At 66.7% G+C, this 82,641-nt stretch carries 83 protein-coding genes and 2 pseudogenes; 44 read left to right on the top strand and 41 right to left on the bottom strand.

Features of this window, described 5'->3' with window-relative positions:
• A pseudogene (locus A5686_RS11430) lies at positions 1-236 on the top strand (hypothetical protein); the annotation flags it as partial.
• Between the two features lie 22 nt (positions 237-258).
• Here the strand turns inward: A5686_RS11430 and disA are convergent.
• Genes disA through A5686_RS11415 form a run of 3 tightly spaced genes read right to left on the bottom strand, consistent with a single transcriptional unit; the run spans position 259 to position 3,385 of the window.
• On the bottom strand, positions 259-1,332 hold the full coding sequence (gene disA, locus A5686_RS11425) for a DNA integrity scanning diadenylate cyclase DisA (protein WP_067934137.1): 1,074 nt from the start codon (positions 1,330-1,332) through the stop codon (positions 259-261).
• A gap of 6 nt (positions 1,333-1,338) precedes the next feature.
• Entirely contained in the window at positions 1,339-2,775 is a 1,437-nt protein-coding gene (gene radA / locus A5686_RS11420; protein ID WP_067934135.1) for a DNA repair protein RadA, read from the bottom strand.
• Between the two features lie 49 nt (positions 2,776-2,824).
• Positions 2,825-3,385: a hypothetical protein gene (locus A5686_RS11415; protein WP_067934133.1), complete on the bottom strand. Its 561-nt coding sequence runs from the start codon at positions 3,383-3,385 to the stop codon at positions 2,825-2,827.
• Positions 3,386-3,659: 274 nt separating this feature from the next.
• Here A5686_RS11415 and carD point away from each other — a divergent pair, with 274 nt between their 5' ends.
• The 6 genes from carD to A5686_RS11385 are packed head-to-tail and all read left to right on the top strand — an operon-like array spanning position 3,660 to position 8,727.
• Positions 3,660-4,148, top strand: a complete 489-nt coding sequence (gene carD / locus A5686_RS11410; protein ID WP_007166539.1) for an RNA polymerase-binding transcription factor CarD — start codon at positions 3,660-3,662, stop codon at positions 4,146-4,148.
• 16 nt (positions 4,149-4,164) lie between these two features.
• Complete coding sequence (ispD, locus tag A5686_RS11405) at positions 4,165-4,869, top strand: 2-C-methyl-D-erythritol 4-phosphate cytidylyltransferase (RefSeq protein ID WP_067934131.1); 705 nt, start codon at positions 4,165-4,167, stop codon at positions 4,867-4,869.
• Positions 4,866-5,354 (top strand): 2-C-methyl-D-erythritol 2,4-cyclodiphosphate synthase, encoded by a 489-nt coding sequence (ispF, locus tag A5686_RS11400; RefSeq protein ID WP_067934130.1) that lies wholly within the window; start codon positions 4,866-4,868, stop codon positions 5,352-5,354. The genes ispD and ispF overlap by 4 nt, the downstream gene beginning before the upstream one ends.
• A gap of 49 nt (positions 5,355-5,403) precedes the next feature.
• A complete protein-coding gene (gene cysS, locus A5686_RS11395) occupies positions 5,404-6,822 on the top strand; it encodes a cysteine--tRNA ligase (RefSeq protein WP_067934128.1) in 1,419 nt (472 codons plus the stop codon).
• Positions 6,823-7,755: a 23S rRNA (guanosine(2251)-2'-O)-methyltransferase RlmB gene (gene rlmB / locus A5686_RS11390; protein ID WP_067934126.1), complete on the top strand. Its 933-nt coding sequence runs from the start codon at positions 6,823-6,825 to the stop codon at positions 7,753-7,755. It begins immediately after the preceding gene.
• On the top strand, positions 7,756-8,727 hold the full coding sequence (locus A5686_RS11385) for a glycerophosphodiester phosphodiesterase (protein ID WP_067934124.1): 972 nt from the start codon (positions 7,756-7,758) through the stop codon (positions 8,725-8,727).
• Here the strand turns inward: A5686_RS11385 and A5686_RS11380 are convergent.
• Positions 8,724-10,094, bottom strand: coding sequence for an NAD(P)/FAD-dependent oxidoreductase (locus A5686_RS11380; protein WP_231986347.1), 1,371 nt, complete (start codon positions 10,092-10,094; stop codon positions 8,724-8,726). The two genes, A5686_RS11385 and A5686_RS11380, sit on opposite strands and share 4 nt — an antisense overlap.
• Positions 10,095-10,305: 211 nt before the next feature.
• Here A5686_RS11380 and A5686_RS11375 point away from each other — a divergent pair, with 211 nt between their 5' ends.
• Positions 10,306-12,945 carry a LuxR C-terminal-related transcriptional regulator gene (locus A5686_RS11375; protein WP_067934121.1) on the top strand — a complete coding sequence of 880 codons (2,640 nt, stop codon included), beginning with the start codon at positions 10,306-10,308 and terminating at the stop codon, positions 12,943-12,945.
• Here A5686_RS11375 and A5686_RS11370 read toward each other — a convergent pair.
• The 7 genes from A5686_RS11370 to A5686_RS11340 all read right to left on the bottom strand — a co-directional run bounded on the left by A5686_RS11370 (position 12,942) and on the right by A5686_RS11340 (position 18,759).
• On the bottom strand, positions 12,942-14,183 hold the full coding sequence (locus A5686_RS11370; RefSeq protein WP_067934119.1) for an SLC13 family permease: 1,242 nt from the start codon (positions 14,181-14,183) through the stop codon (positions 12,942-12,944). The two genes, A5686_RS11375 and A5686_RS11370, sit on opposite strands and share 4 nt — an antisense overlap.
• A gap of 13 nt (positions 14,184-14,196) precedes the next feature.
• Positions 14,197-15,114 (bottom strand): MBL fold metallo-hydrolase, encoded by a 918-nt coding sequence (locus tag A5686_RS11365; RefSeq protein ID WP_067934117.1) that lies wholly within the window; start codon positions 15,112-15,114, stop codon positions 14,197-14,199.
• Positions 15,114-15,872, bottom strand: a complete 759-nt coding sequence (locus A5686_RS11360) for a LamB/YcsF family protein (RefSeq protein ID WP_067934115.1) — start codon at positions 15,870-15,872, stop codon at positions 15,114-15,116. The genes A5686_RS11365 and A5686_RS11360 overlap by 1 nt, the downstream gene beginning before the upstream one ends.
• Positions 15,873-15,934: 62 nt before the next feature.
• Positions 15,935-16,171, bottom strand: coding sequence for a sensor domain-containing protein (locus tag A5686_RS11355; RefSeq protein ID WP_255405010.1), 237 nt, complete (start codon positions 16,169-16,171; stop codon positions 15,935-15,937).
• The gene (locus A5686_RS11350; RefSeq protein ID WP_067934114.1) at positions 16,161-17,021 is read right to left on the bottom strand and encodes a metal ABC transporter permease; all 861 of its coding nucleotides are present in this window, start codon (positions 17,019-17,021) and stop codon (positions 16,161-16,163) included. The genes A5686_RS11355 and A5686_RS11350 overlap by 11 nt, the downstream gene beginning before the upstream one ends.
• Positions 17,021-17,830 carry a metal ABC transporter ATP-binding protein gene (locus A5686_RS11345; protein WP_067934112.1) on the bottom strand — a complete coding sequence of 270 codons (810 nt, stop codon included), beginning with the start codon at positions 17,828-17,830 and terminating at the stop codon, positions 17,021-17,023. Before A5686_RS11345 ends, A5686_RS11350 begins: the two co-directional genes overlap by 1 nt.
• On the bottom strand, positions 17,827-18,759 hold the full coding sequence (locus A5686_RS11340; RefSeq protein ID WP_067934110.1) for a metal ABC transporter solute-binding protein, Zn/Mn family: 933 nt from the start codon (positions 18,757-18,759) through the stop codon (positions 17,827-17,829). Before A5686_RS11340 ends, A5686_RS11345 begins: the two co-directional genes overlap by 4 nt.
• Before the next feature lie 126 nt (positions 18,760-18,885).
• On the opposite strand from A5686_RS11340, the gene A5686_RS11335 reads away from it, so the two are divergent.
• Positions 18,886-19,965 (top strand): LacI family DNA-binding transcriptional regulator, encoded by a 1,080-nt coding sequence (locus A5686_RS11335; RefSeq protein WP_067934108.1) that lies wholly within the window; start codon positions 18,886-18,888, stop codon positions 19,963-19,965.
• 6 nt (positions 19,966-19,971) lie between these two features.
• On the opposite strand, the gene kstR is transcribed toward A5686_RS11335, so the two are convergent.
• Complete coding sequence (gene kstR, locus A5686_RS11330; RefSeq protein ID WP_066867395.1) at positions 19,972-20,571, bottom strand: cholesterol catabolism transcriptional regulator KstR; 600 nt, start codon at positions 20,569-20,571, stop codon at positions 19,972-19,974.
• Positions 20,572-20,914: 343 nt separating this feature from the next.
• On the opposite strand from kstR, the gene A5686_RS11325 reads away from it, so the two are divergent.
• From A5686_RS11325 to A5686_RS11300, 6 genes are all read left to right on the top strand, one after another.
• Positions 20,915-23,038, top strand: coding sequence for an acyl-CoA dehydrogenase (locus A5686_RS11325; RefSeq protein ID WP_067934106.1), 2,124 nt, complete (start codon positions 20,915-20,917; stop codon positions 23,036-23,038).
• 215 nt (positions 23,039-23,253) lie between these two features.
• Positions 23,254-23,700, top strand: a complete 447-nt coding sequence (locus A5686_RS11320; protein WP_067934104.1) for a hypothetical protein — start codon at positions 23,254-23,256, stop codon at positions 23,698-23,700.
• A 61-nt stretch (positions 23,701-23,761) separates the two neighbouring features.
• A complete protein-coding gene (locus tag A5686_RS11315) occupies positions 23,762-24,226 on the top strand; it encodes a lipoprotein LpqH (RefSeq protein ID WP_067934102.1) in 465 nt (154 codons plus the stop codon).
• A gap of 50 nt (positions 24,227-24,276) precedes the next feature.
• Positions 24,277-25,497 (top strand): MAP_0585 family protein, encoded by a 1,221-nt coding sequence (locus tag A5686_RS27195; RefSeq protein ID WP_369829698.1) that lies wholly within the window; start codon positions 24,277-24,279, stop codon positions 25,495-25,497.
• Positions 25,498-25,718: 221 nt separating this feature from the next.
• Positions 25,719-26,150 carry a hypothetical protein gene (locus A5686_RS11305; RefSeq protein ID WP_156750037.1) on the top strand — a complete coding sequence of 144 codons (432 nt, stop codon included), beginning with the start codon at positions 25,719-25,721 and terminating at the stop codon, positions 26,148-26,150.
• Positions 26,151-26,437: 287 nt separating this feature from the next.
• On the top strand, positions 26,438-29,188 hold the full coding sequence (locus A5686_RS11300; protein ID WP_082947593.1) for an AAA family ATPase: 2,751 nt from the start codon (positions 26,438-26,440) through the stop codon (positions 29,186-29,188).
• A 30-nt stretch (positions 29,189-29,218) separates the two neighbouring features.
• On the opposite strand, the gene A5686_RS11295 is transcribed toward A5686_RS11300, so the two are convergent.
• Both A5686_RS11295 and A5686_RS11290 read right to left on the bottom strand, forming a co-directional pair.
• Positions 29,219-29,752 carry a hypothetical protein gene (locus tag A5686_RS11295; RefSeq protein WP_067934099.1) on the bottom strand — a complete coding sequence of 178 codons (534 nt, stop codon included), beginning with the start codon at positions 29,750-29,752 and terminating at the stop codon, positions 29,219-29,221.
• Between the two features lie 42 nt (positions 29,753-29,794).
• Positions 29,795-30,877 (bottom strand): ferredoxin--NADP reductase, encoded by a 1,083-nt coding sequence (locus A5686_RS11290; RefSeq protein WP_067934097.1) that lies wholly within the window; start codon positions 30,875-30,877, stop codon positions 29,795-29,797.
• Between the two features lie 158 nt (positions 30,878-31,035).
• On the opposite strand from A5686_RS11290, the gene hsaA reads away from it, so the two are divergent.
• Genes hsaA through hsaB form a run of 4 tightly spaced genes read left to right on the top strand, consistent with a single transcriptional unit; the run spans position 31,036 to position 34,574 of the window.
• On the top strand, positions 31,036-32,220 hold the full coding sequence (gene hsaA / locus A5686_RS11285) for a 3-hydroxy-9,10-secoandrosta-1,3,5(10)-triene-9,17-dione monooxygenase oxygenase subunit (RefSeq protein WP_067934095.1): 1,185 nt from the start codon (positions 31,036-31,038) through the stop codon (positions 32,218-32,220).
• Complete coding sequence (hsaD, locus tag A5686_RS11280) at positions 32,220-33,098, top strand: 4,5:9,10-diseco-3-hydroxy-5,9,17-trioxoandrosta-1(10),2-diene-4-oate hydrolase (protein WP_067934093.1); 879 nt, start codon at positions 32,220-32,222, stop codon at positions 33,096-33,098. Before hsaA ends, hsaD begins: the two co-directional genes overlap by 1 nt.
• The gene (gene hsaC, locus A5686_RS11275; RefSeq protein ID WP_067934091.1) at positions 33,095-33,997 is read left to right on the top strand and encodes an iron-dependent extradiol dioxygenase HsaC; all 903 of its coding nucleotides are present in this window, start codon (positions 33,095-33,097) and stop codon (positions 33,995-33,997) included. The genes hsaD and hsaC overlap by 4 nt, the downstream gene beginning before the upstream one ends.
• Before the next feature lie 10 nt (positions 33,998-34,007).
• On the top strand, positions 34,008-34,574 hold the full coding sequence (hsaB, locus tag A5686_RS11270) for a 3-hydroxy-9,10-secoandrosta-1,3,5(10)-triene-9,17-dione monooxygenase reductase subunit (protein ID WP_067934088.1): 567 nt from the start codon (positions 34,008-34,010) through the stop codon (positions 34,572-34,574).
• 7 nt (positions 34,575-34,581) lie between these two features.
• Here hsaB and A5686_RS11265 read toward each other — a convergent pair whose 3' ends face one another.
• Positions 34,582-35,079 carry a hypothetical protein gene (locus A5686_RS11265; RefSeq protein WP_067934086.1) on the bottom strand — a complete coding sequence of 166 codons (498 nt, stop codon included), beginning with the start codon at positions 35,077-35,079 and terminating at the stop codon, positions 34,582-34,584.
• 130 nt (positions 35,080-35,209) lie between these two features.
• Here A5686_RS11265 and A5686_RS11260 point away from each other — a divergent pair, with 130 nt between their 5' ends.
• Positions 35,210-36,040, top strand: coding sequence for an arylamine N-acetyltransferase (locus A5686_RS11260; protein ID WP_067934144.1), 831 nt, complete (start codon positions 35,210-35,212; stop codon positions 36,038-36,040).
• 18 nt (positions 36,041-36,058) lie between these two features.
• On the opposite strand, the gene A5686_RS11255 is transcribed toward A5686_RS11260, so the two are convergent.
• Genes A5686_RS11255 through fadD3 form a run of 5 tightly spaced genes read right to left on the bottom strand, consistent with a single transcriptional unit; the run spans position 36,059 to position 41,799 of the window.
• A complete protein-coding gene (locus A5686_RS11255; protein WP_067934083.1) occupies positions 36,059-37,225 on the bottom strand; it encodes a pyridoxal phosphate-dependent aminotransferase in 1,167 nt (388 codons plus the stop codon).
• A complete protein-coding gene (locus A5686_RS11250) occupies positions 37,222-38,172 on the bottom strand; it encodes an acyl-CoA dehydrogenase family protein (RefSeq protein WP_067934081.1) in 951 nt (316 codons plus the stop codon). Before A5686_RS11250 ends, A5686_RS11255 begins: the two co-directional genes overlap by 4 nt.
• A 5-nt stretch (positions 38,173-38,177) precedes the next feature.
• Positions 38,178-39,122, bottom strand: a complete 945-nt coding sequence (locus A5686_RS11245) for an acyl-CoA dehydrogenase family protein (protein WP_067934079.1) — start codon at positions 39,120-39,122, stop codon at positions 38,178-38,180.
• Complete coding sequence (locus A5686_RS11240; protein WP_067934077.1) at positions 39,119-40,264, bottom strand: acyl-CoA dehydrogenase family protein; 1,146 nt, start codon at positions 40,262-40,264, stop codon at positions 39,119-39,121. Before A5686_RS11240 ends, A5686_RS11245 begins: the two co-directional genes overlap by 4 nt.
• Positions 40,264-41,799: a 3-((3aS,4S,7aS)-7a-methyl-1,5-dioxo-octahydro-1H-inden-4-yl)propanoate--CoA ligase FadD3 gene (fadD3, locus tag A5686_RS11235; protein ID WP_067934075.1), complete on the bottom strand. Its 1,536-nt coding sequence runs from the start codon at positions 41,797-41,799 to the stop codon at positions 40,264-40,266. The genes A5686_RS11240 and fadD3 overlap by 1 nt, the downstream gene beginning before the upstream one ends.
• Positions 41,800-41,916: 117 nt before the next feature.
• On the opposite strand from fadD3, the gene ipdE1 reads away from it, so the two are divergent.
• The 4 genes from ipdE1 to fadA6 all read left to right on the top strand — a co-directional run bounded on the left by ipdE1 (position 41,917) and on the right by fadA6 (position 45,770).
• Positions 41,917-43,065 (top strand): acyl-CoA dehydrogenase IpdE1, encoded by a 1,149-nt coding sequence (gene ipdE1, locus A5686_RS11230; protein ID WP_067934073.1) that lies wholly within the window; start codon positions 41,917-41,919, stop codon positions 43,063-43,065.
• Entirely contained in the window at positions 43,062-43,850 is a 789-nt protein-coding gene (ipdF, locus tag A5686_RS11225) for a (5R,7aS)-5-hydroxy-7a-methyl-1-oxo-2,3,5,6,7,7a-hexahydro-1H-indene-carboxyl-CoA reductase (protein WP_067934071.1), read from the top strand. Before ipdE1 ends, ipdF begins: the two co-directional genes overlap by 4 nt.
• 157 nt (positions 43,851-44,007) lie before the next feature.
• Positions 44,008-44,613 carry a TetR family transcriptional regulator KstR2 gene (gene kstR2 / locus A5686_RS11220; protein WP_156750036.1) on the top strand — a complete coding sequence of 202 codons (606 nt, stop codon included), beginning with the start codon at positions 44,008-44,010 and terminating at the stop codon, positions 44,611-44,613.
• On the top strand, positions 44,610-45,770 hold the full coding sequence (gene fadA6, locus A5686_RS11215) for a steroid 3-ketoacyl-CoA thiolase FadA6 (RefSeq protein ID WP_067934070.1): 1,161 nt from the start codon (positions 44,610-44,612) through the stop codon (positions 45,768-45,770). The genes kstR2 and fadA6 overlap by 4 nt, the downstream gene beginning before the upstream one ends.
• 9 nt (positions 45,771-45,779) lie before the next feature.
• Here fadA6 and A5686_RS11210 read toward each other — a convergent pair whose 3' ends face one another.
• Together A5686_RS11210 and A5686_RS11205 are read right to left on the bottom strand one after the other, a co-directional pair.
• The gene (locus A5686_RS11210) at positions 45,780-46,520 is read right to left on the bottom strand and encodes a hypothetical protein (RefSeq protein ID WP_067934068.1); all 741 of its coding nucleotides are present in this window, start codon (positions 46,518-46,520) and stop codon (positions 45,780-45,782) included.
• Positions 46,517-47,155, bottom strand: coding sequence for a SatD family protein (locus A5686_RS11205; RefSeq protein WP_067934066.1), 639 nt, complete (start codon positions 47,153-47,155; stop codon positions 46,517-46,519). Before A5686_RS11205 ends, A5686_RS11210 begins: the two co-directional genes overlap by 4 nt.
• A 250-nt stretch (positions 47,156-47,405) precedes the next feature.
• On the opposite strand from A5686_RS11205, the gene A5686_RS28405 reads away from it, so the two are divergent.
• Positions 47,406-47,645, top strand: coding sequence for a DUF2795 domain-containing protein (locus A5686_RS28405; protein WP_082947591.1), 240 nt, complete (start codon positions 47,406-47,408; stop codon positions 47,643-47,645).
• Between the two features lie 144 nt (positions 47,646-47,789).
• Here A5686_RS28405 and A5686_RS28205 read toward each other — a convergent pair whose 3' ends face one another.
• The 5 genes from A5686_RS28205 to echA20 all read right to left on the bottom strand — a co-directional run bounded on the left by A5686_RS28205 (position 47,790) and on the right by echA20 (position 51,622).
• Complete coding sequence (locus A5686_RS28205; RefSeq protein WP_255405009.1) at positions 47,790-47,918, bottom strand: hypothetical protein; 129 nt, start codon at positions 47,916-47,918, stop codon at positions 47,790-47,792.
• 191 nt (positions 47,919-48,109) lie between these two features.
• Positions 48,110-49,183 carry a (3aS,4S,5R,7aS)-5-hydroxy-7a-methyl-1-oxo-octahydro-1H-indene-4-carboxyl-CoA dehydrogenase gene (gene ipdC / locus A5686_RS11200; protein WP_067934064.1) on the bottom strand — a complete coding sequence of 358 codons (1,074 nt, stop codon included), beginning with the start codon at positions 49,181-49,183 and terminating at the stop codon, positions 48,110-48,112.
• The gene (gene ipdB / locus A5686_RS11195) at positions 49,183-49,935 is read right to left on the bottom strand and encodes a cholesterol ring-cleaving hydrolase subunit IpdB (RefSeq protein WP_067934062.1); all 753 of its coding nucleotides are present in this window, start codon (positions 49,933-49,935) and stop codon (positions 49,183-49,185) included. Before ipdB ends, ipdC begins: the two co-directional genes overlap by 1 nt.
• On the bottom strand, positions 49,932-50,816 hold the full coding sequence (gene ipdA, locus A5686_RS11190; RefSeq protein ID WP_067934060.1) for a cholesterol ring-cleaving hydrolase subunit IpdA: 885 nt from the start codon (positions 50,814-50,816) through the stop codon (positions 49,932-49,934). Before ipdA ends, ipdB begins: the two co-directional genes overlap by 4 nt.
• Before the next feature lie 47 nt (positions 50,817-50,863).
• Positions 50,864-51,622 carry a (7aS)-7a-methyl-1,5-dioxo-2,3,5,6,7,7a-hexahydro-1H-indene-carboxyl-CoA hydrolase gene (echA20, locus tag A5686_RS11185; RefSeq protein ID WP_067934058.1) on the bottom strand — a complete coding sequence of 253 codons (759 nt, stop codon included), beginning with the start codon at positions 51,620-51,622 and terminating at the stop codon, positions 50,864-50,866.
• Between the two features lie 96 nt (positions 51,623-51,718).
• Here echA20 and A5686_RS11180 point away from each other — a divergent pair, with 96 nt between their 5' ends.
• Together A5686_RS11180 and A5686_RS11175 are read left to right on the top strand one after the other, a co-directional pair.
• Positions 51,719-52,477 (top strand): SDR family oxidoreductase, encoded by a 759-nt coding sequence (locus A5686_RS11180; RefSeq protein WP_082947597.1) that lies wholly within the window; start codon positions 51,719-51,721, stop codon positions 52,475-52,477.
• A gap of 16 nt (positions 52,478-52,493) precedes the next feature.
• A pseudogene (locus tag A5686_RS11175) lies at positions 52,494-53,400 on the top strand (SDR family oxidoreductase).
• Here the strand turns inward: A5686_RS11175 and A5686_RS11170 are convergent.
• Genes A5686_RS11170 through A5686_RS11155 form a run of 4 tightly spaced genes read right to left on the bottom strand, consistent with a single transcriptional unit; the run spans position 53,397 to position 55,924 of the window.
• A complete protein-coding gene (locus A5686_RS11170) occupies positions 53,397-53,849 on the bottom strand; it encodes a nitroreductase family deazaflavin-dependent oxidoreductase (protein ID WP_067934054.1) in 453 nt (150 codons plus the stop codon). The pseudogene A5686_RS11175 and the gene A5686_RS11170 overlap by 4 nt on opposite strands.
• Before the next feature lie 39 nt (positions 53,850-53,888).
• On the bottom strand, positions 53,889-54,341 hold the full coding sequence (locus A5686_RS11165; protein ID WP_067934053.1) for a nitroreductase family deazaflavin-dependent oxidoreductase: 453 nt from the start codon (positions 54,339-54,341) through the stop codon (positions 53,889-53,891).
• Positions 54,342-54,350: 9 nt separating this feature from the next.
• Positions 54,351-54,740, bottom strand: coding sequence for a hypothetical protein (locus A5686_RS11160; RefSeq protein WP_197520550.1), 390 nt, complete (start codon positions 54,738-54,740; stop codon positions 54,351-54,353).
• A gap of 20 nt (positions 54,741-54,760) precedes the next feature.
• Positions 54,761-55,924 (bottom strand): steroid 3-ketoacyl-CoA thiolase, encoded by a 1,164-nt coding sequence (locus A5686_RS11155; protein ID WP_067934049.1) that lies wholly within the window; start codon positions 55,922-55,924, stop codon positions 54,761-54,763.
• A 132-nt stretch (positions 55,925-56,056) separates the two neighbouring features.
• Between A5686_RS11155 and A5686_RS11150 the strand changes: the two genes are divergently transcribed.
• The 7 genes from A5686_RS11150 (at position 56,057) to A5686_RS11120 (ending at position 63,013) form a co-directional block, all read left to right on the top strand.
• Complete coding sequence (locus A5686_RS11150; RefSeq protein ID WP_067934048.1) at positions 56,057-57,307, top strand: cytochrome P450; 1,251 nt, start codon at positions 56,057-56,059, stop codon at positions 57,305-57,307.
• A complete protein-coding gene (locus A5686_RS11145; protein ID WP_067934045.1) occupies positions 57,307-58,350 on the top strand; it encodes an acyl-CoA dehydrogenase family protein in 1,044 nt (347 codons plus the stop codon). Before A5686_RS11150 ends, A5686_RS11145 begins: the two co-directional genes overlap by 1 nt.
• A complete protein-coding gene (gene fadE29, locus A5686_RS11140) occupies positions 58,341-59,504 on the top strand; it encodes an acyl-CoA dehydrogenase FadE29 (RefSeq protein ID WP_067934044.1) in 1,164 nt (387 codons plus the stop codon). The genes A5686_RS11145 and fadE29 overlap by 10 nt, the downstream gene beginning before the upstream one ends.
• Complete coding sequence (locus A5686_RS11135; protein WP_067934042.1) at positions 59,501-60,463, top strand: bifunctional MaoC family dehydratase N-terminal/OB-fold nucleic acid binding domain-containing protein; 963 nt, start codon at positions 59,501-59,503, stop codon at positions 60,461-60,463. The genes fadE29 and A5686_RS11135 overlap by 4 nt, the downstream gene beginning before the upstream one ends.
• Positions 60,460-60,861: a MaoC family dehydratase gene (locus A5686_RS11130; protein ID WP_067934040.1), complete on the top strand. Its 402-nt coding sequence runs from the start codon at positions 60,460-60,462 to the stop codon at positions 60,859-60,861. Before A5686_RS11135 ends, A5686_RS11130 begins: the two co-directional genes overlap by 4 nt.
• The gene (locus tag A5686_RS11125) at positions 60,861-62,030 is read left to right on the top strand and encodes a lipid-transfer protein (protein WP_067934039.1); all 1,170 of its coding nucleotides are present in this window, start codon (positions 60,861-60,863) and stop codon (positions 62,028-62,030) included. The genes A5686_RS11130 and A5686_RS11125 overlap by 1 nt, the downstream gene beginning before the upstream one ends.
• Before the next feature lie 137 nt (positions 62,031-62,167).
• The gene (locus tag A5686_RS11120) at positions 62,168-63,013 is read left to right on the top strand and encodes an endonuclease domain-containing protein (protein ID WP_067934141.1); all 846 of its coding nucleotides are present in this window, start codon (positions 62,168-62,170) and stop codon (positions 63,011-63,013) included.
• A 57-nt stretch (positions 63,014-63,070) separates the two neighbouring features.
• Here the strand turns inward: A5686_RS11120 and A5686_RS11115 are convergent, their stop codons facing one another.
• Together A5686_RS11115 and kstD are read right to left on the bottom strand one after the other, a co-directional pair.
• Positions 63,071-63,943: a MaoC family dehydratase gene (locus tag A5686_RS11115; RefSeq protein WP_067934037.1), complete on the bottom strand. Its 873-nt coding sequence runs from the start codon at positions 63,941-63,943 to the stop codon at positions 63,071-63,073.
• 5 nt (positions 63,944-63,948) lie between these two features.
• Positions 63,949-65,634, bottom strand: coding sequence for a 3-oxosteroid 1-dehydrogenase (gene kstD / locus A5686_RS11110; RefSeq protein ID WP_067934139.1), 1,686 nt, complete (start codon positions 65,632-65,634; stop codon positions 63,949-63,951).
• 72 nt (positions 65,635-65,706) lie between these two features.
• On the opposite strand from kstD, the gene A5686_RS11105 reads away from it, so the two are divergent.
• The 7 genes from A5686_RS11105 (at position 65,707) to A5686_RS11075 (ending at position 72,085) form a co-directional block, all read left to right on the top strand.
• Positions 65,707-66,492 carry a 2-keto-4-pentenoate hydratase gene (locus A5686_RS11105; RefSeq protein WP_067934035.1) on the top strand — a complete coding sequence of 262 codons (786 nt, stop codon included), beginning with the start codon at positions 65,707-65,709 and terminating at the stop codon, positions 66,490-66,492.
• A 47-nt stretch (positions 66,493-66,539) separates the two neighbouring features.
• The gene (locus A5686_RS11100) at positions 66,540-67,472 is read left to right on the top strand and encodes an acetaldehyde dehydrogenase (acetylating) (protein WP_067934034.1); all 933 of its coding nucleotides are present in this window, start codon (positions 66,540-66,542) and stop codon (positions 67,470-67,472) included.
• 51 nt (positions 67,473-67,523) lie between these two features.
• Positions 67,524-68,582 carry a 4-hydroxy-2-oxovalerate aldolase gene (dmpG, locus tag A5686_RS11095; RefSeq protein WP_067934032.1) on the top strand — a complete coding sequence of 353 codons (1,059 nt, stop codon included), beginning with the start codon at positions 67,524-67,526 and terminating at the stop codon, positions 68,580-68,582.
• 51 nt (positions 68,583-68,633) lie between these two features.
• Complete coding sequence (locus A5686_RS11090; RefSeq protein ID WP_067934030.1) at positions 68,634-68,939, top strand: hypothetical protein; 306 nt, start codon at positions 68,634-68,636, stop codon at positions 68,937-68,939.
• Positions 68,940-69,027: 88 nt separating this feature from the next.
• Positions 69,028-70,155: a hypothetical protein gene (locus tag A5686_RS11085; RefSeq protein ID WP_067934028.1), complete on the top strand. Its 1,128-nt coding sequence runs from the start codon at positions 69,028-69,030 to the stop codon at positions 70,153-70,155.
• Positions 70,156-70,157: 2 nt separating this feature from the next.
• On the top strand, positions 70,158-70,940 hold the full coding sequence (locus A5686_RS11080; protein ID WP_067934026.1) for an SDR family oxidoreductase: 783 nt from the start codon (positions 70,158-70,160) through the stop codon (positions 70,938-70,940).
• Positions 70,940-72,085, top strand: a complete 1,146-nt coding sequence (locus A5686_RS11075) for a sulfotransferase (protein ID WP_067934024.1) — start codon at positions 70,940-70,942, stop codon at positions 72,083-72,085. Before A5686_RS11080 ends, A5686_RS11075 begins: the two co-directional genes overlap by 1 nt.
• Before the next feature lie 270 nt (positions 72,086-72,355).
• Here the strand turns inward: A5686_RS11075 and A5686_RS11070 are convergent, their stop codons facing one another.
• Positions 72,356-72,808 carry a hypothetical protein gene (locus A5686_RS11070; RefSeq protein ID WP_067934022.1) on the bottom strand — a complete coding sequence of 151 codons (453 nt, stop codon included), beginning with the start codon at positions 72,806-72,808 and terminating at the stop codon, positions 72,356-72,358.
• A gap of 4 nt (positions 72,809-72,812) precedes the next feature.
• On the bottom strand, positions 72,813-73,991 hold the full coding sequence (locus A5686_RS11065) for a Rieske 2Fe-2S domain-containing protein (protein WP_067934020.1): 1,179 nt from the start codon (positions 73,989-73,991) through the stop codon (positions 72,813-72,815).
• A gap of 126 nt (positions 73,992-74,117) precedes the next feature.
• Here A5686_RS11065 and A5686_RS11060 point away from each other — a divergent pair, with 126 nt between their 5' ends.
• Positions 74,118-74,642, top strand: a complete 525-nt coding sequence (locus A5686_RS11060) for a gamma carbonic anhydrase family protein (protein WP_067934018.1) — start codon at positions 74,118-74,120, stop codon at positions 74,640-74,642.
• Here the strand turns inward: A5686_RS11060 and A5686_RS11055 are convergent.
• Genes A5686_RS11055 through A5686_RS11040 form a run of 4 tightly spaced genes read right to left on the bottom strand, consistent with a single transcriptional unit; the run spans position 74,639 to position 78,372 of the window.
• On the bottom strand, positions 74,639-75,046 hold the full coding sequence (locus A5686_RS11055; RefSeq protein ID WP_067934016.1) for a nuclear transport factor 2 family protein: 408 nt from the start codon (positions 75,044-75,046) through the stop codon (positions 74,639-74,641). The two genes, A5686_RS11060 and A5686_RS11055, sit on opposite strands and share 4 nt — an antisense overlap.
• Before the next feature lie 45 nt (positions 75,047-75,091).
• Positions 75,092-76,291, bottom strand: coding sequence for a thiolase domain-containing protein (locus A5686_RS11050; RefSeq protein ID WP_067934014.1), 1,200 nt, complete (start codon positions 76,289-76,291; stop codon positions 75,092-75,094).
• On the bottom strand, positions 76,291-77,355 hold the full coding sequence (locus A5686_RS11045) for a thiolase domain-containing protein (RefSeq protein WP_067934012.1): 1,065 nt from the start codon (positions 77,353-77,355) through the stop codon (positions 76,291-76,293). Before A5686_RS11045 ends, A5686_RS11050 begins: the two co-directional genes overlap by 1 nt.
• A 15-nt stretch (positions 77,356-77,370) precedes the next feature.
• On the bottom strand, positions 77,371-78,372 hold the full coding sequence (locus tag A5686_RS11040; RefSeq protein WP_197520549.1) for a Zn-ribbon domain-containing OB-fold protein: 1,002 nt from the start codon (positions 78,370-78,372) through the stop codon (positions 77,371-77,373).
• 76 nt (positions 78,373-78,448) lie between these two features.
• Here A5686_RS11040 and A5686_RS11035 point away from each other — a divergent pair, with 76 nt between their 5' ends.
• Entirely contained in the window at positions 78,449-79,480 is a 1,032-nt protein-coding gene (locus A5686_RS11035) for an LLM class F420-dependent oxidoreductase (protein WP_067934009.1), read from the top strand.
• Between the two features lie 146 nt (positions 79,481-79,626).
• Here A5686_RS11035 and A5686_RS11030 read toward each other — a convergent pair whose 3' ends face one another.
• Positions 79,627-80,349, bottom strand: coding sequence for an acetoacetate decarboxylase family protein (locus A5686_RS11030; RefSeq protein WP_067934007.1), 723 nt, complete (start codon positions 80,347-80,349; stop codon positions 79,627-79,629).
• Between the two features lie 42 nt (positions 80,350-80,391).
• Between A5686_RS11030 and A5686_RS11025 the strand changes: the two genes are divergently transcribed.
• Positions 80,392-81,615 (top strand): cytochrome P450, encoded by a 1,224-nt coding sequence (locus tag A5686_RS11025; RefSeq protein ID WP_067934005.1) that lies wholly within the window; start codon positions 80,392-80,394, stop codon positions 81,613-81,615.
• Between the two features lie 74 nt (positions 81,616-81,689).
• Here the strand turns inward: A5686_RS11025 and A5686_RS11020 are convergent, their stop codons facing one another.
• Positions 81,690-82,532: a hypothetical protein gene (locus A5686_RS11020; protein WP_067934003.1), complete on the bottom strand. Its 843-nt coding sequence runs from the start codon at positions 82,530-82,532 to the stop codon at positions 81,690-81,692.
• Between the last annotated feature and the right edge of the window lie 109 nt (positions 82,533-82,641).

Genomic DNA, 82,641 nt, shown 5'->3' with positions numbered 1-82,641 from the left:
CCACCGCCGTGACGTGGACCGGAATGGGTTCGGCGCCGCACTGCCCGCTGCCGCGGCCGGCGATCGGGCCGGGCACCTACAACCTCGTGGTGCAACTGGGCAATCTGCGGTCGATGCCGGTTCCGTTCATCATGAACCAGCCGCCACCGCCGCCGGGTCCGGTGCCCGGACCGGGGCAGCCGGGCGCGGTGCCGCCGCCCGAGGCGCCGCCGATGCCACCGTCGCCGGCCGGGTGAGCCACCACTCGCCAGCGCGCACTTAGTTCAATGAGTCGGTGATCGTCGACTCGGCCAGCTGCGACAGTCCTTCCCGCACATGGCGGGCCCACATCGCGCCGATGCCGTCGACCGACTGCAGGTCGTTCGCGCTGGCCGCCAGCACGTTCTGCAGCGTCCCGAATGAGCGAACCAGTAGGTCGGCGTGGGCGAACTGCAGCCGGGGAATGCCGGCCAGCGCACGGTAGCCGCGGGGGCTGACCGCCGAATCCTGCGCCTCGGCGGTGGTCGGATACCCGAAAACCTTTGCCAGAATGGTGAAGTCGAGCAGCTCGGTATCCGACAGCGCGTCCAGCTCGTCGAGCGTGGCCGTCACCGGCGCCTCGGACAGCGGCTCCGGGCTGGCGTGATAGTCGCGCACGATCAGTTCGCGGGCATCCTCGTTGCCGCCCAGCAGCTCGTCGAGCTGCAGCCGCAGTTGGCGGCCGTCGGTGCCGAGTTCCACCACGTCGTTGTCGATCACCTCACCGATCCTGCGGACCAGCTCGAGCCGCTGCACCACGGTCAACACGTCACGCAACGTGACGAAGTCCTCGATCTCGGCGCGCGACAGCTGCCTGCTGACCTCGTCGAGCCGGATCTTGTAGCGCTCCAGGGTGGCGATGGCCTGGTTGGCCCGCGACAGGATGGTCGCCGAGTCGGCGACCACGTGGCGCTCGCCGCCTACGTAAACCGTCACGATGTTCATCGAGTGGCTAACCGAGATCACCGGGTAGCCGGTCTGGATCGCGGCCCGCTCCGCCGAGCGGTGCCGGGTTCCCGACTCGTCGGTAGCGATCGATGGATCCGGTACCAGCTGCACGTTGGCCCGCACGATGCGGCTGCCGTCGGTGGACAGCACCACGGCGCCGTCCATCTTCGCCAGCTCACGCAGCCGGGTGGGGGCGTAGCGCACGTCCAGCGCGAATCCGCCGTCGCAGATTGCCTCGACGGCCTCGTCGTTGCCAAGTACGATCAGCGCGCCGGTACGCCCGCGCAGGATGCGTTCCAGGCCGTCACGCAGTCCGGTGCCCGGAGCCAGGCGGGCTACAGTTTCACGCAGCGTCGGACGGGTCACAGAAGGTCATTCTTGCGGCCCAACGCGCCGTGCGTCCAGAAATCGCAGGTTTGCGGGCGCGCCACCGCGGTGGTCGGCGATGTCGATCATGTGCGCCAGTGCGGCCACGATGGTGGGCGCGCGCAGCGCTCGCATCCCGGTCGGAACGATCTCGCGCCGGGGATCGTCCCCGTCCGGGATGAGCGCGACGGTGAAACCCTGTCGCGCGGCCTCGGACAGGCGCCGCTGCATTCCGCTGACGCGCCGGAGGTCTCCGGCCAATCCCACTTCGCCGATCATCACGGCCGTGGTGGGCAGCGGCAGGCCCGCGTACGCCGAAGCCAGCGCGACCGCGACCGCCAGGTCCGACGACGGATCGGTCAGCCGCATGCCACCGACTGTGGACAAGTAGATGTCGTTGGCGGCGACGGGCAACTTGGCGTGCTTTTCCAGGACCGCGGTGATCATCGCGGCCCGGGAGTGGTCGATGCCGCTGACGGCGCGCCGCGGTGAGCCCCCGGCCGGCGTGGCAAGCAGCGCCTGCACCTCGCCGATGAGCGGCCGCTTGCCGTCCAGTGTCACGGTGATCGCGGTGCCGGGAACCGGGGCGGGGCGCTGATCCAGGAACAGGTTCGACGGGTCGGCGACGCCCTCTATCCCGTTGTCGTGCAACAGGAAACACCCGACCTCATCGGCCGCCCCGAACCTGTTCTTGATCCCTCGGACCATGCGCAGCGAGCCGTTACGGTCACCTTCGAAGTGCAGCACCACATCAACCAGGTGCTCCAGGGAGCGCGGCCCGGCGATCGCCCCGTCCTTGGTGACGTGTCCGACCAGGATCAGCGCCACCCCATTGGTTTTGGCCGCCGCGGTCAACGCCGCCGTCACCGCGCGCACCTGCGTGACGCCGCCGGCTACGCCGTCCGCCTCCGCGGTGGACATGGTCTGCACCGAGTCCACGATCACCAGCGCGGGCTTGACCGTCGCGATGTGCTCGAGCACGGCGTGCAAATCCGATTCGGCTGCCAAATAGAGTTCGTCGCCGCCGCAGCCGATGCGGTCGGCGCGCAGCCGGATCTGGCCCGCGGACTCCTCGCCGGAGACGTACAGCGCGCGGCGGCCCGACTGCGCGCAGCGATGCGCGACCTCGAGCAGCAGCGTCGACTTACCCACCCCGGGATCACCGGCCAGCAGGGTGACCGAGCCGGGCACCACGCCGCCGCCGAGCACCCGGTCGAGTTCGTCTACGCCCGTCGTACGGTGCCGGCTGGTGCTGGGCTCGATGGAAGTGATGGGCACGGCCTGCGAGGCCACCACCTGGCCGCTGCGACGGCCGGCGACCGCGGTGAGAACCGGGACCTCGTCAACGGTGCCCCAAGTGCCGCATTCCAGGCAGCGGCCGACCCATTTCGCGGTGACGTGCCGGCATTCCGAACACCGGTATTGGGAGCGCGCAGTTGCCACGCCATGACGGTATCGAGCCGGTACGACAAGCCCGCGTCACGACAGGCGCTTACCCCGCTTGGTTTTGCTGCGGAGGCATCAGCCCGGCCGAAATCGGCACGGCGACGGTGGCCTGACCGGCCTTCTCGAAATTGAAGGTGAAGTTGTAGGTGAGGCCGTTGGAGATCGGCTTCGCCAGATTGATGGTCGCTTTGGCCGCGGCGGTGTTGGAACCGACCGGTCCTGGCGCTACCTTCTGCCCCTCCGGCGTGCCGACGAACAGCGATCCGCCGGCCGGCAGTCGAGCGTCGCCGCTGACAGTCACCGTGCCGATGTCGCTGGTGATGCCGAGCAGCCTGTCGGGCGTAGTCGCGGACTGGTTGACAGCCACCAGCACCAGGTCCACGGTGCGTCCCGGCTGCAGATAGTCACCGGCCTGGCTGGCCTGGATCCGGATGTTGCGCAGCGCCACGTTGTTGAACGTGACCTTGTTGCCGTTGATGGCGGGCTCCTGGACCGCCATCTGCGAGACCTGACCGGCTCCGCAACCGCTCAGCAGGGCGGCCAGAACGGCCATCGCGCCGGCCATGGCGAGCGCGGGGAGGCCGAGTCGGATCTTGAAGCGGTTCACTCTGCCTCCTGCTGAGCCGGTTCGACTAAATGCAACTATGCACAGTAGTAGCTAGGTCTCGCGGGCGATACCGCGGGGCGCCAGACCAGCGCAGGAGCTGTTTGTAAGGCCGCCGCGGGGTGGGTCCGGGGGCGTTGGTAATGTGCAGCACTGCACGACTTGATCCGCATGTCAACCCCTAATCTGCGCGTGTTGTGCCCCTGACCTGCATCGTTGCTTCGCGCGTAGTTAGGTGGCCGTGTTAGGATGAAGTAACGAAAGGGGCTCGAATCAGATGATCTTCAAGGTCGGCGACACCGTTGTTTACCCGCATCACGGTGCTGCGTTAGTCGAGGCGATCGAAACCCGGACGATCAAAGGGGAGCAAAAAGAGTATCTCGTCTTGAAGGTGGCGCAGGGAGACCTCACAGTCCGAGTTCCCGCCGACAACGCTGAGTACGTGGGTGTCCGTGACGTCGTCGGACAAGAAGGTCTCGACAAGGTCTTCCAGGTGCTGCGCGCTCCGCACACCGAAGAGCCGACGAACTGGTCCCGCCGCTACAAGGCCAACCTCGAAAAGCTTGCCTCCGGCGATGTCAACAAGGTCGCCGAGGTAGTCCGCGATCTCTGGCGTCGCGACCAGGAGCGTGGTCTGTCGGCCGGCGAGAAGCGGATGCTGGCCAAGGCCCGCCAGATCCTGGTCGGTGAATTGGCGCTGGCCGAGAGCACCGACGACGCCAAGGCGGAGACCATCCTCGACGAGGTTCTGGCCGCCGCTTCCTGAAGGCCCTGACACTTCGGTGGCCCTGGAGACGGGCGCCTCAGGCAAAGTAGTCGCAGTCGTCCCCGCCGCAGGGTCGGGCGAACGACTGGCCGCAGGAATTCCCAAGGCATTTTGTTTGGTTGACGGCCGCACGTTGTTGCAGCGCGCCGTCAACGGTTTGCTGGAATCCGGGGTTGTCGATCACGTCGTGGTGGCGGTACCCGCCGACCGAATCGATGAGGCCAACCAGCTTTTGGATGAGCACGCCGGCGTCGGACGGGTCAGCGTCGTCGCTGGTGGACCCGATCGGACCGGGTCCGTCAACCTGGCCCTGGCGGCCCTGCCCGCGGCGTCTGAGTTCGTGCTGGTACACGACGCCGCGCGGGCGCTGACGCCCCCGGCCCTGATTACCCGCGTGGTGGAGGCGCTGCGGGCCGGTCACGACGCCGTGGTGCCCGCGCTACGCCTGCATGACACCATCAAGGCCGTGGACGCCAACGGGGTGGTCCTGGGGACTCCGGAGCGCGCCGGGCTGCGCGCCGTGCAGACCCCGCAGGGCTTTGCGACCCAGTTGCTGTCGCGTGCCTACCGGGCCGGGGCCGGTATGCCCGGTTTCACCGACGACGCGTCGCTGGTCGAGCATGTCGGCGGCCAGGTTCAAGTCGTCGAGGGCGACCCGCTGGCATTCAAGATCACCACCCAGCTCGATTTGTTGCTGGCCGAGACCGTGGTGCGCGGGTGAACGCGCCAGATCCTTTTCCGCGGGTCGGACTGGGCGTCGACGTGCACCCGATCGAACCCGGACGGCCGTGCTGGCTGGTGGGTCTGCTTTTCGCCGACGCGGACGGTTGTGCGGGACATTCCGACGGCGACGTCGGGGCGCACGCGCTATGCGACGCGGTGTTGTCGGCGGCCGGGCTGGGCGACGTGGGCGCGGTGTTCGGGGTCGACGATCCGCGCTGGAAGGGTGTCAGTGGCGCTGACATGCTGCGCCATGTCGCGGATCTGGCGTCGCACCAAGGGTTTCGGATCGGCAACGCCGCGGTGCAGGTCATCGGCGACCGGCCGAAGGTGGGTCCACGCCGCGACGAGGCGCAACGGGTGCTGTCGGAATTGCTGGGCGCGCCGGTCTCGGTGTCGGCGACGACGACCGACGGGCTCGGGCTGACCGGACGTGGCGAGGGTCTCGCCGCCATCGCCACCGCGCTGGTAATCGCCGCCGGGTAAGCACGCGCAGCGCCGGACGCTGGGGAACTACCCGGTAAGCTGGCACGTCGTGACCGATCACGCCCGCTTGCGGCTACACGACACGGCAGCAGGTGCCGTGCGTGATTTCGTTCCGCTGCGCGAGGGGCACGTCTCCATCTACCTGTGTGGCGCCACCGTCCAGGGACTGCCGCACATCGGCCACGTCCGCAGCGGGGTGGCCTTCGACATCCTGCGCCGCTGGCTGATCGCCCGCGGCTGCGACGTCGCGTTCATCCGCAACGTGACCGACATCGAGGACAAGATCCTGGCCAAGGCCGCCGCGGCCGGCCGACCGTGGTGGGAGTGGGCGGCCACCTACGAGCGCGCATTTTCGGCCGCCTATGACGCCCTGGACGTCATGCCGCCGTCGGCCGAGCCGCGAGCCACCGGGCACATCACCCAAATGGTCGAGTTGATGGAACGCCTGATCGAAACCGGCCACGCGTACGCCTCGGCCGGCGACGTCTACTTCGACGTGCTCAGCTACCCGCAATACGGCCAACTGTCCGGGCACAAGATCGACGACGTCCATCAGGGCGAGGGCGCGGCGACCGGCAAGCGCGACCAGCGCGACTTCACCCTGTGGAAGGGTGAAAAGCCCGGCGAGCCGTCGTGGCCCTCACCGTGGGGCCGCGGACGCCCGGGTTGGCACCTGGAATGCTCGGCGATGGCGCGGACCTACCTGGGTCCGGAATTCGACATCCATTGCGGCGGAATGGACCTGGTCTTCCCGCATCACGAGAACGAGATCGCGCAGAGCCGCGCCGCGGGCGATCGATTCGCCCGCTACTGGCTGCATAACGGCTGGGTGACGATGGGCGGCGAGAAGATGAGCAAATCGCTGGGCAACGTGCTGGCGATACCGGCGTTGTTGCAGCGCGTGCGCCCCGCCGAACTGCGCTACTACCTGGGCAGCGCCCACTACCGGTCGATGCTGGAATTCTCCGACAATGCCCTGCAGGACGCGGTGAAAGCCTATGTCGGCCTTGAGGAGTTCCTGCACCGCGTGCGGGTGCGGGTGGGCGGCGTCGAGCCGGGCCAGTGGACGCGAAAGTTCGCCGACGCCCTCAACGACGACCTCGCCGTGCCGGCCGCGCTGGCCGAAGTGCACCAGGCCCGCGCGGAAGGCAACCGCGCGCTGGATTCCGGCGACCACGAAGGCGCACTGCAACACGCGCGCGCGATCCGCGCGATGCTGGGCATCTTGGGTTGCGACCCCCTCGACGAGCGCTGGGAGACCCGCGACGAAACGTCGGCGGCGCTGGCCGCGGTCGACGTGCTCGTCCAGGGGGAGCTGGAGAATCGGCAGAAAGCACGCGAGGAACGCAACTGGGCGCTCGCCGACCAGATCCGCGATCGGCTCAAGCAGGCCGGCATCGAGGTCACCGATACCGCCGACGGGCCGCAGTGGGAGCTTTTGGCCCACGAGGAAAAGCGCGACAAGTAGATGGCGGGGAACTCGCGCCGCCGTGGGGCTATACGCAAACAGGGCACCAAGAAGGGCCCAACCGTGGGTTCGGGAGGCCAGCGTCGCCGCGGTCTGGAGGGACGCGGCCCCACCCCGCCGGCGCATATGCGCCCCAACCATCCGGCCGCCAAGCGCGCAAAGGCCCAAGCGCGCCGGCCGGCACGGGGCCGAACCGACGAATCCGAGACCGTGCTCGGCCGCAACCCGGTGCTCGAATGCCTGCGGGCCGGGGTGCCGGCAACCGCGCTGTACGTGGCGCTGGGCACCGAAGCGGATGAACGCGTGACCGAATCCGTCACCCGCGCAGCAGATTCGGGCATTTCCATCCTCGAGGTTCCGCGCACCGATCTGGATCGGATGACGAGCAATCACCTGCATCAGGGGATCGCGTTGCAGGTGCCGCCATACGACTACGCCCACCCCGACGATCTGGTCGCCGCCGCGATCGCCTCGCCGCCGGCGCTGCTGGTCGCGCTGGACAACATCTCCGACCCCCGTAACCTGGGTGCCATCGTGCGTTCGGTGGCGGCATTCGGGGGCCACGGGGTGCTGATCCCGCAACGGCGATCCGCGTCGGTGACGGCCGTTGCCTGGCGCACCAGCGCCGGGGCGGCGGCCCGCATCCCGGTGGCGCGCGCCACGAATTTAAATAGGACACTGGCGGATTGGGCCGAGCGCGGGCTGCGGGTGGTCGGCCTGGACGCCGGCGGCGACACCGCGCTCGACGATCTCGACGGCACCGACCCGCTGGTGGTCGTCGTTGGCTCGGAAGGCAAGGGACTGTCCCGTTTGGTGCGGCAGAACTGCGACGAAGTCGTCTCCATTCCGATGGCTGGAAACACCGAATCGCTGAACGCGTCCGTGGCCGCCGGGGTGGTGCTCGCCGAAATCACGCGCCAGCGAAGGGGGTAGGTGATCGCCCGCCTCGCCGCAGCCCTGCTGGCGCTGGCGCTGCTACTCGCATCGCCGGCATTCGCGCAGGCGCCGGATTTCGATCTTCAGGCACACCGCGGGGGACGCGGTGAAACCACCGAGGAGTCGTTGCGCGCGTTCGGCAAGTCGATCGAATTGGGCATCAGCACACTCGAACTCGACATCAACATCACCCGGGACGGGCAACCGCTCGTGTGGCACGATCCGACCATTGACGCCGAAAAGTGCGCCGACACCGGACCGGCATTCCCCGGCGACCCGGCATATCCCTACGTCGGCAAGCTGGTACACGAACTGATCATGGCGCAGATTCGCACCCTCGACTGCGGAAAGCGGCTCGATGCGTTTCCCGACGCCGAAGTGGTGCGGGGCAACAAGATAGCGACGCTGCCGCAGGTGTTCGCGCTCGCCGACTCCTATCGCGCCGAGGCGATCCGCTACAACATCGAAACCAAGGTGGAGGCCGGTCAACCGGGCACGTCCGCCGAACCGCAGGAGTTCGTCGACGTGATACTGGCCGCGGTCCGATCCGCGGGCAAGGTCGACCGCGTGGAGATCCAGAGCTTCGACTGGCGGACCCTGCCGTTGGTGCGCGGCGTCGAACCGTCGATTCCGTTGGTGGCCCTGTACGACGGACGGACCTGGGCGGCGGGCTCCCCGTGGCTCGCCGGCGAGAACCCCGCCCTCATCGGTGATCCCCTGCTCGGCGCGCGCATGGTGGGTGCCAGCGTCGCCGCACCGGACTACCGGCTCGTCACTGACAAGCCCTACGTCGACCACGCACATGCCTTGGGGCTCAAGGTGATTCCTTGGACAGTGAACGACGACGCCGCCATGCGTCAGCAAATCGGTTACGGCGTCGACGGCATCATCACCGACTTCCCGGCCCGGTTGCGCGGCGTGCTCGCCGAACTCGGGATGCCGTTGCCGCCCGCCTACAGGCGAGGCTAACGGGCTACGCTACCGGCCAGGTCTTCGTCCGTGCGCACCTGATGGTCGTCGCCGCCGCGCGGTCGGCGGCGGTTGGCCAGGGCGGCCCGCCACATCATGCCCGGACGCAGCAACCGGGTAGCGGGATCGATGAGCGCGGTGACTTTGACGAAGCGATCGACCGCGACGGTGTCGTATTCGATTGCGGTGAATATGCGGTCGATGTACCTGTTGAGCAGCCGGGTGAAAAGCGGTGGCGTGCCCTCGATTTCGGGTAGACATAGGTCCGGGTTGGCCGACAGCTCCCACGCCTGCCGAATCGGCACCGCGGCGGCCCGGAAGAATCGCCGCGCCAAATCCCGTGTGCCGGCGGCCAAGCAGTCACGCAGCGCCACTCCCTCCAGCGCGGCAACCGTCATGCCCTGACCGTAGATCGGGTTGAAGCTGCAGATCGCGTCGCCCATGACCAGCAGGCCTTCGGGGAAGCGTCGGATCTTGTCGTAGCGGCGCCATTGGCTGGACGGCTGACCGTGCCGGGTGGGCTCCCCGACGGGTTCGGCGGCCAGCACCGCGGCCAGCAGCGGGGGCGGCACGCAGTCCCACACGAATTCGCACATCGATATCAGGTCTATCGACGCCGGAGCGTGGTTCGCGACGCCGAAAACGGTGAACATCCAGGTGTCGTTCTCCGCGCGCAGCATGCCCAGCCCGCGCGGCCGGCCCGGCACCGGCCCGACGACGAAACCTAATTCGTGCAGCGCATCCGGTGCCATGCGCAGGCATTGGCTCGCATAAGTCAGGTGCACCGGCACATGGACCTCGGGCGGGCGCTCGTAGCCCAGGGCGGTCAGCCACGCCGGCGTCCGGGCGCTTCGCCCGGTGGCGTCGAGCACCAGGTCCGCGCTCAGCGTGATGTCTTCGCGGGTCCGGCGGCTGGCAACCCGGACGCCGGTGACGCGATGGCGGTCCGCCGTCGTGGTCGGCTCCACGATGTCGTGCTCATCGAGCAGCGTGACGTTGGCGATGCGGCGCAGGCGCGAGCGGACGTGTTCCTCGAGGAATGGCCGCGTTGCGAGATACGCAGAGAACGAGGGGGCGCCGCCGGTGCGCACCATGAGGTGCCCGCCCAAGTTGTAGTACAGCCGCGAGAGGTCGCGGCCGTCCAGGTAATTCGCGCCGTTGACCGCCATCTCGTCCAGGAGGCCGGGGAACAACTGCTCGAGCACCTGACCGCCGCGTGGCAGCAGGGCGTGGAGGTGGCGACCCTGCGGCACGCCCCGGCGAGCGGCGGCGGTCTCGGGAGAAATGTCGGGCAGCGGATCGCGCTCCACCACCGTGACCGTGTGGAAGAACTCGGAGAGCGTTCGCGCGGCCACCAGACCGGCCATGCTCGCTCCCAATACCACTGCGTGATTTCCGACCTTTGCCATAGCCCACCGCCTATCTCGAGCGCCTATCTGACAAAAGCCATGCTCACGGTCCGAAAACGGGTTCGACAGCGTAGTGGACTACGTAATTGCTACGGGGCGGCTACACATGAGGCCGCCGAAACACGGCAAAGCCTCGCGTTCGACGCTCGCGCGCCGTTATAGTCGCCGAGTGATCGGCGCCGAGCCGCTGACCGGGCGTGACAGCGAATGGGGGATTATTCGCCGCGCCCTGAGTCCGGGCGGCAACCATAGGGGCGTGGTGATCGCCGGAGCCGCCGGAGTGGGCAAGACCTGGCTCGCCCACGAAGCGCTGCGGCGCGCCGAGGCGGCCGGCGAGCGGACCAGGTGGATCGTCGGCACCGACTCGGCGCAGGCGCTGCCCCTCGGGGCGTTCATCGGCGTGATGACGGAGGCGATGAACGAGGCGCAACCGGATCCGCTGACCGATGTGCGACGAGTGATCAATTCATTTGTCGCCCAGCAGCGTCAGCGTCGCGTGGTGGTGGGGATCGATGATGCGCACCTGCTGGACGGATTGTCCGCGCTCGTCGTGCACCAGCTGGCGCAGTCCGGTGGGGTCCGGCTGGTGGTCACCGTCCGCAGCGGCAGCGACGAGCCCGACGCGGTGACGGCGCTGTGGAAAGACGGGCTGTTGGAAAGGCTTGACCTCAAACCCTTTTCGGCCATTCAGACGCGCGAAGTCATCGAAAGCAAGCTGGACGGTCCGGTCGATGCGCGCAGCGCGACCCGGTTCCAGAAGTTGACCGGGGGTAACGCGCTATTCCTGCGGCAGCTGGTGGCCGACCAGGTGGCCGCAGGCCGGATGCGCAAAACGGCCGGGGTATGGATGTGGGACGGCGACGTTGCGGTCTCGGCGAGCCTGTCCGACACGGTAGGCCGCCAGATGGGTCGGCTCAGCCCGGAGATGGCGATGGTGATCGACACGTTGTCGCAGTGCGAGCCGCTGGCCGTGGAGGTGCTGTGCGATTTGGCCCGGCGCAGCGACGTGGCGGCCGCCGAGCGGATGGGGTTGGTGAACATCGAACGTACCGGCGCCGGGTTGACCGCAAGGCTCGCCCATCCGCTGTTCGGCGAGCTGCGCCGCGCGGGCGCCGGCGAACTGTACCTGTCGGAAATCCGGGGCAGGTTGGCGACGCGGCTGGGCAAGGACCCCGACGCCGACGTGCAGGCCACCGTGCGGCGCGCATTGCTGCGTCTCGAGTCCGACCTCGATCCCGACCCCGCGCTGTACCTGGAAGCGGCACAGCATGCGATGACCCTGTTGGATCTCGATCTGGCCGACCGGTTCGCCACCGCCGCCGCTCAGGCCGGTGCGCCCGGGGCGGCCGGAGTGCGGGCCATGAACCTGGCGCTACTTGGGCGGGGGGAGCAGGCCGAGGCGGCGCTGCGCGAGATGGCCGACGCTGACCTGCCCGACGGCCGGCATTGGGCGACGGTGCGGGCGGCCAACCTGATCTGGCATCTCTTCAACCCCAAAGCCGCGGCCGAGATCCTCGACGGCCTAGCGGCGCTCGACGAGACCCCGGCCCAGCGAGCGCAGCGGTTGGCGGTTCAGGCGTGCCTTGATGCGGTGGCGGCGCGCTGTGCGGCCGCGGCCGCGAATGCCCGGGCGGCCCTGGCTTTTCCCGAACTGCCCGGTTTCCACGCGATGATGGCGTCGCTGGCGCTGATCATGGCCATGGGCGCGCTGGGTCAGGTCGATGAGCTCGCCGACTTGGCCGAGCAGACGCTGCGGCGGGCGATGACCTCGTTTCAGGCATCCCATATGCGGTTCTGGTTCGGCGCCGTCTATGGGCGTGCCTGCCGGTTGACCGGTCGGATCGACGAATTTGTCAGCACGGCGCGGCAACTGGCCGATTCGTCCCGTGACATTCCGGGCCTGGCGTATGCGAACCTCGCCCTACTGACGGGCAACGCCGAGCTGGCTCGCGGCTCCGTCGCCGAGGCGGCCCGCCTGGTGCACGAGGCGGTGGCCGGGGTGCAGATTCACTACGTGACGACGGGTTTGCGCCCGGCGAGCTACTTCGCCTTGGCCGAGGCGCACGCCAAGCTCGGGCAGGCCGGCGATGCGAATGAGGCGGTCGCCGCGGCGCGCTCGTGCGTGCCGGCCGACTTTCTGTTCATGCACACCGGCCTGTCATTGGCCGACGGGTGGGCGATGGCGGCCAGCGGGCGGTTGGTCGAGGCCGTGGCATGCGTGACGGGGGCGGCGCGGCTTGCCCGCGATCGCGGCCAGCCCACGCATGAACTGGCCTGCATCCAGGCGGCGGCGCAGTGGGGTGACGGCTCACAGGCGGTGCGGGCGCGGGAGCTGGCCGACGCGTTGGCGTTGCCACTTTCCGCTGCCGTCGCATCGCACGCGGAAGCGTTATCGGCCGGGGACGGTGAGGGCCTGCTGGCGGCCTCGGCGGCCTATCGGGGGATCGGTGATCGGGTCGCGGCCGCCGATGCGGCGGCGCAGGCGTCGGTGGTGTTCCAGGAACGTCAACACCGGCGCCGCGGGTTGTACGCCGCGGCATTGGCTCGGGAATTGGCCGACGATTGCGGTGGCTTGCACACGCCCGCGCTGCACACCCCGACGGGCCTGAAGTTGTCCGGCAGGCAGCGCGATGTCGTCGAACTCGTGGTGGCCGGCCTGTCCAACCGCGAGATCGCCGAGAAGCTGGTGATGTCAGTACGCACCGTGGAGGGCCACGTGTACCGGGCCTGCCAGCGGGTGGGGGCGCAGTCGCGCGAGGAGTTGGCGTCGATCATCCGTTCGGGCCCCTGCGGCCCGCCTGCGCCCTAGAGACCTAACAGCCACGCCGACGCCCACAACGCGAGCACCGCAACCACCAGCGAGGCGGGCACGGTGCACACGCCGAGGCGGGTGTATTCCCCGACGCCGGCTTCGACGGCATGCTGCCGCAACACCCGCCGCCACAACAGGTTCGACAGCGAACCGACGTAGGTCAGGTTAGGGCCGATGTTCACTCCGACCAGCACCGCCAAGACCGCCACCGGCCCGCTCGGCGCAACCAACGGCAGCAGCACCAGTGTCGCGGGCAGGTTGTTGATGATGTTGGCCAGCACGGCGGCTGTCACGGCGATGGCGAGCAAAGCGGGCAGGCCCGAGCCCGACGGCAGCACCGCCGACATCGCCCGCTCCATCCCGTTGATCATGACCGCACGCACCACGACACCCAGCGCCGGCACGAACACCAGGAACGACACATTCGCCGAGCGCACGATGTCGCGGACGGAGGTGTGCCGGTGCCGCAGGCTACGCACCGCGAGCACCGCCGCGCCACAGAACGCCACCCAGGCCGGGGCGACCCCCACGGACTGGGCGACCCCGAACCCGGCGAGCGTCAGCGCCACGACCGCCAACACGAACACCGGTGGGCGTGGCGGAGCACCCGCCCGCTCCGGGTCCGGCTGCACCCGCAGGTCCTCGGCGAAAAACCACCGGAAGATCAGGTAGAGGACAGCCACCGCGCCCACCCACGACGCCGCCATCGCCAGCGTGAACCGGGTGAACGAGATGTGGGCCGTGTGAAAGGCCAGCAGGTTGGTCAGGTTCGACACCGGCAGCAGCAGCGAGGCGCCGTTGGCCAGATGCGCGGTGGCGTAGGCGTACGGTCGCACCCGGGCGCGTTCTCGCCGAGCGGCCGCCAGTACCACCGGGGTCAGCAACACCACGGCCGCGTCCAGGCTCAGCACCGCGGTGATCACCGAGGCGATGACGAACACCCGCCGCAGCAGGGCGCCCGACCCGACTCGCCCCCGCGTGATCACCGCGCCGGCAGCTTCGAACAAGCCCTCGTCGTCGCACAGCTTGGCCAGCACCAGCACCGCGCCCAGGAATGCCACAACGCCGGACAGCTCGGCGATCTGTTTCGACGCCTGGTTGATCGAGATCGCGCCGGTCGCGATCAGGATCAGGGCCGCCGGGACCGCCGCCAGCGCCTCGGGCCAGCCGCGGGGGCGCGCCACGGCGAACGCCAGGACAACAGCAAGCAGCAACAGCGCGAGCGTCAGGGCCAACGTGTGAACCGCTTCACTTCCAAGGGTTTTCGCGCCGCCACACCGTGGGCAGGTGAACGGCGACACTGTCGCGGGCGGCAAGCTCGTCGAGGATGCCGATGGATACATCCAAGTCGTCACCGGCATAGGGCAAGGTGCGCAACGGTTTTGTCAACGGGCGGAAGAAGTCGTCCCAGTGAATGAGGATCACCCGGCGAGCCCCCACAGCGCGCACGGTCTCGTTCCAGTAGTCGACCAGGTACGGCCGCGGCTGCAGCCCTAGCTGCCCGACGGACAGGTAGACGGCGTCGGTGTGCTGGCCGGTCAGGGCGCCCTTGACGAAGCCGGCACTGCCCTGGATCAGCAGTCGGTGGCCCGTCGGACGGTGGCACACCAGCGTCGACCAGGACTCCCCGCAGCGATACGCCGACGCCTTTACCGGCGGGGTCACCGGTTCGTCGATGACGCCGGGAAACCTGTCGGGCGGGCAGTGGTGCGATTCGATCAGGGTGACGTCGTAGGCGCCCAACCGAATCGGCTCGCCGTTGACCGCGGCGACGATCCGGTTCTCGGCCAACCCGTACCCGCGCCCGACATTGGCCGCCGACTGCCCGCCGACCAGCTGCGCGCCGGTGCGGTCGGCGACCAGCGCGGAGTCCAGAACGTGATCGACGTGGGTGTGCACCGGTATGACCGCCGCGAGCCGCGAGACCTTCGCCCGCGCAAGGCATCCGTCGACACGTGCGGGCGAGGGCGCCACCTTGCCGCCCGCGACTTTGGCCAGGCTCGGCCGGGAGAAGTAGCCGTCGGTCATTAATGCCGACGAGCCGTCATCGATCAGCAGGGTGGCCACACCCATCCAGGTCACCGAGAGCGCGCCGGGCTCGGCGGCGGGCGCGTCGAACCGGTCCGCGAATCGGGCGATATCGGGGCGACCGAGTTTGAGCCGCATCAGCAGAAGGCCGCGATCTCGACGCCGGCTGCCACGAGGCTGTCGCGAACGGCGGTCGCGATCTGTACCGCTCCCGGCGAATCGCCATGCACACAAAGTGATTCCGCTTTCAAAGTGAGCCGGGTCCCGTCGATCGCGGCGACCTGTCCCGAGGTGACCAGGGTTGTCACCCGGGTGGCGATCGCCGCGGGGTCGTGCAGGACCGCGCCCTGCTCACGACGGGACACCAGCCGGCCGTCCGGCCGGTACGCGCGGTCGGCGAAAGCCTCTGCGACGGTGCGTAATTCGCGGCGGCTGGCTTCTTCGAAAAATGCCGAGCCCGCCATGCCCAGCACCGGAAGCCCGGCATCCACCAGGCGCACCGCCTCGGCCACGGCGGCCGCCTGTTCGGTGTGGGTGACGATCGCGTTGTACAGCGCGCCATGCGGTTTGACGTAGGACACGGCGGTACCGGCCGCGTGGGCTATCGCCTGAAGCGCGCCGATCTGATACACCACTTCGGCCATGAGTTCCCCGGCGGCGACGTCAATGAAGCGCCTGCCGAACCCGGCCAGATCGCGGTAGCTCACCTGCGCTCCGATCCGGACCCCACGCCGGGCAGCCGACCGGCAGACCTGCAGCAGGCCCGCAGGGTCGCCGGCATGAAAACCGCACGCGACGTTGGCGCTCGTGACGATGCCGAGCATGGCATCGTCGTCACCCAGGCGCCAGACGCCGAAGCTTTCGCCCAAGTCGGCGTTGAGGTCGATCACGGCCACCCGCCCAGCTTATGGGGGCGCCCGTGCGGCGACCTAGGCCAGGACGGGGTGCGGGCGTCCGGCTACTGCCGGGCGACCTTGGCGGCGATCTGGTCGGCGAGGTCGACCGCAGCGCCGCCGGGCAAAAAGGAGCCGCACGTGGCGACGTCGACGACGACGTTGTTGCGCACCGTCAGTGCCCGCTGGCATGCCCAGCCGTTGCTGGCTTCCTGTACTTTGGACGTGCTCAAAGTGCCGCCGACCTTGTGGGTATCGCCCACCGTCCACGCGATTTCGGGCTTGTCGGGCTTAGGCCGCAGCCTCTCGTCGGCGTCCGATCGACCAGCAGACCAGATAGATCAGAAACGAGATGCCGGCGACGAAGACCGACACCGGCACGCCGGGCGCCAGCGACAGCACCAGCCCGCCCACGGCGGACACCTCGGCAAACACCACAGAGGTCACCATCGCCGCCGCGGGCGAGGCGACCACCCGGGCCGCCGCGGCCGCCGGAGTGATCAACAACGACATCACCAGCAGCGCCCCGACGATCTGCACCGCCTGGGCCGCCACCACGCCGACCAGGGCGGCGAACACGATGCCCAGCGGGTAGACGGGCACACCGCGCGCCGCGGCGACGTCGGGATCGACGGTGGCGAACAGCAGCGGGCGGTAACACGTCGCCAGCACGGCGATGACGAGCAGGCAGACCAGCGTCAGCATGGTCAGGCCGGTGTAGCCGACCCCGACGATCTGGCCGGTCAGCAGGGCGAAGCTGGTGGAGGTGCGGCCCGGGTAGAGATGAATGAACAACACCGCCAGGCCCAACCCGAACGCCAGGACCACGCCGATCACCGCATCGCGCTCCCGGTCGCGGCGCCCCAGCACGCCGAACAGCGCCGCGGCAAGGGCGCTACCGACGAGCGCGCCCACCCCCACGCCGAAGCCGACCAACAGCGCGAAAGCGGCGCCGGTCAGCGACAATTCGCTCGAACCGTGCACGGCGAACGACATCTGCCGCATGACGATGAACGGCCCGATCAACCCGGCCACCAGCCCCAGCAGGGCGGCCGCCACCAGCGCCCGCTGCACGAAGTCATGGCCGAGTAGGTGGGCGGTGATGTCGAAGGTGAGCAGATTGCCCAGCAAGCCCTCGAGCCGATGCTCCATCAGCAATGCCCGTCGTCGCGGGCGCCGGCAACCACGTAGCCGTCCTTGACCTTCACCACTTGGATGTCCGATTGATACAGCGCCGAGAGTGTCTGGCTGGTCATCACCTGCTCGACGGTGCCGATCTCGAACCGGCCGTCGACCAGATACAGCAGACGGTCCACGTACGGCAGGATCGGGTTGATCTCGTGGGTGACGACGATGACCGTGGTCGCGGTGTCCTGTCGGTGCCGTTCGATCAGCGCCGACACCAGCTTGGCATTGGCGGGGTCCAGCGTCAGCAGCGGCTCGTCGCACAGCAACAGCAGTGGGTCGCCGACCAACGCCTGGGCGATGCGCACCCGCTGCAACTCCCCGCCAGACATCATTCCGACCCGGACGTCGGCCAGGTGTTCGCCGTTGACCTGGCGCAGCGCCTTCCGGACGGCCGCGCGGCGGCGTGCCCGTTCGGCGGACCGCAGCGGGAAGGCACCCCAGCGAGGCCCGTCGATGCCCAGTCGAACCAGGTCGCGCCCGCGCAGCATCACGTCGGCGTCCATCGGATGGTGTTGGGGCACATAGCCGATGCGCCCGCTGCCCGAGGTGATCGGCTTGCCGTCCACCAGCCCGGCCCCGGCGCTCAGTGTCAGCTGCCCGAGCAGCACCTTGAGCAGCGACGTCTTGCCGCTACCGTTCGGTCCGAGCACCGCGATGAACTCGCCGCGCGCCACCGACAGATCCAGGTGATCCCACAGCACGCGGTCGCCGAACGACAGTCGCGCGTCGCGCAGCGACACGGTCTCGAGGGCCGGGACGGGTTCGAGGGTCATGACCGTACGGGCCGTCCCGATTGCAGCGCGGACTGTAACTGGGTGACCGTATTGCGTTGCCAGGCCAGGTAATCCGTGCCCTGGGCCAAAGTTTCGGGTACGTCGGCGACCGGCACACCGGCGCGCCGGGCGGCGTCACGCAGGCCGTTGATCGCGGTCGTGGCGGTCTGCGGATTTACCAGCACCGCCGACACCTGACGCCGGCTGATCAGGTCAAGAACCATGGCCATATCCGCGGGCGCGGGATCGGTCTCGTTCTCGATGGCCGCCTCGAACGCGGGCGGGGCACGGTTGATCAAGCCCGCCGCCTTCAGCAGGTAGAACGCGACCGGTTCGGTCGCGACCACCGAGGCGTTGGGGTACCTGGCCGCGATTGCGTGTTCGGCGCCGGCGATGGAGTCGGCACCACGGCCGAACATGGCGGCGTTGGCCCGATAGTCGGCGGCGTTGCCCGGGTCGATCGTCGCGAGGCGGTCGGCGATAGTGGCGGCAACCGATTTGGCGACGGTCAGGTCGTAGAAGACGTGCTCGTTGCGGGGTTGGCCATTGGTCTCAAAGGAGTAGGCGATCACCGGCTCGGCGTCGCGGTGACGGGCCAGCACGTCGTCGACCCAGCCGTCATAACCGCCGCCGTTGTAGACCACCAGTGGGGCGTCGGCGATCGCGGCGACGTCGGCCGGGCTGACCTCGTAGGAATGCGGGTCGATGTCCGCCCCGCTGAGAATGGATTTGACGGCGGCATGGCGGCCGGTGACGGCACGCGCCACGCTGCCCCACACGTCGGTGGAGGCGACGACGGACATCGCGCGGGAGTGCGCCGTAGCGCCGCAGCCGGAAAGCAGCGCGCCGGTCAGAACCAGGGCGGCCGCCAGCCATCGTGTCGCATCGGCGGTCCCGGCCGTAGCCGTTCGCTGCCGCGTCAGTGCCATGCGCGTCCGAATTCCTCCCGCCGGCCAGTCAGCCGATCCACCATACTAATGAAAACCGTTTCCATTACAAAGCCGCAAGCTGAAGCGCATACCCGGGGCCGCCGGTCCGCTGTAACCTCACCGAACGTGAGCCCCCCACCGCGCCGGCGCGCGACTCTGGCGTCGCTGGCCGAAGAGCTCAACGTTTCGCGCACGACGATTTCGAACGCCTTCAACCGGCCCGATCAGCTCTCTCCGGACCTGCGTGAGCGGGTGCTCGCGACGGCCAAGCGGCTGGGCTACGCCGGCCCCGACCCGGTTGCACGGTCGTTGCGGACCCGCAAGGCCGGCGCCGTCGCTCTAGTGATGGCCGAGCCGCTGACCTACTTCTTCAGTGACCCCGCCGCGCGGGACTTCGTCACCGGGGTGGCGCAGTCCTGCGAAGCGCTGGGGCAGGGGCTGCTGCTGGTGGCCGTCGGGCCCAGCCGCAGCCTCAAAGACGGGACCGCGGCTGTGCTTTCGGCCGGCGTGGACGGCTTCGTGGTGTATTCGGTGTGCGACGAAGACCCCTACCTGCAGGTGGTGCTGCAACGGCGACTGCCGGTGGTGGTGGTCGACCAACCCAAGGGGTTGGCAGGCGCTTCGCGGGTGGGCATCGACGACCGCGCCGCGATGCGCGAGCTTGCCGACTACGTTCTGGGCCTCGGACATCGCGAGATCGGGCTGCTGACCATGCGACTGGGCCGGGACCGACGCCAGGGCCTGGTGGACCCCGACCGCTTGCGTTCGCCCGCCTTCGACGTGCAACGCGAGCGCATCATCGGCGTGTGGGAGGCGATGACGGCCGCCCGCATCGACCCGGATTCTTTGACCGTGGTGGAAAGCTACGAGCACCTGCCCGAATCGGGCGGCGCGGCCGCCAAGGCGGCCCTGGAAACCAACCCGCGGATCACCGCGCTGATGTGCACCGCCGACATCCTGGCCTTGTCCGCGATGGATTATCTGCGGGCGCATGGCATCTACGTGCCCGGGCAGATGACCGTCACCGGTTTCGACGGCGTACCCGACGCCATCAGCCGGGGCCTGACCACGGTGTCGCAACCCAGCCTGCAGAAGGGCTGCCGGGCGGCGGAGCTGTTGTTGAAACCGCCGCGATCGGGTCTGCCGGCCGTCGAACTCTTGGACACCGAGCTGATCCGCGGGCGCACCGCCGGTGCGCCGGCGTGAGCCGGACTACTTGGAGTCTTGGTCGCCGATCAGCAACCGCACGGCCAGGTCCAGCCGCTTGCTGACGTCGGTGGCCGAGGCCCGGCGGGTGAGCCACGCCAACAGGTTCGACAGCCACACGTCCGAGATCACCCGGGCGATGTGGTACTGGTCCTCGGTCGGCTCGCCGTCGGCCATCGCGCGCGCGAACATCGAATCGATGAGCTTTTCGACCTGGTCGACCTCACTGGCCGCGGACGCGTCGGCGAACACGTAGGCGCGCGTCATCGCCTCCGTCAGCAGGGGATTGCGCTGCATCGCCCGGTTCAGCTTGCCCACCATGAAGTTGAGTCGCTGAAACGGTGTGCCGCCCGTCATGGCAGAGCGGTCCGTCTTGGCGTCGATGCGACTGAACTCGCGGCCCAGCGCCGACACCAACAGGTGCACCTTCGACGGGAAATACCGATACAGCGTCCCCACGGCGACATCGGCGCGATCGGCCACCGCCCGCATTTGAACCGCCTCGTAGCCCCCCTTGGAAGCGATGGCCATGGTGGCATCGAGGATGCGCTTGCGGCGTTCCCGCTGTGCCTCCGACCCCAGTTCGGACTCCGCCAATACCGCCACGTTCATGACCTCGCGCGGCTGCGAGTCAGAAACGCGGCTCGGATTTGCGTTGGCTGGCATGTGACGGTTTGCTCCTGTTCCTGGCGGTTCGCTTGCAAACGATACGCATTCTGCGTGTGAATTTCCCACCTCCATACCGCCGCGGACAAGCGCTGTGCTGCTGTGATGGCGTTCGACTTGACGGTCGATCACTGGCACTATTAGAACACGTTCTAGTCTCCGAAGAGCGGGTTGCGTGCCAACACGTGATGGGGAGGTACCCGCTTGGCGGGCAGATCGCACAATCAGGACAGGGGTCCAACCCTTGTCACGTCGAGACTCATGGACGCGGAGGTCCTCTCAGGTGGTAGCGACCGTCACCGACGAGCAGTTTGCCGCGCGAGCCCTGGTGCGCGACTGGGCCCGCAATTCGACGGCCGGGCCCGGCGGAACCGCGGCGATCCGCGACGTGGAGCAGGGCAAGTCCGACGCGTGGCGGCCGGTGTTCGCCCGGCTGGCGGAACTGGGGATCTTCGGCGTCGCGATCCCGGAGGAGTTCGGCGGGGCGGACGGCAGCATCGAAGACCTGTGCGCGATGGTCGAGGAAGCGGCGAAAGCGCTGATCCCCGGGCCGGTCGCGACGACGGCGCTGGCCACGTTGGTTGTCTGCGATCCCGAGTTGTTGGGTGCCCTGGCCTCCGGTGAACGCTTCGCCGGCCTGGCGCTGGAAGGTGACATCGAGTTCGACCAGGCGACGTCCAAAGCTTCGGGCACCGTGGCGTTCGCTTTGGGTGTGGCCGACGGCGCCGTGCTGTTGGCGCCGGCCGGCGAGAAGTGGCTGCTGATCGACACCGGCGGCCCGGGGGTACAGATCGAGCCCCTGCGGGCGAGCGACTTTTCCCGGCCGTTGGCCCGGGTGGCGCTGAACTCGGCTCCGGCCACCGTGGTATCGGACACCGGCGAACGCGTCGAGCGGCTGGCCGCCACGGTGCTGGCGTTCGAGGCGGCCGGCATCACCCGGTGGTCACTGGAGACCGCCGTCGACTACGCCAAGGTCCGCGAGCAGTTCGGCAAGCCGATCGGCAGCTTCCAGGCCATCAAGCACATGTGCGCCGAGATGCTGTGCCGCGCCGAGCAGGCCGAGGTGGCCGCCGCCGATGCCGCACGCGCCGCCGCGGAGGGCGACGAATCCCAGTTCGCCATCGCCGCGGCCCTGGCCGCGAGCACCGGCATCGCTTCGGTGAAGGCGAATGTCAAGGATTGCATCCAGGTGCTTGGCGGCATCGGCTGCACCTGGGAGCACGATGCCCATCTCTACCTGCGTCGCGCGCACGCCATCGCGCGCTTCCTGGGCGGGGCCGAGCCCTGGCTGCGCCGCATCACCGCGCTGACCCAAGCGGGCGTGCGCCGCCGGCTGGGTATCGACCTGAGCGAGGTCGAGGACCAACGCCCGAACATCGCCGCCGCCGCCGCCCAGATCGGCGGCCTGCCCGAGGAGAAGCGGCAGGCGGCGCTGGCCGACGCGGGCCTGCAGGCGCCGCACTGGCCGGCGCCCTACGGGCGCGGCGCGGGACCGGCCGAGCAGTTGTTGATCGATCAGGAGCTGGCGGCGGCCGGCGTGGTACGCCCCGACCTGGTGATCGGGTGGTGGGCCGCACCCACGATCCTCGAGCACGGCACGCCGGAACAGGTCGAGCGTTTCGTGCCTGGCACCATGCGCGGCGAATTCCTCTGGTGTCAGCTGTTTTCCGAGCCCGGGGCCGGCTCGGACCTGGCGTCGCTGCGCACCAAGGCGGTCCGGACCGACGGCGGCTGGCACCTGACGGGACAGAAGGTGTGGACGTCGGCGGCGCAGAAGGCGAAGTGGGGAGTGTGCCTGGCGCGCACAGATCCGGATGCGCCGAAACACAAAGGCATTACCTACTTCCTGGTGGACATGGGCTCGCCGGGAATCGAGATCCGCCCGCTGCGCGAAATCACCGGCGACTCGTTGTTCAACGAGGTGTTCCTGGACAACGTGTTCGTTCCCGACGAACTGGTCGTCGGCCAGGTGAACGACGGCTGGCGGCTGGCCCGCACCACGCTGGCCAACGAGCGGGTCGCAATGGCGAATGGAACCGCGCTCGGCAACCCGATGGAGGAGCTGCTCGAGCTGCTGACCGAGCGAGACCTCGACGCGGCGGAGCAAGATCGGCTGGGACGGTTGATCGTCGCCGCGCAGACCGGCGCGTTGCTGGATCAGCGGATCGCTCAGCTGGCCGTCGGCGGACAAGACCCGGGGGCGCAGTCCAGTGTGCGCAAGCTCATCGGTGTCCGCTACCGCCAGGCGCTGGCCGAGTACACGATGGACGTGTCCGAGGGCGGCGGCTTGGTGCACAACCAGGCCGTGTTCGATTTCCTTAACACCCGCTGCCTGACCATCGCGGGTGGCACTGAGCAGATCCTGCTGACCGTCGCCGCCGAGCGCCTTCTTGGCCTGCCCCGCTAGCACGGCATTCGGCCACCCGTTGCCCGATCGCCGTCCTCGAGGGCCGATAGCGGGTTGCGCCGAACCCGTTAGGCGAAAAGTGTAGGGAAATCCCTAATTGAGACGGTTCGGCGCGCGGCCTTAGCTTATAGCGACCGCTACGGCGATGGTTGCTTCATCGGAAGACTGCGGGCACGCCCGCATGTCGCAGCGGGCTGCGCATCGAAAGGGGCGTCATGCCAACGGATTCGGCTTACCGCAACATGAATGCTGACTCTCGCCGGTGGCGACACGTCAGCGCGACGCCACGGCCCAGCGCCCTGGCCGGCTTGCTGGCGGCCATTGCCGTAGCGATGAGCGCTGCCCCGCCGGCCATGTTGCCCGCCGCCAAGGCCGATCCGGCGCAACATACCGTCGTGTACCGGATCCTCGGCGGCGGCGACGTCTTCTCCGTCATTCCGGACCCGGGCACCCCGGTGTATCCGGCGAGCACCACAACCTGGGTTTCGGTCCCGTGGTCCCAGACCGTGCAGGTGACCGGAAGCCCATACCTGGCATTGAACTACACCGACAAAACCGGCGGCCCGCACGACTGCTCGATCCAGGTGGACGGCCAGCCCGTCGCGCTCACCGAACACACGACCGGTAGGTGCGCTTACCAAATCCCCGGCCCGACGCAGTAATTCATCGGGTTGCCGAGCGGGGTCGCGAACGGTGGACATCCCCACATGAAGGAGATCAGCGGTGAAGCGTCAGATCATCGTCGGTGTAGCCGGCCTGGCCATCGTAATCGCCAGTGGCGCCGGCTGTTCGGGCAATAAGTCGAACCCGCAAGCGTCGAACCCGGCGGCGCAGGCCGCCGGACCGCAGGTGATTGTGGACGGCAAGAACCAGAACGTCAGCGGTCCGGTCACCTGCAAACCGGTCGGCGACAACATCAGCATCGGCATTGGCGACCCCACCAAAGGCGTCGGGGCAGTCGTCAGCAAGGACAACCCGCCGATCGTTCACGCGGTCGGACTAGGCAACGTCGACGGCATCACGCTCGGCTTCTCTGATGCCGCAAAGGGGCAGGGCGGCAACGCCGGAGCCGCGGTGGGCGACAACGCTATTCAGATCAAGGGCACGGCAACCGGTGCCGATGTGAGCGACCCCCACAATCCGAAGCCGGTAACCAAACCATTCGAGATGGACGTGACCTGTCCATAGCGCAGGCCGGCGGAATCGTTCGGACCAAATCCCGAGAGGGGACGCAACCGATGTCTATCAAACGTCTCGCCGCGGCGGCGGCAGTCGCGAGCGGCCTGGGCATCTCCGTAACGGCTGTCAACGGGGGCTTCGCGAACTCCGCGCCGCTGGACCCGCCATGCCCCAGCTGGCAACAGGGCTGCTCCGGGAACCCCGGCCCCAATCCCGGTTACGGGGGCACCGGCACGGTGCCGACCGCCCCCGCGCCGCGCAGCACGCCGCCGCCGCAGAACACGTGGCAGTCGACGCCAGCGCCGCACACCACAGCGCCGCCGCAGAGCACGTGGCAGTCGACGCCGCCGCCCACCACGGCGCCACCGCAGAGCACATGGCAGTCGACGCCGCCGCCGCGCACGACGCAAGCGCCCAGCACGCCGCCGCCGGCCTCGAGCACGTGGCAGCAGCCGCCGAACAGTACGACGGCCCCGATGCCGACGCAATGCCCCAATTGGGACAAAAACTGCACGCCGGCGCCCGGCCCCAGCCCGAGTTCCGGTTATGGGGGCTCGGGTACGACGCCGCCGAACAACACCCCGCCCAGCTCCTGGCAGCAGGCGCCGAACAACACGCCGCCGAGTTCCTGGCAGGCACCGGCGAACGGCTCGACGTCACCGATGCCGACGGTGTGTCCCGCCTGGTACAAGAACTGCACCCCGGCCCCCAACCCCGGACCCGGTTACGGGGGCTCGGGCTCCACGCCGCCGAACGGCGCACCGTGGGGCGGCGCGACCCCGACCACGGGGGCACCGTGGGGCGGTACTACCAACCAGCCGGGCGAGCACAATTCATACCCGCCCAGGCCGCCGCGCCCAATCCTCAACGCGCCCTGGACCCAGCCTCCTCACCCGCCGTACTACCCGCCGCCCCCGCCCATCCAACGACCCACTGGAGAGATTGGCGGCCCCACCAACGTGCCGGGTGGTGGTTACTGGGTCCCGGGCCAGGGAGCGCCACCACCGCCGCCACCGAATGGCTACGGGTGGAGCAATGGCCCGGCCCCTGGCGCGCCCCCGCCCAACTGGGAAGGCCCGCCGCCCGCGGGTGGCTGGAACGGGCCGCCGCCTGCCGGTGGCTGGAACCAACCCTGGCAGGGGGCACCGGTTGATGCGTCCTACGGGCAGAACTATTTCTCACCGTTCACGTACAACACCTATACCGTCGTTCCGGTTTTCAACCCGGACTACGGGGGTTTCGGTTACTGGTTCTTCGGCACTTGGATACCGCTGTACTAACGGCGCAGACGGCCGAGCCGGGGGCACCAATTCGGGTGTCCCCGCGCCCAGCTTTAATTGTTCAGAATCAATAATCCGCAAAGATAATCGCAGTTTGCCCCGACCGCGTGCGAGCTTCCAGAAATTGATGGAACGGGTGCCGATGGGCGAAATCAACTTCGCATTCGGGACACCCGCGGGGGTCACGTCGCGCACAGGATCTTGCCGAATCGCGTTGCGCGGTGGAAGATTTCAAAGACCTCAACCGATCAGGCATACCCCTGCGCTCTGACAACCGACTCGGAGATCCCGCAGAGCTATATACGGTAGGGAAAACCCTGATGCCGACCATTGCCGACATGAATATCGTGAACACAATGGCGATCACGGGGCCTCAACCACAACGGTTCCTCGTCGAGTGGTACGGACCACGAACATCCGCCCACTCGATAGACGATATCGTCGACCGATTGAATTGCCGTGCTGAATTCATGTCGACTCGCGGCACTCCGGTGCAGCTTTTGACGGCGATGACGGTGCCGGACGACGATTACATGTTCGGTGTCTTTGCTGCCGAGTCAACCGAGATAGTTGCGCAGATCTGCGCCGACGTCGGCGCACCCGCGGAACGGATCAGCGCCGGCGTCGGTTGGATGCGGCCCTTGGATTGCTGACGGGCCGGCTCGCTGGTGGCGACCACTTTTCGCGTCCGACAACCGGTGCCGTAGAGCAAAGTGGCATGGCTGCGCGTACATAGTTGCCGACCGCCGATGTCAGCGAAATCAGCCCGGCTCAGGAAAGTTCTGCGAGAATCCCTGCAGTAGCCACCGATCGGGACGGGCTCTGGGGCTGGCAAACAAAGGAGCCAACGGTATGGGTGTCGTGCCGTGAAAGACAGGCCGTCAACGCGACGTCATTGCCGGGGTGGCGGCCCAGCCCCCTGATCGCGTGAGGGTTTGATGTGACGGAGCGATTGGTCGGTCGACAGGCCGAAGAGCGCGCCGTCACTGATTTTCTTGCCTCTTTGCCGCGTAGATCGTGCGCTCTGGTCATCGAGGGCGAGGCGGGGATCGGCAAGACGGCGGTCTGGGCGGACGCGGTCCGCCGGGCCGGTGAATGCGGATATCGCGTGCTGAGTTGCCGCGCTGCCGCGGCCGAGTCGGTACTGGCCTATACGGTGCTGGCCGATCTGCTCGATGATGTCGACGACACGATCTGGGCGGATCTGCCGGCTCCGCAGCAGCAGGCCTTGGACGGTGCGCTGCTGAGAGACCTCGTCGCGGCTTCCGATATCGATCCCAGGGCCGTGGCGGCGGCTTTCGTGGCAATCATCGGTCGACTGGCCGCTGAGCGGCCCGTCGTGATTGCCATCGATGACCTGCAGTGGTCGGATGCGTCGAGTGCCAGTGTGGTGGCGTTTGCCGCGCGCCGCCTTCGGGCCGGTGCGGCCCTGCTGTGCACTACGCGTACCGAAGAGGCCGCCCCACGATTGCAGCTGCCCAGCCCCGACGACATGCGTCGCATCCGAATGCAGCCTTTGACCGTAGGCGAGTTGCATCAGGTTCTGCTGATGCGCCTGGGGCAATCGGTGGCGCGCCCTACGCTATTACGCATTCACGAGATAGCCGGGGGTAACCCGTTTTTCGCGCTGGAGTTGGCCCGAGAACTGGGCACGCAGGGACGCACTTTCGAAATGCGCCTGCCGGGCAGCCTCAGCGAGTTGGTCCGCGCGAGGATCAGTCGCGTTGGCGCCGAAGACGTTCTGCTTGCCATCGCCAGCCTGCCCAATCCGACGGTGGTGATGGTGGCACAGGCCATCGATTCGCCGCCGGACCAAGTGATGCAATCGCTCAGGGAGGCCGAAAACCAAGCGGTGGTGGCCATCGACGGGAGCCGGCTCCGGTTCACCCATCCCCTTCTGGCGCACGGCGTCTACAGCGCCGCGGCGCCCGGTCGCCGCCGCGAAATGCACCGACGGCTCGCCGAAATCACCGACCAGCCCGAGTTGCATGCGCGCCACCTCGCACTCGCCGACACATCCGGAAAGCCGGAGACCCTGGCAGCGCTGGACAGGGCCGCCGAGATTGCCCGTGGCAGGGGCGCACCGGCCGCCGCTGCCGAGCTGATCGAACTGGCCGTCGGCCTGGCCGGTGACACCGATCCGCGGCGCGAAATACGGTGTGCCACTTGCTATTTTGTCGCAGGCGACACCGCCCGAGCCCGGCGAATACTCGACACGGTCGTTGCGACATTGCCACCCTGCCCGACCCGTGCCGAAGCGTTGCATCAGCTGGGGCTGATCGTCCTGTCTGACGACAGCTTCCTGGAAGCGGCGGGTGTGCTAGAGCAGGCGGTGGATGAAAGCGGCGCAGACGCCGGCCTACGCGTCCGCATCCTGATCAGCCTGGCGTTCGCTCTGCTCAACGCGGGCCGACATGAGCACGCCTATGCACGTGTCGAGCAGGCCGTGACCGACGCCGAGCGCCTTGGCGCCGCCGCACTGCTCGGGCCGGCGCTGGGCATGCGCGTGATGATCGACTTCATGGGCGGCAAGGGGTTTGACGAGCTCGCCATGAAACGCGCGGTCGGAATGGAAGGGCCGGGCTCGTCGGTCCCGTTGCCGTTGCGGCCTCGCGCGCAGATGAGCCTGCTGCGCGCTTGGACGGGCGAGTTGCAAACGGCCCGTGACGAACTGGCGGAAATGGAACGGCAATGTCTCGCCCTCGGCGAGGAAGCTGAGCTGATCTTCATCGGTTTTCACCTCACGCTCATCGACATCTGGCTCGGCAACCTCGCCAGTGCGGCCGTCATCGCCGACGCCACGATGGAACGGGCAACTCAGCTAGGCGGCGACTTCCCGATCTTCATCGGGCTGACCCTTCGGGCCGCGGTCGCCGCGCACGGTGGCCGCCTCGGTGCCGCTCGAGGCGATCTCAGCCAGGCGATAGCAGCTGCCCAACGTTGCGGCTCAAGACGTTTGGCCGAGTGGCCGGCGACGATAGCCGGATTCGTCGAGGTGTCAGCCGGTGACTACCAAGCGGCCATTGACGCGCTCGAACCGCTGTTGCCGATGGTGGCCCTCTTCCCAGAGGCAAGTGAGATCATCTCGTCGTCCTTCGTTCCCGAGGCCGTCGAGGCCATGGTCGGTCTTGGTCGATTGGATGACGCCGAGCCGCTGGTGGCATCCCTGGAGCGCAATGGCCGCCGGCTCAACCGCGCATGGACCCTGGCGGTCGGCATGCGCTGTCGCGCCCTGCTCGCGGCGGCGCGCGGTGATGTCACCGGCGCGATGACAAGCGTGGAACTGGCGTTAGCCGAGCACCAACGCCTGGCAATGCCGTTCGAACGCGCCCGCACTCTGCTGTTGGCCGGCCAGCTGCAGCGCCGCCACCGCCGGCGCGACGCGGCTGGTGCAGCGCTGCGCGAGGCGCGGGACACTTTTTTCCAACTCGGCACTACGGCGTGGGCCGAGCGCGCCGAAACCGAATTGGCGCGTCTCTCAATCCGAGGCCGCGAACCCGGATTGACCGCCACCGAAGAACGCGTCGCCGACCTGGCCGTGTCGGGCTTGACCAATCGTGACATCGCGGCCGCGATGTTCGTGAGCCCGAAGACCGTGGAAGTCACCCTCAGCCACGTCTACCGCAAACTGAGCATCCGATCCCGCGCCGAGCTCCACCGGGCGCTACAAGCCTGGAAAGAAAAGTCCTGACCCGATACGCAGCAACCGTGACCGGGCGTTTCAGGAGAACGTGGTCTGCGCGCAGGTGCTCGGGGACGTGATGTTGACCCCGGGATAGACCACCTGGACGTGGGTGCAGGCGATGACGTTGTTGTCGGTCTTGGGCTGGCCCGTCTGCCAGTCGGTGGAGTCGATGCGCCCGTTCGTCTGATACTTCTCCGGCGGTCCCTCACCCATGTAGATGGTGGTGATCTCGTCGGAACCCATCGACTTGTGCACCCGCTCGTACTGGCCGTCGGCGTGCGCGTCCAGATAGGCCAGCCGGTTCGAGGACCGGATCTCGGTGGTCTGCCGGGCCCACAGGCCGGGCGGGAAGCCGGTCACCCCGTTGGGTGTCAACATGTCCGCCCCGGCGGTGAAATCGCAGTGGCCATCGGCTTTGAAGCAGTTGAGAATGGCGCGCGTCTCCAGCTGATTGGGCCCATCCAGCGGGAACAGCGTGGTGGCGGTGTTGCTCGCCGCCGCGCACACCCCGGCGGGCAGAAACACCGGCATCACCGCGACGACCGCGAGTCCCGAAACCAGCCGCATCATCGATGCTTCCCTTTCTCCCCAGGGTGAAACTTAACCCGGCGACTACTCGTCGTAGGTGACTTCCACCGAATCAGATTCAGGGTGAGACTGACAGGCCAGGATCAGGCCCTCGTCCAGATCCTGCTGCTCGAGCACGTCGTTGACCTCCATGCTCACGTTGCCGCTACGCAACGTGCACGCACACGCGCCGCAATGGCCCTCGCGGCAGGAGAAGGGCGCGTCGAGCCCCTTGGCCAGCAGCACGTCGAGCAGCTTGGCGTTGCGCGGCCACGAGACGGTGTGGGTCTCGCCGTCCAGCTCGACCACAGCGGTCGCCGGCGGCTGGTCGCCTTCGGCCGTGTCCTCGATTTTCACCGCCGCGAACGGATCCGAGTCCAGCGACTTGAAGACTTCGATATGTATCTGCGCCGCAGGCACTTTCAGCGTTTCCAGGGCCTGTCTCGCCGAATCCATGAAGGCGCCCGGGCCGCAGATGAACACCGGCCGGTCCGTGTAGGGCGCGGCCAGCCTGGCCAGCGCGGCAACACTGGGCAGGCCCTGCAGAGTTTCCAGCCAGTGCAACACCGTGAGCCGATCGGGATATTTGGCCGACAGCTCGCGCAGGGCGTCGGAGAAGATCACCGAACGGTCGTCGCGGTTTGCGTAGACCAGCGTCACCTGTCCGCTGCCCTCGGCCAGCGCCGACTTACAGATCGACATGATCGGGGTGATTCCGCTGCCCGCGGCCATCAGTAGGAAGTCATCGTCGAGCGTTTTGGGCACGAAGTTGCCCGACGGCGCCAGCACGTGGATCCGCATGCCCTTGTGCGCGTGGTCGCAAAGCCAGTTGGACGCGTAGCCGTCCGTGGTGCGTTTGACCGTGACGGTCAGCGCGTCGTCGGTGAACGGCGAACTGCACAACGAATAGCAACGGGCCACCGACCCGGTGCGCTCGCTGGGAACGCGCAGCGTCAAGAACTGACCCGGCGCGTATCGCAGCCGCTCGGGCGGGATGTCGGGGTCGCCCGCATCGTCCGGCACCGCGAACACCAGCGACCGCGCATCGTCGGTCTCGGCGACGACCTCGGCGACCTGCAGCTCAAGGACGTGGTCACCGAGTGGCTCGTCGGGAATCGCCTCGGTCAAGGCCCGTCCCTTCCTTTCGTTACAACTAGAACATGTTACAGAAAAGCGGATTCGTATCGCTACCAGCCGCAGGAATACCCTGCTCGACACAAATCGGAACGTGTTCTAGTCTCTGGTGTAAGTCCGCTGACCAAGTCTGGCGCAGGAGGCAAACGTAAGTGACGTCCATTCAACAGCGTGATGCGCAGTCGGTTCTGGCTGGCATCGATGATCTGCTCCCGCGGATACGCGAACGCGCCCAGGCGACAGAGGATTTGCGGCGGCTGCCCGACGAGACCGTTCAGGACCTGCAGGATGTCGGCTTCTTCACCCTGTTGCAGCCCGAGCAGTGGGGTGGGTTGCAGTGCGATCCGACGCTGTTCTACGAGGCGGTGCGGCGGCTGGCCAGCGCGTGTGGTTCCACCGGCTGGGTGGGCTCGATCATCGGCGTGCACAACTGGCACCTGGCGCTGTTCGATCAGCGGGCGCAGGAGGAGGTCTGGGGCGACGACCCCAAGACCCGGGTCTCGTCGTCGTATGCCCCCATGGGCGCCGGCGTGGTGACCGACGGCGGTTACCTGGTCAACGGGTCCTGGAACTGGTCCTCGGGTTGTGACCACGCCACATGGGCGTTCCTCGGCGGCCCGGTGATCAAGGACGGGCGCCCGGTCGACTTCGGTTCTTTCCTGATCCCGCGCAGCGAGTACCGCATTGATGACGTGTGGCATGTCGTCGGCCTGCGCGGCACGGGGAGCAACACCATCGTCGTCAAGGACGTTTTCGTGCCGCGGCACCGGTTCCTGTCCTACAAAGCGATGAACGACGGCACCGCGGGCGGCTATGAGACCAACACCGCCGCCGTCTACAAAATGCCTTGGGGCACAATGCACCCCACCACCATCTCGGCGCCGATCGTCGGCATGGCCTACGGGGCATACGACGCGCACGTCGAGCACCAGGGCAAGCGGGTGCGCGCGGCGTTCGCCGGTGAGAAGGCCAAGGACGACCCGTTCGCCAAGGTCCGCATAGCCGAAGCGGCCAGCGACATCGACGCGGCGTGGCGCCAGCTGAGCGGCAATGTTGCCGACGAGTACGCGCTGCTGTCGGCGGGCAAGGAGATCCCGTTCGAGCTGCGTGCCCGCGCTCGCCGCGACCAGGTCCGCGCCACCGGACGGGCGATCGCCTCCATCGACCGGCTGTTCGAGGCCTCCGGGGCCACCGCCCTGGGCAATGACCAACCGGTGCAACGGTTCTGGCGTGATGCGCATGCCGGCCGGGTGCACGCGGCCAACGACCCCGAGCGGGCCTATCAGATCTTCGGGAACAACGAGTTCGGGTTGCCGCCCGGCGACACCATGGTCTGATGACCTCGACAACCGAAGGAATGACCTTCGAGTCCACTTCGCGGTTCGCAGAGGTTGACGTCGACGGTCCGCTGAAACTGCACTACCACGAGGCGGGCGTAGGCAACGAGCAGACGGTGGTGTTGCTGCACGGCGGCGGTCCGGGCGCTGCGAGTTGGACGAACTTCTCGCGCAACATCCCGGTGCTGGCGAGACAGTTCCACGTGCTGGCCGTCGACCAGCCCGGGTACGGCCATTCCGACAAGCGCGCCGAGCACGGACAGTTCAATCATTACGCGGCGCGGGCACTCAAGGGTCTGTTCGACCAGCTAGGTCTCCGACGTGTTCCGCTGGTTGGTAATTCGTTGGGTGGTGGCACCGCGGTCCGCTTCGCTCTGGACTACCCGGACCTGGCCGGCCGTCTGGTGCTGATGGGGCCGGGCGGGGTGAGTGTGAACCTGTTCGCACCCGACCCGACCGAGGGCGTCAAACGGCTGGGCAAATTCTCCGCCGAGCCCACCCGTGAAAACCTCGAGGCGTTTCTGCGGGTGATGGTCTACGACCAGAAACTGATCACCCCCGAATTGATCGAGCAGCGTTTCGAGTTAGCCAGCACGCCCGAATCGCTGACCGCGACCCGCGCGATGGGAATGTCTTTCGCCGGAGCCGATTTCGAGCTCGGGATGATGTGGCGCGAGGTGCACCGGCTGCGTCAGCCGGTGCTGTTGATCTGGGGCCGCGAGGATCGGGTCAACCCGCTGGACGGTGCACTGGTCGCACTGAAAACCATTCCGCGCGCACAGCTTCACGTTTTCGGGCAATGTGGGCACTGGGCGCAGGTAGAGAAGTTCGACGAGTTCAACAAGCTCACCATCGATTTCCTGGGAGGTGCGCGATGAGCATTCGTTCTCTGGGCTATCTGCGTATCGAAGCCACCGACATGGCGGCCTGGCGCGACTACGGCTTGAAGGTTCTCGGCATGGTCGAGGGCAAGGGTGCCACCGAGGGTGCGCTGTATCTGCGGATGGACGATTTCCCCGCCAGGTTGGTGATCGTGCCCGGCGAGCAGGACCGGCTCAGCGAGGCCGGCTGGGAATGCGCGAACGCCGCGGGCCTGCAAGAGATCCGGAAGCGCCTCGACCTCGAGGGCACGCCCTACAAGGAGGCGACCGCCGTCGAACTGGCCGACCGCCGCGTCGACGAGATGATCCGGTTCTTTGATCCGTCCGGCAACTGCCTTGAGGTTTTCCACGGCGCCGCCCTCGAGCATCGCCGGGTGGTCAGCCCGTACGGGCACAAGTTCGTCACCGCCGAGCAGGGCCTCGGGCACGTGGTGCTGACCACCCGCGACGACGAAGAGACACTGCACTTCTACCGGGATGTGTTGGGCTTCAAGCTGCGTGACTCGATGCGGTTGCCGCCGCAGGTGGTGGGCCGTCCCGCCGACGGGCCGCCGGCCTGGCTGCGCTTTTTGGGCTGCAACCCGCGTCACCACAGCCTGGCCTTCATGCCCGGGCAGACCCCGAGCGGCATCGTGCACCTGATGGTGGAGGTCGAAGAAGCCGACGACGTGGGTCTGTGCCTGGATCGGGCGCTACGCCGCAAGGTGCCGATGTCGGCGACGCTGGGCCGCCACGTCAACGACCTGATGCTGTCCTTCTACATGAAGACGCCCAGCGGATTCGACGTCGAATTCGGCTGCGAGGGAAGACAGGTCGAAGACGATGACTGGATCGCCCGGGAGAGCACCGCGATCAGCCTGTGGGGCCACGACTTCAGCGTCGGCTTCAAGGGATAAATTCGAGCTCATGAAGGCCGCGCCGATCGACCCGCGCACGTTCCGCAGCGTGCTCGGCCAGTTCTGCACCGGGATCACCATCATCACCACCGTGCACGACGAGGTCCCCGTCGGCTTCGCCTGCCAGTCCTTCGCGGCGCTGTCACTGGATCCGCCGCTGGTGCTGTTCTGCCCCACCAAGGTGTCGCGGTCGTGGAAGGCCATCGAGGCCAGCGGCCGGTTCTGCGTCAACATGCTGACCGAGCAGCAGAAGCACGTCTCGGCCCGCTTCGGCTCCAAGGAGCCGGACAAATTCGCCGGGATCGACTGGCACCCGTCCGAACTCGGTTCGCCGATCATCGACAATTCGCTGGCCTACATAGACTGCACCGTGGCCTCCGCGCACGACGGCGGCGATCACTTCGTTGTCTTCGGTGCGGTGCAGTCGCTTTCGGAGGCGCCAAAGATCAAACCGCGGCCGCTGCTCTTCTACCGCGGTGAATACACCGGCATCGAACCAGACAAGACGACGCCGGCGCAGTGGCGCGACGACCTGGAGGCGTTTTTGACCACCACCACCCAAGACACCTGGCTCTAGCCGTTCTTTAGGTGGGCCCGCCGCGATGGGTGCCGGCGTCGCGCTCGCTTTCCGCCATGTTCACCGTTGGCGAGTTGTCCGCGATCGGCTGTTCCTGGCTCCACGCGGCGTCGCGGTCGGCGCCGGCCTTGTCAGCAGCCGAGTCCTTTTCGGTCTTCACCCTCGGATCGAGGCTGTCGGCCCGCTGCAACTGGTCGTTCAGTTGTTCGCGTGAGGACGCCACTTCGGTCTGATGCGCTGCCGCCCGATCCTGCAGCCGGGCGGCTTCGGCCGCCTTGGCCTCGGCTTCGGCCTGCGCGGCACGGGCTTTCGCGGCAGTCTCCGCGGCCAGCGCCTCGCGGCGCTCGACCTTGGCGCCCTCTACCTTGGCCTGTTCGCGAATGCGCTCGGCCTCCCGCTCGCGGCGGCGCAAGCTCGCTCTGCGGGCAAGCATGACGAGAACGATGATTATAAAGACGGCCACGACTGCGGCGACGACGATCCAGACGGTGTTGCTGGTGTTCATGATGGACTCCGTTGTCAGTGTTGGGAAGCGCTCAGGCCCCTGTTGGCGGGTTGCCGTATTCGACATGAATGAAACAATCGATGCCGACGCCCGCTGCTTCGGCGGAAAGCCGCGGGGCCAGAATGGTGCCATGACGCTGGATCTGGGCGCGTACTTCGACCGCATCAACTACCGCGGTCCCGCCGAGCCGACGCTCGAGGTGCTGCAGGACTTGATGACCGCGCACACCGGCTCGATCCCGTTCGAGAATCTCGATCCGCTGATGGGCGTGCCGGTCGACGACCTGAGCCCGGAAGCGCTGACCGACAAGCTGGTCTACCGTCACCGCGGGGGCTACTGCTACGAGCAGAACGGTCTGATGGGGTACGCGCTGACCGAAATCGGGTTCCGGGTGCGGCGGCTGGCCGGGCGGGTGGTCTGGATGCTGCCACCCGACGCGCCGCCGGGGGCCCAGACACACACGGTGCTGGCGGTGACTTTCCCCGGCTCGCAGGGTTCCTTCCTGGTCGACGTCGGCTTCGGCGGCCAGACCCTGACCTCGCCCATCCGCTTGCAGACCGGGAACGCGCAGCCGACCACGCACGAGCCGTACCGGCTGAACGATCGCGGCGACGGCCTGGTTCTGCAGGCCCTGGTCCGGGACGAGTGGCAACCGCTGTACATATTCGGTACCCAGACCGTGCCGCAGGTCGATCTGACGGTGGGCAGCTGGTACGTGTCCACGCACCCTTCGTCGATCTTCGTGACCGGCCTGATGGTTGCGCTGACCACCGACGACGCCCGCTACAACCTGGCCGGAAGGGACCTGAGCATCCACCGTGGCGACGGCAGCGAGAAAATCCGTCTCGACGACGCTGCGGCGGTTGTCGACGTGCTCGGTGAGCGGTTCGGCATCGACGTGGCGGGTGTCGGCGATCGCGCTGCGCTCGAGGCGCGCATCGGGCAGGTACTCGGAACTTAGGTGCCGCGCCGGATTTACCTAGCGGGCCGAAAGCCAGGGGCCGAGCCGTCGCACCGCTTCTTCGATGTCGTTCGTCGGCCCCGCAAAAGACAGTCGCACGAACGAGTTTCCGCGCGCGGTGTCGAAGTCGATGCCCGGCGCGATCGCAATTCCAGTGTCCTCCAACAGATTCGAACAAAATGCAAGAGAGTTGTCGGTGAACTCCGAGACGTCGGCGTAGACGTAGAACGCGCCGTCGGTCGGGGCCAGACGCTCGACGCCGATGCTGCGCAGCCCATCGAGCAGCAACGAGCGATTGCTCGCGTAGTGATGCAGGTGGCCGTCGGCTTCGGCGGTGGCGTCCGGCGTGAAGGCCGCGACCGCGGCGAGCTGTGACAGCACGGGCGGGCAGATGGTGAAGTTCCCGGTGAGGCAATCCACGGCGCGGCGCAGCTCGGGCGGCACCAGCAGCCAGCCCAGCCGCCAGCCCGTCATCGCGTAATACTTCGAAAAGCTGTTGACCACTACGGCATTTCGCGATGTCTGCCACGCGCAGCTGGTCTGCGGTGCCCCCTCGTAAACCAGACCGTGGTAGACCTCATCGCTGATCAGCCGCGCTCCCGATGCATCACACCACGAAGCGATCGCTGCCAGCTCCGTCGGCTCGATGACCGTGCCCGTGGGATTGGCGGGGCTTGCCACGACGACACCTTGCACCGGGGGGTCGAGTTCGGCGAGCATCTGCGCGGTCGGCTGGAAGCGGGTCTGCGGTCCGCAGGGTAGCTCCACCACCTCGCATCCCAACGCAGACAAGATGTTTCGGTAGCACGGGTAGCCGGGGCTGGCCAGCGCCACCCGGTCACCGACGTCAAAGCAGGCCAGGAAGGTGAGCAAGAAGCCGCCCGAGGAACCCGTCGTGATCACCACCGCGTCGGCTTCGACGTCGAGGCCGTGCTGGCCTTGATAGTCAGCGGCGATCGCGGCGCGCAGCTCGGGAATTCCCAGTGACACCGAGTAACCCAGTTCGTTGGAATGCACGGCGGCGGCCGCCGCCGCCCGCACCGGCTCGGGTGCCCCCACGCTGGGCTGGCCCGCCGACAGGTTGACCAAGTCGCCGTGGCTGCGCTGGCGTTCCGCGGCCGCCAGCCAGACATCCATCACGTAAAACGGTGGGATGCCGGCTCGTAGCGAGACTCGGTGGGTCACGGTGTCTTCAGTACCTCGGATTCCAGTCGCTTGAGCAGCTGTTGCGGCGAATCCAGCAGATGCGCGCTGCCGTGGGCACGTTTGAAGTACAGGTGCATGTCGTGCTCCCAGGTGATCGCGATGCCGCCATGCAGTTGGATGCCCTCGGCGGCCACCGTGTTCAGCGCCTCGGTTGCGGCCAGGCGGGCGGTGGCGGCGTTGGTGGGAGTGGGGTCATCGCACCCGTCGGTGACGACGGCCTTCGCGGCTGCGACGGTGACATACAGATCGGCCATCCGATGCTTGAGTGCCTGGAAGCTGCCGATCGGCCGGCCGAATTGCACTCGGTCCTTGGTGTATTCGACGGTCAGTTCCAAACAGCGTTCGGCGGCGCCGATCTGCTCGGCCGCCAGCAGGATCGCCGCCGTGTCCGCCAGCCCCGGGTCGGGGCCGATCGAGATGGTCTCCTCGGCTTTCACCCGGGCCAGGCGCCGGGTCGGGTCCATGGTGGCGACCGGCTCCGCACCGAATCGTGTCCACCTGTTCAGTCGGCCGTCCGCGACGGCGAGCACGACGTCGGCGACATCACCGTTGATCACATAGTCGGCGTCGAGCACCAGCGCGCCGATCGAGGTGCCCTCGGCAAGCCGTTCCAGCGTGGCGGTGTCCGGCTCGGTCGCGCTCAGCAGCGCCAGCTCGGCCAGCGTGGTACCCAGCAGCGGGGAGGGCGCCAGGGCGCGGCCCAGTTCCCGCAAAACGGCTGCGGCGTCGGCTAATTCGCCACCCGCGCCGCCCAACTCCTCGGGTATCACCAGCGCGGCGGCGCCGACCTGCTCGCACAGCAGTTGCCACAGCGATTCGTCGTAGCCCCGGTCGGACTCCATGGCCGCGCGCACGGCCGCGGGACCCGCGTGCTTGGCCACCAGGGCGGCGACGGTCTCGGCCAGCATCCGCCGTTCTTCATTCATCACTGTCACAGCGCCTCCAGTACTCGCCGCCGATGTTGCGCCGGCGTACCCCACGCGGACCGCAACGCCTGCACGCGCAGCAGCAACAGCGACAAATCGTGTTCCTGGGTGAAACCGATGGCGCCGTGGGTCTGCAACGCCGATTGTGCGGCCAGCAGCCCCGCCTCGGACGCGGCGGCTTTGGCCGCGCTGACATCGCGGGAATCCATGGTCAGCGCCGCGCCGTATACCAGCGGCCGGGCCAGTTCGATGGCGATGTGTACGTCGGCGAGCTTGTGCTTGATCGCCTGATACGAGCCGATCACCCGGCCGAACTGGGTGCGTTGCTTGGCGTAATCGACCGCGCCGTCGCGCAGCGCCTCGGCCGCACCGATCAGCTGGGCGGCGGTCGCCAGCGCGCCGAACTCGTAGGCCCGCTTGATGTCTGCTTGCCACGCCACACCGGTCGCGGTCACGTCGGAGAGCCTGCGGCTGGGATCGACGGATTCGTGGACGTCGCCCGGTGTCGCCTCGGTGACGCCGCCCTCGCCGGCCAACAGCACCAGTCCGGCGACGCCGGCGTCGACGGCGCGCGGTGTCTGCGGTGGCAGCGCGACGGTGGCGATCAGTTCCCCGGACGCCAATTCGGCGCAGCGGTCGGCCTTATCGCCAGAGGCGAGCAAGACCGGTGCCACCGCGATGGATTCGGCCACCGGGCCCGGCACGCACCAACGCCCGAGACGTTCGATAGCGACGACGAGGTCGACCGGATGGGCCTCGATGCCATCGAATTTCTCCGGCACGGCCAGGGCGGTGATGCCCAGGTTGGCCAGCTGCTCCCACACCTTGCGGCCCGGAGCGGTATCGCCCGCGGACCACGCGCGCACTGCGGCGGGCAGGTCCGCCGCGCCGAGCGCGGCGTCGATGCTGGCCGCGAAGTCGCGCTGCTGTTCGTCTAGCGCAAATTTCACTTCTTGCCCCCGGACTTCTCACGCGGCAGGCCCAGCAACCGCTCGGAGATGATGTTGCGCTGAATCTCGTTGGTGCCGGCGTAGATCGGCCCACCCAACGCGAACAGTAGCCCTTCGGTCCACGGGCCGGCGAGCTCTGCGTCGGCGCCGAGCAGGTCGAGCGCGGTCTGGTGCAATTCGACATCGAGGTCAGACCAGAACACCTTGGTCACCGACGATTCCGCGCCCAACTCACCGCCGAGGGCCAGCCGGGTCACCGTGCCGAAGGTCTGCAGCCGGTAGGCCTGCGCCTTGATCCAGCCGTTGGCGACCCGGTCGGCGAACGTATCTGGTGAGCCAAGGTCCTTCCACAGCTGCACCAGCCGCTCAGCGGTGGCCAAGAAGCGCGCCGGACTGCGCAGCGACATGCCGCGTTCGTTGCTCGACGTGCTCATGGCCGCCCGCCAGCCCTCGTGCGGGGTCCCGATCACGTCGGTGTCGGGAACGAAGACGTTGTCGAGGAAGATCTCACCGAAACCGGTGTCGCCACCCAACTGGACGATGGGCCGCACAGTGACACCCGGTGCCTTCAGGTCGAACATGAAGTACGTCAGCCCGTTGTGGCGCTCGGCGCCGGGATCGGAACGGAACAGCCCGAAAGCCCGCTCGGCGAACGGTGCTCGCGAGCTCCAGATCTTCTGCCCGTTGAGCAGCCAGCCGCCGCCGGTCTGGGTAGCGGTGGACCGCAGTGACGCCAAGTCGCTGCCGGACTCGGGCTCGGACCACGCCTGGGCCCAGATCTGTTCGCCGCTGGCCATTTTCGGCAGGATCCGGTCACGCTGCTCGTCGGTGCCGTGTGCGAAGAGGGTCGGCGCCAGCATCGAGGTGCCGTTGGCGCTGGCGCGGCCCGGGGCACCGGCCCGGAAGTACTCCTCCTCGAACACCACCCAGTGCAGCAGCGGTGCGTCGCGGCCGCCGTACTTCCTCGGCCAGTTGATCACCGACAGGCCCGCATCGAACAGCACGCGGTCCCAATGCCGGTGCTGTTCAAAGCCTTCGGCGTTGTCGTACGACTTCGTCGGGATCGAATCGGCGTTGGCCGCCAAGAATTCCCGCACCTCCGCCGCAAACGCCAAGGTCTTTTCGTCGAGTTCCAGATCCATCAGCCCTGCTCTCGCAGTTGTGGTTTGAGCACCTTGCCGCCCGCATTGCGCGGCAACGCGTCGACGAACCGCACCGAGCGCGGTGCCTTGAAGTTCGCCAAATGCTCACGGGTGTAAGCGATCACAGATTGCTCGTCGAGGTGGGCGCCGGGCCGGGTCACCAGATACGCCCGGCCCACTTCGCCGAGCCGCTCGTCGGGAACTCCGATCACGGCGGCGTCGGCCACGCCGTCCATCCGGGCCAGCACCTGCTCGACCTCGGCGGGGTAGACGTTGAATCCACCGCAGATGTACATGTCTTTGAGCCGATCGGTGATGCGCAGGTTGCCGGCGGCGTCGACGGCGCCGATGTCACCGGTGTGCAGCCAGCCGTCGGCGTCGATGGCGGCCGCGGTGGCCTCCGGGTCTTCGAGGTAGCCCAGCATCACGTTCGGCCCGCGCAGCAACACCTCGCCCGGGTCCTCGGGTGAGGGGGCGTCGATGCGCAATTCGAAATCGGCGAATGGGCGTCCGCAGGTGGTGGCCACGGTGACCGCATCGTCGTCGGCGCGGCACATCGTGCCCATGCCGTTGGCCTCGGTCAGCCCGTAGGCGGTCAGCACGATGTCGATGTCCAGTTCGGATTGCATGCGCTCGACGAGCACGACCGGCACGGTCGCGGCGCCGGTCACCGCGAACCGCAGTGAGCTCAGGTCGTAATCCTTGCGTGCCGGGTGGTCCAGCAGGGTCTGGTAGATGGTCGGTGGGCCGGGCAGCACGGTGATGCGGTGCTGCTCGATGGCTTGCAGCGCGCGCAGCGGGTCGAAAATCAGGTGGGGGATCAGCGTCGCGCCGGTCTGCAGACAGGCCAGGATGCCGGCCTTGTAGCCGAAGTTGTGAAAGAACGGGTTGATGCACAGGTAGCGGTCGTCACTGGTGATCTTGCCGTTGGCCGCCCAGGCCGCCGAGGCCGAAAGCGACTGTCGGTGCGCGCACAGCACGCCTTTGCTGCGGCCGGTGGTACCGGACGTGAAGAGGATGTCGCTGACGTCATCGGGTGCGACTGTGGACGCGCGAGTGGTAACGGCGTCGAGATCGCTGCCGCGGGCCATGAAGTCGTCCCACGTCCCGTCGTCCGCCTCGATCGGTATCCGCACGATGTGGCGCAGCGCCGGCAGGGCGTCGCGGTTCAGGTCGGCGACGCGATCGGTGTCGAGGAATCGGCCCATGCCGAACAACACCGGAGCGCCGGTGCGCGCCAGGATGTCGGCGGCCTCGGTGGCGGTGTAGCGGGTGTTCAGCGGCACCATCGCGGCTGCGGCGTGGTGAATCGCCAGGCACGCCACCACCCAATGCCAGGTGTTCGGCGACCAGATGGCCACCCGGTCTCCCGCTTGCACCCCGAGGTCGATGAGGGCGGCGGCGGCCCGGCGTACCTCGTCACGCAGCGCGGCGGCGGTGAAGCATCGTTCATCGGTGACCAACGCGTCGTGATCGGGGAGCTGAGCCGCGAAACGATCCAGCGCCGCGGGCACCGTGCGCGGATCGTTGGTCATCGAATGCTCCTGTAGCGACTAGCGCGATTTGACCGCTCGATTCCTCCTCGCGCCGCTCCGCGTCGCGCATCGTCACCGAGCTACAAAGCAAGTGCTTGGTAGGTTAGCCTACAGGGCATGCAGGACGTCGAGGAGTTCCGGGCCGAGGTCCGGCAGTGGCTCGCCGACAATCTGGTCGGCGAATTCGCAGCTCTCAAGGGTCTCGGCGGGCCCGGACGCGAGCACGAGGCGTTCGAAGAGCGCCGGGCATGGAATCAGCATCTGGCCAAGGCCGGGCTGACCTGCCTGGGCTGGCCGGTCGAGCACGGCGGCCGGGGCCTGTCCACCGCGCACCGGGTGGCCTTCTACGAGGAGTACGCCAAGGCCGACGCCCCGGACAAGGTCAATCACTTCGGCGAGGAGCTGCTCGGCCCCACGCTGATCGCGTTCGGCACACCCGAGCAACAGCAGCGTTTCTTGCCGAAGATCCTCGACGTGACCGAGCTGTGGTGCCAGGGGTATTCGGAGCCCGGCGCCGGCAGCGACCTGGCCAACGTGGCCACCACCGCCGAGCTCGACGGCGACGAGTGGGTGATCAACGGCCAGAAGGTGTGGACGTCGCTGGCGCACCTGTCGCAATGGTGCTTCGTGGTCGCGCGCACCGAAAAGGGCTCCAAGCGCCATGCCGGCCTGTCGTATCTGCTGGTACCGCTGGATCAACCGGGCGTTCAAGTCCGTCCGATCGTCCAGATCACCGGCACCGCGGAATTCAACGAGGTGTTCTTCGACGACGCCCGGACCGAGGCCTCTCTTGTGGTCGGTGAGCCCGGCGACGGTTGGCGCGTCGCTATGGGGACACTGACCTTCGAGCGGGGCGTGTCGACGCTGGGCCAGCAAATTCGTTATGCCCGTGAGCTTTCCAATCTGGCCGAGCTTGCCCAGCGCACCGGCGCCGCCGAAGATCCGTTCATCCGCGAGCGCCTGACCCGCGCGTGGACCGGGTTGCGCGCGATGCGCAGCTACGCGCTGGCCACTATGGATGTCGAGCAACCCGGGCAGGACAACGTGTCGAAGTTGTTGTGGGCCAATTGGCATCGCGATCTGGGCGAGTTGGCCATGGACGTCATCGGTAAGCCGGGCCTGGTAATGGCCGACGGCGAGTTCGACGAATGGCAGCGGCTGTTCCTGTTCACCCGTGCCGACACCATCTACGGCGGATCCAACGAGATCCAGCGCAACATCATCGCCGAGCGGGTGCTCGGCCTACCTCGAGAGGTCAAAGGATGAGTCTGTCCGAAGTTCCGAAAGAGATTGCCGGACACGGACTTCTGCAAGGCAAGGTGGTGGTCGTGACCGCGGCCGCGGGCACCGGCATCGGCGCGGCGACCGCACGGCGGGCACTGGCCGAGGGGGCCGACGTGGTGATCTCGGACCACCACGAACGCCGGCTGGGGGAGACCGCCGACGAGCTCACCGCGCTCGGGCAGGGCCGGGTCGAAAGCGTGCTGTGCGACGTGACGTCCACCGCGCAGATCGATGCGTTGTTCGCGTCGGCCACGGCCCGGATGGGCCGCATCGATGTCCTGATCAACAACGCCGGGCTGGGCGGACAGACACCGGTGGTCGACATGACCGACGAGGAGTGGGGCCGCGTCCTGGATGTGACCCTGACGTCGGTGTTTCGCGCCACCCGCGCGGCGTTGCGGTACTTCCGGGACGCGCCGCACGGCGGGGTGATCGTCAACAACGCCAGCGTGCTCGGCTGGCGCGCGCAGCACTCGCAGTCGCACTACGCCGCCGCCAAGGCCGGGGTGATGGCGCTGACCCGTTGCAGCGCAATCGAAGCCGCCGAGTACGACGTGCGGATCAATGCAGTGTCGCCTAGCATCGCGCGGCACAAATTCCTGGAGAAGACGTCGTCGTCGGAGTTGCTCGACCGGCTGTCGGCCGGCGAGGCCTTCGGGCGGGCCGCCGAGCCGTGGGAGGTGGCGGCCACCATCGCGTTCCTCGCCAGCGACTACTCGAGCTACCTCACCGGCGAGGTCATCTCGGTTTCCAGTCAGCACCCGTGAGCTGCGATATCGCTGACTGGCGCGCGCCCGCGACGTGTTTACAGTTGTCGATTCTCAGATCCCGCCGGCGGTCTCGCCGCGCTGATTCCACAAGGCCGGTGAAGTGAAAAACCACACCTCGGTGGCCAAGCAAGCGCTTGGTTGATACTCTGATCCGGTGGACCGAGTGCCCGGTCAGGCCAACAGCCGGCGAGACGAGCTACTGGAGCTTGCCGCGACCATGTTCGCCGAGCGCGGATTGCGTGCCACCACCGTCCGCGACATCGCCGACAGCGCAGGGATCCTATCCGGCAGTCTGTATCACCACTTCTCCTCCAAAGAGGAGATGGTCGACGAGCTGTTGCGGAGTTTCCTGGACTGGTTGTTCGCGCGCTACCGCGAAATCGTGGACAGCGAGGCCAACCCCCTGGAGCGGTTCAAGGGGTTGTTCATGGCGTCGTTCGAGGCGATCGAGCACCGGCACGCGCAGGTCGTCATCTACCAGGACGAGGCCCAACGGCTGCTGTCCCAGCCCCGGTTCTCCTACATCGAGGACATGAACCGGCAACAGCGCAAGATGTGGCTCGAGCTGCTCAATCAGGGCGTCGAGGAGGGCTACTTCCGGCCCGACCTCGACGTCGACCTGGTCTACCGCTTCATCCGGGACACCACTTGGGTGTCGGTGCGCTGGTATCAGCCGGGCGGGCCGCTCACCGCGGAGCAAGTCGGTCAGCAATACCTCGCCATCGTTCTTGGCGGAATCACGAAGGAGTCGCAAACATGACAGAGGCGTATGTAATCGATGCCGTGCGTACCGCGGTCGGCAAGCGCGGCGGATCGCTGTCCGGGATTCACCCGGTGGACCTGGGCGCCCTGGGATGGCGCGGACTGCTCGACCGGGTCGACGTCGATCCCGCCGCGGTTGACGACGTGATCGCCGGCTGCGTCGATGCCATCGGCGCACAGGCGGGCAACATCGCGCGGCTCTCCTGGCTGGCCGCCGGCTATCCCGAAGAGGTCCCCGGCGTCACCGTCGACCGCCAGTGCGGTTCCAGCCAGCAGGCGATTTCCTTTGGCGCACAGGCGGTTCTATCCGGCACGGCCGACCTCATCGTGGCCGGCGGCGTGCAGAACATGAGCCAGATCCCGATCTCGTCGGCCATGACGGTGGGCGAGCAATTCGGATTCACTTCTCCGACCAACGAATCCAAACAGTGGCTGCACCGCTACGGCGACCAGGAGATCTCACAGTTTCGCGGTTCTGAACTGATTGCCGAGAAGTGGAACCTGTCACGCGAGGAGATGGAACGCTACGCGCTGACCAGTCACGAGCGCGCGTTCGCGGCCATCCGCGGCGGGCACTTCGACAACGAGATCATCACCGTCGAAACGGAATCCGGGCCGTTCCGGGTCGACGAGGGCCCGCGCGAATCGTCGCTGGAGAAGATGGCCGGGCTCAAGCCGCTGGTCGAGGGTGGCCGGCTGACGGCGGCCATGGCCAGTCAGATTTCCGACGGTGCCAGTGCAGTGCTGCTGGCGTCCGAAAAGGCCGTCAAGGAGCACAACCTGACGCCGCGGGCCCGCATCCATCACATCAGCGCCCGCGCCGCCGACCCGGTCTTCATGCTGACCGGGCCCATCCCGGCGACGCGCTATGCACTGGACAAGGCCGGGCTGTCCATCGATGACATCGACACCGTCGAGATCAACGAGGCTTTCGCGCCGGTGGTGTTGGCTTGGCTCAAAGAGATCAAGGTGGACCCGGAAAAGGTCAACCCCAACGGCGGCGCGATCGCGCTCGGCCACCCATTGGGTGCCACCGGCGCCAAACTGTTCACCACCATGCTCAACGAGCTGGAACGCATCGGCGGTCGCTACGGCCTGCAGACGATGTGTGAAGGCGGCGGCACGGCGAACGTCACCATCATCGAGCGCCTGTAGCCCGGCCGCTCAGCGGATAGCCGCAACCAGACCGATGCCGCCCAGGGCGAGCAACCAACTGGTGAAGCTGCCGACGAGGAAGTACTCGGTCACCTCGTCGATACCGACGCCGCCGTTGCGGTTCGTTTGAGCGTTCAACTCCGGAAACCTGATGATGCCCTTGGCGGCGACGACGGCGCTGGCGGCGGCCACCTGCCCCCCGACGCCGAGGCTCAGGATTAGCAGGCGCTCCATCGGTCCCAGCAGTCTGCCGCCCTTGAGCCGGTCCGACGGCTGCGGCTCACCGGCCGGCCGCACCGCGCCCACCGAGCCAAGCACCAAGCGCACCAATTGATTTGCGGTGGCGAATTGAACCAGGACCACGCCGACGAGCATCAGCAGGCGGGTGGGCGCGACGTGGCTCAGAGGCAGGTGAACCCAGGCCGACCACCGCGCCACGGCGCCATCGGCCGGTGACGACCACCCCGACATCACCGCCAGCAGCCCAATGGCGGAGCCGAAAACGGCCAAGGGCGCGCCTTGCGCGGTGCCAGTGCGTTCGCTTAGCGCACATAGCCATTCCCACGCAATGACCGCGACGGCCGCCAGCACGAGTAAAGCGATGTCGCCCACATGCCACAACGCGCCCAGCGCCGCGCACGCCAGTACCACGACCGGCCCGATCAACAGCGCCGGCCAGACCGCGCGGGTCGCTCGCCGGCAGAGATCGGCGACGCCGAACGCGATGAACAAGACCGCGATGGCGCTCACGGCAGGCTCCGAAGGTATCGGCTGGCAAGAACAATCAGATCCAAGCCGTCGCGGCTGGCGCGCTGGGAAACCGCCGACGGGCTGATCCCCTCGTCCGCGGCGAGCTCCTTTTTGGTCCGGCCGGTCATCAACCCCCTCACAATCCGCAACGATCTCTCATCGAGCGATCCAAGCAGATGGTCCCGACAAAGCAGGGCCGCGTTGACCGCGCCGGCGTCGCCGCGTGTGTCGCCGTCCGCCCGGAACGTGGTACGTACCAGCGCGAAGCCGGGCTGCCGCTGAGCGTCCGCGGTCTGCTGAATGGCACTCCGGGCGGACCACCAGCCCGGTCCGTCCTGGATGCCCGTATCGGCATCGAGGATGGTGATCGCGCCCCAGCCGACGCCGAACCGGACATCGACTTCGGGCCCGACGGCCAGCCGCAGCGTCAGGGCGGCATCGATTGCGGTGCCGACGGTCGGGTAGCTGCCCTGAAATTCGTCGCCGACGGTGAATGCCGGCGGGTCGATCGCATCGTCTGCGACCTGCCGCAGGGCGCGCGCTACGACCCGGTGCAACTCCGAGCGGTCGGCGGCGTGCCGGGAACCGACGACGTCACCAATCAGGGTCGCCCGGGGTGAAGAATGTTGCTTCATCCCACGCATTTGAAGAGTATAGCTTAAATATCTGCAAATTTAGCTATAGGCTTTACCATCCGCCCATAAAGCAGAGAGTCCCACGACCGCGCGAGGATCCCCGGCGGCGCGGAGAAAGCGACGGCGAATACGGCAGGTGAAACACAGCGCGGACCACCCCTTGCAGTGACGCGACCAACACAGCACTCGTCGTTTAGTCGGCATTGCACCGGGCATCCGGCCCCCGAACACGGAAGGAACCCCTACAGCGATGGTTTTACCAACAGAAGAAAAACCCGAAGCGATAACCGAATCGACTACCGAGCGCCAGCTTCGCAGGTGCCTCGAAGGTGTCCGATTTCCAGCCAGCAAGGATGATCTACTGGTTGCCGCGCTCAGCGACCGGTGTGATGAGCAAGCCGCCGACTCCCTGCGCACCATTCCGTCGATAACCTACGCCAACGCCTCTCAAGTCCTCGCACAAACCAGCGTTCGAATAACACAGTGCTGAGGAATGAAAACTAAAGAGTAACGGCACTCATTAATGGGCATTTCGAGTCGGCAACAAAGATCTCCAGCCGTTTTACGCAATATTCCACACGTGTCAAAAGACGGCGATAGCATCGGTTAGCCGGCGGCAGTTAGCCTGCCGCCGTCAGTTCACCATCAGAAAGGTGTGACCGATGAGGACGAAGAGCACCAAGAAGATACTGAAAGCTATTGCAGCGGCCGCAGTGCTGACGGGTGTGGCGATGGGGTCGTCGGGCTGCATAACGATCGACATTCCCCGGGCTCCTGTCTTCGCAAATTAGTGGCGCGCCAGATCGCACTTGACCACCAATCACACGGAATCCGCCGCGGTTGATTGACTGTCGGCTGATCAGGGCGTTGCCGCTGGTTGGTCACCGCTCTGACCACGGCAGGTTTCCGCGGCGCTGAGGTCGCCGAAGATTGGCCGCCAACGCGATCCGGCGGCTACGCCCCCTCGATCAGTCCGGATGCCGCCTGCAGGTGCTTGACCGCGTCGCGCACGACGGTCTCGATCAGCTCGGCGCACGACGGCAGGTCCTCGAGAATGCCGGCTACCTGTCCGGAAGCCAGCACGCCGGCCTCGGTGTTGCCGTCAACCAAGCCGGCCTTCAACAGCATTGGCGTGTTGGCCGCCATGACCACCTGCGACCACGTCAGTTCTTTGCCGCGGCGCATCGCCAGGCCGTCGCTGATCATCGACCGCCAGGTCATCTGCGACATGTGCTTGAACTTGGCGGCATTGCGCACGGCCGCGGTGAGGCCACGCACCGGCGAACCGCCTTCCAGCTTCTCGACCAGGCCGGTGCGCAGCACCCGGTGCGGCATGCCGTCCACACGGGTCGTGACGACCGTGCCGTCCAACGCCGACTCGAGGTAGCGGCGTTTCACCGCATCGGGCACGGTCGAATCCGAGGTGAGCAGGAAGCGAGTGCCCATCGCCACGCCGGCGGCACCGTAACTCAATGCGGCCGCAAGGCCGCGACCATCGAAGAAACCACCGGCGGCGATCACCGGAATCCCGCTGCCCTGCACGGCATCCAGGACCGAGGGCAAAAGCAAGGTCGTGGCGACGGGGCCGGTGTGGCCACCGCCCTCGCCGCCCTGCACAATCATCGCGTCGGCGCCCCAGCCGACCACCTTGCGGGCGTGCTTGGCCGCGCCGATCGACGGAATCACCACTGCACCAGCATCTTTCAGCTGGGCGATGAGTTCCTGCTTAGGGGCCAGGGCGAAGGACGCCACCTTGACGCCTTCGCGGATCATCAGGTCGACGCGGTCGCCGGCGTCGGCGGCATCGGCGCGGATGTTCACACCGAACGGTTTGTCGGTGGCGGACTTGACCTTGCCGATGGCCGTCGCCAGTTCGTCCAGCGTCATGGTGGCCGAGGCCAGGATGCCCAGTCCGCCGGCGTTGGCGGTGGCCGACACCAGCCGTGCGCCGGCCACCCAGCCCATGCCGGTTTGAACCACCGGGTGCTCGACACCGACCAGCTCGGTCAGCGGCGTGCGCAGCTTCATCAACGGATCTCTCTGTCGCGCAGCGCCTTCGGGTCGATGACCTCGCGGATCAGGCGCAGCTCGTCGTCGGTCGGGAGTCTGGTATCCGCGGCGCCGTCCAGGCCGTGGACCTCGAACGAGGTGTTCTCGGCGACCTCGCCGGCAGTGACGCCGGGATGCAGGGACACCGCCCGCATGGTGTGCTCGGGCCCGCCGAAGTCGAACACGCCGAGGTTGGACACCACCCGATACGTGTTGGCGAAGCGGAACGCCGGGTTGTCGGGGTCGACGTTGTCCCAGCCTACCCCGCAGACGATGTCGACCTTTTCGCAGAACACCCGCTTGGAATGGTTGCCCACCCAGTAGCTGGTCGCGTGGTTGATGGCATTGCCGGGCGCGCCGCGGACACCGAACATCTGGCGTTTGGGCTGCCGCAACGGACCCAGAGCCGAGATGTTCTGATTGCCAAAGCGGTCAACCTGATTGGCGCCCATCACCACGTGCCGCCGGCCCCAGGCCAGGGTTTCGAAGACCCGGCCGAACGGCATCCAGCCCTCGACGGGTGCGGACACGCCCAGGGCGGGGGTCTCGGCCAGCAGCTGGGCCTCGCCATCGGTCAGCAGGATGTCCGGCGAGAAGGTCAAGCGGGCCAATCGAGCCCCGACCGAGGCCATGTTCGTCATCGGGCTGACCATGATCTCGCCGGCGTCCCTGAACAATTCGGCGCAGGCGACCGCGCAGATTTCGGGTCGCGTGATCGCGTCGCCGCTCATGACGAGGCCTCCTCTTTGAAAGCGCGCACGGCCGCCTGATAGTCCTCTTCGCTGCCCGACAGGTAGGTTTGCGCAAACTTCCGCCAACCCTCGTCCGTCGAGGCGGCCTCGGCGTAGTGCCGCTGGAACTTCTCGTCGCGGCCGTAATCCGGTGCGGCGGTGGTGAAGTGGGCACCGCCCGGTGCCTCAACCACATGGTCGACCATCATGCGGTTCACCAGCAGCGCCTGCGGGGGAACCGCCTTGACCAGCTCTTGGGTGGACACGACGCGTTCCACCGACAAAAAGCGGTCTTCGGCGGCCATCAGGAACAGGTCGTCGAAGTACGGGTCGATTCCGGTGTAGGCCGCATTGCCCTGCGCATCACCGAGATTGAGGTGAGCGAATGCGGCGTCCAGGCGCAGTGCCGGCATTGCGATCAGGGTCTCGTGCCCGCCGCCGGGTGCCGGATACGGGCTGGTCACCGTCTGCAGTTCGCCCTCCCAGAAGTCCGGTACCGAGCTGCCCAGCCCGGCCCGGATCGGCAGGAACGGCAGGCGCTGCGCGGCGGCCTGCAGTCCGCAGCGCAGCATGCCTTCATCCATCTCCCGCGCCTCGATCGCGCCACTGGCACGGGATTTGGCGAACCAGGGGTCGTAGAAGGGCGGGGAGTCCAGCGAAACGAATCCGTAGTAGACCCGCTTGACCTTGCCGGCCGAGCACAGCAGGCCCAGGTCCGGCCCGCCGTAGGTGACGACGGTCAGGTCGGTGATGTCGGTGCGTAGCAACGCACGCACGAAAGCCATCGGCTTGCGCCGCGATCCCCATCCGCCGATACCGATCGTCATGCCGCTACGCAATTGTGCGACGGCCTCGGCGAGGGTGGTTCTTTTGTCGGCCACTATTCGCCGCTCCTAATCATCGCTTCGCTCTGCATCGTCGTCGGCGGCTAAGCCTTCTCGCCCTTCGTCGTACCGGCGAAGGCGTCGCGGTGCTCGTCGGACACTCCGGCCAGGTTGAGTTCGAACGTAAAGCCCTGCTCCATGCGGTAACTCGAGTTGACCCGTTGCACGTCGATCAAATTCAGCGCCTCTTTGGCCGCCCGAATGACACGGGTGTCCTTGGCGGCGATGTCGCGCGCGACCCGTAGGGCGGCCTCGTCGAGCTCGTCGCGCGGCACCACCTCGTGCACCGAACCGAAGTGGTGCAGGGTGGCGGCGTCCACGGTGGCGGCGGTGAAGAACAGCCGCCGCATCATGTGCTGGGGAACCAGGCGCGACAGGTGCGTCGCCGCGCCGAGCGCCCCGCGCTCCACTTCGGGCAGCCCGAAGGTGGCGTCGTCGGACGCCACGATCACATCGGAGTTGCCGACCAGCCCGATGCCGCCGCCGACGCAGAATCCGTTCACCGCGGCGACAACGGGGACCGCGCACTCGTAGACCGCGCGGAACGCGGCGAAGCAGCCGCGGTTGGCGTCGATCAGGGCGGTGAATCCCTCGGTGCGCTGCATCTCCTTGATGTCGACCCCGGCGTTGAAGCCCCGGCCCTCGGCGCGCAGGATCACCACGTGGGTCTTGGGATCTTGGCCGGCGGCGGTGATGGCATCGGCGAGTTCGAACCAGCCGCGCGACGGGATGGCGTTGACGGGCGGGAAGTCGACGGTGACCGCGACGATGCCCGGTTCGGTGACGGTGGATGTGATGGGCAAGGTGCCACTTCCTTGTGGGGGTAACTACCTAAGCAAGCACTTGCTTGGTACGCTAGCACAGTGACTCGCGCCGAAGCATGCCCCCCATTTGAAGCCATCAACTTGGGGCTGGCCGGGCGGGTGGTTCTCGTCACCGGCGGTGTTCGCGGGGTGGGTTCCGGCGTCAGCTCCGTTTTCGCCGAGCAGGGCGCCACCGTCGTAACCTGTGCGCGGCGGTCGGTCGAGGGGTTGCCGTATGAGTTCCACTCCTGCGACGTCCGCGACGACGACGCTGTCAAGGGGTTGATCGACACCATCATCGAGCGGCACGGTCGGCTCGACATCGTCGTCAACAACGCCGGGGGGTCACCCTACGTGCTGACCGCGGAGTCCAGCGCCAAGTTCAACCGCAAGATCATCGAACTCAATCTGATTGGCGCGCTGTCGGTTTCGCAGCACGCAAATGCTCACATGCAAAGCCAGCAGCAGGGCGGATCGATCATCAACATCTGCAGCCTGTCCGGCCGCCGGCCCTCCCCGGGCACCGGCGCCTATGGGGCGGCCAAGGCCGGCCTGGAAAGCCTCACGCAGACGCTTGCCGTGGAGTGGGGCCCGAAGGTCCGGGTGAACTCTTGTGTGGTCGGCATGGTGGAGACCGAGCAGTCCGAATTGTTCTACGGCGACCCCGACTCCATCGCCGCGATCTCGAAGAACGTGCCTCTCGGCCGGCTGGCGAAGCCCGAAGATATCGGCTGGGCCGCAGCGTTTTTGGCGTCCGACTTGGCGTCCTACATCAGCGGGGCCTCGCTCGAGGTGCACGGCGGCGGCGAGCCCCCGCACTATCTGTCCACCACGACCGCAAGCGCGGTCAAATAGAGGAGACAAGAAAACTATGGGAGTGGTTGACGGCCGCGTCGTCATCGTCACCGGAGCGGGCGGCGGTATCGGTCGCGCGCATGCGCTGGCCTTCGCCGAAGAAGGCGCGCGCGTGGTGGTCAACGACATCGGGGTGGGCCTGGACGGTTCACCGGCCGGCGGTGGCAGCGCCGCCCAGAGCGTGGTCGACGAAATCACCGCCGCCGGTGGCGAAGCCGTCGCCGACGGATCCGACGTCGCGGATTGGGGCCAGGCGGCGAGCCTGATCCAGACCGCGGTCGAGACCTTCGGCGGTCTGGACGTTTTGGTGAACAACGCCGGCATCGTGCGGGACCGGATGATGGCGAACACCAGCGAGGAGGAGTTTGACGCCGTGATCGCCGTGCATCTGAAGGGGCACTTCGCCATGATGCGCCACGCCGCGTCGTACTGGCGTGGGCTGTCCAAAGAGGGCAAAACCGTAGACGCCCGGATCATCAACACCAGTTCGGGTGCCGGCCTGCAGGGCAGCGTGGGCCAGGGCAACTACAGCGCCGCCAAGGCCGGCATCGCGGCACTGACACTGGTCGCCGCGGCCGAGATGGGTCGCTACGGCGTCACCGTCAACGCCATCGCGCCTTCGGCCCGGACCCGTAATGACCGAGACGGTGTTCGCCGAGATGATGGCGACGCAGGACCAAGACTTCGACGCCATGGCCCCGGAAAACGTTTCACCGCTGGTGGTTTGGCTGGGCAGCGCCGAATCTCGCGACGTCACCGGCAAGGTGTTCGAGGTCGAGGGAGGCAAGATCCGGGTCGCCGAGGGCTGGGCGCACGGCCCCGAGATCGACAAGGGCGCGCGGTGGGATCCCGCGGAGCTGGGGCGCGTCGTCGCCGATCTGCTTGCCAAGGCGCGCCGGCCGGTCCCCGTCTACGGCGCCTAGCGCGGTTCGCACACCACCAGCGGGATGACCCGGTCTGCGGCCTCGCGGTACTTGCGATAGGGCGGGTACATTCGCGTTAATCGGGGCCAATATCGTTCGCGCTCAGCGTCGGTCGCGTCGCGGGCGACCAAGTCCAGACGCTGGGCTCGGATCTGCAGCCGCACCTCGGGATTCTTTTTGAGGTTGAGATACCACAACGGATGTTCGTCGCGCCCGCCGAAGGTCGCGGGCAGGATCACCCGTTCGCCGTCACGCAGGTACAGCGTCGCGGTGGTTCGCGGCTCGCCGGACTTGCGTCCGGTGGTGGTGAGCAGGGCCGCCGGGAACCGCAGCAGCTTCGCCCCGACCTTGCCGTCGGTTCGTCGGTACACCCAGATATGGGCGCGCGCGAAATATTTGAGCAGCAGGGCAATCGGGCGTGAGTTGCGAATCCAGCGGCGGTCGGACATGGTGCCCAGATGATTCCCCCACCTGGACGAGTTGAAAACTCAGGGGTCGCAGATCACGATCGGGATGACGCGATCTGTCCAGGCCCGGTAGTCGTCGAAGGAGGGATACATGGCGTCCAACTTGGGCCAGTACTCGGCGCGTTCCGCCTCGGTGGCATCGCGGGCCTGCAGCTGCAGGACCTCATCCTTGATCTGCACGGAGACTTTGGGATTGGCCTTGAGGTTGAGGTACCAGAGCGGGTGTTTGTCGCTGCCTCCCCTGGATGCGACCAGGACCACCCGGTTTCCCTCGCGCAGGTAGAGCAACGGGCTCACCCGCGGTTCACCGGTCTTGCGGCCCGTGGTGGTGAGCAGAGCTACCGGAGCCTTCTGGAAGGTGCCTCCGAACTTTCCGTTGCTGCGCTTATAGATCCACGTGTTGCCCTTGGCCATCCATTTTATGAAGAAGCCTACCCAGGGGGCATTGAGTGAACGTGGCTTGGCCTTGGGCATGAGAGTTCCTTAGCGCTGAATGTACGGTTGGAAGCGAACTTCGATGTGGTGGATTTCGGCTCTCCCGCTTGAACTTTCGGCGGGGATCACGAAGGTCTCGTTGATACGTGCGGCGAGTTGCCGGCCGCCGAACGCCGCCTTGGTCAGCACCTGGTACGCCGCGTGGACCTCATCACCGTCGATGCGGTAGTCCGGCGGTGTCGTGGCCGCGAGCAACCGATACTGGATTCCACGATTAAGGCTGCGTCGCAGGTGATTTCCGGAGAAACCGTTCTTGATTCCCTGCTCGGTGCGGGTGCAGTGCGCCGCGAACGGAACGGCATCACCGTCATGGCTGACCAACGCGTCGATGTAGGACTGCGCCGCGGCGATGCGGCTGTCGTCAGAGACGCTCACCAACAGGCCGAAACGATCGAACGCTAGATGCGTTCGATGATGGTGCCGGTCGACAGGGCGCCGCCCGCGCACATGGTGATCAGTGCGGTGGTCTGGTCGGTGCGTTCCAGCTCGTGCAGGGCGGTGGTGATCAGCCGGCTGCCGGTGCAGCCGACCGGGTGCCCCAGCGCGATGGCCCCGCCGTTGACGTTGACCTTGGCCATGTCCGGATCGTGCACACGTGCCCAGGACAGCACGACCGAGGCGAACGCCTCGTTGATCTCGGTGATGTCGATGTCGCCCATCTTCATCCCGGCCTTCTCCAGTACCTTCGCCGTCGACTGCACCGGCCCGTCCAGGTGGTAATACGGCTCGGCCCCGACCAGTGCCTGGCTGACGATGCGGGCCCGCGGCCGCAGGCCCAGCGCCTTGGCCTTGTCCTCGTCCATCCACAGCACGGCCGCCGCGCCGTCGGAGATCTGCGACGAGGTTCCCGCCGTGTGGATTCCGCCCTCGAGGACCGGCTTCAGCGCGGAGAGGCCCGACAGCGTGGTCTCGCGCAGGCCCTGGTCGCGGCTGATGGTGACGCGCTCGGCCGTGGGTTGCTTGTTCTCGTCGAGCGCCGGCGCCTCGATCGGGGAGATCTCACGATCGAAGCGGCCCTCTTCCCAGGCCTGCTTGGCCCTGGTCTGGGACGCCAAACCGAACTCGTCGATCTCCTCACGAGTGATGCCGCGCCGCTTGGCGATCCGCTCGGCCGCGGTGAACTGGTCAGGCAAGTCGATGTCCCACGACGCGGGACGCAGGATGCTGCGGTCCGGACCTGCGTTCGCGCCGAGCCCGACACGGCTCATCGCCTCGATTCCGCACGCGATGCCGACGTCGATGGCGCCTGCCGCGATCAGACCGGCGACCAGGCCGTTGGCCTGTTGGCCGCTGCCGCATTGGCAATCCACGGTCATGGCGCCGACGTGCTCCGGCAGCCCGGCCACCAGCCAGCTGACCCGGCTGATGTTGTTGGACTGCTCGCCGTACTGTGTCACACAGCCGCCGATGACCTGTTCGACGTCACCGGCGTCGATTCCGGCCTTTTCGACCAGCGCCTTCTGGACCGCACCCAACAGCTCGGTGGCGTGCAGACCGGACAACCATCCGTTCCGCTTGCCGATGGGGCTACGAGTGGCTTCAACGATGACAGGGTTACCCATCCCGTCAGGCTAGAACACGTTTCATTACTCTGACAAGCGAGGATGGCGACCTGCCTTTTATCTGCGCAGGAGGCATGTTTTACTGGCACTAGAACACGTTGCAATTAGTGTTGTAAAAGGAGCGCACCCTACATGGCACCCCCCAACATTCCCGCCGACTTCGACTTCCTTGACCCCGACGTCAATCTTGCCGCGTTGCCCGTCGAGGAGCTGGCACAGCTGCGCAAGGCAGAGCCGATCCACTGGGTTGACATCCCGAACGGCGCGGGCGGGTTCGAGGACCACGGATATTGGATCGTCACCAAGCACGCTGACGTCAAGGAGGTGTCGAAGCGCAGCGACATCTTCTCGAGCTGGATGAACGGCGCCATCCCGACCTGGCCGCCGGAGATGAAGCGGGAGCAGGTCGAGCTGCAGCGCAGCGTCATGCTCAACATGGACGCGCCGCACCACACCCGGCTGCGCAAGATCATCTCGCGCGGGTTCACGCCGCGGGCAATCGGACGGCTGGAAGCCGAACTGGCCCAACGTGCCCAGAACATCGCCGAGACCGCCGCGAAAGAGGGCAGCGGTGACTTCGTCGAGCAGGTGTCGTGCGAGCTGCCCCTGCAAGCCATCGCGGGCCTGCTCGGCGTTCCCCAGGAGGACCGCGACAAGCTCTTCCGCTGGTCCAACGAGATGACCGGTGGCACCGACCCCGAGTACGCCACCGTCGATCCCGCGCAGTCGTCGATGGAACTGATCACGTACGCCATGGCCATGGCCGAGGAGCGTGGCAAGAACCCCACCGACGACATCGTCACCACCCTGATCCAGGCCGACATCGACGGCGAGAAGCTCTCCGATGACGAGTTCGGTTTCTTCGTAGTCATGCTGGCCGTGGCGGGCAACGAGACGACACGAAACTCGATCACGCACGGCATGATCGCCTTCGCCGACAACCCCGATCAATGGGAGCTCTTCAAGAGGGAACGCCCGGCGACCGCCGCGGACGAGATCATCCGGTGGGCCACTCCGGTTTCGGCCTTCCAGCGCACCGCCAACGAGGACACCGAGTTGGGCGGCGTGCAGATCAAAAAGGGTCAGCGGGTGGTGATGTCGTATCGGTCGGCCAACTTCGACGAAGAGGTCTTCGAAGACCCGCACACCTTCAACATCCTGCGCGACCCGAACCCGCACGTCGGGTTCGGCGGCACCGGCGCCCACTATTGCATCGGTGCGAACCTGGCCCGCATGACGATCAACCTGATCTTCAACGCGGTCGCCGATCACATGCCGAATCTCAAGCCGACTGGCGAACCCGAGCGGTTACGTTCGGGCTGGCTCAACGGCATCAAGCACTGGCAGGTCGACTACGCCGGCAATGCCGCGGTGACGTCCTGATGGACTTCGATCTCACTGCGACGCAACGGGCCGTCGCCGATGTGGTGACGTCGGTTACCGAGCGTGAATTGAGCTGGGACGCATTGGTCGACGGCGGCGTGACGGCGCTACCCGTGCCCGAACGCCTTGGTGGCGACGGCGTGGGTCTGCTCGAGGTCGCCACCGTGCTGACCGAGATCGGCCGCCACGGCGCGATCACGCCGGCCCTGGCCACTCTGGGTTTCGGCGTGCTGCCACTGCTTGATTTTGCCTCCGGCGAGCAGCAGGACCGGTTCCTGGCAGGCGTCGCCAAGGGCGCCGTGCTGACCGCCGCCCTCAACGAGCCGGGCGCTGCGCTGCCGGACCGACCCTCGACCAGCTTCGCCAACGGCCGGCTGTCGGGCACCAAGGTCGGCGTCGGCTATGCCGGACAAGCGGATTGGATCATCGTCACGGCCGACAGCGCGGTTGTCGTCGTATCGCCGAAAGCCAACGGTGTCGACGTGGTTCGAACCCCGACCTCCAACGGCTCCGAGGAATACACGGTCACGTTCGCCGACGTCGCGGTAGCAGACCATGACGTTTTGCCGGGCACGACGGCTCCCCAAGTCAACCAGTTGGCGCTGGCCACCATCGGCGCCTACGCCGACGGGCTGGTGGCCGGAGCGCTGCGGCTGACCGCCGACTACGTGGCCAACCGCAAGCAGTTCGGCAAGCCTCTGTCGACATTCCAGACCGTGGCCGCCCAGCTCGCCGAGGTCTACATCGCCTCGCGCACCATCGATTTGGTGGCGAAATCGGTTGCCTGGGGACTGTTCGAAAGGGGTGGATCGGCCCCTCAAGTGCAAGACGACCTGGATGTCCTCGGCTACTGGATCACATCGCAGGCGCCGCCGGCCATGCAGATCTGCCATCACCTGCACGGCGGGATGGGAATGGACATCACCTATCCGATGCACCGGTACTACTCCACGATCAAGGACCTGTCCCGGCTGCTGGGCGGTTCTTCGCTACGCCTTGACCTCCTCGCAGGCCTCGATCTGGTGGGAGCGCAATGTTCATAGACCTGACTCCGGAGCAGCGTCAGCTGCAAGCGGAACTGCGGGAATACTTTTCGAACCTGATCTCGTCAGACGAGATGAAGGCCATGGAGGCCGACCGGCACAACGAGGCCTACCGCGCGGTGATCCGGCGAATGGGCCGGGACGGCAAGCTCGGCGTCGGATGGCCAAAGGAGTTCGGCGGGTTGGGGTTCGGCCCCATCGAGCAGTCGATCTTCGTCAACGAAGCGCACCGGGCCGACGTGCCGCTGCCCGCGGTGACATTGCAGACGGTCGGTCCGACACTGCAGCAGTTCGGCAGCGATCTGCAGAAGAAGAAATTCTTGCCGGCCATCCTCGCCGGCGAGGTTCACTTCGCGATCGGCTACACCGAGCCCGAGGCCGGAACCGATCTCGCCTCCCTGCGCACGACTGCCGTGCGCCACGGCGACGAGTACATCGTCAACGGGCAGAAGATCTTCACCACCGGCGCCCACGACGCGGACTACATCTGGCTGGCCTGCCGTACCGACCCGGAAGCCGTGAAGCACAAGGGCATTTCGATCCTGATCGTCGACACGAAGGATCCCGGTTACTCCTGGACGCCGATCATCCTGTCCGACGGTGCCCACCACACCAACGCCACCTACTACAACGACGTACGGGTGCCCGCCGAGATGTTGGTCGGCGAGGAGAACGGCGGGTGGCGGCTGATCACCACCCAACTCAACAACGAGCGGGTCATGCTGGGCCCTGCCGGCCGCACCGCAGGCATCTACGACCGCGTGCAAGCGTGGGCCTCTAAACCGGGCAGTGACGGTGTCACGCCGATCGACCACCAGGACGTCAAGCGGGCGCTCGGTGAGATCCATGCGATGTGGCGAGTCAACGAGCTGCTCAACTGGCAAGTAGCGGCCGCGGGTGAGGACATCAACGTGGCCGACGCCGCGTCGACGAAAGTCTTTGGCACGGAGCGCGTCCAGTACATCGGACGACTCGCCGAAGAGATCGTCGGCAGGTACGGCAACCCCGCCGATGCGGACACCGCCGACCTGCTCAACTGGCTGGATTCGCAGACCAAGCGCAACCTGGTCATCACTTTCGGTGGGGGCGTGAACGAGGTGATGCGCGAGATGATCGCCGCATCGGGTCTCAAGGTGCCGAGGGTGCCTCGATGACCGACATTCAGGACGCCATCGCAGAAATCACGGCCACCGTCGTCGCAAAGCCGCGGGACGCCCGGGATCCGGTGAACCAGCCGACGATCAACAACTGGGTCGAGGCGCTCGGCGACCGTAACCCGATCTACGTCGATGAGGCCGCCGCCAAGGCCGCCGGTCACCCCGGAATTGTCGCCCCGCCGGCGATGATTCAGGTGTGGACGATGTTCGGCCTCGCGGGCGAACGCCCGACCGACGACCCCATGGGCCCGATCATGCAGCTGTTCGACGAGGCCGGGTACATCGGGGTGGTCGCTACCAACTGCGAGCAGACTTACCACCGATACCTACGTCCGGGCGAGCAGGTCACCGTCACCTCCGAGATGCGCGACGTGGTCGGTCCCAAGCAGACCGGGCTCGGTGAGGGCTGGTTCATCAACCAGCACATCACATGGCGCGTCGGTGACGAGGTCGTCGCCGAGATGGCCTGGCGCATTTTGAAATTCAGGCCCCGAGAGGATTCCGGCGTCGTCGGATCCGTCCCGGATGACCTGGACGCCGAGGCCATGATGCGGCCCGCGGTGTCGCGCGACACGGCTTTCTTCTGGGAGGGTGTCAAAGCGCACGAGTTGCGCATCCAGCGTCTCGCCGACGGCACCCTGCAACACCCGCCGGTGCCGGCGGTGTGGCAGGACAAGGCCGCGCCCATCGACTACGCGGTGGCCAGCGGTCGGGGCACGGTGTTCAGCTTCGTGGTGCACCACGCGCCGAAGGTGCCCGGGCGCACGCTGCCGTTCGTGATCGCACTGGTCGAACTGGAAGAGGGCGTTCGTATGCTCGGCGAGCTACGCAACGTCGACCACGCCGAGATCAAGATCGGAATGCCGGTTCGCGCAACGTATATCGACTTCCCGGCCGGTGATTCCGGCCCGGAGTGGAGTCTCTACGCTTGGACACCCTTGGGGGACCAAGCATGAGCGCACCCGTCGTCGAAGTGGGCACCACCCTGCCCGAACTCAAGCTGCATGGCTCGCCCACGTTCATCATCTCAACAGCTTTGGCCACCAGGGACTTTCAGGATGTGCACCACGACCGGGACCTGGCTCAGGCCAAGGGGTCCAAGGACATCTTCGTCAACATCCTCACCGACACCGGCCTGGTGCAGCGCTACATCACCGACTGGGCGGGTCCGACGGCGCTGATCAAATCGATCGGGCTGCGGCTCGGTGTGCCGTGGTACGCCTATGACACCGTCACGTTCTCCGGCGAGGTGACCGCCGTCAAAGATGGTTTGATCACGGTGAAGGTGTTCGGCCGCAACAGCCTGGGCGACCACGTCATCGCGAACGTTACGCTGACGATCGGGGGCGTCTGATGTTGTCGGGTAAGGCCGCGATCGTCGGCATCGGCGCCACCGACTTCTCCAAGGACTCCGGCCGCAGCGAGCTGCGTCTGGCCGCCGAGGCGGTTCTTGATGCGTTGGGCGACGCCGGGCTCTCGCCGTCGGATGTGGACGGCCTGACGACGTTCACGATGGACACCAACAACGAGACCGCCGTCGCGCGTGCGGTCGGCATCGGTGACCTGAAGTTCTTCTCGCAGATCGGATACGGTGGCGGCGCCGCGTGCGCGACCGTCCAGCAGGCGGCGATCGCCGTGGCCACCGGTGTGGCCGACGTCGTCGTCGCATACCGGGCATTCAACGAGCGCTCGGGCATGCGGTTCGGTCAGGTGCAGACCCGGCTGGTGGGAAACGCCGGCGTGCAGGCTGATTCGACGGCGGCGGATAACTCCTTCTCTTACCCGCACGGGCTGTCCACGCCGGCCGCCCAAGTCGCGATGATTGCCCAGCGCTACATGCATCTGTCCGGTGCGACCAGCCGGGACTTCGGTGCGATTTCGGTGGCCGACCGCAAGCACGCGGCCAAGAATCCGAAGGCGTATTTCTACGAGAAGCCGATAACCATTGAGGATCACCAGAATTCGCGGTGGATCGCCGAGCCGCTGCGGCTGCTGGACTGCTGCCAGGAGACCGATGGGGCGGTCGCGATCGTGGTGACCTCGACGGAGCGCGCGAAGGACCTCAAGCAGCGTCCGGCGGTCATCGAGGCGGCCGCGCAGGGCTCCAGCCCCGACCAGTACACGATGGTCAGCTACTACCGGCCCGAGCTAGGCCTACCCGAGATGGGCGTGGTGGGCCAGCAGCTCTGGTCTCAATCCGGCCTCAAGCCGACCGACATCCAGACCGCCGTGCTCTACGACCACTTCACTCCCTTCACGCTGATTCAGCTGGAGGAGTTGGGATTCTGCGGCAAGGGCGAGGCGAAGGACTTCATCGCCGATGGCGCCATCGAGATTGGCGGGCGACTGCCCATCAACACCCACGGTGGTCAGCTCGGCGAGGCCTACATCCACGGCATGAACGGCATCGCCGAGGGTGTGCGCCAACTGCGGGGCACCTCGGTGAACCCGGTGCCCGACGTCGAGCACGTCCTCGTCACCGCTGGAACCGGCGTGCCGACCTCGGGCCTGATCCTGGGCTAGGGCTGCGCTCAGGGCAGCCCTTTCGCCGAGTGTGCGGCCAGCCGCCCTTTCACGTTCGAGTGTGCGGCCAGCCGCACACTCGGTAGCGTGTGGACAGCCGAAGTGACGGCGGTGGCAGCGTCTGGGACGCTGCTCTGGTGCAAGAGCCGTTCATCGGCAGTGAGGCCATCGCTGCGGGGGCTTTGACGAAGACCCAACTCGATACGCGATGTCGACGACTGTTTCCCGACGTCTATGTGCAACGTGCTACTCAGGTTGGTACCGAGCTTCGAGCGAAGGCGGGGTGGCTATGGACGGGACGATTAGGCGTTGTCGCAGGGTTCGCCGCGGCTTGTTTACACGGCAGTAAGTGGGCCGATGATTTAGCTGTAGTCGAGTTGCTTCACGACAATCGGCGTACTCCCCCCGGGATACAGACTCACCGGGACCGCATCGAAGCGGACGAGATCGACGTGCTGGCGAGCATGCCAGTTACATCGCCGACGAGGACAGCGCTGGACCTCGGCTGCTGGTATCCGATTAAAACTGCCGTGGCAGGCATCGATTCATTGGCGGCGGCGACGGAAATTAAGGCCGCTGATGTCGAGCTGCTCGCCCGCCGGTACGCGGGACGACGCGGAATCGCGCGAGCACGACAAGCATTCGACTTGTTCGATGCAGGCGCGCAGTCCCCGAAAGAGTCGTGGCTCCGCGTCGTTTTGATCCAAGCAGGCCTGCCGCGACCGCAAACACAGATTCCGGTGTTCAACGAATTCGACAGTGCGATCGCTTATCTGGACATGGGTTGGGAGGACGTCAAGGTAGCCGTTGAGTACGACGGCGAACAGCACCGCAGGGATCGCCGGCAGTACACCTGGGACGTCCGTCGCCTGGAGAGGCTTGAGCGTCTCGGCTGGATCATCATCCGGGTGGTGGCAGGCGACCGGCCCGTAGAGATCGTCGAACGTGTTCGGACGGCGTTGGCCCGGCGAGTGTGCGCCTAGCCGCACAGTCGAGAGTGAGTGTGCGGCTAAGCGCACACTCGGCAGAAGGGAAACCCGCTAGGCGGGCACCAGTTCGACACCCGACAGCACGACCGCGTTGTCGCGCGACGGCGCAACAACGGTCGCCAGGAAGCGGCCTTCCGAAGACGCCGAGTCCTTCCAGATGCCGACCTTGAGCGTTTCGCCGGGGAACGCCACCCCGGCGAAACGCGCGCCGTAGGCCGCCACCGCGCCGGCATCACCGTCGAGCAGTGCATCGGTGATCGCCTTGCAGGTCATGCCATATGTGCACAGGCCGTGCAGAATGGGCTGGGAAAAACCTGCGGCAGCAGCGAATTCGGGATCGGAGTGCAGCGGATTGCGGTCGCCGCACAGCCGGTAGAGCAGCGCCTGCTGCGGCAGAATCGGCACGTCGACCTCGAGATCGGGTGCACGGTCCGGCGCGCCGTCGGACGTCGACGCACCGCGCTCGCCGCCGAACCCGCCTTCGCCGCGGGCGAAGATGGACCGGCGCTGCGTCCACAGCAGCGTGCCATCCGGCGCGGTCACCGTCGTCTCGCTCCAGATCACCGCGGCCTTGCCTTTGTCCCAGATGTCCGTGAACCGGGTGACGGCCTTGGCCGAGCCGGACGGCGGCAGCGGAGCGGGCGCCTCCACCCGCTCGCTGGCGTGCAGCACCTTGCCCAGCTCGATGTCGATGCCGGGGAACTTGACCGCCGGCGGCTTTGTGGCGTGGAAGGTGGCGGCCACGTTGCCGAATGTCGGTAGTACTTGCGGGGAGTCGTCGATCAGATAGCGCAGCTCGCGTGGGTCTATCGGATCGGCGCCCGCGCCCAGTCCGAGGTGGTAGAGCTGCACATCGCTACTGGCCCACGAGAATTCGATGGGATCCAGCTCGGCGTTCAGCGCGACTTCTACGTCGATTGGCATCGCGGTTACCTTTCTCCGCCGGCGATGTGCAACGCCGCCAGGTAGCCGAACGTCATGGCTGGACCGATGGTGCCACCCGGGCCGGGGTACGTGTGGCCCATCACCGGAGCACTGACATTGCCCGCGGCGTAGAGGCCTTCGATGATACTGCCGTCGTCGCGCAGCGCCCGGCCGTGGATGTCGGTGCGGATGCCGCCTTTGGTCCCCAGGTCACCGGGCACCATCTTGGCCGCGTAGTACGGTGCGTGACTGATCTCGCCGAGGTTGGGGTTCGGCTTGTTGGTCGGGTCGCCGTAGTACCTGTCGTAGGCGCTCTCGCCGCGCCGGTAGTCCTCGTCGACGCCGGAGCGCGCGAAGTCGTTGAATCGTTCCACCGTGGCGGTGAGTTCGCTCGGCGGAAGGCCGGCCTGCTGGGCCAGCTCCGCCAGCGTGTCGGCCTGGATGATGACGCCGGACTCCAGCCATTTGCGCGGAATACGTTGTCCGGGCTGCAAACCCGCGAAAATGTAGCGGTCGCGGTACTGCTGGTCGAATACCAGCCAGGCGGGAATGTTCTCGCCCGGCCCGGGTCCCTGCCCATACTGGCCGCCATACATGTGATGGCAGGCTTCGACGTAGGGCATCGATTCGTTCATGAACCGCTTGCCCGACATGTTGACGATGATCGACCCCGGCGAGTTGCGCTCGGACAACGCGAACCAGGGCGCACCCACCAGCGGGACGGTAGGGCCCCACCATGCGTCTTCCATGAGGTCCAATGCGGCGCCGAGTTTTTCGCCCGCCAGAATTCCGTCGCCCGTGTTGGCCGCCGCGCCGACGGTCCACTCGGTGGTGATCGGTGCGCGCTGGTATTTCACCCGCATCTGTTCGTTGTGCTCGAAGCCACCCGACGCCAGGATCACGCCGCGCCGGGCCCGGATCAGTTGGGGCTCATTGGATTCGGCATCGCCAGCACCGCGCACGTAGACGCCCCGGACCGCGCCGTCTTCCACGTACAGGTCGGTGAGCGCGGTGTTGAGCACCACCGGCACCCCGGCCCGCTGCAACCCGATGCGCAACGGCCCGATCAACGCCCGGCCCATGCCGACGAGGTTCTTGCCGGTCGCCTTGGCCCACATGGTGCGTGCCCCGACCTTCAGGCTACGGAGCACACCGCGCGGGTGCCGCTTGAGTTGGTTCAGCCGCACGTAATCCTGTTGCATCACCACGACGTTCAGCGGCACCTTGCCGTACGCCGGCTCCAGGCCGGACTCGTCGGCGCCGAGCTTGCGGGCATTGAACGGTTTCGGTTCGATCGAGCGGCCCTCGGCGCGGCCGCCTGGAGCCTCGGGGTAGTAGTCGGAGTATCGCGGAACCCAGCACATCTTCAGCGGGGTGTGCTTGAGCACAAACGACAACATCTCGGGGCCGCGCTCGAGGTAAGTATCGATGCGTTCGGGCTCGACGACGTCACCGATGATCCCGTGCAGATAGGTGCGGGCGGCCTCGGCGGTATCGCGCACCCCGTCACGCTTGAGCACTTCGTTATTTGGGATCCAAACGCCGCCGCCTGAGCGTGCGGTGGAGCCGCCGAAGTGGGGGGCCTTCTCGATGACTATGGTGGAAAGACCCCGGTGAGCGGCGGTAAGGGCGGCCACCATGCCGGCCCCGCCGCTTCCGACCACCACGACGTCGTACTCCTGCGCTGACATGTAGAACACGTTATAGAATTGCCCGGGGCGGCCGCTACTGGCCCGGTCGACCGTACAAGGAGACTTGGAGAAATGCTCAGTGTTGCCACGCGCGACGAGCTGGCTGCCGACTTGGCGCAGGCCGAGCGGAGCGGTGAACCGATCGCCCCGCTGACCGCCGCCTATCCGGACATCGACGTCGTCGACGCCTATGAAATTCAGTTGATCAACATCCGCCAGAGAGTCGCGGAGGGGGCGCGGGTGCTGGGCCACAAGGTGGGGCTGTCGTCGTTGGCGATCCAGCAAATGATGGGCGTCGACGAGCCCGACTACGGACATCTGCTCGACGAGATGCAGCTCTTCGAAGACATCCCGGTCAAGACGAACCGCTACCTGTACCCGCGGGTCGAGGTCGAAGTCGGTTTCATCCTGAACGCGGACCTGCCGGGCGCCGGCTGCACCGAGGACGATGTGCTGGCGGCCACCGAAGCGTTGGTCCCGTCGATCGAGCTGATCGACACCCGGATCACCGACTGGAAGATCGCATTGTGCGACACCATCGCCGACAACGCCTCGGCGGCGGGCTTCGTGTTGGGTGAGGCGCGCCTTTCCCCGCGCGACATCGACGTCAAGGGGATCGACGCCGTGTTGCGCTGCAATGGTGAGGTTGTCGCCGAAGGGCGTACCGACGCGGTGCTGGGTAATCCGGTCACCGCGGTGGCCTGGCTGGCCCGCAAAGTGGAGGGCTTCGGCGTTAGGTTGCGCAAGGGTGACGTGGTGCTGCCCGGGTCGTGCACGCGGGCGATCGACGCGCACCCCGGCGACGACTTCGTCGCCGATTTCGCGGGCCTCGGATCGGTGCGCCTGTCGTTCGAATAGGCTCGAATTAAATCATCCAACTTAAATCTCAAAGCTCGAGGAGCATCATGCCGACTAAGGCGTCTGTGGCCATTGTCGGGTCGGGGAATATCAGCACTGACCTGCTCTACAAGCTGCTGCGATCGGACTGGCTGGAACCCCGCTGGATGGTGGGTATCGACCCGGAGAGCGAGGGCCTGGCCCGGGCCCGCAAGCTGGGTTTGGAGACGACCCACGAAGGCGTCGACTGGCTGTTGGCGCAGTCGGAGAAGCCCGACCTGGTGTTCGAGGCAACCAGCGCCTACGTGCACCGCGACGCCGCCCCCAAGTACGAGGCCGCTGGGATCCGTGCCATCGACCTGACACCGGCCGCGGTGGGCCCCGCCGTGATCCCGCCCGCCAACCTGCGCCAGCACCTGGACGCCCCGAACGTCAACATGATCACCTGCGGCGGGCAGGCGACCATCCCGATCGTGTACGCCGTGTCGCGTGCCGTCGCCGATGTCGGTGGGGTTCCCTACGCCGAGATCGTGGCCTCGGTGGCCTCAGTCTCGGCCGGTCCCGGCACCCGCGCCAACATCGACGAATTCACCAAGACGACCAGCAAGGGCGTAGAGACCATCGGCGGCGCCAAGCGCGGCAAGGCGATCATCATCCTGAACCCGGCCGACCCGCCGATGATCATGCGCGACACCATCTTCTGCGCCATCCCGGAGGACGCCGACCGAGACGCGATCGCCAAGTCGATTCACGACGTGGTGGCCGAGGTGCAGACCTATGTGCCGGGCTACCGGCTGCTCAACGAGCCCCAATTCGACGACCCGTCAATCAACTCCGGTGGCCAGGCGCTGGTTACCACGTTCGTCGAAGTGGAGGGTGCGGGCGACTATCTGCCGCCTTACGCTGGAAATCTGGACATCATGACCGCCGCGGCCACGAAGGTCGGCGAGGAGATCGCCAAGGAATCCTTGAGCGCGACGGCCGGAGGAGCGCAATCATGAGCATCCGCGCCGACGACGATGCAGAGCGTAGCGATGAGGAGGAGTGGCGCCATGACTTCTGAAATTTTCTTCAATCCGGTCTGGGACGTCCGGATGACCGATACGTCGCTGCGCGACGGCTCCCACCACAAGCGTCACCAGTTCACCAAGGACGAGGTCGGCGCCATCGTGGCCGCGCTGGACGCCGCGGGAGTGCCCGTCATCGAGGTCACTCATGGCGACGGCCTGGGTGGCTCGAGCTTCAACTACGGGTTCTCCAAGACTCCCGAACAGGAGCTGATCAAGCTCGCCGCCGAGACCGCCAAAGAAGCGAAGATCGCCTTCTTGATGCTGCCCGGCGTCGGTACCAAGGAAGACATCAAAGAGGCCCAGAATAACGGCGGCTCGATCTGCCGGATCGCCACGCACTGCACCGAGGCCGACGTGTCGATCCAGCACTTCGGTCTGGCCCGTGAACTCGGCTTGGAGACCGTCGGGTTCTTGATGATGAGCCACACCATCTCGCCCGAGAAACTGGCCGCGCAGGCCCGCATCATGGCCGACGCGGGCTGCCAGTGCGTCTATGTGGTCGATTCGGCCGGAGCGTTGGTCCTCGAGGGCGTGCGTGACCGGGTCGCGGCGCTGGTCGACGAGCTTGGCGACGACGCCCAGGTCGGTTTTCACGGCCACGAGAACCTGGGGCTCGGGGTGGCCAACAGCGTCGAGGCCGTCCGGGCGGGCGCCAAGCAGATCGACGGCTCCTGCCGCCGGTTCGGCGCCGGGGCCGGCAACGCGCCCGTCGAGGCGCTGATCGGGGTGTTCGACAAGATCGGTGTGAAGACCGGGATCGACTTCTTCGACATCGCCGACGCCGCCGAAGAGGTGGTGGCCCCTGCCATGCCCGCCGAGTGCCTGCTCGACCGCAACGCCCTGATCATGGGGTATTCCGGGGTGTACTCGAGCTTCCTCAAGCACGCCATCCGCCAGTCCGAGCGCTACGGTGTGCCGGCGCACCAGCTGCTGCACCGTGCCGGGCAGCGCAAGCTCATCGGTGGTCAGGAAGACCAGCTCATCGACATCGCGCTCGAGATCAAGCGCGAGCAAGAGAGCGGCGCCGCGGCTGCGCACTGATCAGCGGCTTGTCCCGCGGCACGCACAGGAGCCGCGAGTAGCCTGGCTGGCATGAGCACATCCAACACAGTCGGCGCTCGGCGTCGTGGGCTGTACGGCCTGCTCGCCGGGGGATTGATGACCGCTACCGCCGCCATGGTGATCGCGGTGCCCTTGGCCGGCACGGCCAACGCGCAATGCAATCAGGACGTGGGTGCATCCATCGATGCGTACCTGCAGAAGCACCCGGACCTCCACCAGCAATTGCAGCAAAGGTCTCAGGCGGAGGGCGGTAACGGCAACGTCATCGACTACCTCAATCGGCATCCCGACGTACGCCAGCACCTGATCGACCTTTCCCACTCGTGCCCGCCGTAGTGAGTCCGCGTCGTCCTTGAACGCTGTGGCCGACACGCGGGAATGTTCGCCATTGACGAAAAAGTAGAACACGTTCTAGCGTCTAGGCGTGTTCTCTGATTCCCTCACCGAGGCCATCGCCGAGGCCGAAAAACTGGTGGCCGCGGCACCCCACATCGAGACCGAAGCCGACCTGCTCGAAGGGTTGCAGTACCTGGCCGGCTGCATCGCCGGCTGTATGCACCTGTCGTTCGACTATGACCGCGACCATCCCTTCCTGCAGTCGGGCACGGGTCCGTTCACCAAGATGGGCCTGGACAACCCGGACACGCTTTACTTCGGCACGCGCGTACACGCCGATCACGATTACGTCGTCACCGGCCGGCGCGGAACCACCACCGACCTGAGTTTCCAGCTGCTGGGCGGCGAGTACACCGACGACAACGTCCCGGTCAGCCAGGCCGCGTTCGACGATCGGGAACTGCAGATCGCGCCCGACGGCAGCTTCGAGTGGCGGGTGCGGCCGACGAGTCCCGGGCAACTGGTCATCCGCGAGGTGTACGGGGACTGGGCGGCTCAGCGCGGCACGCTGGCCATCTCCCGGCTGGACACCGCGGGCACCGCGCCGCCGCCACTCACCCGCGAAACCATCCAAAAGCGTTACGCCACAGCCGGAAAGCAACTCGTGAACCGGGTGAAGACCTGGCTGCAGTTCCCGCAGTGGTTCTACTTCAACATCCCGGTCAATACGATGGTCGCGCCCCGGCTGACGCCCGGTGGACTTGCGACCCAGTACTCGTCGGTGGGGCACTACGAGCTTTCGCCCGATCAGGCGCTGGTGATCACCATCCCTGTTACCGACGCGCCGTACCTGGGCTTCCAGTTGGGCAGCCTGTGGTACATCTCGCTGGACTACATCAACCACCAGACGTCGCTGAACAACACTCAGGCACAGGCGGATCCGGACGGCAAGGTGCGCATCGTCGTCGCCGACCAGAACCCGGGCGTGACCAACTGGGTAGAAACGCTTGGTCATAGCAAGGGCATCCTGCAGTTCCGCTGGCAGCGGGTGTCGCGTCAGCTCACCGAAGCCGACGGCCCCAACGTCGAGCTGGTCGACATCGACGCCATACCGGCCACGCTGCCGTACTTCGAGCACAATAAAATTTCCGAGGACGAATGGCGCGCGCGAATCACGCTGCGTCAACAACAAATTGCAGCAAGGATGCTGGGGTGACGATGTCAGGGATGGTTGATGGCAAGGTAGTTATCATCAGCGGCGTCGGTCCGGGTCTCGGTACCACGCTGGCACACCGATGTGCCGACAACGGTGCCGACTTGGTGCTGGCGGCCCGGACCGTGGAACGGCTGGATGAGGTTGCCAAGCGGGTCAACGACTCCGGCCGCAAGGCCTTGGCGGTGCGCACCGACATCACCGATGACGATGAGGTCGCCTACCTGGTCGAGACGACCATGGCCACCTACGGCAAGGTCGACGTGCTGATCAACAACGCATTCCGGGTGCCGTCGATGAAGCCGTTGGCCGCCACCAGTTTCCAGCACATCCGGGATGCGATCGAACTAAGCGCGCTGGGGGCCCTGCGGCTGATCCAGGCTTTCACGCCGGCGCTGGAGGCGACGCACGGGTCGATCGTCAACGTCAACTCGATGGTGCTGCGCCACTCGCAGCCGAAATACGGCGCATACAAAATGGCCAAGTCCGCGCTGCTCTCCATGTCCCAGTCGCTGGCCACCGAGCTCGGCGACAAGGGTATCCGTGTCAATTCCGTTGCACCGGGGTATATCTGGGGCGATACTTTGCAGGCCTACTTCGAGCATCAGGCCGGCAAGTACGGCACCACCGTCGACGAGATCTACGCGGCGACCGCGGCGAACTCCGACCTCAAGCGCCTGCCCACGGAGGAAGAAGTGGCGTCGGCCATTCTGTTTTTGGCCAGTGATCTGTCCAGCGGCATAACCGGGCAGACCCTGGACGTCAACTGCGGGGAGTATCACGTCTGATGTCCGATCGCACCGATATCGGGACGGTCGACGAGCTGCACGCATCGGCCACCAAGCTGACGGGCCTCGACGACTTTGGTGTAGACGACGACAATTATCGCGAAGCGCTGCAAGTGCTGCTGGATTCCTACCGGACCGAAGCCGGACTTACGGTGTTGGGCAGCAAAATGAATCGCTTCTTCCTGCGCGGTGCGCTGGTGGCGCGGCTGCTGTCAGAGTCCGCCTGGAAGCAGTACCCGCAGTATGCCGACGTCGCCATCGAACGCCCGATCTTCGTCACCGGGTTGGTGCGCACCGGAACGACCGCGCTGCATCGGCTGCTGGGCGCCGACCCTGCGCATCAGGGTCTGCACATGTGGCTGGCCGAGTTCCCGCAACCGCGCCCGCCGCGCGAGACCTGGGAATCGCACCCGCTGTATCGCCAACTCGACGCGCAGTTCACCCAGCACCACCGGGAGAACCCCGGCTATACCGGCCTGCACTTCATGGCCGCCTACGAGCTGGAGGAGTGCTGGCAGCTCCTGCGGCAGTCGCTGCACTCGGTGTCCTATGAAACGCTGGCGCACCTGCCGAGTTACGCGCGCTGGCTCTCGGACCAGGACTGGACGCCGTCATATCAGCGGCACCGCCGCAACCTTCAGCTGATCGGGCTCAACGACGCCGACAAGCGCTGGGTGCTGAAGAATCCCAGCCACCTGTTCGCCTTGGACGCACTGATGGCGACCTATCCCGACGCGTTGGTGATCCAGACTCATCGACCCGTCGAGACGATCATGGCCTCGATGTGCTCACTGGCGCAGCACACCGCGGAAGGGTGGTCGACCACGTTCACCGGTGCCCAAATCGGTTCTGACGCAATGGAAACCTGGTCGCGGGGCCTCGAGCGGTTCAACGCCGCACGAGCCAAATACAGTCCGTCGCAGTTCTATGATGTCGATTACAAGGAATTGATTGCCGACCCGATGGGCACCGTGGCGAACATCTACCGGCACTTCGGCCTGACGCTGACCGATGTGGCCAAGGCCGCAATGGAAAGGGCTCACGTTGACAGCCAGTCCGGCGAGCGTGCCCCGAAGCACAGCTACTCATTGGCCGACTATGGACTTAGCACCGAGACCGTTAAGGAGCGCTTCGCGGGCCTCTGATCACAGGCGCCACAATAGTTTCTGGATTGGCTGGCACACGTTTTGCCCGCCTCTGAGCGACAAAATTCACGAATCACTCGGGCGCGCAAACGTTGTCGCTCAGAGGCGGGCAACACGCCGACGGGCGCGGGATGCGGGATGCGGGACGCCGACGGGCGCGGGATGCGGGATGCGGGACGCCGACGGGCGCGGGACGCCGGCGGCGCGGCCGCGGGACGCCGAGCGCCGACGGGCGCGGGATGCCGGCACCGAGTCGTGCGAAGGCGCCGCTCAGTCTTCACCTGGCTGGTCGTCGAGGTAGCCCTCGGCGACCGCATGATCAATGCTGTCAGCGAGTTTGGGGCACGACCTCGTGCGTGCGGTGTCGCCCCCGGCCTCACGCACCTCGGCGAAGTGCGCACAGCGCTGCCACGCTTCGGTGTTCCATTGCACCGCGGTGTGTCCCGGACCGAGTCTGCGAACGGTGACCCGCGCATGGCAGAACCGGCAGTCCACCGGCAACAGACCCGAATTGAGGTAGCGCTCACGGTCGGCACGACTGGCTGCGGCGACCGCAGCGGCGCGCTGCGGATCATTAGCGAAATCCCTTGATTTCGACCAGGATTCGCCCTTGCGGGCGGGACGGGCCGCATGCTCGTCGTGGTCGTGATGATCGCCATGCAGCGATAACATCGACCGCGCAAGCTGATCGACGTCGGGCACCGGCGGCTGATCGTCGGGCATGAACCTAGTGTTGACTGGCCGGCACGTCGTCGGTAACGGGTTTGTCTGCCTCGGAGTCCTTGGCCTTGAGGTTTTTCTCGACCTCGGCATTCCAGTACTCGTTGGCTCGGGTGGTGTCCACCTCGATCTCGAAGCGCTCCACCATCTCCGGCTCGATGTCGGCGACATCGACGTAGAACTGCTGGTACCAGCGACGCAGCTGATAGACCGCGCCGTCCTCTTCGACTAGCAGCGGATTGTCGATGCGCGTCTTGTGCTTCCAAATCTCGACGTCCTGCAGGAAGCCTTTGCTGACGCCCTCGGTGAATACCTTCGACAGCTTGTCGGTCATCTTTTCGTCCATGCCCTTGGGCTTTTCGACGATGACGCCCCACTGCAGCACGAACGAGTTCTGGGTCACCGGGTAGTGGCAATTGATCAGGATCGACTCGGCCTTGTAACCGCCGTAGCTGTTGTGCAGCCAGTTGATCATGAACGACGGCCCGAAGTAGGACGCCTCGGAATCCAGATGCGCCTCACCGTAAGACGTGCCGAGGTCGTTGACGTCGGGCCGGCCCACGTTGTGCAGGAACTGTGACGCGACGTGGCCCTCGAAAACGTTCTTGAAATACGTCGGCAACCCGAAATGAATGTAGAAGAAGTGCGCCATGTCGGTGACGTTGTCGATGATGTCGCGGCAGTTGGAGCCTTCGATGAGGATGCTGTTCCACCGCCAATCGGTCCACTCGTCACTGTGCGCTTCCGGGATGTCCGGAATGCGCACCGCGGGATCCGGGGGGTTGTTCTCGTGGTCGTGCCAGACGAACAGCAGACCGCCACGCACGTCGGTGGTCCACGACCGTGTCCGCGCCGTCTTGGGCGTGCGCTTGGCGTAGGGGACCAGTTTGCAGCGGCCGTCGCCGCCCCAGCGCCAGTCGTGGAAGGGGCAGGCGATCTCGTCGCCCTTGATGGTGCCCTCCGACAGGTCGCCGCCCATGTGGCGGCAGTATCCGTCGAGGACTTTGATGTCGCCCTGCGAGTCGGCGAACACGACCAGCTTGGTGCCGAAGGCCTGAATCGCATGCGGCCTACCGTCCTGGAAGTCCTTCGCCACGCCCAGGCAGTGCCAGCCGCGCGCGTATCGGGTCGGCAAGTCGCCGGGATCGATTTCCCGGATGCCGACCGCCTTGGTGTCGGTACTCACCTGTCACCTCCAACTCGCTGGGCCTCTAACTAGAACACGTTACAGTTTTGCGCCGGGGGCGCGCAACGACGGCGCGTCTGGCTGCGATTACCCGCGACGTATGCGCACTCGGGGTATATCTAAACGATGCCGCTGTTTGCGTTCGAAGGCCACGCGCCACGGGTCGATGCCACCGCGTTCGTGGCCCCGACCGCCACTCTGATCGGCGACGTCGTGGTGGAGGCGGGAGCGTCGGTCTGGTTCAACGCCGTGTTGCGCGGTGACTACGCGCCCATCGTGGTGCGCGAGGGCGCCAACGTCCAGGACGGGTCGGTTCTGCACGCGCCGCCCGGTATTCCGGTCGACATCGGCCCCGGTGCGACGGTGGCGCACATGTGCGTCATTCACGGGGTGCACGTCGGCCAGGAGGCGCTGATCGCGAACCACGCCACCGTCCTGGACGGTGCGGTGATCGGGGCACGCAGCCTGGTCGCCGCGCATTCACTGGTGACGGCAGGCACCCAGATCCCGGCCGGGATGCTGGCCGTCGGCGCGCCGGCGCAGATCAAGGGCCCGGTCGCCGGGACCGGCGCCGAGATGTGGGTGCAGGTGAACCCGCAGGCCTACCGCGACCTCGCCCAGCGGCATCTGGCCGGGCTCGAGCCGCTCTAGACTTTGCGCGTGTTGGCCGCCGCGCGTGCCATCTCCCAGTAGGCGCGCAGGGCCACCAGCTTGCCTTCGGCGTCGACCTTGTAGGTGAAGACGCCCTCGGCGGTCGTCTGGTACTCACCCGTTGTGATCAGGATGTGCCCGACGTTGGCTTCCTCGTTGCCGCACTGATAGGTGTCGCGGAAGAAGAACTCGATTTTGGTGGTGGGGGCGATGGCCTTGTCCCAGAAGGCCGAGATGGCGTCACGGCCCCGGTGCCCCAGGCCTTCGGGGTCGAACACCGACGGCCCGATCGGGTCCTCGACGATGGCGTCGTCGGCGAATACCGCCAGCCAAGCGTCCTTGTCGCGGACCGCCACCGCCTCGCGGGAGCGGCGACCGGCTTCGTGAGCGGGATGCTCAGTCAACGGCGCCGCTCCTTTTCATCGCGCTTCGCATCGTCGTCGAGGCGCTCACGCGTCGACCTTCTGGGCGGCGGGCTTGTCGGCACCGACCACCCACATCGAGTAGTACTGCGAGCCACCGCCGTAGGCATGTCCCAAGGCCTTTCGTGCGTTGGGCACCTGGTGGTCGCCGCCCTTGCCCATCACCTGAATGGCCGCTTCTGCGAAGCGGATCAGGCCGGAGGCGCCGATCGGGTTCGACGACAGCACACCGCCCGACGGATTCACCGGCAGGCGGCCACCGATCTTGGTTTCGCCGGCTTCGGTGAGTTTCCATCCTTCGCCCTCGGCGGCAAATCCGAGGTTTTCCAACCACATTGGTTCGAACCAGGAGAACGGGACGTAGATCTCCGCAGCGTCGATCTCGTCGATCGGGCTCTCGATTCCGGCGGCCTTCCACAGCGCCGCGGCGGCGTCACGGCCGGCCTGCGGGCTGACCTGGTCGCGTCCGGAGAACTGTAGCGGCTCGGTGCGCAACGCCGTGGCATGAATCCATGCCACCGGATGTCCCTGCGCCAGGCGGTCTTCGGCGGATTCCTCGTTGCCGATCACGACGGCGGCGGCACCGTCGGACGACGGGCAGGTTTCGTCGTAGCGGATGGGGTCCCACAGCATGGGCGAGGCCATCACCTTCTCGACGGTGATGTCGGGTTGGTGCAGGTGCGCCAGCGGGTTCTTGCTGCCGTTGAGCCGGTCCTTGACCGCGACCATGGCGCCGATGTGCGTCGGCGCGCCGGAGCGGCGGATGTACGAGCGCACGTGCGGCGCGAAGTAGCCGCCGGCGCCTGCTCCCACCGGCTTGATGAAGGGGATAGGAATCGACAAGGCCCACATGGCATTCGATTCCGACTGCTTCTCCCAGGCCATCGCCAGCACGCGCCGGTATTTCCCGGACTGCACCAGGCTGGCGGCCACAATCGCGGTGGAACCACCGACCGAACCCGCGGTGTGCACCCGGATCAACGGCTTTCCGGTGGCACCCATGGCGTCTGCCATGAACAGCTCGGGCATCATGACGCCCTCGAAGAAGTCCGGCGCCTTGCCGACCACGACCGCGTCGATGTCCTCGAAGGTCGAACCGGAGTCTTCCAGCGCACGGTCGATCGCCTCGCGCACCAGGCCGTTCATCGAAACGTCTTTGCGCTTGGCTACGTACTTCGTCTGCCCGGTACCCAGTACCGCGGCGAGGTGCGCCCCTGCACCGGCCATCAGTTCTTTCCTTCCATCACCGCGACCAGATTCTGTTGGAGCGCAGGGCCACTGGTGGCATGCGCCAGCACCCGCTCAGCCGAACCATTCCAGATATGCTGTGCCGCAAAGCCGATACGTTCGAGACCGGCGACGAACATCGGGTTGGCCGCGAGCGCACCACCGGACGGATTGACCTTGGTCGGTCCCGGTATCCGGATGGCTTCCTCGATGATCAGGTGCTGATGGGTGAAGGGCGCGCAGATTTCGGCCACGTCGAGGTTGTCGGTTCGGCCGCCCGCGGCCACCTGGGCGGCGGCCTGGGTGGACGGGGACTCGGTGAGGTCACGCGCGCCCAGCGACGGGGTTTCGATGCGGTGCTCGATTCCGGTGATCCAGGCGGGGTTTTCGCGCAGCTCGCGCGCCCGGTCGCCGGCCGCAAGCACGACAGCCGCGGCGCCGTCGGTGATCGGTGCGATGTCGTGACGCCGCAGCGGGTCGGCGAAGAACGGCCGCTCGAGTAATTCGGCCACGCTGATCGACCCCTCCACGTTGTCCACCCGGCGCGCATTGGCGAAGGAGTCGAAGGCGACGCGCGCCATCTGCTCCTGGGTCCACTTGCCGGTGTTCAGCCCGATGCGCGCCTGCAGCCCGGCCATCGAGATCGAATCCGGCCACAACGGCGCGACGGTGTAGGGGTCGGTCTGCCGACTCAGGATCTGCCGCAGGATGCCGGCGGAGGACTTGCCGAAGCCGTACACCAGGGCGGTGTCGACCTCGCCGGTCAGGATTTTGATGTAGGCCTCGTAAAGTGCCCAGGCCGCGTCCATCTCGACGTGTGATTCGTTGATCGGCGGGACGGCTCCGATCGAGTCGATCGCCGAGATGAACGAGAATGCCCGCCCAGCAAGGTAATCGGATGATCCCGAGCACCAGAAGCCGATGTCGGTCCGGCTGATACCCAGCTCCTCGTACAGCTGGGCGAAGCACGGTATCAACATCTCGACACCGTTGGTGGTGCCGTCTGTGCGACGGACGTGTGGGGCGTGGGCAAAGCCAACAACCGCGACGTTGCGAGCGCTCATGTGCAGGTAAGCCCTTTACAGGTGGTGCTTGTAGGTGTCGTAGTCGGCGTCGGGTTCCCCGGTCGGCCGGAAGTACTCGATGTTGTCAATGCCAAATCCCCACTCCTCGCGGGGTTTCCACACCGCCTCGACGCGCATACCCATCCGCACCTCGTGGGCGTCGATGTCGGCGACCAGATGCAAGAACGGGATGTCGGCCCCGTCGAGCAGCACGTAGGCCGCCACATAGGGCGGCTTGATGCGCTGGCCCTGGAACGGGATGTTGATGATCGCGAACGTCGTGACGGTGCCCCTGTCCGGCAACTCCACGAACTCGGTCGTTGGCTGGCCCGTGGCCGGGTCGGCGCCGTGCGGCGGGAAATACACTTTGCCGTTCTCGCCCGTCTTCGCGCCGAGCAGCTTGCCCTGCGCGATGGCCCGCAGGTAGGCGCTCTCCTCGTGCGAGGCGCTGTGCTGGATGGTCAGCGAGACGGGTGTGACGATCATGGTCACCGGGTCTTTGTCGCCGTCCGACTGCTCGGTCACGGCCTCGGCTTCCTCACCGAGTGCGAAATACGCGATGTCGGTGATGGCGCCCACCGGCTCGTCGGCCCAGTGCACATGCACCCGGGTGCCGGTCTTGATGGCGGAAGGACCCGCGGCTCCAACATCAACGGCGTGGATCAGCGGGGTGTCCGCGCCGTCCAGCTTGATCAGTGCCCAGGCGAACGGGCGGTCCAGCGGCTGGCCCTCCATGGGCTCGGGTTGCCAGGCCCACGAGACCACGGTGCCGACACTGGAGACCGGTACCATCTCGCCCAGCGGCTCATAGGTGACCGGGTCATATTCCGCCGGCGGCACGTGCACCCGGCCATCCGATCCGCGCACACCCAGGACGTGGCGGTCACGCAGTGCGGTGAAGAATTTGCTCAGCGTGGGGCCGACTGAACGGGTGTAGTCGAAGGACAACGTCAGTGGCGCGGCGAGCGGTGGCTCCGGGTGATCCATCAGGGGCGGGCTACTCGAGCTGGCTGTCACGCCATCGAGTAGAACAGGTTCTAAGAACGGATTCAAATCTTTTTGGATCGGGACGACCTCCGGAAGGGCCAAGACCATGAAGCTGGGATTACAGCTGGGATATTGGGGCGCTCAGCCGCCGCAGAACCACGGCGAGCTCGTCGCCGCCGCCGAAGAGGCCGGATTCGACGCCGTCTTCACCGCCGAGGCCTGGGGCTCGGACGCCTACACACCGCTCGCTTGGCTGGGTTCGTCGACGTCCCGGTTACGGCTGGGCACGTCGGTGGTCCAGCTGTCCGCCCGCACCCCGACGGCCTGCGCGATGGCGGCTTTGACGCTCGACCACTTGTCCGGCGGGCGACACGTCCTCGGCCTGGGCGTCTCCGGCCCGCAGGTAGTCGAGGGCTGGTACGGCCAGTCGTTCCCCAAGCCGCTGGCCCGCACCCGTGAGTACATCGACATCATCCGGCAGGTGTGGGCGCGGGAGGCACCGGTGACCAGCACCGGCCCGCACTACCCGCTGCCGCTGACCGGCGAGCGCGCAACGGGTCTGGGTAAACCGCTCAAGCCCATCACCCATCCGCTGCGGTCCGACATCCCGATCATGCTGGGTGCCGAGGGACCGAAGAACGTCGCGCTGGCCGCCGAGATTTGCGACGGCTGGCTGCCGATCTTCTACACGCCGCGCATGGCCGACACCTACAACGGGTGGCTGGACGAGGGCTTCGCCCGGCCGGGCGCCCGCCGCAGCCGCGAGGACTTCGAGATCTGCGCGACGGCCAACATCGTCATCACCGAGGACCGCCCCGCCGCGTTCGCGGCGATGAAGCCCTACATCGCGCTCTACATGGGCGGCATGGGCGCCGAGGACACCAACTTCCACGCCGACGTCTACCGCCGGATGGGCTACTCCGAGGTGGTCGACGACGTGACGAAGCTGTTCCGCAGCAACCAGAAGGACAAAGCCGCGGAGATCATCCCGGACGAGGTGATCGATGATGCCGCCATCGTCGGCGACGTCGACTACGTGCGTAAGCAGATCAAGGCCTGGGAGGCCGCCGGCGTCACCATGATGGTGGTGTCCGGCCGCAGTACAGAGCAGGTCCGCGAGCTTGCGACCCTGATCTGACATCCAGGAGTGATGCACTAGAACGCGTTCTAGTTTTCTTGCCAGGGACTTAGAACGCGTTCTAGATTGTCCGGATGACCCGCCCGACGACGATGCAGAGCACGCAGCTCGCTGGGGTGGGGGGCGATCGACGCCGGAACGGCCGGTCAGCCGAGCGGGTGGGCGTCGCCGAATGTCATCTCGACGTGGCCGACCGATGCAGAGACCATCGCCCGCTTCGGCAGGCCCAGCGACGCCAGCTCCTTGGCGTAAGCGTGATCGCCCAGTCGCAACGTCGCCCCGCCGAGCTGACCGCGCAGCCCGCGCACCCGCATTTCCCAGGGCACTTCGCGGGTGGTGCCGTCGGCAAAGGTGTAGGTCTTGAGCACCTGCGGCCGCGACATGAACACCGAGGGCACCGGCAGTCCGCGAGCGAAGTCGATGCCGGCGATGTGAGCGCCGTCGGCGCTGACGTCGAATCCGAACCGGCCCTGCTCGCGAACAGTGAACTCCGCCATGATCTTCGGGAATCCCCAGATCGAGCGCCCGGCTTCCAGGGTGAAGCTCTGGTCGACGGGCAGGTGGTGGATGAACGCGGCCGCATCGCCCAGTGCCCGCCAGCCTCGCGCCGTCGAGCCGGGCGGGTTGACCATGACGGCGGTGCCGAATTCGTGGTACTTGCCCAAATCGCCGTCGATATAGCGCGCCAGCATGAGGTTGACGACCGCCCGGCCGGGGCGGTGCTGGCAGACTTGCAGACCGCTGTATTCGATAAGGCGTTGCGCCGCTTGCGCATCGACCGAAAACATCGCGGTGTGCACATCCGCTTTTCGTATCCGCACCGGCATGGTGAGGACTGTCCCCGCGACGACATGTTGTGACTCAGGCATGCCGGTAACTGTAATCCGCTCGTCAATATCTGGAGGCTGTAGATGACTTCGACCATCCCGGAAGCTATCTCGAACATCGACCTGACGGACGGCAATTTCTACGCCGACCGTCGCACGTCGCGCGAGGCCTATCGCTGGATGCGGGCCAACCAGCCGGTGTTTCGTGATCGCAACGGGCTGGCCGGTGCCACCACGTATCAAGCCATCCTCGACGCCGAACGCAACCCGGAGTTGTTCTCCAGCACCGGCGGCATCCGTCCCGAGCAGCCGGGTATGCCCTACATGATCGACATGGACGATCCCGCACATCTGTTGCGGCGCAAGCTCGTCAACGCGGGTTTCACCCGCAAGCGGGTCAAGGAGAAGGAACCGTCCATCGCCAGGTTGTGCGACACTCTGATCGACGCGGTCTGTGAGCGCGGCGAGTGTGACTTCGTTCGCGACATCGCTGCCCCGCTGCCGATGGCGGTAATCGGCGACATGCTGGGCGTGCTGCCCCAGGACCGCGGCATGCTGTTGAAGTGGTCCGACGACCTGGTCTGCGGGCTGAGCTCGCACATCGACCCCACATCGGACGAAGCTCAGGCCGTAATGGCCGCGTTCGCCGCGTACACCGAATTCACCCTTGCCATCATCACCAAGCGGCGAGCCGAGCCCAACGACGACCTATTCTCGATCCTGGTGAACGCCGAGGTGGAGGGTCAGCGGATGTCCGACGACGAGATCGTCATGGAGACGCTGCTGATCCTCATCGGCGGCGACGAAACCACTCGCCACACGCTCAGTGGAGGCACCGAGCAGCTGGTGCGCCACCGCGATCAGTGGCATGCCCTGGTGCGCGACCCCTCGCTGCTTCCCGGCGCCATCGAGGAGATGCTGCGCTGGACATCGCCGGTGAAGAACATGTGCCGAACCCTGACTGCCGACACCGAATTCCACGGCACCGCACTGCATGAGGGCGAAAAGATCATGCTGCTGTTCGAGTCGGGCAACTTCGACGAGTCGGTTTTCGACGAGCCGGACAACTTCGACATCCGTCGTAATCCGAATAGCCACATGGCTTTCGGTTTCGGGACGCACTTCTGCCTGGGGAACCAGCTGGCCCGCTTGGAACTGTCGATGATGACCGAGCGGGTGCTCAAGCGGCTGCCGGATCTCAGGCTGGCCGACGAGGACTCGACGCTGCCGCTGCGGCCGGCGAACTTCGTCAGCGGCCTCGAAGCGATGCCGGTGGTGTTCACCCCGAGCGCCCCACTACTGAGCTGATTGGGCTGTTGCGGTCACTTTCTGCGCCGAGCGTGCACACACGGCGAGACATTGGCTGAATTCTCGCCCTGAGTTCACGTTCGGCGCGCCCAGGCCGCTGCTACCCGCCGCAGAATCCCGCCGGGAACGTCCTCTGTGGTCACCCGTACGACTATCCAGCCAAGCTCCGTCGTCAACGCTTCGAAGCGCGCGATGTCCCTGTTGAATTGCCGCCGGTCGCTGCGGTGGTGATCTCCGTCGTATTCGACCGCGACTTTGATGTCTTCCCAGCCCATATCGAGGACGGCGAAAAGTTCGCCGTAATCGCCGTAGACGGGAATCTGCGTGCGCGGGCGCGGATAGCCGGCATCGATGAGCAACAATCGCAACCACGTCTCCTGTGGTGACTCCGCGCCCGCGTCAACCATTGTCAACGCGCGCCGCGCACGGCGGACGTTGCGGTGGCCCTTATAGCGTTTCGTGAGCAACTCGGCTTCGGTGATGTCGAGTTTCGTTGCCCGCGCCAGTGCGTCGAGAGCTGCGACGGCTTTGCCGATGGGGTTGCGGCAAGCGATATCGAAGGCCGTGCGCGCCGCGGAGGTCACGGGTACGCCGCTGATCACTCGGACTTCGTTGTGCGCCAATGAATCCGACCACGTGTTGATGCCGGGCGGTGGACGGCGGTGCTGGTAGACCAGCTGCGCTGGTGCTCGGTGGTCGACCCATCTTGCCCCGTGCAGCGCCGACGCGGACCGCCCGGCGACGATGCCACGCCGCCGTGACCACAACCATGCGGCGCGTGCACGCGATGTGGCGGTCAGTTCAGTGCCGGGGGCGACGTAGACGTCGGGGTGCAGCGCGACGAATCGACTTCGCAGCCGGTGCCGGTTAAGGGCGCCGGTTGCGAGCGCCTCGCTGCCGATGAAGGGTTCGCGCACGCGAGCAGTGTGGCGCGAAGGACTGACAACGTCGCCGAACGTGAACTCAGGGCGAGAATTCAGCCAATGTCTCGCCGTGTGTGCACGCTCGGCGCAGAAAGTGACCGCA

This window comes from Mycobacterium sp. E2479, from assembly GCF_001667925.1.
In the GTDB taxonomy this organism is placed as follows: domain Bacteria; phylum Actinomycetota; class Actinomycetes; order Mycobacteriales; family Mycobacteriaceae; genus Mycobacterium.
This window is presented reverse-complemented; position numbering and strand designations above follow the sequence as displayed.

Bases quoted from the DNA above. Each gene is read 5' to 3' on its own strand.
- carD (WP_007166539.1), top strand. From the start codon at position 3,660: ATGATCTTCAAGGTCGGCGACACCGTTGTTTACCCGCATCACGGTGCT.
- rlmB (WP_067934126.1), top strand. From the start codon at position 6,823: ATGGCGGGGAACTCGCGCCGCCGTGGGGCTATACGCAAACAGGGCACC.
- A5686_RS11380 (WP_231986347.1), bottom strand. From the start codon at position 10,094: ATGGCCGGTCTGGTGGCCGCGCGAACGCTCTCCGAGTTCTTCCACACG.
- A5686_RS11365 (WP_067934117.1), bottom strand. From the start codon at position 15,114: ATGCGGCTCAAACTCGGTCGCCCCGATATCGCCCGATTCGCGGACCGG.
- A5686_RS11350 (WP_067934114.1), bottom strand. From the start codon at position 17,021: ATGGAGCATCGGCTCGAGGGCTTGCTGGGCAATCTGCTCACCTTCGAC.
- A5686_RS11345 (WP_067934112.1), bottom strand. From the start codon at position 17,830: ATGACCCTCGAACCCGTCCCGGCCCTCGAGACCGTGTCGCTGCGCGAC.
- A5686_RS11340 (WP_067934110.1), bottom strand. From the start codon at position 18,759: ATGGCACTGACGCGGCAGCGAACGGCTACGGCCGGGACCGCCGATGCG.
- A5686_RS11320 (WP_067934104.1), top strand. From the start codon at position 23,254: ATGCCAACGGATTCGGCTTACCGCAACATGAATGCTGACTCTCGCCGG.
- A5686_RS27195 (WP_369829698.1), top strand. From the start codon at position 24,277: ATGTCTATCAAACGTCTCGCCGCGGCGGCGGCAGTCGCGAGCGGCCTG.
- A5686_RS11295 (WP_067934099.1), bottom strand. From the start codon at position 29,752: ATGATGCGGCTGGTTTCGGGACTCGCGGTCGTCGCGGTGATGCCGGTG.
- hsaD (WP_067934093.1), top strand. From the start codon at position 32,220: ATGACCTCGACAACCGAAGGAATGACCTTCGAGTCCACTTCGCGGTTC.
- hsaC (WP_067934091.1), top strand. From the start codon at position 33,095: ATGAGCATTCGTTCTCTGGGCTATCTGCGTATCGAAGCCACCGACATG.
- hsaB (WP_067934088.1), top strand. From the start codon at position 34,008: ATGAAGGCCGCGCCGATCGACCCGCGCACGTTCCGCAGCGTGCTCGGC.
- A5686_RS11265 (WP_067934086.1), bottom strand. From the start codon at position 35,079: ATGAACACCAGCAACACCGTCTGGATCGTCGTCGCCGCAGTCGTGGCC.
- A5686_RS11260 (WP_067934144.1), top strand. From the start codon at position 35,210: ATGACGCTGGATCTGGGCGCGTACTTCGACCGCATCAACTACCGCGGT.
- A5686_RS11250 (WP_067934081.1), bottom strand. From the start codon at position 38,172: ATGAATGAAGAACGGCGGATGCTGGCCGAGACCGTCGCCGCCCTGGTG.
- A5686_RS11240 (WP_067934077.1), bottom strand. From the start codon at position 40,264: ATGGATCTGGAACTCGACGAAAAGACCTTGGCGTTTGCGGCGGAGGTG.
- fadD3 (WP_067934075.1), bottom strand. From the start codon at position 41,799: ATGACCAACGATCCGCGCACGGTGCCCGCGGCGCTGGATCGTTTCGCG.
- ipdE1 (WP_067934073.1), top strand. From the start codon at position 41,917: ATGCAGGACGTCGAGGAGTTCCGGGCCGAGGTCCGGCAGTGGCTCGCC.
- ipdF (WP_067934071.1), top strand. From the start codon at position 43,062: ATGAGTCTGTCCGAAGTTCCGAAAGAGATTGCCGGACACGGACTTCTG.
- fadA6 (WP_067934070.1), top strand. From the start codon at position 44,610: ATGACAGAGGCGTATGTAATCGATGCCGTGCGTACCGCGGTCGGCAAG.
- A5686_RS11205 (WP_067934066.1), bottom strand. From the start codon at position 47,155: ATGAAGCAACATTCTTCACCCCGGGCGACCCTGATTGGTGACGTCGTC.
- A5686_RS28405 (WP_082947591.1), top strand. From the start codon at position 47,406: ATGGTTTTACCAACAGAAGAAAAACCCGAAGCGATAACCGAATCGACT.
- A5686_RS28205 (WP_255405009.1), bottom strand. From the start codon at position 47,918: ATGTCGATCGTTATGCAGCCCGACGACCCCATCGCCACACCCGTCAGC.
- ipdC (WP_067934064.1), bottom strand. From the start codon at position 49,183: ATGAAGCTGCGCACGCCGCTGACCGAGCTGGTCGGTGTCGAGCACCCG.
- ipdB (WP_067934062.1), bottom strand. From the start codon at position 49,935: ATGAGCGGCGACGCGATCACGCGACCCGAAATCTGCGCGGTCGCCTGC.
- A5686_RS11170 (WP_067934054.1), bottom strand. From the start codon at position 53,849: ATGTCCGACCGCCGCTGGATTCGCAACTCACGCCCGATTGCCCTGCTG.
- A5686_RS11165 (WP_067934053.1), bottom strand. From the start codon at position 54,341: ATGCCCAAGGCCAAGCCACGTTCACTCAATGCCCCCTGGGTAGGCTTC.
- A5686_RS11155 (WP_067934049.1), bottom strand. From the start codon at position 55,924: ATGGGTAACCCTGTCATCGTTGAAGCCACTCGTAGCCCCATCGGCAAG.
- A5686_RS11150 (WP_067934048.1), top strand. From the start codon at position 56,057: ATGGCACCCCCCAACATTCCCGCCGACTTCGACTTCCTTGACCCCGAC.
- A5686_RS11145 (WP_067934045.1), top strand. From the start codon at position 57,307: ATGGACTTCGATCTCACTGCGACGCAACGGGCCGTCGCCGATGTGGTG.
- fadE29 (WP_067934044.1), top strand. From the start codon at position 58,341: ATGTTCATAGACCTGACTCCGGAGCAGCGTCAGCTGCAAGCGGAACTG.
- A5686_RS11135 (WP_067934042.1), top strand. From the start codon at position 59,501: ATGACCGACATTCAGGACGCCATCGCAGAAATCACGGCCACCGTCGTC.
- A5686_RS11130 (WP_067934040.1), top strand. From the start codon at position 60,460: ATGAGCGCACCCGTCGTCGAAGTGGGCACCACCCTGCCCGAACTCAAG.
- A5686_RS11125 (WP_067934039.1), top strand. From the start codon at position 60,861: ATGTTGTCGGGTAAGGCCGCGATCGTCGGCATCGGCGCCACCGACTTC.
- A5686_RS11115 (WP_067934037.1), bottom strand. From the start codon at position 63,943: ATGCCAATCGACGTAGAAGTCGCGCTGAACGCCGAGCTGGATCCCATC.
- kstD (WP_067934139.1), bottom strand. From the start codon at position 65,634: ATGTCAGCGCAGGAGTACGACGTCGTGGTGGTCGGAAGCGGCGGGGCC.
- A5686_RS11105 (WP_067934035.1), top strand. From the start codon at position 65,707: ATGCTCAGTGTTGCCACGCGCGACGAGCTGGCTGCCGACTTGGCGCAG.
- A5686_RS11100 (WP_067934034.1), top strand. From the start codon at position 66,540: ATGCCGACTAAGGCGTCTGTGGCCATTGTCGGGTCGGGGAATATCAGC.
- dmpG (WP_067934032.1), top strand. From the start codon at position 67,524: ATGACTTCTGAAATTTTCTTCAATCCGGTCTGGGACGTCCGGATGACC.
- A5686_RS11090 (WP_067934030.1), top strand. From the start codon at position 68,634: ATGAGCACATCCAACACAGTCGGCGCTCGGCGTCGTGGGCTGTACGGC.
- A5686_RS11080 (WP_067934026.1), top strand. From the start codon at position 70,158: ATGTCAGGGATGGTTGATGGCAAGGTAGTTATCATCAGCGGCGTCGGT.
- A5686_RS11075 (WP_067934024.1), top strand. From the start codon at position 70,940: ATGTCCGATCGCACCGATATCGGGACGGTCGACGAGCTGCACGCATCG.
- A5686_RS11070 (WP_067934022.1), bottom strand. From the start codon at position 72,808: ATGCCCGACGATCAGCCGCCGGTGCCCGACGTCGATCAGCTTGCGCGG.
- A5686_RS11060 (WP_067934018.1), top strand. From the start codon at position 74,118: ATGCCGCTGTTTGCGTTCGAAGGCCACGCGCCACGGGTCGATGCCACC.
- A5686_RS11050 (WP_067934014.1), bottom strand. From the start codon at position 76,291: ATGGCCGGTGCAGGGGCGCACCTCGCCGCGGTACTGGGTACCGGGCAG.
- A5686_RS11045 (WP_067934012.1), bottom strand. From the start codon at position 77,355: ATGAGCGCTCGCAACGTCGCGGTTGTTGGCTTTGCCCACGCCCCACAC.
- A5686_RS11035 (WP_067934009.1), top strand. From the start codon at position 78,449: ATGAAGCTGGGATTACAGCTGGGATATTGGGGCGCTCAGCCGCCGCAG.
- A5686_RS11030 (WP_067934007.1), bottom strand. From the start codon at position 80,349: ATGCCTGAGTCACAACATGTCGTCGCGGGGACAGTCCTCACCATGCCG.
- A5686_RS11025 (WP_067934005.1), top strand. From the start codon at position 80,392: ATGACTTCGACCATCCCGGAAGCTATCTCGAACATCGACCTGACGGAC.